The sequence below is a fragment of the Flavobacterium sp. ov086 genome (assembly GCF_900187965.1).
Classification (GTDB): domain Bacteria; phylum Bacteroidota; class Bacteroidia; order Flavobacteriales; family Flavobacteriaceae; genus Flavobacterium.
This window is the reverse complement of sequence record NZ_FZNL01000011.1, coordinates 57672-173014: the sequence shown is the minus strand read 5'-3', so window position 1 is coordinate 173014 and position 115343 is coordinate 57672. Positions and strand designations below refer to the sequence as shown.

Genomic DNA, 115343 nt, shown 5'->3' with positions numbered 1-115343 from the left:
TATCTCTAGAAAGTACTTCGCAGCTGTACTCTACAAATAATAATGTTCCTGTTTTCTATGAGAAAAAAATTGACAAAATCATTGGAAAAATTCCCGAAGGTCTTGTCGTTTCAACTGGGTCTTCTCATTTTGTTATTGATTCAAACGGTAATATTATAAATTATGATTGGTTAGAACATCTGAAAAATCATAAAACAACAACACTAATTCAAGGCAATGAAAACACTTTCTGGGCAGGAACTGATGGTGACGGGATTTTTAAAATAAGTCCGCTTAAAAAAACATTTTACTCTATTTCTAAATCACAAATGCCTGAATTGGACGGTGCAATTGTCAGAACTTTTCTGAAAGGACAGGATAATTCTTTCTGGGTTGGTACAAAAGGTAAAGGGTTATTTAAGTTTCCTTCAAATTTTTATTTAAATCCCAAAACTATATTAGAATATAAAAATTTTAATGAAAACAATAGCATTATTAATAATGCTGTTTTTACATTGTGTGAAGGACAAGACAACTTGATTTTTATTGGTACGGATGGAGACGGTATAGCTTTTTTTGATTTAGAAAAATCAAAATTAATTAGCTGGACAGCAATTATAGGAAATGAAGATTGTGGAGTTTTTAAATCTGTTTATTCTATTTATCAGGACAAAAATGGTTTTATCTGGATTGGAACCAATGGTTATGGCATGATTCGATGTAAGATTCAACGCTTGGGTTCAAACTTAAAAGTCTCTGATTTCAAAAGATATTTTGCTGATAATAGTCAAACAAATAAAATAAGCAGTAACAATATTTTTTCAATTATTCCAAAAAATGAAGATCAGCTTTGGATAGGAACCCGATTTGGTGGATTAAATTTGTTCGATAAAAATTCTGAAGTTTTCACCATCTATAAAAACATTAAAAATGACTCTAAAAGTTTATCAAACAATGATATTTTATGTTTACAAACTGATTCTAAAAATCAACTTTGGGTTGGTACCAGTTTTGGCTTAAATCTACTTGAACATATAAAAGACGATGGAAAAGCGGTATTTAAAAACTTCACTGTTAATAATGGCCTTCCTGATAATACCATTCACGGAATCATTACGGATCAAAAAGATAATCTTTGGTTAAGCACAAATTTTGGGATTTCAAAATTCGATTTTAGCAAATTAAAATTTATTAATTACACCAAAAATGACGGCCTTCAAAATAATGAATTTGCTGATGGGGCTTTTTACAAGGAATTAAAGTCTCAATTTATTTTTATGGGAGGAATAAAAGGATTTAATTATTTCTTACCTCAAAAAATAAAAGAATCAGCTGTTATTCCAGATCTTTTTATTGATAAAATTAGTGGTCAAAACCAACCTATTCCCTACTATCAGGGTTTGGTTATAACTCCAAATTCAAACACTCGGCCATCAATTGTTTTAAATCATAATCAGAATTTTTTTGATATTGAGTTGACAGCTTTAACGTATATTAATACTGAAAAATGTCTATATGCCTATCAATTAACCAATTTTGATAATGATTGGAAAAATATCGGTAATCGAAAAATAATCTCCTTTACCAATGTTCCTAAAGGGAAGTATTCTCTTTGGCTAAAATGGTCCAATGCAGATGGTGTTTGGGGTAAACCCGTTCATGCCATCGATATTTGCATTAAACCTGTATTTTGGCAGTCAAAATTGGCTTTGCTAATTTACGCATTGCTCTCTTTGGCTTTTGTGGTATTTGTCATTAGTTATTATAAAAAGCGCCAGTTATTGCAGCAAAACATTTATTTTAGAAAAAAAGAAGAAGAACTTCACGAAAACAAGCTTAATTTTTTCACTGAAATTGCACATGAATTTCAAACTCCTCTAACTTTAATTGTTGGACCTGTTGAGAAGCTTTCTGAGGCAAAAAATCTTAGCGAAAAAAACCAGAAATTCATACAGATGGTCCAACGAAATTCGTCGAGGTTATTATTTCTTACACAACAATTACTTGAATTTAGAAGAGCCGAATATAACTTTTTGCAGATAAAAGCAAAAAAGTTCGATTTGATAAGTTTAATCGAACAAATTGCTGAATTGTTTGACGAATGGGCTTTAGACAAAAACATTGATTACAAGCTCGACATTCCTCCTACTTTATCAGGTTGGTACGACAAGGATAAAATTGAGAAAATTGTTTTTAATCTAATGTCAAATGCTTTTAAGTATACGCCGATAAATGGAAGAATAACTCTTAAACTTTATATTCAGGAAAAAGGTTCAGAAAAATTAAATATAACAGTTACTAATACTGGAAAAGGTATTTTGAAAGAGGAATTAGATTCTGTTTTTGATCCATTTTTTTTAGCCAATACACATAAAGAAACTGACAATAATATGTTCAGAACTGGAATTGGCTTAGCATATGTAAAAAAATTGAGCACCGTTTTAAGAGGTCAAATAGAGGTTTCCAGCACCCTAAATAAAGAAACAACTTTTACTGTTTTATTACCATGCAATAAAGATTCATTTGACAAAAAAGAATTAGAAATCTCTCAAAGTCCAATTCTTATTTCAAACCATTTAAAAAATATACTGGAAGAAATTCCAATAAAGAATACAGAAATCCCAAACAAAATTTCAATCCTTGAAGAAATTGAAGATCAAAGAAAAGTAATATTAGTTGTTGAAGATGAAAAAGAAATTCATTCCCTATTACAACAAATTTTAAGCAAAAAATATAAATTAATATCGGCTTTTAATGGTTTGGAAGCACTGAAAATTCTTGAAAATGAGATTCCTGACATTATTATCAGTGATGTTATGATGCCATTTATGGATGGTGTTGAGTTCTGCAAAAAAATTAAAGGACAAAGCAAAACCTGCCATATTCCATTTATAATGCTTACCGCAAAAGATTCTGTCATACACAGAATTGAAGGAATAGGAAGCGGAGCCAATTCTTATATTCCAAAACCATTTCATCCTGATCATTTATCAATAAGAATAAAAAAGCTTCTTGAAGAGAAAAAACTTGTCCTGAAACATTTTACTGATGACATTCTGGTGGATAATTTGTCAACTAAACCAACTGATACCAACGAAAAGGATTTTATAAAAAAGGTAATCAAACTAATTCGTAATAATATCGATAACGAAAATCTACAAAGTTTATTTATCGAAAAAGAACTAGGCATCAGCAATTCACAATTGTATAGAAAAACCAAGCTCCTTTTTGGTTTTACACCAAGTGATTTAATTCGAACTATCCGATTAAAATATGCTGCAGAATTACTGCGTAAAAACAAATTGACTGTTTCAGAAGTTTGCTATCAATCCGGCTTTAATAATCGTTCTTATTTCTACCGTGAATTTAACAAACTGTATAATTCTACACCCAAAAACTACCAGCTTAAATTTAAATCAGAAAGCTAGTAAGTCGTAACCACTTCATTATTAAACGACAAACATAAGTGTACACTTTTGACGAAATAGTGTACATAATTTCCTATGCCTCTAAATTAATTTTATCAGCGAGAATCAATTCAATCGTTTTCGCCATAACCATAAAACAAAATACTAATGAAAAATCATAAAAAAAAGCAACCAGTCAATAATTCAATTAATACATTCTTATAATGATGAAAAAATATATTTATAAATTATTCTTACTCGTAATAATTCTGGCAGGAAGTTTAGCTAACGCACAGTCAGTAAAAGGTACCGTTATAGATAGTGATGGCCCGATGCCTCAGGTTAATATTGCCGTAAAAGGCAGTAATAATTATTCAACAACCGATTTTGACGGAAATTATTCTATTTCGAGTGTTGATTCTAATGCTGTTTTGGTATTCAGTTATATTGGATATCAAACTCAGGAAGTTGCCGTATCTGGCAGAAAAGAGGTAAATATTACTTTAGTAAGTGACGTAAATACCTTAAATGAAGTTGTAATTGTAGGTTATACAAGTGAGAAAAAATCTGCAATCACGAGCGCTGTGACAACTGTCGATATGGGTGAATTATCTAAAACCAAAGTGGCAGATGTTGGCCAGGCTTTACAAGGTCAGGTTGCAGGTGTATCTGTAAGTTCAAGCTCAGGACAACCTGGAGACGGAATGGAAATTCGGATTAGAGGTGTCGGAACTCTTGGAAACAATGAAGTTCTTTATGTTGTTGATGGTGTACCTACTCGTGATATCAATTTTTTAAATCAATCCGATGTTAAGTCGATGACGGTATTAAAAGATGCGGCGGCAACAGCAATTTACGGCTCTCGTGCAGCAGGTGGAGTGATTCTTATTACTACTAAAAATGGATCAAAAGGAAAAACCAGTATCAATGCCGAATATTATACGGGATTAAATTATGCGACAAACTTACCTAAGCTACTAAACAGCGATCAATACTTAACGGTTTTAGATCAGGCATGGCATAATAGTATTGGCAATGATGCAAATGCAATAAGTCCATACCAAAAAGCTAAAAACGACGGATCTGTAAACGGAATAGCATTGGCAAATACGGACTGGCTGGATGAATTATTCAGAACCGGGCAAACAACAAGTTTTCAACTTTCTGCCAGCGGTGGAAATGAAACCACACAATATTTAATTTCCGGTGGTTATTTTGCCCAAAAAGGAATTATTGTTGGAGACAATAACAAATATGAACGAATTAACTTTAGAACTAATGTTAATTCCAGTCTTTCTGAGCGCTTAAAAGTGGGTACAAACATCCAACTAACAAACAGCGTTAAAGATAAATTATCTTCTAGTGGTGATGAAATGGGAGTAATTCGTTTTGCCATGTTTAGACCTTCAATTTTTGGAGTTTATAAAGATGTTAATGATCCAACTTATTCTGCTGCAAACCCATATACTGACTTGCCATTCTATTTGAATAATAATACCGAGACAGGATGGAGTCGTAATTATGATTCTGCAATGAACCCAATTGCAATTGCAAATCTTATCGATAACAAACTCAAGGCTTTTAGAGTTTTTGGAAATCTATATGGTGAATACTCCCTTTTAAGCGACAAATCTTTAAAGTTCAGAAGTAGTTTTGGAGCTGATATGACTTTTACACATGATAAGAAATTCAGTCAAAATTTTGGAGATGATGATGGCGGAGATTCACGTTTCCCAGGACAAGGAAGAATAAACAGGCCTACTACTCTTACTGATGATATGGCTCAGGAGATGACTTTTACTTTTAGTAACACTTTAAATTATGTAAAAACTCTTAACGAAAAACATAGTATAAATGCCTTATTAGGTACTGAAAATATAATGAATAAAAAAGATAATGTTGGTGGGTCAAGAAATAATTATGATAACACTACAGATGCTTTCCGTTATTTAGATTATGGTGGATTAAATGTAGACAATTATGCAAGTGGAACCAGTTCTAGCTGGGCTTTAGTTTCCTTTTTCGCCTCAGCCAACTACGGCTACAATAACAAATATTATGCTTCAGGAACTATTAGAGCCGATGGTTCTTCTCGTTTTGGCCCTAGTAATAAGTGGGGTTATTTTCCATCAGTTTCCGGAGGTTGGGTTATATCCAAAGAAAAATTCATGGAAAAAGCGGACTGGGTTTCAAATTTAAAATTAAGAGCGAGCTGGGGACAATCTGGAAATCAGGAAATACCTAACAATACTTACCAAACACTTGTTTCGCAAGCAAATGATAATGTAAAAATTATCCGTTACGGAAATCCTGATATCAAATGGGAAACTACTACTCAAACCGATTTTGGTTTGGATTTAAGCATCCTAAAAAATAAACTATCGATTACAACTGATTATTTTGATAAAAGAACCAAAGACATTCTGCTAACAGTAGGCTTGCCTGCCGTAACTGTGGGAGTCATTGAATCTACGTATGTTAATGCAGGAATCGTTAGCAATAAAGGATTTGAATTTGGAGCAAATTATCATAATGACAACAATGCATTTAAATATAGCATAAGCGGAAATTTCACCACATTAACCAACAGAGTTGAAGCTTTACAGCAATATATCAAGAATATTGAAGATCTGAAAATGAATACCAGAACAACAGTCGGACAACCAATAAACTCTTATTACGGATATATTTTTGATGGAATTTATCAGAATTCAGCCGAAATAAATTCGCAATTGTATAGCAATACAAATGGTGTTGTACCGGGAGATATGAAGTTTAGGGATTTAAATGGTGATGGTCAGATCAATGCCGATGATAAAACTTTTATAGGGAATCCTATTCCAAAATTTAATTATGGTTTAGCCCTTAACGGAAGTTACAAAAACTTTGATATATCGCTGCTTTTGCAAGGTGTAGAAGGTATTGATCGCTATAATAATTCAAGACAAGTGACCACTTACAGTACTAAGTTACCGTTAAATTCTAATGCAGAAATATTAAACGCCTGGAATGGTGAGGGAACTAGCAATACAATTCCCCGAGTAACTTTTAACTCTAACGGAGGAGGACAAATGTCAAGTGCTTTTATAGAAGATGCATCTTATTTAAGATTAAAGAATGTAGAAATTGGGTATACGTTTAATCCTGAAATGCTGGGAAATGCTAATCTTCGTATGTATTTGTCCGGACAAAACTTATTTACTGTAACAAAATATACAGGCTTTGATCCTGAATCTACTTCTTTGATTGATATGGGAACATACCCGCAATCGAAATCTTTTATTCTTGGGTTAAAATTAAATTTATAAAAAAAACGATCATGAAATATACAAAAATAGCAACACTATTTATAGGATTAGCAACCTTAACAAGTTGCAGCGACGAACTATCGATAGACCCTGTAGGATTGCTTACAAATAAACAAATAAATGCAACTCCTACCAAAACTGCAATAGAAAACTCTGTTAGTTCTTCGTATTTACTCTTAGGAAATACATTTAATTTAATGGGAGATTGGGATTGGGCAGGCGGACTTGTTACTAATAATGATATTATTCTGCAAGATGTAGCATCTGATGATATGCAAAAAACGTGGATATCTAATTCTGATCAACCCTGGATGGATGAACTCGATAATTTTACTTATACCTCTAGTAATGGTGGAATAAGTGGTATGTGGAAATACAATTCTGAAGGAATAAAAAGAGTGAATATCGCCCTTGATTTTCTGTTAAATCCTAACATTGAAAGCATTACAGGAATCACTACCGCAAGAAAAAATCAATTATTGGGTGAAGCTTATTTTCTGCGTTCTTTCTATTATTTCAGAATGGTAAATGATTTTGGGGATGTTCCATTAATCCTGACCACTATAGAATCATATCAACAAGCCTTTGATAAAGCCGTAAGAGCTCCTAAAGCTGAAGTTTGGGATCAAATCAATACAGATTTGGCTTTGGCGAAAGACTTAATGCCAAATGCAAAAATTAGTGCAGAAACAGAACCTTGGAGAGTATCCAAAGGTGCTGTAATTGCACTTCAGGCAAAATCAGCTTTATACAATCAAAAATGGGGAGAAGTAATTACAAGTGTAAATGAACTGCAAGGACTTGGATTTTATAATCTGAATGCCAATTACTTCGATAATTTTAGCACGCAAACAGAATTTACAGACAATGAGGTGATTTTTTCTTTTGATCATCAAAGCAATGTTGTTCCAGCAAGAGGAAATGGTTATTGTGCATTACTTGGTTGGGGATTTTTTGCCCCAACTACAGATTTTACAAATTCATTTGAACCAAATGACCCTAGAAAATCATATACGGTAAACAGAGACAAAGAATGGGTCAATAAAATATTAGGAACAATCAATGGAACAAATAAAGGAAGTGATCAATCGCCAAGTAATAAAGTTTATATGCGTTACGCAGACGTGTTGCTTTGGAAAGCCGAAGCTCTTAATGAAACCGGAGACTATGCCGGAGCAGTAACTATAATCAATCAAATTAGAACAAGAGCCAGAACTACGATTACCGTAGATGGTACAATATCTCCAGCGGGAACTTTGCCAGACAGACCATCATCATCTGATAAAACAACTATAAAAAATTGGTTAATTACTGAAAGAAGAGCAGAACTTGGTTTTGAAAACCAAAGATTTGCGGACTTAAAAAGATGGGGAATAGTCAAAGAGGTTATGACAGCTAGTGGGAAAAAATTTCAGGATAAGAATATGTTATACCCAATTCCGCAATCAGAAATTGATAAAACTGCCGGAAAATTAACCCAAAATCCTGGATATTAATACATTAATTTAAATAAGGGGTAACTTCTTTTCTTGCAAAAGAAAAATTCGTTACCTTTTTATTTACAACAACTTAGCAATAAAAAACATGAAAGATATAGCAAACCGTTTCACAGCAAATCCTCTATTATCCCCTATCGATATTCCAGCAAGCAGAGGTGGATTAGAGATTACCTGTTTATTAAATCCGGGAGTATTTCAATATAAAAATAAAACATGGCTAGTGGTACGAGTAGCCGAAAGACCGAAACAAAAAGAAAACATCATTTCTTTTCCAATATTAACCGAAACTGGTGCAATTAAAATCATTGAAATTCCAAAAGATGATCCTGAGTTAATCGCAACAGATGCACGTGTAATTAACTATAAAGGAGTCGATTATTTAACCACGCTTTCGCATTTGCGCTTATTATGCAGCGAAAATGGACGTGATTTTTATGAGCCCGAAAACTATCCATCTTTAGTTGGAGAGGGAATTTTAGAAACATTTGGCATAGAAGATTGTCGGGTTTCTTTAATCGAAGGAACCTATTACCTAACCTTTACTTCTGTATCAGATAATGGTGTTGGTGTTGGTTTACGCACCACAACCGACTGGATAAACTTTAAAAAACACGGTATGATCTTGCCGGCACACAATAAGGATTGTGCCATTTTTGAAGAAAAAATAAACGGATTATTCTACGCTTTACATCGCCCAAGCAGCGTAGATATTGGAGGAAATTATATTTGGATTGCTTCGTCTCCAGACGGAATTCATTGGGGAAATCACCATTGTATTCTTAAAACAAGAAAAGGATTTTGGGACAGTAAAAGAATCGGTGCCGGAGCTGCTCCAATAAAAACCGATAAAGGCTGGCTGGAAATTTATCATGGTGCAAATGAAAATCATCAATATTGTTTAGGAGCGTTTTTAATGGATTTAAAAGATCCAACCAAAGTAATCGCAAGAACCGAAACACCTATTATGATTCCTACAACAGATTATGAATTAAGCGGTTTCTTTGGAAATGTCGTATTTACAAACGGTCATATTATCGAACCCGACGGAGATACTGTTACCATTTATTATGGTGCTTCTGATGAGTTTGTTTGTGGTGCACAATTTTCGATTAACGAAATTCTTTTACTTCTAAAAACCAACTAATGTTTAAAAAACTTATATCAGAAATTGATCATTTTAAAAGCCAAACCCACAATTTTCGCATCTTAATTTTTACAAATCTAGTTTACGCATTAGTTTTACCCGTTATTGACATTTTTGTAGCAGCTTATATTATGAGGAATTCCAACGATACCTCTAAAGTTGTTATTTATCAATTGGCAATTTATACAGGGATTCCGCTTACATTCTTATTAAATGGCTTTCTATTGAAACATTTCAATATAAGAAAACTATATTCCATAGGGATGATGTTAAGTGGTGTTTCGATGATTATAATGATGTCATTAAAAACACTCGATTTAACCGGAATTGGTGTTGCCGGAATCACAATGGGACTTTCTTTTGGTTTGTACTGGTCTAATCGTGATTATCTTGCATTAGCCATTACCAATGATCAGAATCGTAATTATTACTACGGATTAGAAACCTTTATTTATACCATTATCGCTATTGCAATACCCGCAACAATTGGCTGGTTTATACAATCTAAAACAGGTGAAATTGAAAAGCATCAAGCCTATGTAATCATTACCGGAATCGTTTTTCTAATTACTATTATAGCCTCTATAGTATGTTTTAGAGGCAAATTTGAAAATCCGGTGCAAAAACAATATATCTTTTTCAAATTCCATCCTTTATGGTATAAACTATTATCGCTCGCAACCTTCAAAGGTTTAGCACAAGGATTTTTAGTAACAGCTCCTGCAATGCTAATTTTTAAGATATTAGGTGAAGAAGGCGCTTTGGGAAAAGCACAATCTATAGGAGCGGTCTTGGCTGCAATCATAATTTACTTTATTGGACGATTTTCAAAACCATCAGACAGAATCAAAATCTTTTCAGTCGGACTAATTTTATTTGCTTTAGGCGCATGCTTAAACGGCTTGCTTTTTGACAAAACTGGCGTGATTCTCTTTTTGTTGTTATTACTCATCGCAAAACCCTTAATGGATCTGGCCTACTTCCCTATTCAGTTAAAAGTAATTGACATTGTATCCCGCATAGAAAAAAGAGGTGAGTTTGCTTATATCCTAAATCATGAAGCAGGACTTTACATTGGCAGACTTCTGGGTGCCGGAACTTTCCTGACATTATATTATACCGTTTCTGAAGATTTTGCGCTCAGATATGCAATCGGAATAATTGCATTATTACAATTATGCTCCATTTTTATTAGCAAAAAAATTATCAAACAAGGATTAGAACTTTCTCCGGAAATAGAAATTACACCAAAAATCTTAGATGAAGCAACAGTAAAATTGCTTTAAAATTAAACACTCAAAGAAATGAATACATTTATAAAACTTACTGTTTCATGTCTGTTTGCTTTAAATACAACGGCACAAATAAAACAGCAAAAGATACCTCGCATAGACCAAATGCCAAATCTTCCACAGCAGTTGAAGATTATTGATTATAAGAAACTAGCTTTAGATTTTGATAAAACCGTGTATGATTTTAATGCCAAAGGAAAGTTTTGGCCAATGGTTTGGATGGACGACAGCAAAAAAAACTTCCCTGAAACCGTTGTAGGTTTATATACAGCTGTGGGCGATGTAAGGCAAGGTCCCGATCACAATAATGGAATGTTTCATGAAGCTCTGGCTACAATGGGCGCAACTTTAGGCGCAACATTAGTGGGTATTGATAAAAACCAGCCAAATCTGAATTATGTTGGAATGCTTAAAAACTACTTCAACAAAGAAACAAACTGGGATATTATGATGAATAATACGTGTCCCGAAGTTGCTTTGCTTGGCGGAGGTTACGGTCGTGACTGGTGGTATGATGTATATCCTAATCTTTTGTTCTTTGCTGTTTATGACAAATATCCAAATGAACCCGGTTTTACTGAAATTGCCAGAACTATCGCAAATAAATTCTACGAGGCTGATTTAATTTTAAATGGAAATTATGATTATTCTTATTTTGATTATGCGAAAATGACGCCAATGACAAATCATATCTGTACTCAGCCAGATGCCGCTGCAGGACATGCATGGGTTTTGTATATGGCATACAAAAAATTTGGAGATGCCAAATATTTAAAAGGAGCAAAAAGTGCTTTAACAGCTTTAGAATCTCAATCTAAAAACCCTACTTACGAAGTTTTAATGCCTTTTGGAGCTTATTTAGCAGCAAGAATTAATGCCGAAGAAGGAACAAAATATAACACAAACAAAATGTTAGACTGGACTTTTGACGGAACGCCAATTTGCCGTGAAGGCTGGGGTGCATTGGTAGGAAACTGGAACGGTTTTGACATTTCAGGTACTTTTGGAAGTACTGTAGATCATGGCGGATATGGCTTTCTGATGAATACCTATGATGCTGCCTGGCCGTTAGTACCAATGGTAAGATACGATCAATCATATGCAGCTGCAATAGGAAAATGGATGTTGAACGCAGCTAATGCTTCCCGTTTTTTCTACCCACAGTACATGCCAAAAGAACATCAGACTATTCCTGAATTTGCCCAAGTTACAAAAGGAGTAATTGGATATGAAGGAATTATTCGTCAATCGAGTTATAAAGAACACGAAAACTTAAAAGGCCCCGTAGCACAAGGTGACGGTCCGCTTTGGGTATTAGGTCAAAATCCTAAAGAATCTCAATTTAGTGTTTACGGAAGTGGTCATGTTGGCATTTTTGGAAGCATTATCCGTGCAACGAATGTTACCGGAATACTACAGCTTGATTTATTGGCAACCGATTTTTATAGTGATAAAGCTTATCCTTCTTACCTGTATTACAATCCCTATTCTGAAAGTAAAACAGTTACTATAAAAACTCAAAAAGGTAAAAAAGTAGATCTATACAATACTGTTTCCGGAAGTTTCATTGCCAGGAATATTTCTTCTTCCTCTAAAATAAAAATCGAAGCATTAAGTTCTGCCGTAATAGTAATTGTGCCGTCAAGCGGAAAAATAACATACGAAGGAGAAAAAATGTTAATTAACGGAATTGTAGTGGATTATAAATTTCAACAGAAAAAGTAAAATCTTACTATGAAATCCAACACACTAAATCGCTTATTCTTTTTCTTTTTAATGATACAAACAAGTATTGGTTTTGCTCAAAAAACCGTTGATAAAAAATGGTGGAAAGAATCTGTTTTCTATCAAATTTACATGCCTAGTTATGCCGATAGTAATGGTGATGGATACGGCGATTTTAAAGGAATGACTGAGAAACTGGATTATTTACAAAATCTGGGGATAAAAGGTATTTGGCTTACTCCTTTTTTAACCTCTCCAAAAGTAGATAACGGCTATGATGTTGCCAATTATTATGAAGTAGATCCAACATATGGTAACAAAGCCGACTTTGATACATTTCTAAATGAATCGCACAAGCGTGGTATTAAAGTAATTATAGATATGGTTTTTAATCATACTTCTACTGACAGTAAATGGTTTCAGGAATCAAGGAAATCAAAAGATAATCCGTATCGTGATTACTATATCTGGAAAGATGAACCCAATAATTGGGAATCCTTTTTTGGAGGAACGGCATGGGAAAAAGATCCTATAACCAACCAATACTATTATCATAAATTTGATAATAGAATGGCCGATCTTAACTGGTCAAATCCTAAAGTTGTTGCTGAGATTCAGAATGTATTGCGTTTTTGGCTTAATTCCGGTGTAGATGGTTTTCGATTGGATGTCATTAATTTCTTAACCACCAACGGAATTACAAAAGATAATCCGATGAAAGACGGAAAACAAGATCACATAAACGACATTGATCAGGAAGGTGTAAAAAATGCTATGCGAATTATAAAATCTACGGTAAATGAATATGATAACCGATTTATTGTGGGAGAAATAGGCAGCGATAAAATCGAAGTCCTAAAGCAATATCAATCACAAGATTTACTAGATGTTGTTTTTAATTTCAATTTCGGAAGCATCAAAAAGTTCTCTACACAACGTATTTTTGATGAATTGCAAAGTATGGAGAAAAACATGAGCAATTATCCCACTTTATTCTTTGGCAGCCACGACATGCCTAGAATGATAGATAGACTGGCAGATGGCAAAACAGACAGAGCAATTGCTTTAACAGCTTTGATGCTTACTGCAAAAGGGGTTCCGTTTATTTATTATGGAGAAGAAATAGGAATGCACAATATTATTGCCAAAAAAATTGACGAAATGGTCGATATACAAGGAAGAACACATTATAAACTGGCAATTGAAAAAGGCAAAAATAATGCAGAAGCACTTCTTGAAGGAAACGAACACAATCGTGATAAATCGCGAAGTCCAATGCAATGGAATTCAACCGTTTTTGCAGGATTTTCTAAAGAAAAAAGCTGGATTAAAATTAATTCCGATTATAAAAAAACAAATGTTCACGTTTTAGAAAGTCAAAAAAGCGCTATTCTTAACAGCTATAAAAAACTAATCGCTTTACGAAATAAAGAAAAAGTTTTACAATACGGAACTTATGAAAATCTTGAATATTCAAAAGATCAAATTTCTTTTACAAGATTATTCGAAGGAGAAAAAATTACTGTTATTATTAACTTTGGCATAAAAAAAGTAATCACACTGCCTCAGAATTCTAAAGTATTAATAGGAAACACACTTTTAAAACCAAATAGTTTTATTATTTATAAAAACTAAGTTTTCATCTTACAAAGTTTTATAAAGCAAACCCGACAGGTTTTATCCCCAGGCTTCGGGACTGTCGGGTTTAATTAACTATTTCACTTCATAAATAAACGATTCCGAAGGTGCTATTTTAATTATAACAGTTCCTTCACCATTCTTTACAAGCAAAATATTTTTATTATTCGAGTACAATTGATCCGTAAGAATATATTCTCCATCTTTTAAATTCCATTTTAAAATAACATCTGATGGAATCTTCAAATCAAATTCACTTGTTTTTTCAGAAGAAAAATTTGTTACAATTATCAGTTTTTGAGTTTCAGACCAACGGACATAAGAATAAATCAATTCATCATAACCTACATTATTCTGACGATTTACAGATTGTATCTCTTGGAAATCTCCCATTAAAGCCGAACTATTAATCGAAAAATTCAACAATCTTTTATAAAAATCACGAAGACTTCTTTCTGAATCTGATAATTTTCCTCCATCAAATTTTCCGTCGTTCATCCAGCGTTGGTGATTTGGAACTCCTACATAATCGAAAATCGAAGTTCTTGAATGCGTTCCAAAACCTGCATTTTCATTTCCTGCCTCTCCTACTTCCTGTCCAAAATAAACCATTGTTGGCGAAGTGCTTATTGTTGTCGAAACCACCATCAAAGGTTTTCCTCTTTCGGGAGTTCCAGCAAATTCAGGGCTTGCTAATCTTTGTTCATCGTGATTATCCAGAAAATGTAACATATGATGTTCTATATCATGCATTCCTTTTTGAATATCTGATAATCCGTCAGGCGAAGATTTTCCTCTGATAATGTCTTTCAGTTTATCATACGTTTCTACTTTATCATACAAATAATCCATTTTTCCTAAACGGATATAATTGCGATATTCATTCGGATTATAAACTTCTGCCAATAAAAAAGCATTAGGATTTTTCATTTTGATAGCCGAATTCATATAACTCCAAAATTCATACGGAACCATCTCTGCCATATCATAACGGAAACCATCAACACCTTTTGCTGTCCAATACAAAGCAATCGATTTGAATTTTTTCCAGGAATCCGGAACATCTTTATCCTGCCAAAAAGCAAAATGTTCTGCATACGATTTTTGATCAAATCCAGCCGGAAGCTCCGGAAAATCTTTAGAGCCATCAGGACGAATACCATAATTTACTTTTACCGTTTCGTACCAATCGTTTTGATCCGGTTTTACTTTTCGGGAACCATTTCCAGTCCATTTTGCTGGGTTTTCATCAAAGAAACCATCAATCATAGGATTCTTTTCTCCGTTTAACGGAATATCTCCATTTGGAATTTCAAAATGCTCTTTCGGGATATAATAGAAGTTATTATCTCTTTTGTATTCTACATTTACATCATCATTCGCACCAAAATCCTTAACTCCATCAGGATTATTCTTTCCCTCATATTTTCTCGCAATATGATTTGGAACAATATCAATAATCAGCTTTAATCCCGCTTTATGAGTTCTGGCAATTAAAGCCTCAAATTCCTGTAATCTATTTGCAGGATTTATTGCCAAATCAGGATTTACATTGTAATAATCTTTTACTGCATAAGGCGATCCTGCACGGCCTTTTACTACTTCAGGATCATCATTTGAAATTCCGTAAGCCGTATAATCTCGAACCAGTGCATGATGCGGAACTCCGGTATACCAAATATATGTAACGCCTAAATCTTTAATTTCATGAAGTGCTTTATCTGTAAAATCATTGAACTTCCCTACTCCGTTTTCTTCAATAGTTCCCCAAGGTTTGTTGCTGGTATTTTTGTTTCCAAATAAACGTGTAAAAACCTGATACACTACAATTTTCTTATCTGTAGAAACTTCTTCTTTAACAGTATTCATTTTTAAATCTTTTGTTTTACATGCCGAAAACAGCATTGTCACAGCCATTCCTGCAACTATAATTCTTTTATTTATCATATCTGTTTTATAAACTGTTTCTTAACTGAATCATAAAGATTGAATCAATACAAGAAACCATTTTTTAAATTTAAGCTAAATTTTAAAACTCAGAAGAAACTCTCACTAATTTCAAATCTAAAAATATAACTACAACGAAATAGTTTTACCTTTTGTTGGTAACTAAAAAAAGGTTCAAAGTTACAGAGGCTCAAAGGGACAAAGTTTTTTTAAGGACTTAAAACATTTTGAATGCATATCACTTTCTTTATGTTAGACGCACTGCTATGTGTCTCTACGATATACATTGTGCATAAAATTCGTTTACAAAAAAAGCTAACAAACCTTTGTCCCTTTGCTACTCTGAACCTTTGAACCTACTCCATATTAGACGCACTGCTGTATGTCTCTACGATATACATTACCTATAAAAATTCATTTTACCAGAAATATCACAGTCCTTATTGAATCTTTAAACCTTTGTCCCTTTGAGCCTCTGCAACTTTGAACCTACTCCATATTAGACGCACTGCTGTATGTCTCTACGATATACATTCCCTATAAAAATTCATTTTACCAGAAATATCACAGTCCTTATTGAATCTTTAAACCTTTGTCCCTTTGAACCTCTGTAACTTTGAACCTACTAAGAAAACCTTTGTATCTAAAAAGATATAATTTAATCCTAATAACATTATAAGGTTGTAACCTTTTTCATAAATTTGACAAAAATTTAATCAATTGAAGAAATCACTCTTTTTCATATCTTACTGTTTGCTTTTGTTAAGCGTACAATCCATTTTTGCACAAGCGCCAAAACCAAAAACAATTAATATTGAGAATTCTGACCTTGTAGAAGTTAATCAAGTTTTAGTGCCTGACGGGATTTTGCTTACCGGAAATGTAAAAGTAAATCATGATGGTGTCGTATTAACTTGTAATAAAGCTTATTTCTTTCAGAAAGAAAACTACATCAAAGCTTTTGGAAATGTACAATTAGTGCAAGGTGATACTTTGTTCCTTAATAGTAAATATGCCGAATATAGTGGAAACGCAAAAAAAGCTTTTGCAACCGGAGATGCTGTTATGAGTTCGCCTGACGCTACTTTAAGCACGGATACAATTAATTTTGATCGAAATGTTCAGCAGGTTTTTTACAATACAAAAGGTACAATTGTCAATAAAGACAATACGCTGGTAAGTAAATCAGGTAGATATTATGTTGAGGAAAAGAAATTTCAGTTTTTAACCGAAGTAACAATTACAAATCCAAAATACGTTATAAAATCAAATCACTTAGATTATTATAGCAATTCAGGACATACTTATTTGTTTGGTCCATCAACGATTACCAGTAAAGCTAATTATATTTATACAGAAAAAGGTTTTTATGATACCAAGAAAAACCTCGCCCACTTTTTACGGAAATCCTATATAAAATATGATGACAGACTTATCGAGGGCGATAGTTTGTATTATGATAGAAATGTTGAATTTGCATCGGCAACGCGAAATGTAAAGATTACAGATTCTATAAATCGCGGAATTGTAAAAGGACATTATGCCGAAATTTACAAACTGAAAGATTCGATGTTTGTAACCAAAAGAGCGGTTGCAATCAACCTTGTTGAAAAGGATTCGGTTTACATTCACGGACAAAAATTAATGGTTACCGGCAAAGAAGGTGAACGAATTTTAAGAGCGTACAAAAATGTTCGTTTCTTTAAAATAGACATGAGCGGAAAATGTGATTCTATTCATTCAAATTCTAAAACCGCTTTGACAAAACTAATAGGAAGCCCGATTTTATGGAATGGCGATAATCAGATTACCGGAGAAGTCATGCATTTAATTGGCGATAATACCACCAAAAAATTAGATTCGTTAAAAGTACTCAATAACACCTTTCTCGTCTCGCGGGACACACTCGGAACCGGTTATAATCAAGTCAAGGGAATCAATTTATTTGGAAAATTCAGAGATGGAAAACTTCATGATGTTGATGTTATCAAAAATACCGAAGTCATTTATTTCATGCGAAATGATGAAAAAGAACTCATCGGAATCAATAAAAATGTGAGTAGTAAAATCAATCTGATTCTGGAAAATAATGCCATAGAAACGATTACATTCTATAATAAAGTTGATGGTGATATCTATCCCGAAGCCGATTTACCCGAAAATGCCCGTAAATTAAGAGGTTTAGTCTGGCGTGGTGATGAACGAATAAAGTCGAAAGACGATATTTTTACCGCAGAAGAAAATGAAATGAATGACAAATTAATCAAGGAAGGAAAAGATGACGAAGCCAAGAACAAAGATGTTCCGCTGAAAGTCAGGCAAGAAACCTTAAATTATGATAAAAAGAAACCAGCAGTAAAACCAGCAAAAGCAAGTACAAAAACTAAAAAGTAGTTTTCAAATTCTAAGTTTACAAAAGAACGTTCACAAAAATGAAAATATTTCCGGCAAGTAATTATAGCTTCAAAATAATTGGAGAACAAACAGAATCTCTTGAACGTTTAAAGCGAAGAACACAAATTTCTGAAAGTTTGAGTTCGAAGATAACTGATAAATCTTTTCTTGGAACAATTAACAACAACAGCTTTAAAATAATTTCAACTGAAATAGGAAAAGGTGCTTTTTGTGTTTTAAACGGGGAAGTCACTAACAAAAATGGAACTGTAAACGTAGAAATTAACAAAGCTTTCCAGATTTTATTATTCATTTTATTATGCTTACCAATTGCAGGTCTAATTGCGCAATTGTTTACTCAGGAACTAAATTTATTTTTAGTATTTATTGCAGTTGCAATTGGCCAAATCTTAATGATTCGATTTATATTTATTGAATTGGCTTTTAGACGTTTATCCAAAAGAAGTTTAAGCCGCTTAGTAGATGTTTTAGATATTGAGTCGCTTGAAAAAATATAATAAATCATAAATTACAAAATTGGTACTCAACTTTAAAGTTCATATACATTTAACTTTAAAACCTCAGAACCTTAGTACCTTTGCCACTTTGAACCTTTAAAAAGAAATGAATCCAGATTTTATAAAATATCAAGCACAAACTTCTCCATATCCATTAGGAATGGAAGTTTCGCATGCCATTGGCTCCTACATTTACGACACCAACAATAAAAAATATTTAGATTTCGTAGCAGGCGTTTCGGCTTGCACACTTGGTCATCAGCATCCACGAGTTAATCAGGCCATAAAAGATCAGTTAGACAAATACTCGCACGTGATGGTTTATGGCGAATATTCACAAAGTCCAGCCGTTCAATATTGCAAACTATTAGCTTCGCTCCTACCGGAATCTCTAAATAAAACCTATTTAGTAAATTCAGGTACAGAAGCGATTGAAGGTGCCTTAAAATTAGCTAAACGAACAACAGGACGCAGCCAGCTTATTTCGTGTCATAACGCTTATCATGGTAACACGATGGGCTCTATGAGTGTAATGGGATTCGAGGAACGCAAACAAGCTTTTCGTCCTTTGCTTCCTGATGTTGACTTTATCACCTTTAATAACGAAGCCGATTTAGAAAAAATAACCACCAGAACAGCTGCAATACTTTTAGAAACTATTCAGGGAGGCGCAGGATTTATTCAGCCTCACGATAACTTTTTACAAAAAGTCAGAAAACGTTGTGATGAAGTTGGAGCCATGATGATTGTCGACGAAATTCAGCCTGGATTTGGTCGAACCGGAAAGCTTTTTGGTTTCCAAAACTACGATGTCATTCCGGATATTGTCGTTATGGGAAAAGGAATGGGCGGCGGAATGCCGGTTGGTGCTTTTACAGCTTCGGCAGAAAAAATGGATCTTTTAACCGAAAATCCTAAACTAGGACACATTACAACTTTTGGAGGTCACCCTGTCATTGCGTCAGCATGTCTGGCTACTTTGCAGGAATTAACTGAAACTAACCTAATGCAAGAAGCTTTAGAGAAGGAAAAACTCTTCAGATCGCTTTTGGTACATCCTTTGATAAAGGAAGTTAGAGGAAAAGGACTAATGCTCGCAGCGATGACAGAAACAGCCGAAATAACTAACGAAGTTATTTTGACCTGCCAGAACAAAGGGCTTATTTTATTCTGGTTGCTGTTTGAAGGATGCGCCATTAGAATAACACCTCCATTAACAATTTCTGAAGAAGAAATAAAAGAAGGTTGTGCCATAATCTTAAATGTTATGGATGAAATCCTGAAAAAAGAGCAAAAAGCATAATTTGGAGCTATTTCCTGCTATCCGCTTTATCTTTTATTTTTTAAAGAAAAAAATAAAAGGATATCGCTTCTATCAGGGCTAGGGCTCAACGTTAAAAATAAACTATAATAATAACTAATAATCTCCTTAATAATAAGAAGATTATGACTAAAAACAGAATCGGAATTCTGTCCATATTGTTAATTAAATTGTTCAAAACAATTAATTTCCTTTCCCCACAACAATAATATGGTTGCCTAAATTTATAACAGGCTAATTTCAAATAAACAAAGTATGCAATTAAGCAACGAAGAAGAAGATTATAACCTATCCCTATCCAAATTTGAGTCTATGTTAAAAACTAACAAAGTACTCTTTTTTGATTCTGAAGAATTTGAAGAAATCATTCTTCATTATTTAGATATAGGTAAGGCTAATTTAGCAAAAAAGGCCTTGAAACTTGCATTAGACCAACACCCAAAATCTACGGGCTTAAAATTAGTACAAGTAGAAATGTTGGTTTACGACGATAAACTAGAAATCGCCGAGAAACTCCTGAATGAGTTATATGCAATTGAACCTAACAACGAGGAAATTTACATCCAGAAAGCAAATATTTGTTCTAAGAGAGATCAACACGAAAAAGCAGTAGAATTACTTAAAATTGCCTTGCAATATACGGACGACTACGCTGATGTCTACAACTTGATTGGAATGGAATATCTATTTATGGATAACCTTGAGATGGCAAAAGACAGTTTTATCAAATGTCTTGAAGAAGATTTAGAAGATCAATCTGCCTTGTATAATGTGGTTTATTGTTTTGAATTTTTAGATCAAAACCAGGAAGCCATTTTATATCTTAACGATTATATCAATAAAAACCCATATAGCGAAATCGCCTGGCATCAGCTTGGACGTTTGCATTATGGCGTAAAAGAATACGAAAATGCGATTCGCGCTTTTGACTATGCAACTCTTATTGACGATGAGTTTTTAGGTGCTTTCATGGAAAAAGCAAAAGCATACGAACGTCTTAAAAAATACGGCGAAGCAATCGAAAGCTACAACCGTACAATTGAATTGGACGATGCCACTTCTTATGCGTTATTACGTATTGGAAAATGCTACGAAAAGCTTGGTAATTCGGCGAAAGCCTTACAATATTACAACCAAACTGTGCACGAAGATCCGCTTTTAGATAAAGGCTGGATTGCGATAACTGATTTTCATGTTCGTCAAAAAAACTTTCAAAAAGCATTATTTTTTGTCAATAAAGCTTTGGCAATCGACAATCAAAATCGTTTGTACTGGAAACGTTATGCAACGATCAATAAACAAATGAACTTCTTTGAAGAAGCTGAATTTGGATATAGAAAAGCGGTAGAATTTGGAGATTATGCTTTAGATACCTGGTTATTCTGGGTTGATATACTTCAGTTTTTAGGAGAATTCGAAAGTGCTATTCAAACCTTATTACAAGCTACAGAGTATTTTCCGGAAGAAAATGAAATCGAATATCGTTTGGCGGGATTATATTTTATGATTCAGGACACCACAAAAGCAAAATTCCATTTAAGCAATGGTTTGCGTTTGAACTTCGATAATTACATTTTAATTGAAGATTTATTCCCTGTGGTTTGGTCCAAAAAAACAGTTAAAAACTATATTGAAAAACATAGAAAACAATAATGATTGATATTTTAAGAAGACGTTTTGGCTTGTTAGGCCGTAATATTAGTTACTCTTTTTCGAAAGGATATTTTACAGAAAAATTTAGCGATGAGGTATTTGCTGGTAACAGCTACGAGAATTTCGATATTTCTGAAATCAACTATTTTACTGAATTAGTAAAAAACAATCCGGATTTAAAAGGCTTAAATGTTACAATACCTTACAAAGAGCAAGTTATACCATTCTTAGATAAACTTTCTAGAAAAGCAGCCTTAATTGGTGCTGTAAACACTATTAAATTTACCAAAAACGGAAAATTAAAAGGCTACAACACCGATTATTATGGTTTCAAAAAATCATTAGAACCACTATTAGAACCACATCACAAAAAGGCTTTGATTCTTGGTACTGGCGGCGCATCAAAAGGTGTTGCTTTTGCACTTGACGAACTTAATATTCCGTATGTTTTTGTTTCGAGAGAAGCCAAAGAAAACATCATTGATTACAATTTAATCAACGCCACTACTTTTGATAATTTTCAGATCATAATCAATTGCACTCCGGTTGGAACAAGTCCAAATACAGAAGCTTGTCCGGATCTTCCTTATGAGTTTTTTACAGAAAAGCACATTGCATATGATTTAATTTATAATCCGGCAGAAACTCAGTTTTTAAAAAATGCCAAAGAAAGAGGTGCAACAATAAAAAACGGCTATGACATGCTTATTTTTCAAGCTGAAAAGGCCTGGAAAATCTGGAATAAATAAAACTTTCATTACGAAGAAAATGCTAATGTAATTTTATTATAACTACTCATTTATAAGTAGTTATAATAAAATCACCAAAACTATTCTTGCTTATTTTTTTTGATTAAAATTTCTGCCTTTGCACAGGATAATAATCAAGATGCAAATGAAAATTCACAAAACCGTTACACAGAAGCCTGGTATCATTACTACTTAAAACTATTTTACTTTTTAATGAGTATTTAGATACCGATAGCGGATCTTTTAATACCACAGAACTCAGGTTTTTATACTCAATAGCTAATAAAGCCTGGAATTTAAGAGTAGATTTTCCATTAATTTCTACCAATACATCTTCTATAAATAAAACCGGAATTGGAGATATTGGTGTCGGAATCAGCTATATTCCATATTTAAAGCATGAAAGTGACGGGATTGCTTTTCGGGCAAGAGTTATTTCCAATTCGGCGGCAGCTCAGGTTTTAGGATCTGGGAAATAGGTCTTTGCACCTGCTATCATTTATGGAAAATATCTAATTGCAAATAAACTTCTTTGGATAACCAATCTCGAAAATCAATCTAGTTCTGCAAGATCAAACAACCGAAACGATGTAAATCTTACTACATTCGAAAATTATTTCATGTATATTATTGAAAGGAATTGGATTGCTACCGATGTCGCTTTTCGATATAACAATATCAATAAAGGATATCCCAATAATGCCTTTGTAGAATTTGGCCGAAAAATTACCCAAAACGATATGGCATATATTCACCCAAGTGTAGATTTTGGAAGTCACAAAACATACAACCATGGTATCGAAGTTGGAATGCTTATTTTATTCTGTTTTTTTTACCAAAAGAAACTTCTACTGAAACTACTCTAGCTTTTATTTTAATAGAGAAAAATCAATTTATTTAAATCAAAATATCAACTTCACATCATTTTTCTTAAATGGATATTTATTTATTATTTAAATTAAGTTTAAAAGAAATAGCAAAAAATTCGATCTCACATTCGTAAATTACTTCAATAAATAGGGATTTCATCGCAAAATAACGTATAAACAAACGATTTATTTTGTATTTAGAAACACCTTTACTATCTTTCGGTCTGTTTAAAATAAAAACCTTATACATTTAAAATGTTAGAAGAAAAGAATGATAACCTGCAAGAGGCAGACGGAAAATTAGAACTCGAAATTAGCGATTCTACACAAGATAATGCAATTGAAACAGCTGCTCCTGAAGCAACAACCGAGAATGAACCTTCAGTCAATGAAGTTGAATTAGAAAATACGGTTGAAACTACAGAAACTGAGCACCAAACTGCATTAGATGCTATAACAAATTCGAATGCCGAAGAAAGTGAAGACGAGACGCTAAAGGATCGTCATGACATTCCTATGCAGGATTACAATACTTTTTCTTTGGATGCACTCGTTGATGAATTGAAAAAATTGGTCAACGATGATAAAGCAATGTCTGTAAAAGACCATATTGAAGAAATCAAAAAAGCATTTTTACTACAATATAACCATCTTATAGAGGAGAAAAAGGAAGAATTTAACGCTTCTAAAGAAGACCCGAACGAAGAATTCGAGTATCATTCCCCATTGAAATCTAAATTTGATGAATATTATAATGTTTTTAGAGAAAAAAGAAATGCTCATTTTAAACATTTACAAACAAACTTAAAATCAAATTTAGACAATCGACTTGCCATAGTTGAGGAACTAAAAGAACTTATAAATCCGCAGGAAAACATCAAAGACACACTTAAACATTTTAATGATTTAAGAGAAAGATGGAAAAATGCAGGAGCAATTCCAAAAGACAAATACAATCACGTTTGGAACAACTATCATTTTCATGTAGAGAATTTCTATGATTATCTGCATTTAGATCGTGAAGCCAGAGATTTGGATTTCAAATATAATCTGGAACAAAAGCAAAAAATAATCGCTCGTGTTGAAGAATTGGTTGACGAAACTGACATTAGCAAAGCATTCCGTGAATTACAGGATTTACACAGAATCTGGAAAGAAGATATTGGACCGGTTTCTAAAGAACACCGTGATTCAATCTGGAATAGATTTAGTGAGTTAACTAAAAAAATTCATGACAAAAGAGAAGTTTTATTCGAGAGCCAAAGAGCAAACGAACAAAATAATCTTGAAGCTAAGAAAGAAATTATTGCAAAAATTGAGGTTTTAGGAACTGAAAAAGTAAACTCTCACTCACAATGGCTGGTACAAATTCAGAAAGTAGAAGCACTTAGAAATGAGTTTTTTGCTGCCGGAAAAGTGCCATCAGAAGTAAATGAGGAAACTTGGGCTGCGTTTAAAACCGCTGTGAGAAACTTTAATTCTTTTAAAAACTCCTTTTACAAAGACATTAAAAAAGATCAAAACGATAATTTAAACAAAAAAATGGCTCTTGTTGCAAAAGCCAAAGAATTACAGGAAAGTACTGATTTTGGTGCTACTACTCCAATTATGAAGCAAATTCAGGAAGAGTGGAAACAAATTGGTCATGTTCCTAAAAAGTATTCAGATAAAATCTGGAAAGAATTCAAAGACGCTTGTAATCATTATTTTGATAAATTAAAAGAACACAAATCAGAAGAAAACGTTGATGAAGTTGCTGCTTTTGACAATAAAAAAGCCTATTTGGATGTTTTGAGAGCTTATCAACTAACAGGTGATCACAAAACAGATCTGGACGCTATCAAACAACATATCGAAATCTGGAAAGGTTATGGAAAAGTACCTTTTGGAAGAAGACACATCGAAGGAAAATTCAATAAAATTCTGGATGCTCTTTTTGAAAAATTAAGTTTGAGTAAAAAAGAAACTGAAATGATGCGTTTTGCTAACAGAATCGATTCATTATCTGACAGTAATGATACTCGTAAATTAGACAACGAGAAGATTTTCTTAATGCGTAAAATTGAAGAAGTTCAAAATGAAATTTTCCAATTAGAGAATAATATTCAGTTTTTCACGAATACTAAAAACGCTAAGAAAGAAAATTCAATTGTTCTTGAAGTACGTAAAAACATCGCTATCCATAAAGAAAGCCTTGACGTTTGGAAAGATAAATTGAAACAATTACGCAATTTAGGTCAGGAATAAGATTTAAGTGCATAAATTAATATTTAAAGGTGTAATGAAGATTTTTCATTGCACCTTTTTTTTTATGCACTAATTTTTTTTACCGCAAAGCACGCAAAGATTTTACGCAAAGTTCGCAAAGCTAAATAAACACACAGCTTTGCGAACTTTGCGTTTTTATAAACTCCGGCATATTTAAAAAACTTTGCGCGCTTTGCGGTTAATTTTTTCACACACTTCTACCTAAACTTAACATTACAATTAAATTTCATAAAACTATTCTTTAAAATATTGATTATATTTGAGAATCAAAAGATTATAAACTTAAAATATTATAAAATGAAATTTACAAGAAAAGCAAATGCCAACTGGAAAGGAACCGGCATGGAAGGAAAAGGAACAATCAGTACTCAAAGTAGTACATTAGATAATGCACAACTATCATTTAAAACAAGATTTGCAGACGGCGTAGGAACAAACCCTGAAGAACTTGTTGCTGCAGCACATTCTGGCTGTTTTACGATGCAATTAAGCTTTTTACTTAACGAAGGAGGTTTTACAGCCGATGATTTATCTACAGAAGCGACAGTTACTTTTGAAGACGGAACAATAACTTTGATTCATTTAGATTTAAAAGGCAAAGTTCCATCAATCTCTGCAGAAGAATTCGAAAAAACTGCTGCAAAAGCAAAAGAGATTTGCCCAATCTCAAAACTTTTAAATACTACAATTACTTTGTCGGCTGCATTAGTTTAGTCAACAACAGTAATTTTTAGACATAAAAAAATCCCGTTAAAACGGGATTTTTTTTATAAATCAAATAATGAATTCTTAGTTCATTGTAGCTTTTAATGCTTTTGCCTCAGCAGTCATTTCTAGAGCTTTATAAACTCCTAATAATGTTTTAGAAACATCTTCGTTTTTAGGATCTAATTCATTTGCTTTTTTAAGGTAAGGAATAACTCCTCTAAAAACATTTTCTCTTTGTGCTTTCAACACATCGTAACGTTTCATATCCTTTGCAGAAGTACCCAATTTATTCATTTCGTCAATAATTGGTTTCTCAGCTTCCAGTTTTAATGCTGCAAGATTAAGGTAAGCATTTGTATAATTTGGATTGATCTCGATTGCTTTTAAATAGTACTTCTCAGCATCTGCCGTATTTTTTGCATTACCACTGATTACACCTAAATTAAAAACAAGATCAGCATTGTTTGGTTCTTTTTCCAAAGCCTGAGTTACTAATTTTTTATAAGTATCATAGTCTTTAGTTTCAAGGTATAAATTAGCTTCTGAAAGAATCAAAGAAGAATCATCAGGGTTTGCTTTTCTTGCATCAGCGATAGCTTTTTTAGCATCTTCGATACGTCCCTTTTGAACTAAAATTAAAGCTAGATTTTTGTAAATCTCCCCTCTTTTAGAAGGAATAGCTTCTGTTTTTGGTTTTTCGTGAGTTCCCAATTTTACAGCTAAATCTCTTTCTTTTGCAGTATTAAAACCATCTTCACTACCTGAAGCTTTATTCACAGCAGTATATGCAGTTCCTTTTCCTGAAAAGTTTAATTTTTTTAATTCCTCATACATTGGCAAAGCACTATCATAATCCTGTGCATTTACTGCCGTAGAAGCTGCATAATATAAATTGATTGTATCTTTTGTATCTAACAAGTAAGCATCATACAATTTTTTTGCACCTTCTTTTACTTTATTCTCTTTTGTATCAGCAATAGCCGAATTAATTAATTTTCCTTTAATTTCAGTAATTGAAGTAGCAGCCTGAACCGAATACTTTTGTTTACCTGAAGTTTTCTCAATCTCAATTAATTTTTTGTAGCTCTCAGCAGCAAGAGATAAATTTTTACCTTCTTCTACTTTTTTGTTTGCCAAATCTAAATAAGCATTTCCTTGTACAAAATAGTATTGTGCTTGTTCAACGTCTTTGGCATTTACTACCAAGTTTTCAGCGTCTTTCAATATTGTAATTGCTCCTTGAGCATCGCCGCCTTTTAATGCTTTTTCAGCACTCTTAATTTGATCTTTTTGAGCAAAAGTAGCTACCGAAATCAATAATGCTGATGCTAGTATTACATACTTACTTTTCATAATATTCAATTTGTGTATTTAATTTTAATTATTCCCGGGTTAAATTTATTATTCTTCAGATTCTTCTTCTTCAGAGTCGTCTTCGTCTTCTATTTCTTCATCAGAATCATCGTCATCGTCTTCTACAGTTCCGTCATCTTCCAGAACTTCTAAGTCCGGCTTAACTCTTTCGATCACAGACTCAATAACATTACCATCTTCATCAACAACAACTTCAGCAACATCATCTTTCATAACTTTTGTTACAGCCGCAATAGAATCTTTACCTTTTAGATTAATCAAACGAACACCTTGTGTTGCACGTCCCATTACACGTAAATCTTCAATAGCCATTCTAATTGTCAATCCTGATTTGTTGATAATCATTAAATCATCAGCATCGGTTACAGCGCTAATAGAGATTAGTTTTCCTGTTTTCTCCGTAATATTAAGTGTTTTAACACCTTTACCTCCACGGTTCGTAATTCTGTACACATCTTCACCATCGTCATCCACTAATTTAGTACGTTTACCGTATCCGTTTTCAGTTACAACTAAGATTTGTGAATCAGCAACATCATTTTTACCAACAGTAACCATACCAATTACTTCATCAGTATCATCTTTTAAGGTAATTCCACGAACTCCAGAAGCTGTTCTTCCCATCGGACGTGTTTTAGTTTCCTCAAAACGAACCAATTTTCCAGATTTAACTGCCAAAATAATTTGGCTTTCACCATCCGTTAATTTTGCTTCAAGTAATTCATCACCTTCCTTAATAGTAATGGCAGCAACACCATTTACTCTAGGTTTAGAATATTTCTCTAAAGATGTTTTCTTAACCTGACCTTGTTTTGTTACCATTACAAGGTTATGACTGTTAATATAATCTTTGTCTTTTAAGTCTTGCGTACAAATGAAAGCTTTTACTTTATCGTCGCTTTCAATGTTTACCAAGTTTTGGATTGCTCTACCTTTTGCGGTTTTGCTTCCTTCCGGAATTTCGTAAACACGCATCCAGAAACATTTTCCTTTTTGAGTAAAGAACATCATATATTGGTGATTGGTTGCAACGAACATGTGTTCAAGGAAATCCTGATCTCTTGTTCCTGCACTTTTTTGTCCAACTCCACCTCTATTTTGAGTTTTGTATTCTGTTAAGTTAGTACGTTTGATATAGCCTGCGTGCGAAATTGTAATAACCACATTTTCATCAGCAATTAAATCTTCGATACTTACATCTCCACCAGAATATTCAATTTGAGAACGACGGGCATCTCCGTATTTCTCACGGATTTCTTCCAGTTCTTCTTTGATTAATTTAGTTCTTAAATCTACGTCCGCCAATAATGCTTTTAAATGCTCTATTAACTTCATTAATTCTTCGAACTCAGCTCTTAACTTATCTTGTTCCAGACCTGTTAACTGACGTAAACGCATCTCAACAATAGCACGAGCCTGAATATCTGATAAATTAAATCTTTCGATTAATTTATCACGAGCCTCTTCTGTATTTTTAGAACCTCTGATGATCGCGATTACTTCATCAATATTATCAGAAGCAATGATTAGACCTTCTAAGATATGTGCTCTTTCCTCCGCTTTACGCAATTCAAAACGAGTTCTTCTTACTACAACATCATGACGGTGCTCAATAAAATAGTGAATCATATCTTTTAGATTCAACATTTGTGGGCGACCTTTTACCAATGCAATATTGTTTACACTAAAAGAAGATTGTAGTGATGTGAACTTATATAAGGTATTCAAAACTACGTTTGGCGTAGCATCACGTTTCAGGATATAAACAATACGCATACCGTTTCTATCTGACTCGTCACGAATATTCGCAATACCTTCAATTTTTTTATCGTTAACTAAGTCAGCCGTACGTTTGATCATTTCGGCTTTGTTAACCTGATATGGAATTTCAGTAACAATAATACATTCTCTTCCGTCAACTTCTTCAAAACCAACTTTCGCACGCATTACAATACGTCCTCTACCAGTTTTAAAAGCTTCACGAACACCTTCATAACCATATATTACACCACCGGTTGGAAAATCCGGAGCTTTAATATGTGTCATTAATTCGTCAATTTCAATATCATTATTATCAAGGTAAGCAAGTGTTCCGTTGATAACTTCAGTTAAATTGTGTGGCGGCATGTTTGTTGCCATACCAACTGCAATACCAGTTGCTCCGTTCACTAATAAAGTAGGAACTCTTGTAGGCATTACTTTTGGCTCATATAATGTATCGTCAAAGTTCAATTGAAAGTCAACTGTTTCTTTTTCGATATCTGCCATGATATCTTCTGAGATTTTGCGCATTCTGGCCTCAGTATAACGCATTGCTGCCGGACTGTCACCATCGACAGAACCAAAGTTACCCTGACCGTCCACTAATAAATAACGCATACTCCATTCCTGAGCCATACGTACCATTGCATCATAAACAGAGGTATCTCCGTGTGGGTGATACTTACCCAGAACCTCCCCTACGATTCTCGCAGATTTTTTGTGGGCAGATCTTGATGTTACTCCTAAGTCATACATTCCGTAAAGAACTCTTCGATGCACTGGTTTCAAGCCATCTCTAACATCAGGAAGCGCTCTCGATACGATTACTGACATCGAATAATCGATGTAAGCTGATTTCATTTCATCTTCTATGTTAATAGGAATTAACTTTTCTCCTTCAGACATAAGTTGTTATGTTTAAATAATTATATTAGTTTCAAAGCGTGCCAAGATACGTTTTTTTGGAATTTTTTCAGCTATTTACTTACACTTATTTCAATGATTTATTAACAACTTTATTTCCTCTTTTAGTTAATAAATTAAGCGTATTTTAACGCTTTTATTGTTATTTTTTTCGTCCCTTAGCTGTCAGGAGATCTCGAAGGGTATGGTTTTTGTTTTTCAAACACTAATTCACTAAATTTACAATACCAATTATATATTATGGATGATAATTTTTCACCAAGAGTAAAAGATGTTATTACCTACAGTAAAGAGGAAGCCTTACGTTTGGGCCACGACTTTATTGGTACTGAACATCTAATGCTAGGCATTTTAAGGGATGGAAACGGAAAAGCTATTCATATACTTAATAACCTTGCAGTCGATTTAGATCATTTACGCAGGAAGGTAGAAATACTGAGTCCAGCCAATCAAAGCGTTGAAGTAAATGCCGAGAAGAAAAATCTTCATCTTACCCGTCAAGCGGAAAGAGCCCTGAAGACAACCTTTCTTGAAGCAAAAGTATTTCAAAGCTCGTCGATTAGCACGGCGCACTTGCTTTTATGCATCTTACGAAACGAAAACGATCCAACAACCAAGCTATTGAATAAACTAAAAATAGATTATGACATAGCTAAAGAACAATATTTAAACATGACTCCAAACGAAGAAGAATTCTTAGAAAACTTGCCAAGAAACGAATCGTATAATGACGATTCAGGACAAGATGACAGTCTTAAAGAAAGTAGTTTTAATAATCCCGCCAATAAGTCAAACAAAAAATCTAAGACTCCCGTTTTAGATAATTTTGGGAGAGATTTAACAGAAATGGCCGAGGAAGGAAAACTAGATCCGGTTGTAGGACGCGAAAAAGAAATTGAACGTGTTTCTCAAATCCTAAGCCGTAGAAAAAAGAACAACCCGCTTCTTATTGGAGAACCTGGAGTTGGTAAATCTGCTATTGCAGAAGGACTAGCTTTGCGTATTATCCAAAAGAAAGTATCTCGTATTCTTTTTCACAAACGTGTGGTTACTCTTGATTTGGCAAGTTTAGTTGCCGGAACAAAATACCGCGGTCAGTTTGAAGAAAGAATGAAAGCTGTAATGAACGAGCTGGAGAAAAATGACGACATTATTCTTTTCATTGATGAAATTCACACTATCGTAGGCGCTGGTGGAGCAACGGGTTCTCTTGATGCTTCAAACATGTTCAAACCTGCTTTAGCAAGAGGAGAAATCCAATGTATTGGTGCTACAACTCTTGATGAGTACAGACAATATATTGAGAAAGACGGTGCCCTTGAAAGACGTTTCCAAAAAGTAATTGTAGAACCAACTTCTGTTGAAGAAACGATCGCGATTTTGAACAACGTAAAAGACAAATACGAAGATCACCACAATGTAACTTATACTCAGGAAGCAATTGAAGCTTGTGTGAAATTAACAAACAGATATATGTCTGAGCGTTTCTTACCGGACAAAGCTATTGATGCTCTTGACGAAGCCGGATCTCGCGTACACATTACTAACATTGATGTTCCTAAACAAATTCTTGATTTAGAACGTCAGTTAGAAGAAGTTCGTGAAAACAAAAATATGGTTGTTAAAAAACAAAAATATGAAGAAGCAGCCAAACTTCGCGATGATGAAAAACGTATCGAAAAAGATCTGGCGGTTGCACAAGAACAATGGGAAGAAGATTCTAAAAACAACAGAATCGAAGTTACAGAAGATAATGTAGCTGATGTTGTTTCTATGATGACCGGAATTCCTGTAAACAGAATTGCACAAACAGAAAGTAATAAACTGGCTAAATTACCTGAATTGATTCAGAATAAAGTAATTGGTCAAAACGAGGCAGTTTTAAAAATTGCACGTTCTATTCAACGTAACAGAGCCGGACTTAAAGATCCTAACAAACCAATTGGTTCGTTCATTTTCTTAGGTCAGACTGGAGTTGGTAAAACTCAATTAGCAAAAGTTTTAGCAAAAGAATTATTCGATTCTGAAGATGCATTAGTTCGTATCGACATGAGCGAATACATGGAAAAATTTGCGATCTCTCGTTTAGTTGGAGCGCCTCCGGGATACGTTGGTTACGAAGAAGGTGGTCAATTGACTGAAAAAGTTCGTAGAAAACCATATTGTGTTGTACTTTTAGATGAGATCGAAAAAGCGCATCCTGATGTGTTCAATATGATGCTACAAGTTCTTGATGATGGATATTTGACTGATAGTTTAGGTCGCAAAATTGACTTTAAAAACACTATCATTATCATGACATCTAACGTTGGAGCACGTCAGTTAAAAGATTTTGGACAAGGTGTAGGATTCGGAACCGCTGCAAAAGTAGCTCAAGCCGATGACAACTCAAAAAGCATTATCGAAAATGCATTGAAAAAAACCTTTGCTCCTGAATTCTTAAACAGAATTGACGACGTAATCGTGTTCAACGCATTAGAAAAAGCCGATATTGATTTGATTATCGAAATTGAACTTGCAAAATTATATTCTCGCGTTTCTGAATTAGGATACAAATTAAATCTTACTGATAAAGCAAAAGCATTTATTGCAGAAAAAGGTTTTGACAGACAATTTGGAGCAAGACCTCTAAAAAGAGCAATCCAAAAATACGTTGAAGATTTATTGGCCGAAGAAATCATTACTTCAAAAATACATTCAGGTGACGAAATCTTAATGGATTTAAAAGATGACTCTCAAGAACTTTCAGTAGAAATACACAAAGCGGAAGAGCCAACTAATCAATAAATTATTTATTTTTTTTAACAAATTTAATTTACCCGTTACGTTTTCATAACATAACGGGTATTTTTTTTAGATAATTTACTATCTTTAGTAAAAGCAAATAGCTATTTTTGGCTATTAAATTTTATAATAAAAAACAACGTATGCTTCAAAACAAAGTCATTTTAGGTAGCGAAGAATGGTGCTCATTTCCAGAACTAGGAATTCCAACAATCAAGGCTCGTGTTGATTCTGGCGCCAAAACTTCGGCAATGCACGCCATAAACATAGCTCCTTTTATTAAAAATGATACCAATTGGGTAAAATTTGATATTAATCCTATTCAGAATAATATCAAAACCATTATTCATTGTGAAGCTCCCCTGGTTGACAAGAGAATTGTAAAAAGTTCAAGCGGATTTAGAGAACACCGTTATGTAATTCAAACGAGTATTAAACTTGGCGATGTAAAATGGCCAATCGAAATGACATTGACCAATCGTGACTCTATGGGTTTTCGAATGCTTTTAGGCCGTGAAGCCATGAGCGGACGTGTTTTGGTTGATCCCGAAGAAAAATATCTATTAGGACAACCTACTCCGGAATCTTTAAAAGAATTGTACCAAAACTCTGAAAAAGCAACCTCCGGCTTACGAATTGGACTTCTTGCCAGTAATCCTGAATTGTACAGTAATAAAAGAATCATGGAAGCGGGTGAAATGCGCGGTCATGAAATGCATTTTTTGAACATCAAGGAATGTTACATGAAACTGGATGCCAAAACTCCGGAGATTCATTACCGTGGCGGAAAAATATTAAATCAATTTGATGCTATTATTCCAAGAATCCGACCAAGCATAACGTTTTACGGATGTGCTTTAACACGTCAATTTGAAGCTTTGAAGGTTTTCGTTTTAAATTCGGCTACAGCCATAACACAATCGCGCGATAAATTATATTCGCTGCAATTGCTTTTAAATAGCGGAATTGATATTCCGACAACTGGTTTTGCTAATTCTCCTTTGGATACAGATAATCTAATTAAAATGGTTGGAGGTTCGCCTTTAATCGTAAAATTATTAGAAGGAACCCAAGGAAAAGGAGTTGTTCTGGCAGAAACCAAAAAAGCCGCAGAAAGTGTTATCAATGCCTTCAAAAGCTTAAATGCAAACATCTTAGTTCAGGAATTCATAAAAGAAGCCAACGGAAAAGACATTCGTTGTTTTGTAATTGACGGAAAGGTTGTTGCAGCAATTCAGCGTGAGGCAATGCCAGGAGAATTTAGAGCCAACATTCACCTTGGCGGAACTGCTTCTGTTATAAAAGTTACTCCCGAAGAAAAAAAGATCGCTATAAAAGCAGCAAAAGCTATGGATCTAAAAGTAGCTGGTGTTGATATTATTCGTTCTTCAAAAGGACCTTTATTACTTGAAGTAAACTCTTCTCCGGGTCTTGAAGGAATCGAAGGCGCAACAAACAAAGATATTGCCGGAGAAATGATCAGAGCAATCGAAAAGAATTTTAAATTAAGCTAATTCACTTTAACTTAATATTTCATACTTATTTTAGCAGCTTTGTCAAAGTTTAAAACTTTGACAAAGCTTTTTTTAAAACTAAATTGTAAAAGAATGACATTACTTCCATATATAGACATCAGTTTAAGAAGCCTTGCTGTCTATTTTTTCATGACGATTGCCTTGAGAATCTTCGGTAAAAAAGAGCTTTCTCAATTAAACACTGCCGACATTATTCTGATTTTACTAATTAGTAATTCCGTGCAAAACGCGATGGTTGGTCCTGATACAAGTCTTTCAGGAGGATTGATTGCTGCTTCGGTTTTGTTTATAATCAACTTTATAATCAAAAAACTAACACATAAATATAAAATAGTTAATGATCTGCTTCTGGACAAACCCGAAATCCTGATTCATAACGGAACATTGGATTTTGATGCTCTAAGCAAATTAGACATTTCACACGAAGAATTAAAAGAAGCGGCACGTGAACATGGTTTAGAACATTTAACAGATATAAAGCTCTGTACACTAGAAATTGACGGTACAATAAGCATTATTTCGAAAGACAAAACCAACTTAAAAGAAACTCATTACAAGCGCAAGCACAATCATAAGAATTTAAGAAAGTGATTCTTTCAACGGAATAAATACTTTACAAAAAAAAGCTAGTTTCAAATAAAGAAACTAGCTTTTTGTTTTTGCGATTCTACTTTTTAACTTCGCCAATAAAATAGTTATCTACATCGATCTTTTTTATTGTTTTGTTTGTTAAACCATATGATTTAAGTCTATGATTCAGGTTTACTAAAATATAATCTTTTTCTCTTGGAAATTTTTCAGCAACCATCTTATAATGCGGTAAAATTTTTCGATCTTCTACTCCATCCAGAGCCTGCAAAACCGTATGAATTACTCTATTTGAAGCATCAGAAAGACCTGCTATAAAAGTATCTATATAATCAGCTTTATTTTTCAATTGACCAAGTGCATAATAAGAACTAATTCTTATGTTTTTATTTTTATTAGAAGTAAAAGGAATAAGAATACCACCGTAATCCAAATCTGTTTCTTTTAACAAATAAGTACACAATCGAAACGTTTCTTCATCTTTTATTGCATCAGCATTTGACTTGATCGTTTCAAACCAATCGGAACTTTTGTCTTTTGCATACCAAAATATACACTGAAAAACTTCTAACAAACTCTCTTTTGTAAAATCAAGCAAATGAGGATACGCTCGTTCGTAATCAAATTTAGTAAGGATTTGAAGTAGTCTTTTTTGAATTGCACCAGAACTTAATTTATATTGTTCTTCTACTAAATTAATAGTTTCCAGATCGAGATTTTTCTTTTTTAAGATCCCAAATAAACAGTCCATTTTGGTATCAATTGTATGCGTTGAAAAATACACCTCAAAAATATGACTGCTTATTCCTCCCAATGTATATCGGAACAAATCAGGATCAGCCGCCTTTATATTTTCAGGTATAATTTCGTCAAGCCATCTCTCATACCAATCTAAAAAATTTGATTCAAAAGTGAAGTGTGGTTTTTGCCTGTCACTATCTATATTCACAATTCTTCCTTTAAATTCCCCGTTTAAAACAAGTGCATGATAATAGGTGCAACCCTGACTGCCGAGAGGCAATAATCCCGAAAATATTTTACCTAATTCGAGATCAAATTCTTCCTCAGAAATAGCATCATTCTCTTCAATATTTTTATTGAGATCAGTCCAAAATTTATCAGACATTTTTGGAGAGATTTTACAATCTTCTTTTAAGTAGCTTTTGGTATTTTCATAGATAAATTCATTTGTGTTTTTTCCTAAAGCATAAATTCCGTAGTAAGGTCCGCCAGCAGAATTTGAATCTGAAATTCCACCATTTCCTACATGAAGTAAAAACTCTTTATACGCTTCTGGAAGTTCCAGATTATACTCTTTTTCGAAATCAGAAATTTCTTTTTTACTTACCGTTTCTCCCACAAAATATTTATGATTCGCCGCGCCAAAAAACTCTAAGTTTTTATCGGCATCTTTTGCCATAACCAACTTGCTTTTGATTCTTTCGATCTGATTTAAGTAATCCATTTTCAATCTTTATACCTTCTTATTTTACAGTAAATATAAATACATTCTAACTTAAACAACTAACAAAATAAAACAAAAAAGCCGGTTTCAATAAAGAAACCAGCTTTTTTTATGTCGATAAAATGTGATTTAAGATCTCACATTTTACAAAAATCTTTTTACTATGAAATAAATACGCTTAATACAAAGTACACCAATCCTGCTAAAATAGCCGAAATAGGAATCGTTAATATCCAAGCCCAAATCAAACTTACAGTTACTCCCCAACGAACGGCAGATACACGTTTTGTTAATCCAACCCCAATGATAGAACCTGTAATTGTATGTGTTGTACTTACCGGAATTTTTAAGTGTTCTGTAAAGTAAAGTGTCAAAGCTCCGGCAGTTTCAGCTGCTACACCTTCAAACGAAGTTACTTTTGTGATTTTAGAACCCATTGTTTTCACAATTTTCCAACCACCACTCAAAGTTCCTGCTGCAATAGCAGAATAACAAGCTAATGGAATCCAACCTGGCATTACTCCTTTTACACCTAAATCATCATTTGGTAAAACAACATCTAACCAAGAATCCATATGAACACCCGGATTAGTATGAATATAAACCGCTACAGCTGCAGCAATAATACCCATTACTTTTTGAGAATCATTTCCTCCGTGTCCTAAACTGAAGGCTGCAGAAGATAATAATTGCATTTTTTTCAAAGCAGCATCAGCCTGATGAAGGTTTAAACTACTGAATATTAAACAAAATGCACTTACTGTTAAGATAATAAAGGCTACTAAAAACCATTTAATATTATGAGGATCAAAAGCTACACTCCAAAAATGAGATGCAAATCTAGGTTTATCGATATCAGCATAAGGCACCATTAGATTACTAACAAGCCAAACCGTCGCTATCATTAAAGTAACTGTAAATATTTTAGGACCTATAATTTTTCGAGAAGCATTTAATAACCAGATCGAAATTAAATAAGATGCTAAAGCCCCCAATAATGGTGCTAAAACAATAAAAGCAATAATGATAATAACTCCCGAAGGCATTCCGCCATCTTTTCCTGCTTTATACCAGCTTACAATTTCGTACCAATAATGAGTAACTCCATCTTCGCCAACATAACCAGAAAAACCATGTACAGCGATCGCATGAGCTACTGCTGCCCCGGCAAAACCACCAATTAATGTATGTGATGAACTTGAAGGAATTCCTAACCACCAAGTCAATAAATTCCAACAAATCGCTGCAATAACCCCAGCTAGAATCACGACCAGGTTAATCTCCATAGTGTGCGCCGTTTTTGCAACAGTATCCGCAACACCAAATCCGAAAACCCAATAGGCCAGAAAGTTAAAAAATGCTGCCCAAAGAACGGCCTGAAAAGGCGTTAAAACCTTTGTAGCAACAACGGTTGCTATAGCATTTGCCGCATCATGAAAACCATTGATGTAATCAAAAATTAAGGCTAGTACTATAATAATTATAAGTAGCGTCATAAAATTATAACTTCAGAATGAAATAAATTGAATTTAAGAATGTTTTACAGAAATAGATTCCAGTATGTTCGCAACACTCTTACATTTGTCAGTTGCTGATTCTAAAACAGATAACACCTCTTTATATTTAATAATATTTTTAGCGTCTGTTTCGTTTTCAAAAATTTCAAAAACTGCTTTGTTATAAACGTTATCAGATTTGTTTTCTAGTTTATTAATTCTAGCACAAGCTTCTTTAATAATGTTCATGTTTTTCAAGTTGCTCAACTCTTTTACAGCACTGTCAATGTTTTGACAAGCTTCAAGGTTGATTTCTGTCATCTTTCTGATAGATTTTGTAATCTTATCAACTTGATATAATCTCATTCTGCTTGCTGCACCGTGAAGGTAATCAGCAACGTTATCAATTGAAGTAATTAATGTATGAATATCCTCTCTATCGAATGGAGTAATGAAATTTCTGCTCAATTCAAGATTGGTTTGACGTGTAATGTCTTCTCCTTTTTGCTCTAATTCATCAATTTTCTGAAAAAGAACTTCTCTTTCTTTTAAAGGAAGATTTACAGCTTCGTGTAAATTAGAAGCTAATTCAATTAAATTGCTTGAAGCCTCTTCAAAAAGTGGAAAGAATTTCTTGTCTTTCGGCACTAAAAATTGGAAAATACTGTTTATTGACATTTTTTTATTTTTGATAGTGCAAAATTACTTCATTATTACTTTGTCATGTTAAGCCATTGTTAACAAATCGTTTTCAATTTGGAAACTATTCAGAAATACCACCGTTTTTTCTATGTCATAATGTAAGATTCTATCCTCTTTTACCAAAGGCACAACTTCTCTGTAGCTGTTCAAAAACATTTCGATGAAATCACTAGATTTTAAAGGCGCTCTGTAAGCAATTGCCTGAGAAGCATTCATTAATTCAATAGCCAAAATACGCTCTAAATTATCCATAACACGCAATGCTTTTGTAGCTCCATTTGCTCCCATACTTACATGATCTTCTTGTCCGTTACTAGAAACAATACTATCAATACTTGACGGAGTTGCCAATTGTTTATTCTGACTTGCAATACTTGCAGCAGTATATTGTGGAATCATAAATCCTGAATTTAATCCCGGATTATCCACCAAAAATGCCGGAAGATTACGCAAACCTGAGATCAATTGGTATGTTCTTCTTTCAGAAATACTTCCTAATTCAGCCAACGCAATTGCCATAAAATCTAAAGCTAAGGCTAAAGGTTGTCCGTGGAAATTTCCTCCAGAGATAATCTGATCTGATTCAATAAATATATTTGGATTATCTGTAACCGAATTAATTTCGGTTTTGAATACTTTTCTAACGTAATCAATCGCATCTTTAGAAGCACCATGAACCTGAGGAATACAACGGAAAGAATACGGATCCTGAACGTGTTTTTTCTCCTGTGCAATGATTTCACTTCCTTCTAAAAACTCATTGACACGTTGAGCCGTAACAATTTGACCTTTGTGAGGACGTATAAAATGGATCAATTCGTTGAAAGGCTCAATTCTTCCATCAAAACCTTCTAAAGAAATTGTTCCAATTAAATCAGCTAAATAAGAATATTTATAAGCTTTCAATAAAATATGAGCTCCATAAGCGCTCATAAACTGAGTTCCGTTTAATAATGCTAAACCTTCTTTTGACTGTAAAACGATTGGTTCCCAGTTAAAATGTTTCAAAACTTCGGCAGAAGCTACTTTTTTACCTTCAAAAAGCACTTCTCCTTCTCCTAATAAAGGTAAAGATAAATGTGCCAATGGCGCTAAATCTCCAGAAGCTCCAAGTGAACCCTGTGTATAAATTATAGGTAGAATATCATTATTATAGAAATCAACCAAACGTTGTAAAGTCTGTAATTGAATCCCTGAATGTCCATAACTTAAAGATTGAATTTTAAGCAATAACATTATTTTTACAATCTCAGCTGGAACTTCTTCCCCAGTTCCGCATGCATGCGATTTTACCAGGTTTTCCTGAAGTTGTGATAAATTTTCATTTGAGATTTTCACATTACAAAGTGATCCAAAACCTGTATTGATACCATAAATAGGTTCAGAATGTGAAGCCATTTTTTTATCTAAATAATCTCGGCACTTTTGCACATTTACCTTAGCTTCTTCTGATAATTCAAGTGTTTTTTGATTTACAATAATTTCTTGTAAAGCTTCTAAACCTAAAGTTTCTGTACTTATATAATGGATTTCTCTCATGATGTTTATAATTTTAGATCCCAAAATTCAACAAATCAATATTAAAAAGCAACATTTGTTCATAATAATTAAAATTAGACCAATACAAATTCTCCACTTTTAACTTTTTCACAATACTAATCACACAAAATCAACTCCTTATTTTGCTTTCGGGAAATTATTTTTTTAGAATGCAGAAACAAAAATCAAAAAAAACCAATTCCTACTTACCATATAGGCTAAATTAGCTTTATTTCGAAGCATTTTTCTTAAAAACCAAGCTATTAACTCTTACTGACCTCAGCAAAAACACATCTAAATATACGAATCCATCAATTTATCATAATCTATCCTGACAAAAACTCAATATTAATTTCATGAGATTTGAATTATTAAAATATTCGTAAAAAAGACATTAAAGGTTTTTAACTTTTATAAAAAACTGTACTTTTGAAAAATCAAAAATGAAAAGTAACAGCGCAAAATATCAATCTTCAATGACAACTCAAACTAGAGTTGCAATTGCTGCTACAATTATTTCTACTACAACAACTACTACCCCTTAGGGGTATACATTTTACATATAATCCTGGTTATCTATACTTTTTTTCTTGAAAGAAGAAAGGCATTGGATACATAAAAAACATTTACAAAGAAAAAAAAAGTCGCAGTTTTCAGTTTCAGTTCACAGTTGATAACCTTTGAACCTTTGTTACTCAAAATCTTTGCACCTTATTAAAAAACATCAAAATGAAAGTATTAAAATTTGGCGGAACTTCGGTTGCCAATGCTCAAAATATAAAACTCGTTCTCGAAATAATAAAACAAAATTCTAAACAAGATAAATTAGCTATTGTAGTTTCTGCTTTAAGCAAAGTGACTGATTTATTGCAATTAGCGGCATCAAAAGCAGCTGCAAACGACGAAAGCTTCAGAGAAATTGTTGCCGAAATCGAGAAAAAACACCTTGACACTTTAAAGGAATTAATTCCGGTAAGCGAACAAAGCAGCTTATTAAGCCACGTAAAAAGAATTATCAATCATCTTGAAACTTTATTGGACGGTTGCTTTTTATTAGGCGAATTATCTCCAAGAACAGCTGACACCATTTTAAGTTTTGGAGAGTTACTTTCGTCATATATTATCGCTCAGGCGTATCAGCAAATTGACAAAAATGTAGTTTACAAAGACAGCCGCGAATTAATCAAGACCAATAACAATTTTAGTAAAGCAGTTGTAAATTTCGAAGTTTCGAATCAATTGATTCAGGAATATTTTGGAGGAAATCAATCGCAAATCAATATTTTACCGGGTTTCATATCTCAAACTCTAGACGGAATCACTACAACTCTTGGCCGTGGAGGTTCTGATTATACTGCTGCAATTATTGCAGGAGCACTTCAGGCATCTCAATTAGAAATCTGGACTGATGTAAACGGTATGTTTACTGCAAACCCAAAAATTGTAAAACAAGCACGACCAATTGCGAATATATCTTACCAAGAGGCAATGGAATTGTCGCATTTTGGTGCAAAAGTGTTGTATCCACCAACAATTCAGCCGGTTTTAAGAAAAAATATTCCAATTTTAATCAAAAATACTTTTGAACCGGAAGCTGTAGGAACTTTAATTTCCAGTCAGGTTTCATCAAAAGATACTGTTGTAAAAGGAATCAGCCATATCGATCATATTTCGCTTGTAACACTTGAAGGTCCTGGAATGATTGGAGTTTCGGGTTCATCAAAGCGTTTATTCGAAGTATTGTCTCAGGAAAAAATCAATGTTATTTTTATTACTCAGGCTTCTTCTGAACATTCAATTTGTATCGGAATTTTAAATTCAGATGCAGAAAATGCCGAAGCTGCGATTAATAAAGCTTTTGAAGTGGAGATTTTACAAAACAAAATCGATCCTGCAATTGTAGAAAAAGATCTTTGCATTATAGCTTTGGTAGGCGAAAACATGAAAAACCACCAAGGTTTAAGCGGAAGAATGTTTAGTACTTTAGGAAAAAACAACGTAAATATCCGTGCCATTGCGCAAGGTGCTTCTGAGCGTAATATCTCGACTGTAATCAACGAAAGAGACGTTAAAAAAGCATTGAACACTTTGCACGAAAACTTCTTTGAAGAAAACACAAAACAGCTGAATTTATTCGTAATGGGTGTTGGAAATGTAGGTGAAAAATTCATCGAACAAATTCACAATCAAAGAAAGTTCTTAAAGGATAATTTGAAGATTAATGTTCGCGTAATTGCATTGTCAAACTCAAGAAAAATGCTTTTTGACGAAGATGGAATTTCTCTAAAAGACTGGAAATCGGCATTAGACAAAGGGGAACACGCTATTCCGACAGAATTTATTGCACGTGCCAAAGAACTGAATTTACGTAACAGTATTTTTGTGGATATTACTGCAAATGCAAGCGTTTCTGAAACTTACGAAAAATTCTTAAAAGAAAGTATTGCCGTTGTAACTTGTAATAAAATTGCCTGTTCATCAGCATACGACAATTATAAAAAACTGAAAAGTTTATCACGCCAATATAATGCTCCATTTTTGTTTGAAACCAATGTTGGAGCAGGATTACCAATTATCGATACCGTAAAAAACCTAATTGCTTCTGGCGATAAAGTGCATAAAATCCAGGCAGTTTTATCAGGAAGTCTAAACTTCATTTTCAATAATTTTGATACCAATAATTCTTTTCACGATGTTGTAAAAGAAGCCGGAGTTCAAGGGTTTACAGAACCTGATCCAAAAATTGACTTAAGCGGAATCGACGTTGCGCGTAAAATCCTGATTTTAATTCGCGAAAGCGGTTACGAAATGGATATTGACGCCATTGCAAACGAATCGTTCCTGCCTGCAGAATGTCTCGAAACAACAAATAACGAAGACTTTTTTGCTTCGCTGATTAAACACGCTTCGCATTTTGAGAAAATCTACGAAGAAGCTTTAGCCAAAGATTCAAGATTGAAATACGTAGCACAATTCGAAAACGGAAAAGCAAGCGTAGGATTACAATTCATCCCAAAAGATCACCCGTTTTACAATCTGGAAGGAAAAGACAATATCGTACTTTTCTACACAGATCGTTACGTAGATCAGCCTTTATTAATCAAAGGCGCCGGAGCCGGAGCAGCAGTTACCGCTTCAGGAATTTTTGCTGACGTTATTAGAATAGGAAACATATAAAATTTTGTTTCAGGTTTAAAATTTAACCGCAAAGTTTACAAAGAGCTACGCAAGGTTCGCAAAGCTTTGTTTTTTTCTTGTGTCCTTTGCGAAAAAACCTTGCGAACTTTGCGGTTAAACTCACAAAGTTTGACAACTTAAACTTTAAACCTGAAACCTGAAACAACAAAAAATGGAAATAAAATTATTCTGTCCCGCTACAATTGCAAATCTCTCATGCGGATTTGACGTACTTGGACTTTGCTTAGACAATGCGGGTGACGAAATGATTGTTCGAAAAGCAGCTCAAAAAGGAGTTCGTATTACTAAAATTGTTGGTGCCGATTTGCCTTTGGAAACCGAGAAAAATGTTTCGGGAGTTGCGGCTCTTGCAATGTTAGAAGCTTATGAAAGCCATTTTAACCCGATTGATTTTGGATTTGAAATTGAAATTTATAAAAATATCAAAGCCGGAAGCGGAATTGGAAGCAGCGCTGCAAGTTCTGCCGGAGCAGTTTTTGGAATAAATGAATTATTAGGAAAACCGTATTCTCGTAAAGATTTGGTGCAATTTGCCATGCAAGGCGAAAAATTAGCCAGCGGAAACGCACATGCTGACAACGTTGCTCCTGCCCTTTTGGGAGGTTTTACATTGGTAAGAAGTTATGCTCCGCTTGATATTATCAGAATTGATAGTCCTGAGGAATTATATGCAACGGTTGTTCATCCTCAAATTGAGTTGAAAACATCTGATGCACGTTCGGTACTGAAACAAAATGTTTCCCTAAAAAGTGCGATTATGCAATGGGGAAATGTAGGCGGATTAATAGCGGGATTATACACCAAAGATTACGATTTAATCGGAAGATCACTTCATGACGAAATCGTGGAACCTTTAAGAAGTGTTTTGATTCCGGGATTTGATTTAATCAAACAAACGGCTTTGGAAAACGGCGCTTTAGGTTCTGGGATTTCAGGTTCCGGTCCGTCGATTTTTGCTTTAAGCAGAGGAAAAAATACCGCAGACCAAATCGCCAAAGCCATGAGCGAGGTTTACGAAAACATGAATTTACCATATGAAATTCACGTTTCGAAAATTAATCCTGATGGCGTAAGAATTATATAACACGAATTGCACGAATTTACACAAATTGGATTGTGAGATTGTTAATTTAAATAATTCCGTTTGTCAGGCTGAGCGAAGTCGAAGTCCGCGCAAAGTATAGCACACAAAGATAATACACGAACAGTTTGTCATTTCGACCGAAGGGAGAAATTCTCGCAAGAAACTCGACAAAGATTAGACTCTCATTGCGGAGCTACTCGCGAGGATTTGCTTCGCCAGTCGCTATCGCTCGAGTCTCCTCCGTCGAAATGACAAAAAAGACGCTTAATTAAAAATCATTGAAATAAAAAAACATCACCACAAAGCGTTGCGATCTCTGCGTTTTCAAAAGAAACAATTTCCTTGCGCTCTTTGCGGTTAAATAAAACAACCATTGGAATTTGGAATTTTAAAAATTTGGAATTTATTTTTAAGAATCTAAAATCTAAAATCTAAAATAAACCATGAAATACTATAGTTTAAACCATAATGCACCTGAAGTTTCGTTCAAAGAAGCTGTGATACAAGGATTAGCGAGTGATAAAGGATTGTATTTTCCGCAAACTATTACGCCATTAAATCCTGCATTTTTTAATGTAATCGAAAATTTAACCCACAACGATATCGCTTTTGATGTGATTCAGCAATTTGTGGGTGATGAAATTCCGGAGGACAATTTAAGAGAAATTATAAAAGAGACTTTGTCTTTTGATTTTCCGGTTGTGGAAGTTGAAAACGGCATTTATTCGTTAGAATTATTCCACGGACCAACAATGGCTTTTAAAGACGTTGGAGCGCGATTTATGTCACGTTGTCTGGCGTATTTTAATAAAGATAAAAAAAACAGCAAAAATACCGTTTTAGTAGCAACTTCCGGAGATACTGGCGGTGCGGTTGCAAGCGGATTTCTGGGTGTTGACGGCGTTGATGTTGTCATTTTATATCCGTCAGGAAAAGTGAGTGATATTCAGGAAAAACAATTAACGACTTTAGGACAAAACATAAAAGCACTTGAAGTAGATGGTGTTTTTGATGATTGCCAGGATATGGTAAAAAAAGCATTTTTAGACGAAAGTCTGGCGCATAAAAACCTGACTTCGGCAAATTCTATAAATATTGCACGTTGGTTACCGCAAATGTTCTATTTCTTCTTTGCTTACAAAGCGTTGAAAAGCCAAAACAAACCGTTGATTTTCTCTTGTCCAAGTGGGAATTTCGGGAATATCTGCGCGGGAATTATGGCAAAAAGATTAGGACTACCAATTGAACATTTCGTAGCTTCTACAAACGTAAACGATACTGTACCTAGATTCTTAGAAAACGGAAAATATGATCCAAAACCTTCTAAAGCAACAATTTCTAACGCAATGGACGTTGGAAACCCAAGTAACTTTATCAGAATTCAGGAATTATACAATAATGATTTAAAAGCTTTCGAAAAAGATTTCTCATCATACAGTTATACGGATGAAGAAACACTTGTAGCTTTAAAAAACATCTATCAAGTCGATGGTTACATCGCAGAACCACATGGTGCTGTAGGTTATTTAGGTTTGAAAAAAGAATTGCAAAAACATGATAACGCAATTGGTATTTTCTTAGAAACAGCACATCCAATTAAATTTCTTGATGTTGTTGAACCGGCTTTAGGAATTACACTTCCGATTCCAGAACAAATTGAAAGTGTAATTAATGAGGAAAAAGTTAGTTTGAAGATTAAAACTTACGAGGAGTTAAAAAATTTCTTAGGATAAAAGCTTTCTTTTTCACTTATAATGATTAAAACAAAGGATATCTAGTCTCAAGAGATATCCTTTTTGTTTTATTTATTATTTTAAAGTCAAATCTTCTTTATCAATCGAAAAAATCTCTATTAAATAATTTTCAATACTTGGAGAAAGGATTTTATAAAGCGGTAACTTTTCTTTAGGTATATCATTTTCTGAAATACTCAAAAAATGAATTACAGCTACCGGTACTTTTAAAACTTCACTAAGTTTTTCTAGTGTTTCTGATTGAGGCTTAAAAGTACCGCTAATAATCTGTGATAACGCAGTAGGGCTTTTACCAATTAATTTGGCAACTTCTACTTGTTTCATATTTTGTTTTTTGATTAAAAGTTTAATTACTTTACCTATTTCCATAATAAAATTATTTTCATTGAAACATGGTTGCAATAGCTACACCTGTAGTTATTACTTCCATTAATTTAAACGCTATTTGAAGCTTTTCTTCATTTGTTTTTGCTTTTGGAATTTCTTCTTTTAGCCTTATTAACAGCTCCCTTGTAACATCATTCATCTCTACATTTAATAGAGCGTTATCGATTTGAGATATGATCTCTTCATTATTTTTTTTCATTTCTTTAATATTTTAATTTAAAAATCTAAAATATTAAGGTCTACAAAACCATTTAAACCTTAATTCGCCTAAGCTGTTAAAGAAAATGAATGATATTCGTCATCTAAGTTTTTGAAATGAAAACTATTTATTTTTCTAAAAAAATCTCTTTTATTTAAAGCACTCTTTTTAAAACAATTAGATATAGATATTATTAACTTGTTTAAGATTTCTAATTCGAAAACAGTGCTATTAATCGTCTCTTCTAATTCTTCAATTCTCGTGAAATGAGTCCAAAGGAAATCTTCTAAACCAATAGTATATGTGAAATCGAAATCACCATTTATAATATAGTCTTTCAGATTTTCTAAACTCTGTTTACGCTGAGTATAGTTATGGTCTAATATTTCTCTTGTAGATTGATAAAGACTATTGCAAATATCAGTATAACTAATACTTCCGTTTAAAACTTTTTCTACATCTTTACTTATTTCATCCTTTAGAATACGATTCTTTGCTACATCGGATTCGGCAAAAGATTGCAAACTTTCATAATGGTCTAAATTTTTAAAACTACTATGAAATTTTAAATTATCAGAATCCCACTTTGATTTTGGAGCAAAATGTTCCACATCCCAAGAATTTGATATACTTACTTCTTTATATTTTGAAGTAATTGGTAAATAAAATGAAGAATTAATCTTCTCCAAATGTTTTTGGGAACGCACAAATTGTTGTAAATCATCCCATTTATTAGACATTTCATTACTATTGAATGACTTATAAAATTTTAGTGAATTTTTATTAATATCAAAATCAACAGTTGTTGACAAATTTTGACATTTAGAAAACAAACTATTTGATTCTTCAATTTTCGAAATTATCGAATTGTATTTCTTACAATCAACATAAGCTTTACTAAATTGAGATTGAATTTTCATTGCATTAGAAAATTTCTCAACTGCTTTTAATTGAGCATTAAGTCCTGAAGAGAAATTGACAATATTTTCTAATGAATTTTTCATGTTACAAATTTAAGTCATACTTAAATAATACACAAGTTTATTTTACTATTTTTTTGTTAAATTTTAGAAGCCCTTATTATAGAGCAGGAAACTTTTAAAATATTATGATACAAGTAAATCTACTATTTCCCTAGACAGTGCAAACGTCCCGTTCGTAGAACACAAAGAAATTCAAGAACAAATTTTTAAAGGATGCAAGTGAACACAAAAAAAGAGACCTTAACTAAGATCTCTTTCTAGAATTAATATATCTTCAAAAAACGGTTATTTCCCGTTTAATAATTTTTCTAAATATTCAACTTTCTCTTTTTCAGCATATAGAGGAGAAACTTCCAAAAAAGGCTCGACAACCGAAGCTAATTTATTAGAAAGAAAAAGAACCAACAAACAAGAATTAAAATCTTTTTTAGGGTAAATATTTATTCTTTACAGAAAACAGATTAACAAAGATTCTATTACTTTTGTGTTTTATCCCTTATCATAAAAACACAAAAGTAATTTTACCAAAAATGAAAAACAAGTTACCTTTTCTTTCTATTGCTTTACTCCTGTTTTTCATATCAAACCAGACCATTTTTGCTCAAAAAGATAATTATAGCGTCAAAATAGACAGCTTGATTAAAACAACTTCGGTTCGACCTTTTAACGGTACAATTCTCGTATCTCAAAATGGAAAAATCAAATATTCTAAAGCCTACGGCTATTCTGATTTTGTAAAAAAAAACACCTCTGAAATTAGATGACCCTTTTGTTATTTTATCCAATAGCAAGCAAATTACCGCTGTTCTGATTCTTCAGCAAGTAGAACTAGGGAAAATAGTTTTAAATACTGCTATAAAAAAATACTTGCCAAACATAAAACAACCTTGGACAAGTACTGTAACTGTCGAAAATTTATTAAATCATACTTCGGGCATTGTTGATTTAGAGAAGCCAGCAATTTTTCCTGCCGGAACTCAATTTAAATACTCCGATTTAAATTATATTTTACTAGCTCAAATTTTAGAAAGAGTAACTAACAAAACTTATGAAACTGTTGTAACCGAATTGTTCAAGAAGAACTACATGAAAGATAGTTTTTTCCCTAATGCCTCTAACCAGAATGAGGTCGTAAACGGTCGTCAATTTTTTAAAGACAATACAACTAAAGAAATTAAAGGTGTTATTGTTCCTAAAGAGCGAATTCCTGCTGCAGGACTTGTTAGCACGGTCGAAGACTTAGCTCTTTGGAATAATTTGTTACATAATGGTAAACTTTTAAACTTAGTAACTTATGGCCGAATGACTAGTTATACGATCACAAATCAACATTCGGTTTTTGGTGATAAAGAAATTGGTTATGGATATGGGATTCGAGTAAACGATGAAGCAAAAATTAAAGAATTTGGTCATACCGGAATTGTACCTGACCAAGGATTTACATCGGTAAATTTATATTATCCAAAAACCAAAACAAGCGTGATTGTTCTGGAAAACCAAACCTTTGAAAATTTTGATATCGCTTATTATTTTGAAACTGAAATTCGAAAAATCGTACTCAATAGTGGATTACTGGATTAAGAAAATTGAATGATTTAAAGATTGAAAAATTAAATGAAAAGCTACAAGTATAAATTTTGTAGCTTTTTTTATAAAAATCAATTTCATCATTAAATTTCTATAAGTGAAATCATTAAGTTTGAAATAAATAAACTAAGCCATTTTTATATCCGTTTGTATTATATTTTTTGAACCCCATAAAACATCAAAAATAAATTAATCATGAAATTAATAACAAAAGCAAAAAAAGGTGAATACCCTGAATATGCAGAAATGTATATGAAACTATTATCTGATGACGGTTTGATTTTAAAACATCTGAAAGATAATTTTTTGATGATAAAAGACTTCATATATTCTTTACCCGAAGAAAAATTATTACATCGTTATGAAGAAAACAAATGGAGTATTAAAGAAATATTAGTGCATATCATTGATGACGAGAGAATTTTTTCTTATCGCGCATTGCGATTTGCAAGAAATGAAAAACTAAACTTAATTGGGTTTGACCAAGATTCTTATGCTACTTATTCTGGAGCAGATAAACGAGATTTAGATAATATTTTTGAAGAATATGAAGCCGTAAGAAATTCTACAATTGCTCTTTTTAATGGGCTTCCTGAAGAAGCATTTGACAGAATGGGACATGGTACCGGAACTGCAAATGATGCAACTGTCAGAGCATTGGCTTATCATATTGCAGGACACGAACTTCATCATTTTAATTTTATCAAAGAAAACTATTTGTAGAAAAGAAATCTAAAACCAATCAAAATGAAAAAAAATATTTTTTATGTTTTATTGCTATTTATAATAAGTTTTTCGGGTATTGCTCAACATTCTTTAAATAGAATTTGGATAACTGATAGTATTTTACCAATTCCTGAATCGGTATTATATGACAAAACAGATCAGATTTTATACACCTCTTTAATGGATGGTTCACCAGCTGAACGTGACGGAAAAGGAAGTATAGGAAAATTAGCTACTGATGGGAAAATCATTAATTTAAATTGGATACCAGGTTTAAATGCCCCAAAAGGAATGGCAAAATTCAAGAATAAATTATTTGTAGCCGACCTTACGGAAATTGTAATTATAGATATAAAACAACAAAAAATATTAAAAAAAATAACCATTGATGATTCCAAAATATTAAACGATGTAACTATTGATAAAAAAGGAGTTGTTTATGTATCTGATCCAAAAGTTGGTAGGATTTTCAAATTAGAAAATGATATTGCAACTGTTTATTTAGAAAATCTAAACAAGCCAAATGGTTTAAAATTTATCGATACTGATTTGTATTTTTTAGACAATGGTTCATTATACAAAATGGATGATAAAAAGAACAAACAACTTTTGGCAGAAGGCATGGATGAAAATACAGATGGAATTGAGCCGATAGCAGACAGTGAGTTTATTGTGAGTTGCTGGACTGGAGTTGTTTATTATGTAAATAAAGATGGCTCAAAAGAAATTCTTTCGGATACCAGAAAAGAGGAATATTACTCCGCAGATATAGGACTCGACAATGAGAAAAAAATAGTCTATGTCCCTTCTCTTTTCAAAAAAACCATAGCAGCATATTCACTTAGGTAAAACAAGAATAAAAGTCTGTCTTTCCTTTTAAATTATCTATTTTAGAAAACCCTTATTATAAACTAAAAGCTACAACTATAATTTTGTAGCTTTTTTTATCTTTGAAAAATCAATCACAAGAATATATTACTCATGATTACAAAAGCATCTTTACAAGACATTCCAGCATTAAATATCTTAATCAATTCAGCTTACAGAGGCGAAACTTCAAAAAAAGGCTGGACTACAGAAGCCAATTTACTTGGAGGAAAAAGAACAAACGAAGAAGAATTGACAGAAACAATTCTAGATCCTAAAAACACAATTCTTAAATATACCGAAGACAATAAAATTATTGGATCGGTTTTGTTAGTAGAAAAAGAGCATCAACTGTATTTGGGAATGCTAACGGTTTCGCCCGAATTGCAAAATAGCGGAATTGGCAAAAAGATGTTGGCTGAAGCCGAAAATCACGCTAAAACTTTGGGTTTATCGAGTATTATTATGACGGTTATTTCAGTCCGTGAAGAGCTTATTGCTTGGTACAAACGCCATGGTTATGTTGATACAGGCAAAAGAGAAGCTTTTCCTGAAAGCGGAATTCATGTTACGATTTCGGAGAAACCTTTGGAGTTTATTTATTTCGAGAAAAGGATTTAAACAGGTTTTACCACAGAGATACACAGAGATTTTGCGCAGAGATTCGCTAAGGTTTTTTTAATCTCGCAAAGACGCGAAGTCGCAAAGTTTCTTTTATATTTCTTTGCTCCCGAAGCCTCGGGACTGCGACTTTGCGAGATTTTCAATTCTTACGTTAGACGCACTGCTGTGCGTCTCTACAAAAAAACCTTTGCCTCTTTGTAACTTTGCAACTTTGAACCTTTTTTAAATAATAAAAAATGAACATACATCTTTTGCCTAAAAAAGATAGTAAAGCCTCTATTTGGAGCGGTGGATTGACATATGAATATATGATCTATCCGGAAACAGCAAACTATACCAATAGAGATTTTACATTCAGAATAAGCAGTGCTACAATAGAAGAAGTGCCTTCAGTGTTTACCAAATTTAAGGGCTATCACCGCTACTTGGTAATGCTTGATAACAGCTTATATATTGAGGTAAACAAAGAAAAAAAAGTGCATGAGAAATATGAAATCATGGAGTTTAACTCAGATGATGAAGTGACTTCTTATACAAAAGGTATTGATTTTAATTGGATGGTTTCTGAAAAAATAAGCCATCACAAACTAGAAATAACAAATGGTTATCAGAATTGTAATGTTCCAGTAATAATTTTATTTTCTTTTGATACTACAGTTATTAAAATTAATGAGAAGTCATACGATCTGGAACCTCATGATTTATTAGTAATCGAAAATCCAGAAAAGGAAAATATAATGCTTCATTTTTCTAATGAATGCCTATTTGGAATACTGGATTTTTAATGAGAATCATGTATGGTTTTACCACAGAGATTCACAAAGGTTTTGCGCAGAGATTCGCTAAGTACGCCTCTACGGAAAACCTTTGAACCTTTGTTACTCTGTACCTTTGTACCTTTTTTAAAGAATACATGAGACGCACTACTGTACGCCCCCACGGAAAAACCTTTGTTCCTTTGTCACTCTGTACCTTTAAACCTTTTTTTAACAAATACAGTTAGAGGCACTACTGTGCGTCTCTACGGAAAACCTTTGAACCTTTGAACCTTTTTCTAAACCTTCCTTTTAATTTTTGATAAAAATTCGTGTGAAACTCCTAGATAGGAAGATAAATTCCGGTTATTGATTTTATCAACTTTGTGTGAATATCTCTCTATAAACTCCAGATATCTTTGTTTAGAAGTTTTATTCAATACATCTAAAAGCCTTTGCTGAATCGCAATATTGGCTTTTTCGACCATGAGAATATGAAACTGGATCAACTTGGGCACTTGCTCAAATAAGAGTACTTTATTGGCTTTGCTAATCACCAGAATTTCGCTGTCTTCAATCGCCTTGATATTATAGGTTGTTGGCTTTTGATGATAGAAACTTTCGAGATCGCACATCCATTCGTTTTCGAATGAGAAAAAAATAACACTTTCGTTGCCATTATCATTCAAAATATAGGTTTTGAAAGCTCCTTTGAGAATAAATCCTTCATAAGAACTGTTGGAATCCTGAATTTGCAGGAATTCATTTTTTTTAAGTTTTATAAACTCTGTCTTCTCCAGTATTAATTTCCATTCTTCATCCGTTAGTGGTATTTTACGTTCAATAGTTAATCGTAGGTTTTTGTACATGTTTTTTACTTTTATTCTTACTCAGGGGCGTAAGTATGTGAATGAATTAAAAATAATGTAATCGATTACGCAAAAGTATAGCTTTTTGTAATGCGATTGGTGTTAAAAACACATTTAATAGTAAATTATTTTCAAAACATTGAACTTGTTCAACTTTTTTCATCCTAATTATGAGCAGATTTGCAGTCTTAACTATTTAACCAAACTTAATATTATGAAAATCAAATCAACATTTTCAGTGTTTCTATTAACACTTGTTTTCGGTTTTACAGCGTGTAATACCGAAGAAATTTCTTCTCCTGAAAACAGCGAGAATGCAACTAATAAAACTACCTCTTCCGGAAGTTTAACAGCAAAAGTTGGAAACTGTGCTGAGGTTCCCGGTTGGGCATCTCAAAATGGCAGTACAACGGGTGGCGGAACATCGGCAGAAACAACAGTTACTACTTATGCACAACTGAAATCGGCAATTGAAAACAGCGCCGTTAAAGTCGTAAAAGTTAGCGGTACAATTACCATTACTACAAGATTATCATTGCAGGACCAAAGTGGTAAAACTATTTATGGTGCAAGCGGTGCAAAACTAGTTTCGACCAATCAAACTAAAGATGGTTCTGGTATTATGAACATTAAAAGATGTACGAATCTAATCATCAGAAATTTAATTTTTGAAGGCCCGGGTGCTTACGATACTGATGGTTGGGACAATGCTATCTTAGACGATTGCCAAAATGTATGGGTTGACCACTGTGAATTTAGAGATGGTGTTGACGGGAACTTTGACATCAAAAACAAATCAGATTATGTGACAGTTTCGTATTGCAAATTTGGTTATCTAAAAGCGCCTAAAGCTGGAGGTCCCGGAGGTTCTGACGATCACAGATATTCAAATCTAATAGGATCAAGCGATGGCGCAACTGCCGATCGTGGAAAATTGAGAATTACTTTTGCTCGTTGCTGGTGGGCTCCCGGTTGTAAAGAAAGAATGCCAAGGGTTCGTTTTGGAAAAGTACATTTGATCAACAACTATTTTAATAGTACAGTAAGTAATAAATGTATTGCAGCAGGTTTTGAAGCTAATCTTAAAGTAGAAAACAATGTTTTTGAAGGTGTAAAAACGCCAATCGATTTAATGACAGGATACACAGCTGTTACAGCTGTTGGAAACGTATTTACAAATACTACCGGAAATACTGCAGGAAGCAATACTGCTTTTACTCCGCCCTATTCTATCGTAACGCTTGCGGCTTCGGCTGTTAAGGCTGATGTTACTGGTGGCGCTGGTGCTACATTTACAGGTAATACTTGTGGATCGTTTTAATAAAAATTGAGTTAGTTTTTAGTTTTTTACCATATAAGTTATTTAAGTAAATTTAAGTCTTTGGCTTTTTTTCTTAAATTGCTTATATGGTTGTTTTATTTTTGGTGCGAGATATTCGCGCAAAGTCGCAAAGTCACAAAGTTTTTTATATTCTTTGCGGCTTCGCGTCTTTGCGAGATTTTTTATAAATATTATGTTGGAGCACTGCTGTACGCCTCTACAGAAAACCTTAGAACCTTAGCAACTCAGAACCTCAGAACCTCAGAATCTTAAAAAAAACCTTTGAACCTCTACTAAAGAACTAACTCTTCGAATAAACGCTGAATCGTTTTTTCTAAATCCTCACACAATCCCGGATGCGGTCTTGAGGTTTGAATTGCTGAACTGCGAATGGCCGTTAACCAGCGAAAACGCTCCGGAATTTCCATTTGGGCGATTGGACCGCCGTCTTTGGCTCCGTTGGCAATTTTTTCTAATGCGGTTACATTGCAATGTAATTGTTCGATATCAAAATCGTTTGAAAGGGCTTCAATTTTAGTATCGTTTATGTGGTGCAATACTTTGATAAATTTGGCCTTTTTACAAAACAAAATGATTCCAATATTTAGGAATTCTTCGCGCTCCACTTTTGGTACCACACGAATTACGGCATACTCATATAAGTGACTATCTTGCATTTTGGGCTTGATTTACAAAGATTTCTGAATTATTTAATCGGGTTTGCAAAAACTGTAAGTAAACATTTCGCAAAGCTTCTGGGGTTTCATCAGTGTCTTCCCATTGCAGCCATTCGAGCGGAATTGTGTTTACAATTTCTTCAAGAATTACCGGTGTTAAAAGTGCTTTATATTCGGCATCGACTTCTTTTAAAAGTGTTGCTTGTGGCAATAAAACGTGATCTTTTATTAATGCAAACGGGCTTTTGGCATGTTGCTCCCAATTGTTCCAGGAATGATGAAAGTACAAACATGCTCCATGATCGATAAGCCATAATTCTTTATGCCAAATCAACATATTGGTATTTCTAAACGTACGATCTACATTGGTGATATATGCGTCAAGCCAAACAATTTGCGATGCTAATTTTGCATCTACAGTTGTTACAACGGGATCAAAAGTGATTGCACCTGATAAAAAATGAAGTGCGAGATTTAATCCCTGACTTCCTTGTAGTAAATCCTGAATTTCCTCGTCGCCTTCGCTTCGTCCAAAGGCTTCGTCAAGATTGGCAAAAACCAATTCCGGTAATTGTAATTTTAAGGCTTTTGCAATTTGTCCGCCTACCAATTCGGCAATTAAAGCTTTTACGCCGTGACCGGCTCCTTTAAATTTTAAGACATATTTAAAATCGTCATCGGCTTCTGCCAAAGCGGGTAATGAACCGCCTTCGCGTAAAGGCGTTATGTAACGTGTAACATTTACGGTTCTTAGATCGAAATTGTTTTTCATAAGCAGTATTTACTGAACTACAAACTTACGAATTTAGATTTCTGATTGCAGAGTTTAGATTTTAGATTTTTCTTGCTTTACGGTAAAGTTTTAAAAATAATCTCGCAATCCCGATAGCTATCGGGAGCAAAGACGTAAAGTTTTGTATTCCTGAGCGAAGTCGAAGGCGCGCCAATTGGAAAGCGGCTTCAACTTCGATCAGTCTGACATAAAACATGTGTAAACTTTAGTTTATAAACAAAAGTCTATACGAAAATCGGATGAACTTGAAACTTGAAACAAAGAAAACCTGAAACAATTATCTAATTATCTCAATTTCCTAATTATCTAATTCTCTAATTCAAGAAAAGCTTTTCCAAGATTCTCTATAATATCCGAAGCAATGAACGACTGATAACCGGTTTGTGGCAAGGCAATATCAGCGGTTAATCCGTGGAGGAAGACACCTAGTTTGGCTGCATATTTGGGCTCGTAACCCTGGGCAAGCAAACTTGTGATGATTCCGGTTAGGGTGTCGCCGCTTCCTGCGGTCGCTAATGCGGCATTTCCGGTGGTGTTTTCGTAGATTTCAGATTTGTTGATGATATAGGTTGGTGCGCCTTTCATGACGATTATAACTTTGTATTTTTCAGAAAAGGCAATTGTTTTTTGAAATTTTTCGGATTCTGAATTCCACTTGCCAATTAGGCGTTCTAACTCTTTTGGATGAGGTGTTAAAATCGTGTTTTCTGGAACTAAATCTAACCAGGATTGGTTTTGTGCTAAGATATTCAGGGCGTCGGCATCGAGAACTAAAGGTAAATTATTGATTCTTAAAAATTCGAACAGGGCTTTTTGTGTGCCTAACTCCTGCCCTATTCCGGGGCCAATTGCGATCGCTTGGGGAATTAATGGCAGATGAATATTGGTAATGAAATTGGCGTTTTCATCGGTTACTACCATGACTTCGGGAATTGAGATTTGCAGGATTTGATAACCGCATTTTGGCGTAAATGTGGTTACGAGTCCGCAGCCTGTTTTTAGGCAGGATTTTGATGCGAGAACTGCTGCTCCTATTTTGCCGTAACTTCCGGCAATAATCACGGCGTGCCCTTGTAGTCCTTTGTGCGTATGGGGATTTACGGGTTTGTAGAATTTTAATATATCTTCTTTTGTGATTAGAAATGGATCTTTCATTTGACTTTTTTATCTATTGTATTATCTTAATTTTTAATCGCTTATGGTTTTAAGTTAATGCTATTTATGACGCTGATTAAACAGATTTACTTTGTAAAAACACGGATAAAAACAGATTTTTTATTAGCTGATGTATGTTCTGCCTTAATTTGAGTATTGTTAAAATTAAGGTTATTAAAGTTACATAAAAAATTGATGACGAAAATGTTTATTGTTATGATAATGCCTAGCCCAGATTGTAGGGAAAAGCCCGGAGTAAAAAAAGCAAAAGTTTCTTGTTTCAAAAAAGCGACCAACGGAAGCTCTTTTTGGAACATTAGAAACTTTGCTTTTTTTATGTCCCGATAGCTATCGGGATGTAACGAAAAGCTGGAATTGCTTCTAATCATTGCGAAATTTATAATTTTGTGTATCTTGTTTTGATATTTTTTGAATAAATTTGCGATTCAATTTTTTAAAACAACACAATGAAAAACACTGCGCTTACGCACATACATGAGGGTTTGGGAGCGAAAATGCTGCCATTTGCCGGTTACAACATGCCTATTACATACGAGGGAGTGAATGCTGAACACGAAACGGTTCGAAACAGTGTGGGGGTCTTTGACGTTTCTCACATGGGAGAATTTTTATTGACTGGACCAAATGCTTTGGCTTTGATTCAGAAGGTGACTTCGAACGATGCATCGACTTTGACTATTGGAAGAGCGCAATATTCTTGCCTGCCTAATAATGATGGCGGAATCGTAGATGATTTGATTGTTTATAAAATGAAAGATGAGGAGTATTTATTGGTTGTAAATGCTTCGAATATCGAAAAAGACTGGAACTGGATTTCATCGCACAATGATTTGGGTGTTGATATGAAAAACATTTCTGATGATTATTCTTTATTAGCGATTCAGGGACCTAAAGCGGTTGAAGCTATGCAGCCTTTGTCTTCTATAGATTTATCGGCGATTGCTTATTACCATTTTGAAGTGGCTGATTTTGCAGGTTTTAGTGATGTAATTATCTCTGCAACTGGTTATACTGGTTCTGGTGGTTTTGAAATTTACTGCAAAAATGCTGATGCTGAAGCGATTTGGAATAAAGTTTTTGAGGCTGGTGCAACTTTCGGAATTAAACCTATTGGTTTGGCGGCTCGTGATACTTTGCGTCTTGAAATGGGTTTCTGTTTGTACGGAAATGATATTAATGATGCTACTTCTCCGCTTGAAGCTGGTTTAGGATGGATTACTAAATTCACTAAGGATTTTACAAATTCTGAAAACTTTAAAAAGCAAAAAGAGGAAGGTGTTACTAAAAAACTTGTTGCTTTTGAAATGCAGGAGCGCGCTGTGCCTAGACATGACTACGAAATTGTTGATGCTGACGGTGCTGTAATTGGTGTTGTAACTTCTGGAACGATGTCGCCTTCTATGAATAAAGGTATTGGTTTAGGATATGTTACGGTAAATAATAGTGCTGTTGACAGTGATATTTTTATTAGAATTAGGAAAAATGATGTTGCTGCAAAGGTGGTTAAATTACCTTTTTACAAGAAATAGTTTTTAAGACTTATATATTTTAGAATGCATTGCTTAATTGTGATGCATTTTTTTTTGCCACGAATTCACTAATTATTTTTAATTTCTTTTAAACAAAAATTCATGAATTCGTGGCTTATTTTCTGGCTTTGCATTTTGAAAAATTGATTTCTATATGTTAAAATAAATTGTCTTGCTGTAAGAAATTTTAGAAAATAATATAACCTTTTATGAAAAATTAAATGTAACTTTAGTCTAAACGATAGATTTTCTATTTATGAAAAAAATTTGGCTGGTATTTCTGTTGACTTCTACTGTTCTATTTAGTCAAAATAGCGCTGAAACGTGCGAATTAGTAAACAAAATTAATGCTCTTATTCAGGCGGAACATCTTAGACCTAAACCTGTAGACGATAGTTTATCTGTCTACGTTTTTGATAATCTAATCAATGGTTTAGATCCTTCACGAAACATTTTTTATAAGAGTGAATACGACGAAATAGCGGCTAAATATCGCTTGAATATAGACGATTTAATCCTGAGTGATGATTGTAGTTTTCTAGCTGATATTACGGACAAATACAAAACCGGTCTTTTGAGAACTAAAGCTGTTTTAGAAAAAATTCAGGCCGGACCGATTGATTATACCAAGAAAGATACGATTAGGTTTTATAAAAAATCATTTCCGTTTTACCTTAAAAAAGAAGATTTAGAAAAGGTTTGGCTTAAAAAACTTCGTTATCAGATTTTGGATGAAATAGCGGAAACCAGCGAGAATCTGGATTCAATTAAGACCAATTTCAAATCGATTGAACTTACAGCGAGAAAATTGATTTTGACGAACGAAATCTGCAGAATCAATACGCTTCTTGAAACAAAACTGAAACAGGAAGAGAACTTTTACAATTTCTTTTGTACTTATTTTGATCCGCATACGGCTTATTTTAGTGATGATTCTAAAACAAGTTTTGTGGCTTCATTATCCAAGGAGCATTTGTCGCTGGGAATGAGCGTGAATCTAAATGAGAAAAATGAAATTATTATTGAAGAGATTGATCCAAATGGGCCTGCTTACAAAACGGGACAAATCAAAAAAGGGGATCAGATTATTTCTATTTCGAATCAAAAGGAAACATTACAGGTTTCTTGTGCTTCATTAGAATCTATTTCGACAATGATTTTATCTGAATCTAATAAAAGCATTACGCTTACGCTAAAGCGAAATTCGGGCAAAAGCTTTGATGTTTACATTGAAAAACAAGTGATGAAAGACGAAGAAAATTCGGTTTTTAGCTTTATTGTTGGGAAAGAAAGTAAAATTGGATACATCAAAATTCCGAGTTTTTATGCAGATTTAGACGGAACCAGTAGAAAAGGTTGTGCCGATGATGTTGCTCGCGAAGTGATAAAACTGGAAAGGGATAATATAAAAGGTCTTGTTATCGATTTGATCGATAATGGCGGCGGATCGATGGAGGAAGCCATAAAAATGGCCGGAATGTTTATCGATTATGGCCCGTTGTCTATTGTGATAGATAATAAACAACAAACATCTGTGATTAATGATCCCTACAAAGGCTTGATTTATAAAGGTCCAATTGTAGTTTTGGTTAACAGCAATACTGCTTCTGCAAGTGAATTTTTCTCTTCTATATTGCAGGATTATAATCGCGCCTTGCTGTTAGGAAGTAACACGCTTGGAAAAGCTACAATGCAGACTATTCTTTCGCTTGACGAGAGTAAAAATACGGACTTTTTAAAAATTACGATTAACAAATTCTATAGGGTTACGGGTAAAAGTCATCAATATGTTGGGGTTAAACCCGATGTAATTCTTCCGGAATTCTACGAAGGTGTTTATCAAAAAGAAAGTGATTTCCCAACTGCGATTAAAAATGACAGTATTGAGCCGTTTTTAAAATACAGACCTTACGTAAAAAGAAGCCTTATTGATAAATTGTCCAAAAATAGTATGGCAAGATTGGCGGATAATTACTTTTTTAATAATATAAAAAAAATCAACCTAAAAATCGATCAGCTGGTAAACAAACCTAAAGCAGAGGTTCCGATGACGTTAGAAGCGGTTTTTCAGCAGAAAAAAATGGTAAACTCCCTTTGGACGGAAATCAATACTTTTAACGATGAAAACAATCCGTTGGATGTTTACAATTCTACGGTAAATCAGTTTTTATTAGGCTCCTATCCTACCGAAAAAACGATAAATCAATATCAAATCGATAACCTAAAAACTAATCCGTATCTAAACGAAGCGATAAATGTTATTAATGAATTCAATGCGTCGAAGTAGATTTTAGATTTTAGATTTTAGATTTTAGATTTTAGATTTTAGATTTTAGATTTTAGATTTTAGATTTTAGATTTTAGATTTTAGATTTTAGATTTTAGATTTTAGATTTTAGATTTTAGATTTTAGATTTTAGATTTTTCTCTCTTTGTCAAAGTTTTCAACTTTGACAAAGATGTTCCGAACAGAAACCTTTGCGAACTTTGCGTAAAACTTAGTGAACTTTGCGGTTCAATATTTCCCACAATCCAAATAAATCAAATCAAAATTTACGTTTAAAATCTTCATAACAACATAATTTAAAAAAGAATAGAATTGATTTTGGAAAAATAAGGAATAACCGTATTTTTGCATCACAAAACTAAAAATTAGAAATGGGAAGAGCGTTCGAATTTAGAAAAGGAAGAAAAATGAAACGTTGGTCAGCAATGGCCAAAACATTTACCCGAATTGGTAAAGACATCGTTATGGCCGTTAAAGAAGGTGGTCCTAACCCAGATGCCAATTCTAGATTAAGAGCTGTAATACAAAATGCAAAAGCGGCCAACATGCCTAAGGACAATGTGGAGCGCGCTATAAAAAATGCAAGTAATAAAGATACTGCCAATTATAAGGAAATTTTGTTTGAAGGATATGCTCCTCACGGAATTGCAATCTTGATTGAAACTGCATCTGACAACAATAATAGAACTGTTGCAAACATTAGAAGTTACTTTAACAAATGTAACGGTACAATGGGAACACAAGGTTCTGTTGAATTTATGTTTGACCATACTTGTAATTTCAGAATTGCAAAAGGGAATCTTGATCCTGAAGAATTAGAATTGGAATTAATCGATTTTGGTGCCGAAGAAGTTTTTGAAGATGAAGACGGTATCTTAATTTATGCTCCTTTTGGAAGCTTTGGTGCTTTGCAAAAAGAATTAGAAAACAGAGGTTTAGAAATTTTATCTTCTGGTTTTGAGCGTATTCCACAAATTACTAAAGAACTTACCGAAGCTCAAATTGCTGATGTTGAGAAATTAATTGAAAAAATTGAAGAAGATGATGACGTTATGAACGTTTATCACACAATGAAAGAAGAATAATATTCTCTTTTTATAAATATCAAAAAGCCTTGAAATTTTCAGGGCTTTTTTGCTTTTACTAAGTCTTTGATTAAGTTAAATTAGATTTTGTTATTCCTATTTTTCTTCAACAAAGTTGGCACGTATACCACCTAGTTGATATACCTTATTTATAGTTTCACTTTCGATAATTATATCTTGCTGAAAAACATTCTTTTTTACTGACTTCACATCAAAAGGTATGATTTTAGACAGATAATAATCGCTTCCAGCAATATTAATAATCAATACTTTATCATCTTTTGAAAGTATAACTGGAATAGAAAATTCGCCTGTTTTAGGATTTACCTTAACAGGAGTTGGTTCATTATTAATATTAAGCGTCAAGTCAGGATATGTTCTTTCGTCCAAAGGTCTATGGGTTTTGGCATCTAATAATTTCCCTTTAACTATTATCGAAATATTCTCTGAAACAGCAGGTATATAAGCAATTTTACCAAGAATATGATTTTCGGGTATTGGAGAAATAACTTCTGTTTTAATTGGCTCCTTTTCTTGCGCAACAACGTTTGATGTTAGTAAAACCGATGCCGCAATTGCTGCATATTTTAGATTATTCATTTTAGAAATTTCATTGTACTCAAATTCATTTTCTAATTGCGTTGTTTTCAATCTTGCGCAAATGTTTTGATCTTTATTTTCTACTATAAATCTGGCAATTTCTGAATTTGTTTTTCGGCTTAAATCAATCACATTTTTAGCACAGGAATCGCAAAATGAACCTTTTGAATTAGGAATCATTTTATCAAAATTTTCAGAACAAGGAGTTGTTATTTCTAAGGTGAATTTCTTTTTCATACTCTGTTTTTTAAAGTTAAAATCATTTCGATGATGATTATTTATATAGAGCACGTTTTACACAAAAAGGTTGGGAAGCAGGAAGTTTTTTTGTAATTATTCGATATTTTCAATACCCAATATCGAATAAATCAAACAAACTACTATATTTGCCACACCTCAAAAAAAAAAGAAAAAAATATGAAGACATCTAAATACACAAGAATTGCCGTAATTATTATGGTTTTATTGTTTGTACTAATCAGTGTTATAAGCTGTAGTACACATATACATACGCAAGGCAATGGCTCAGGTAAAATTCCGCCGGGACAAGCAAAAAAAATGTCTGGAAGTAAAAGTGCAAAAGCTTATGCTCCGGGACAACAAAAGAAACGTTAAACAATACACTCTTTGTCTAACATAACTCAATAAAGTAAATATTGGAATGCTGGCAAGGAGATTGTTTTATTTGTTATTCTTAGTGTTATTACCTAAAAACTAACAAAATATAATAGCAAAAAAAGCCTTCTTAAGTTATACTTAGAAGGCTTTTTAATTTTTACTCCCAGTTTCTAATTGAAACCTTATTTTAATCTAATTTCTTTGTAATTCTTAAATAGGTTTACACAAAAAGTCAATAGACTTTATTATGTTTATAGTATGGAATAAAAAGTGCAAAAATCAAAGCTTTCAGGATTTGCTGCTTTCTTAAAAAGATAATTTATGATTAAATACGAATTTTATAAAAATGAAATTGGAACACCGTGTTTTTCCATAAAAGGTGATTTGGAAGTTTTAAATGAATTGGCATCTTGTAACTTTGAGTATTTAGAAGAAATAGTTCACTCACTTGAAAAGGTTTTAGAAGGCGAATTGCAATACTACGATTTTAGACATGAGATCTATAGTATTGAATCTAAAAAAGAAATAGCTCAAATCGTTGATACTTATGATTACTGGAAATGTATTGCCGAAATCCCTACTCAGGCAATATATCTATTAATGAAAGATTGGAGAAATTATTTGATTAATAATCCCGTAATTACAGAAAACACGAATGTTGTTAATGATTTAGAAATTCCGTTTAATTATATTTTTTTCGACGGTATAAAATCGCATCGGACTAATAGCATATATAATGATTGGCTAAGTTCTCCTGATTATTCTGTTTGGAGTAATTCGTATGTAGAAGTTCAAGATAAAAGAATTTATATTATAAAAGAAAACGTAAAAGTATTATCTACTTTTAGATATTTTAATAAGGAAAAGCTCGAATTGTTAGCTCAAAAATACAATCTAAAAATAAAGGAAGAATATGAAATACTATACGCTTATACCGATAATCAAAGTTCATCAAGGGTATTAGAGATTTCTCAAAATGATCAATTAACAGTTATTTACTCTCTCACGGGAAGAAATGCACCGGAAGGTATTTTTATTTACGGAGTCTTTGAAAACTAAAGAAAAAATGAAATTAATAGAACAATTTTATTGTATCCAAACGGAAATTTTTGGAAATGGTAGTGAAAAAATTAACAACAGTATTGCTTCAATAAAAACAGAATTAATACGACCTGTAATAAAATTTTTAGATGAAAGTGAAAATAGTACATCTCCTGAAAGAAAAACATATAGAAAACAAATAACTGCTAAACCATCTGAAGATGACTACTTTAACATCAGTGAATTATTATTTCTATCTAAAACGTATGGATTTGAAATTGAAGAGCATGCAATTTATAAAGGGTATTATACAAGTGTTTTAAAAATCAACAAGCTATACGATTGTCCAGGAGAAATTACTCTGATTGAACAAGAAGGAAAGGAATATATGATGATTGAATTTAAGAGATGGCAATTTGAATACCAACCAAGGGGCGCCGGAGAAGATTTTTTTGGAGAAGATGTTACTTATGTTCTTGGAATATGGGAAAATCCTTTATTAACAGATAAAATAATCGCAAAAATTAAAAATAACAGATACTAAAAATCAGAAATCTAAATTGTCTCAAATACAATTATCAACTCATAGAAGGTATTTGCATCTAATTCGAAAATTAGGATTTTAAATCAAATGAAAAAATTAAAAGTAACTAAAGAATGGATTAACTGGTTTCATAAAGAAACTATAGAAATTGTTACTACAATTGACAATCGAGAATTGTTTACTCAAACCTTTGAAGGGAACTTTCCTGGTGATCAATTGAATTACAAAACTGTATTTAAACTGATAGATGCTTTTATATCTTCATATAATTTTCTGGAATTAGATTATATCAGATTAATATGGTCCGAGGAATTGGAGAACAAAAACTCACAATTTCACAGAAGCGAAAACAATTTTTTAGTCTGGAAGGAAAATGTAATTAAAGATAACTTCGAAATAGAAAATTCATATTTAGGAGATTATGAAGATCCGTCAGAAATATTCCATAATTATTGCCTTAATGCAGAAGGTGCAAAAAAATCTTTATACAAATATGGCACAAACGATAGAACTGCAATTTATTTGTGGTATAATGTAAAAACCAAAACAACACACTACTCTATTTCTATCGAGTTTAGAAAGAGTTTATTTATGATTGATAAGCTTTTTGAAACGAATTTACCTCCTGTTTATATCGAATTTAATAACTATTTGAAAACAACCGCTGAAACAAAAATGCTACAAAAACTTAACAGCTAATATTTGTTGTTTCATAATACACAAGAAAGTAAAAAAACTATAGGCACAAAAAAAACCTTCTGAAAGAATCTTTAGAAGGCTTTTTCTACTATTCCAAAAAATTTAACGCCACTAAACACAACATAGAAAACAAACTAACTATTTAAAAATTATTCTTTATCTCTATTTTGAAGTAATTTTTTTAGATGGAGTATTTGTTATTTTCAACAAATAAGTTCCTTCCGGCAAATCACTAATACTCATTGAATTATTACCTATAATTTTTTGTCCTTGTGAATAAACCTCAACATTTTTCCCTCCTCCATTTACATCACTTGTAGCAATAATAGCATTTGATGGCGCAGCTTTTGCAACCGTTTTTGTTTTGCCCGCCGTTGTCACTTTTGTTGCTTTTGCAGCAACTACTGGCTCAGCAATAACCACCAAAGGCTTAGAACTGTTATAAAGCTCACTAACCTGACTTTCTGTTAATGCTACATCATATATTTTTAAATCGTCTATATCAGCATTGATCCCAACAGTAGTATTTATCTCTCCCAGTCTAAAAATATTTCCTTTAGTCGAACGGCTAATTCCGTTTACAGATTTTAGCAATTCTCCGTTTCTATATAGCTTCGAAACTTTGCCATCATAAGTTATCGTATAGTTGTACCAAATTTCTTTTGATAGTGGTACCGAAACAATAACATCATTTGTTGCTCCCCAACCTGCCAAACTTAGGTCTGAGTTCAAAGAAGTGGTACCCTGCTGTAACAAACCACAATATTGGGCATTATAAGCAGTTCCGTACCCCCAAATATAATTTGCCGATGATATCTCATTTAGTTTAACCCAGATACTTATCGCTCTTGCGCTATTTTCTTGTGGAAGATTATCAATAACAGCTTCCAAAGCTTTATTACTTAATCGTTGTGCTCCTTTTACAGTTCCTGATCTATCGGTTACGAAATTATCAGTCCCCATGAAAGAAGTTGTATTACTAGTATTATTTAAAGTACCATTGAAATTAAATTCCTGAATTGGATTTTGTGCATCAACATTCAAATAACTTACAAACATTAATGTGAGTAGTATTTTTTTCATTATAATAGATTTAGGGTATTAAAAAACTTGTGTCATTTTAACACTGCTAAACTATATTATTATGCATTTTAGCAAAAATTTCTTCGACAACTAACCTAAATAATCGTTAAAATAACCAAAATTGATGATTTCGAACACTCAATTATATTTATTTATACTTTTACTAATATTATTAAAATACTAAATTAACCTCAATCAATACTATATTATCTTACGTATAAATACGGTATTTACAATTAAATCAAAAATATTAACATTTGCTTGTAACCTAAAATCTTCAAATATTTAATACATATTAATTTTGTAGAAGTTCTGAAATAGTTCAAAAAAAACTCCATTCATTTTTGGTGAATGGAGTTATATTCCAGAAACTATAATAGCTATTACAATTGTTAACTACTGGCAAACCTTAATTTTGGCCATTTGTTATTTTCAACAAATAAGTACCTTCCGGTAAGTCACTAATATTTGTAGCGTTGGTTCCAATTATTTTTTTTCCTTGCGAGAAAATTTCAACCTTTTTTGCAACAACATTCCCTCCGATTGTATTTTTAGAATCTGTTTTTACATCTGTGGAGCCTTTTTTTGCCTTCTCTGTTTTTTCAGCAACGACAACTAAGGGCTTTGAACTAGTGTAAGACTCCATAACCTGTTCGTCTGTCATAGCGACATTATATATTTTAAGATCGTCTATATCAGCATTTATCCCAACAGATGTATTCATTTGTCCTAGTCTGAAAATATATCCTTTTGTTAAACGCGTAATTCCTTCTAATGATTTTAACAATTCACCATTACGATATATTTTAGAAGTAGTACCATCATAAGTAACACTATATTGATACCAAATACCTTTTGCAAGCGGAGCCGTAACTACAACATCATTTGGAGCACCCCAACCTGCCAAACATAAATCAGAGTTAGATCCCGCTACGTTTTTCTGTAACAAACCAAAATATTGTGCATTTACCGGACTTCCATATCCAAAAATATAATTAGCTGCAGCAATTGCATTAAATTTTACCCAAATTGAGATTGATCTTGGCTTATTGTCTTGCGGAAGATCACCTACAACAGTCTGCAAAGCTTTATTAGTAAGACGTATAGCACCATTAGCAACTCCCATTCTGTCATTTACAAAAGTAGAAGATCCCAAAAATGAAATTGTTTTATCGTTATTACTTAGGTTTCCATTGAAATTGAACTCCTGAACGGGATTTTGAGCATTCGCATTAAAAAAACTTACAAACATTAATGTGAGTAATAATTTATTCATATTGATAGATTTTAGAGGCGTTTAAAACGAAATTCATTAACAATACTAAAAATTATAGATGGAAAGAGATTTATTCAATATAAATAATCAAAACTGATACTTTTATTTTTTCAATTAAATTCCTTTATACTTTTTATAATTTTGTTAAAACTATAAATTTTATTCAACTTAACAAATGATATTCAACTATAAATGTGGTATTCTCATAAAAATAAAAATTTGCATCAATTAAAATCAATTTACATTACACATTTGTAAAAACATTTTTACAAAAAAACTCCATTTGTCGAAACAAATGGAGTTTTATATTTTTAAAAGTATTTTATTACTTTACGAATTCAATTTTTTGAACTTCTTCTTCATTGATACTATCAAAGAATCCTTGTTCATTCATCCAATCATCACTGAAGACTTTACTCATATAACGAGATCCGTGATCTGGGAAAATTGCTATAATATTACTGTCTTTTGTAAACTCTCCTTCTTCTGCATATTGCTTAATCGCCTGCATTACTGCTCCTGAAGTATATCCTACAAATAAACCTTCTTTTCGAGTGATTTCTCTTGCAGAGTGTGCACTCTCTTCGTCGGTTACTTTCATGAATTTATCAATAATATCAAAATCTGTAGCCGATGGGATTAAATTTTTCCCTAAACCTTCTATACGGTACGGATAAATTTCTTTGTTGTCAAACTCTTTTGTTTCGTGGTATTTCTTCAATACTGATCCAAAAGCATCTACTCCTAAAATTCTGATATTTGGATTTTGCTCTTTTAAGTATTTTGCAGTTCCCGAGATTGTTCCTCCAGTTCCGCTACAAGCAATAAGGTGTGTGATTTGTCCTTTTGTCTGTTCCCAAATTTCAGGACCTGTAGAGTTATAGTGCGCATCAATATTTAATTGATTAAAATATTGATTAATATAAACGGAGCCTTTTGTTTCTTCGTGTAAACGTTTGGCTACGTTATAGTATGATCTTTCATCATCTGCAGAAACGTGTGCAGGACAAACATATACTTTAGCACCCAAACTTCTCAACATGTCAATCTTATCTTTCGAGGATTTTGAACTTACTGCCAAAATACAATTGTAGCCTTTTATAATGCTTACCATTGCTAAACTAAAACCTGTGTTACCAGATGTTGTTTCTATTATGGTATCTCCGGGTGATAGAATTCCTTTTTTCTCAGCTTCTTCAATAATATATAACGCTATTCTATCTTTTGAGGAATGACCTGGATTAAAAGCTTCCACCTTTGCGTAGAAATTTCCTTCTAAGTCTTCGGTAATTTTATTTAGTTTAATAAGTGGGGTGTTACCTATTAATTCTAAAACATTATTATAAGCATTTATTTCTTCTTTCATAAAAAAATAGTTAATCAAAGGCATTTTAAAATAACCTTGATAGGTTGCAAATTTAACAAAAAATTTCTAATTAGCTTTTAATTTTTTCTAAATCTAATAAAAAACTAAATTCTTTTGCTAAGTCTTTTAAAGCCTCAAAACGTCCTGAAGCTCCGCCGTGTCCAGCATCCATATTGGTATCTAAAAACAAAAGATTATTATTTGTTTTTAGGTTTCTCAACTTGGCTACCCATTTAGCTGGCTCCCAATACTGTACCTGCGAATCGTGCAATCCTGTAGATACATACATATTTGGATAATTTTGCGCTTTTACATTATCGTAAGGTGAGTACGACAACATATAATCGTAATATTTTTTATTGTTTGGGTTCCCCCATTCATCATATTCTCCAGTTGTCAACGGAATACTGTCGTCTAACATTGTTGTAATAACATCTACAAATGGCACCTGAGCGATAACTCCGTTGTATAATTCCGGGGCTTCATTTATGATAACTCCCATTAAAAGTCCTCCTGCTGAACCTCCTTCTGCATACAAATGTTTAGAAGATGTATATTTTTCGTTAATTACAAATTTAGAGCAATCGATGAAATCTGTAAAGGTATTTTTCTTTTTTAACAGTTTCCCATCTTCATACCACTGTCTTCCTAAGTCCTCTCCGCCTCTAATATGGGCGATTGCATAAACAAAACCACGATCTAACAAAGAAAGTCTTGTCGACGAAAAATAAGTATCCATTGTGATTCCGTAAGAACCATATGCGTAAAGCAATAACGGATTTTTACCATCTTTATTTAATCCTTTGCGATAAATCATCGAAATTGGCACTTTTACTCCATCTCTGGCAGTTGCCCAAACACGTTCTTCTATATAATTTTCTTTATCAAATTTACCGCCTAAAACCTGTTGCTCTTTTAAGATTTCTTTGCTTTTAGTGGTCATATTAAAATCAATTACAGACGATGGCGTTGCAAGTGATTGATAGCTATAACGCAAAATATCAGTATCAAAATCAATATTTGTCGTGGTAAAAGCATTATAAGTTTCGCTTCCAAAAGGAAGATAATAATCCGGCTCCCCATTCCAGGGCATGATGCGAATATGATTTAAACCGTTTGAGCGCTCTTCAACCACTAAATAATTTTTAAAGATTTCGATATCTTCCAGCAAAACATCCTCGCGATGCGGAATAAGATCTACCCAGTTTTTCTTTGCTGTTTTATTCTCAGGCGTTTTCATCAACTTAAAGTTAGTCGCCTCATCTTTATTCGTCAGAACATAAAATGAATCTTCAAAATGCGAAATACTATATTCTAAACCGCGAACACGTTTCTGAAATACTTCAAATTCTCCTTCTGGACTATCTGAATTCAAAATTCTATATTCGGTTGTTAAAGTACTACCTGAACTAATAACAATGTATTTTCTAGATTTTTCTTTGCTTACAGAAACATTAAATGTATCATCGGTTTCATTAAAAACCAAAACATCAGTTGTAGAATCTGTATTTAGTTTGTGTCTGAAAATTTTATCAGCTCTAAGTGTAACTTCGTCTTGTTTGGTATAAAAAACAGTTTTATTATCGTTTGCCCAAACAGATCCGCCTGTAGCATTTTCTATTTTATCAGAAAGGATTTCTCCTGTTTCTAGGTTTTTAAACTGAATGGTATAAATTCTTCTTCCAACAATATCTACTCCAAAACTGGCAAATTTGTTATCAGGACTTATACTTAAACCTCCTAATTTAAAATAAGCATGTCCTACAGCTAATTCGTTACAGTTGAACAAAATTTCTTCTTCTGCCGAAAGGCTTCCTTTTTTTCTGGCAAAAATTGGATAATCTTTCCCGGTTTCAAAACGAGTGATATAAAAATACCCATTATAGAAATAAGGTACAGAAGAATCGTCTTCTTTAATTCTGCCTTTCATTTCCTCATACAAATTCTCCTGAAGAGTTTTTGTATGCGTTGTCATGTCTTGGTAATAGGCATTTTCCTGATTTAGATATTCAATAACCTCAGGATTCTCGCGGTCATTTAGCCAAAAGTAATTGTCAATTCGGGCTTCTTTGTGTTTTTTTAATGTTTTTGGAATTTCTTTGGCCTTTGGAGCCATTATATCGTTTTGCATTGATTAAGCATTGGTTTGTAAATTCGGAGCTGCAAAAATACTACAATCACAATAGAACCAAATTAATTTTTTCATAAAATATTCTATTGATATAATACAGCAATATACTAATTTTGTATGAAATAATTTAAAAATCAACAAAAAATGGATTTAATGGGAATGATGGGTAAACTTAAAGAAACCCAACAAAAAATTGAAGATACAAAAAAGCGTCTGGATACAGTTTTGATTGATGAACAAAGCGCTGATGGATTATTAAAGGTAACGCTTACTGCAAATAGAAAAGTAAAATCAATCTCAATTGACAACTCTTTACTAGAAGATAAAGAACAATTGGAAGATTATTTAATTGTAACCTTAAATAAAGCAATCGAAAAAGCTACTAGTGTAAACGAAAGAGAATTGGATGCTGTTGCAAAAATGGATATGCCAATGATTCCGGGAATGGATAATCTTTTTAAATAAGATTCAAAGGTTAAAAAAGGTTCAAAGGGACAAAGGTTTTTCTATTGTGAATAAAACCTTTGTCCCTTTTTTATGTCTTTAAATTTTTATTTTTCAAAAAAAGCCTCTGTTCCTCTGAACCTTTGCAACTTTGAACCTTTTTTCTAAAACTTCTGAAGCGTTTCGATCACATACGTATGCATTACTTCTTTGTAATCAAGATGTGTAACGATTCTTAATTTATTGTGTCCCATCGAACTTATTAAAATATTTTTAAGTTTTAGTTTTTCAATTAAAAGTTGGTCGCTATAACCTTCGGCTAATGAAAAAATCAAAATATTAGTTTCCACTGGCTCAATCGCCGCCACCCAAGGTTTTGTGCTTAAAACTGCTGCAATTTCTTTGGCTCTTCTATGGTCTTCTGCCAGTCTTTCAATATTATTAGCTAAAGCGAACAATCCGGCTGCAGCCAAATAGCCTACCTGACGCATTCCTCCACCTAATATCTTCCTGATTCTCAACGCTCTACGAATATCATCTTTAGTTCCAAGCAAAATTGAACCTATTGGAGCGCCCAGTCCTTTTGACAAACAAACCGAAATTGTATCGAAAATAGCTCCAAATTCCTTCGGATTTTGTCTTTTAGCCACCAATGCATTCCAAATTCTGGCTCCATCCAAATGAAACTTCAGATTATTGGCGTCGCAAACCTTTTTTATTTCTTTTAAATCTTCTAATTCATAACAAGCTCCACCACCTTTGTTTGTGGTATTTTCGACACAAACTAAACTCGTTAACGGGCTGTGGTAAAACTCCGGATCATTAATAGCTGCTGCAACCTGAGATGCATTTATCATTCCGCGATTTCCGTCTAACAAACAGCACGAAACACCGCTGTTAAAAGAAACCCCTCCTCCTTCATAATGATAAACATGTGCATATTTATCTGCAATCAATTGTTCTCCGGGTTGTGTATGTAATTTAATTGCGGTTTGGTTTGCCATAGTTCCCGACGGGAAAAAAAGTCCGGCTTCCATTCCAAAAAATTCAGCCACTTTAGTCTCTAATTCGATAACTGTGGGATCTTGCCTGTATACGTCATCGCCAACATGAGCGTTAAACATATACTGCAACATTTCGTATGTTGGTTTGGTAATGGTATCGCTAATTAAATTTATTTCCATATTCTAAAAAATATCTCTTTTTTGTGTGGCAAAATTACGTATTACTAATAGTTATTCTTGGCAAGTTTTGCTAAAATTTAACTAGCAGCTTACTATAAAACCAAATTAACGTAATATTTGCAAAAAACATATAAAACTAGCATATTATTCTAAATCTAACTTACAATTTTTGAAACTATTTTTTTGACCAAAATAATATATCCCACGTACCGTCATAAAAAGCATCATATTATTAAGGAGCATAACTGTTTTTACAATCAAGACTTTTTAATATACTTTTTTCTTCTGTTAAATTATTTTCAATATTCTGAAAACTATATCTTATTTTTGTACAGCAAAATTACATACTTACGAATGGTTCTGTTTGATGAAGTTTCATTAAATTTTAGCCTTTAAATAATTACGTAATATTTATAAAAAAACTATAAAACTATTATTAATTTATGACAACTACCGAGCAAATAAAAGGTATTGTGGAGCGCCTTGGTGCGTTGAGGAGGTATCTTTGACGTCGATGCCAAACTAATTGAAATTGCCAACGAAGAAGAAAAAACCTTCGCACCCGACTTTTGGAACAATGCAAAAGAAGCCGAAGCAATTGTAAAAAACCTTCGAAACAAGAAAAAATGGATCGAAGATTATAACAAAGCCATCGAACTTACGGATGAATTGCAGCTTGCCTATGATTTCTATAAAGAAGGAGAACTTTCTGCAGAAGAATTAGACGAACATTATAATACAACACAAACTCATATCGAGAATATTGAGTTCAAAAACATGCTTTCTGATGAAGGCGACAGTTTAAGTGCCGTAGTTCAAATTACTGCCGGCGCCGGAGGAACTGAAAGTTGTGATTGGGCTGGAATGTTAATGCGTATGTATATGATGTGGGGCGAAAGTTATGGTTACAAAATAAAAGAACTAAACTTTCAGGCCGGCGAGGTTGCAGGTATTAAAACCGTTACGCTGGAGTTTGAAGGTGATTATTCTTTTGGATATTTAAAAGGAGAAAACGGTGTACATCGTTTGGTTCGAATTTCTCCTTTTGACAGTAATGCCAAACGTCATACTTCATTTGCTTCTGTTTATGTTTATCCACTTGTTGACGACAGTATCGAAATTGACATTAATCCTGCCGATATCGAAATTACAACTTCTCGCTCTAGTGGAGCCGGAGGACAAAACGTAAATAAGGTAGAGACAAAAGTACAATTGGTGCATAAACCAACCGGAATTCAGATTCAATGTTCTGAAACCAGATCTCAACAAGATAACAGACAACGTGCCATGCAAATGTTACGCTCTCAATTGTATGAAATCGAGTTGAAAAAACAGCAAGCACAACGAGCTGATATCGAAGCCGGAAAAATGAAAATCGAATGGGGCTCGCAAATACGTAATTATGTAATGCAGCCTTATAAATTAGTAAAAGATGTTCGTACCGGTCATGAAACCAGCGATGTTGATGGTGTTATGAACGGAAATATTGACCCCTTCCTGAAAGCATTCTTAATGATGATGGGACAAAAGGAAGAAGAATAAAATTTTTATTTGAACCATTAAGAGATTAAGAAAATTAAGTTTTAGTCTTAATGAAACTTATTTTTCTTAATGGTTAAATTTTAGAATAATTTTCATTTTAAATCTACTACTATGATCAAATGGGCAGATATAATTCGTTTTACGAATAAAGGAAATCCGGTTCCGGAGAAAAGAGTTGAAAAAACACCGGAAGAATGGAAACAAGTCTTAACTCCTGAAGAATTTCAGGTAACACGATTAAAAGGTACTGAAAGATCGTTTAGCTCTGAACTTTGTAGTTTATTTGATCCGGGGATATACGAATGTAAATGCTGTGGAACGTTGCTTTTTGATGCTTCTGAAAAATTTGAATCAGGAACTGGATGGCCATCGTTTACACAACCGCTAAAAGAAAATGCAATCGCTTATCACGCCGATAAATCATACGGAATGATTCGCGTTGAAGTCGTTTGCAATACTTGTGATGCACATTTAGGACATGTTTTTCCTGATGGACCAGAACCAAGCGGCTTGCGATATTGTATTAATGCCATTTCATTATCCAAAATAAAAGAATAAATATTCTCTAAAAGCGATTCCTTTTTAAAAGGAATCGCTTTTTTTATACCATTAAGTAAAAGATACTTAAAAATAATATAAGTTATTACTTACCAATTACTAAATTCCTTTTTTCAGCCTTAATTATCTGAAATACAGACCATATACAAACAAATAATTCAATATTAGCAACATTCCTTAAATTAGAAACACTTTAATAAATTAATAGTTAAAATGTTAATTTTGTAATATTTAAACTGTTATTTTAAATATATTTCAGCAAACACAAAAAAAATATTAGGTAATTAAGATCTAATTGGTTTTATTTGGCAAAAATTAACCCTTATATCTATTAAACTCGCTAAATGAAATCCTATTCAATTCAAGAAATCAATGAAGTTATTAATGGCGTAATTTACGGCAATACTTCGCAAAGCATCACCGCAACAGAGCAATTAGAAAAAGCTACAACTTCAGAAATTTCATTTATAGGAAACAAAAAATACGAGAAATTTTGGTCAGCTTCAAACGCATCAATTGCTGTAGTTAACGAAGATATTTCGATAGAACCCGGAGAAAATCGTGCTTTTATAAAAGTAAAAAATGCCGATTTAGCAATGTCTCAAATTTTGGCCCTTTTTGCCCCACCCACCCCATTATTTCACAATGATATTCACAGAACAGCCGTTGTAGACGAAACAGCAATCATTGGCGAAGGTGCACGTATTGGTGCCGGATGTTATATTGGACCAAAAGTAGAAATTGGTGCTTATGCTACTATCTACCCAAATGTGACTATTTTAGATGAATGTACGATTGGTAAAAACACTATTATCTGGTCAGGAACCGTAGTTCGTGAGCGTTGCCATATTGGTCATGATTGTATTATTCATCCAAATGCGACAATTGGAGCAGATGGTTTTGGATTCCGTCCTTGTAGCGAAAAAGGTTTGGTGAAAATTCCACAAATCGGTAATGTAATTATCGGAAATGGAGTTGAAATTGGAGCAAATACTTGCGTTGACCGCGGAAAATTTAGCTCGACTATTCTTGGTGACGGTTGTAAAATTGACAATTTAGTTCAAATTGGACATAATAGTAAATTAGGTAAATTTTGTATTATGGCAGGCAACAGTGGTTTAGCCGGTTCTGTAACTTTAGGAAACGGTGTTATCATTGGCGGAAGCGCTTCTATAAAAGATCATACTACTATTGGTGACGGAGCTATTGTAGGCGCTGGATCAGGTGTAGTTGGTGATATTCCTGCGGGGAAAACAATGTTGGGTTATCCGGCTGTAGAAGCTCGTGATGCTCTTAAACAATGGGCTATTTTAAAACGAATGGTTTGCGATTCTAAAAAATAATCAAAACAATATTATATAAAAAAAACCAGAAGCTAACTTCTGGTTTTTTTATACTTATCTCTCAATGATAAAAAAGCTATTTATAAAGCTTCACATTTGAAGCCTAAGACTTTCATTAAAAGAACAATCTCTTTTATAATATCGTTATCCGATTCAAGTCGCAAAATACGATCACAATCTTCAAGATCAAAATTCCACTTTGTTTTGGGAAATAATCGATTCCATTTTGGAGCAATTCGCTTTACTTTCAAAGGAGAATCTACATTTGTTTTAAACACTAAAACCATCATTTTAATTCTTTTTGGGGTCATTTAATTTTCAGTTGATACCTTTATTTTACTTAAAATTTTAGTATCAATATAAAAGGTTCCAAACGGAATAATACAGGCCAAAAGCACTTTCCAGGTTGTATCCTTAAATCGCCAGTTTTGTTCTACTCCTACGCTTAAAGTATTAAAAATAAAAAGCAAAAATAAAGCACCATGAACCGTACCAACGGGCCGTGTCAAAAATGGCATTGCAAAGATATATTTTAGCGGCATAGCAATAAATAAGAGTATCAATAAAGATGTTCCTTCTAAAAATCCAATAATTCTTAATCTTCCGGTATTTGTCTGTAGTAAGTTTTTCATAAAAATGTTATCTAAAATAAGGTCTGTTTGCTAAAGGAGAAAATGGCCACGGAATGGCGACAAAAATGACAATTAAAGCGATAGAAAACCATAACAGCATTGTTTTGAACTTATCGCTGTCGTTTTGTTTTCTTTTGGCTAAAGCCGAACCAATCGTGATTAAAACAATTGCGCAAAGCATTAAAAGAATATGCAGTATCCCGAAAAAAGCGATATCGGTATTTTGTATTCCTGCTGAAAAATTTTTCCAAAAGTATTTTACAATCGGACTTTGTACATAAATGAGGATTCCAAAAATAAGCTGAATATGTGCGATGGTAGCTGTCCAATGCCGGACCGAATTATCTGTTTTAGTGAAAGGCAGTTTTGAAGAATATCCTCTATAAGCTCGAAAAATGGAATACAATAAGCTTACTAGCACAAACCATCGCAAAACCGAATGGCAAAATAATAGTGATTGATACATTGTTTTTTGATTAAGACAATGCAAATATATTTAAAAACATACTAATTAGTATGTTTTTGAAAATAAATTTATTTTAAGCTACTTAAGTAATTCTTAAACTCCCTTAAATAAACAATATAACAAGAATTACTATCCTGAAGTTTTCCAAAATTACGGATTCCCCAATACCCTGACATAATAAAAAAAGATACTTGCTGACCGTCTACATCTTTGCGAATCAATCCTAAAGTTTGCCCTTTTACAATTGCATTTTCGATTGTCATCATCCATTGGTTTACCAATTCAGACAAAGCCAGACTAAACTGATTATTCCAGGGAGTCATTTCCTGTGTCAGATTTCCAACCGGACACCCATATTTTACTTGCAGTAAAGGATCTTCAAGTAATAAATAGGAAATCATATTGTAAAAGTCCTCAATTGGATTTTCCGAATTTTCTATTGGTTTTATAAAACTTCCCAGCATTGTTGGTTTCAAAATCTCTTCGATAATAGCAACTCCCATTTCATCTTTTGTTTTAAAATGGTAATAAAAAGCACCTTTAGTTACTTGTGTTGTTGCAATAATTTCATCGATACTTGTTGTTTGGTATCCTTTTGAATAAATCAATTCAAATGCTTTCAGAAGAATCGTAAGTCTTGTATTTGCTGCTTTTGACATAAAAAATACTAGTTAGTATGAAATAGCAAATTAAGGTAAAAAAAATGACTTATTACTCGTTCAGCTTTTGAGCATAAATTATTAGAATTTTGAATATTGGTAACTTGTTTTTATTTCATCTTCCTAATAATATTTTATGCTGTCAGTTTCAATTGATTTTGTAAATTAGCCAACACTATTTTGTAAAAAATTTAATATATTATGGATTTAAACTTCAATAAAAACGAAGATCACAATAAATTACTACTTTCTGAACTAAAACAAAAATTTGCCAAAGTAAAATTGGGCGGAGGCGAAAAGCGAATTCAAAAACTACATGCCGAAGGCAAAATGACCGCACGCGAACGTATTGAGTATTTATTAGATGAAAATTCTAAAAGCATAGAGATTGGAGGTTTCGTTGGAGAAGGAATGTATGCAGAACACGGCGGATGTCCGTCTGGAGGTGTTGTTATTAAAATAGGATATATTAGAGGTAAACAATGTATTGTTGTCGCAAATGATGCTACGGTAAAAGCCGGTGCATGGTTCCCGATTACAGCAAAGAAAAATCTGCGCGCTCAGGAAATTGCCATGGAAAACAGATTACCAATTATCTATTTAGTAGATAGTGCAGGCGTTTATTTACCACTACAGGATGAAATTTTCCCTGATAAAGAACATTTTGGCCGAATTTTTAGAAATAATGCCCAAATGAGCAGCATAGGAATCACTCAAATTGCCGCTGTAATGGGAAGTTGTGTTGCCGGTGGTGCTTATTTGCCAATTATGAGCGATGAAGCCTTAATTGTTGATAAAACCGGAAGTATTTTCCTTGCCGGAAGTTACCTCGTAAAAGCAGCAATTGGAGAAACTATTGACAATGAAACTTTAGGCGGAGCAACCACTCATTGCGAAATCTCAGGCGTAACTGATTATAAAGCCAAAGATGATAAAGACGCTTTAGACAAAATAAAAAATATCGTAGATAAAATTGGTGAATACGATAAAGCGGGCTATAGCCGAATAAAAGCAGAGAAACCAGCTCTAGAACCAAAAGACATTTACGGAATCCTGCCAAAAGCGAGAAACGAACAATACGATATGATGGAAATCATTAATCGTCTAGTCGATAATTCTGAATTTGAAGCTTACAAAGATGGTTACGGTCAAACGATAATTACAGGTTACGCCAGAATTGACGGTTGGGCAGTTGGTATTGTTGCCAATCAAAGAAAAGTCGTTAAAACCAAAAAAGGCGAAATGCAGTTTGGTGGTGTAATATATTCTGATAGTGCTGATAAAGCAACTCGTTTTATTGCCAATTGCAACCAAAAGAAAATACCATTGGTTTTTCTGCAAGACGTTACCGGTTTCATGGTTGGCTCTAAATCTGAACATGGCGGAATCATAAAAGATGGTGCAAAAATGGTAAACGCTGTGAGCAATTCTGTAGTTCCTAAATTTACTGTTATTGTTGGAAATTCTTATGGAGCCGGAAACTATGCAATGTGTGGAAAAGCTTATGACCCTAGATTGATTTTTGCCTGGCCAAGTGCAGAACTTGCAGTAATGGGCGGAACTCAGGCTGCTAAAGTTTTAGCACAAATTGAAGCTTCTTCGCTTAAAGCAAAAGGAGAAATCATTGACGAAGCCAAGGAAGCGGAACTTTTTAATAAAATTAAAGCACGTTACGATGAACAAACTTCGCCTTATTATGCTGCTTCAAGATTATGGACAGATGCAATTATCGATCCTTTAGACACCCGTACCTGGATCTCTATGGGAATTGAGGCTGCGAATCACGCTCCTATTCAAAAACCATTTAATTTGGGTGTAATTCAGGTTTAGACTTTCAAAGATCATCAAAACGCGTTAAATAAATTGCAAAAAACTTATTTTCAATGCTTTAAAAATATACATATCATTAAAAATTAGTAACTTTATCTATAATTTTTAATCACGTAGTATCATGGAAAATGTAAAAAGTTTGAATAAATGGGCAAATGCGCACACTTATTTACCTGTAGATTTAGTACGTATTGTATTGGGTGTTTTTTTATTTATGAAAGGGGTTTCATTTGTAACAAACGTTCAATATCTGCATGATTTAATTTCTCCAATTGATCATTTTGGCGGCGGAATGTTTTTATTACATTACATTGCACCGGCTCATATGATTGGAGGCATTATGATTGTTTTTGGGCTACTCACCCGATGGGCAATTGCAGCTCAATTACCAATACTTTTTGGAGCAATTCTGATAAATTTCATGGGACACATGCACTCTGAAAGCCTTATTTTAGCAATTGTAGTCTTGCTGATTTGTATGTTCTTCTTGTTTTATGGAAGCGGAAAACACTCAGCTGATTATTATTTCAAAATGCAACAATAACCTTGTTTTATCCTCAGGAAGAATAGTAAAATCTTGAGGATAAAATAATAACCCAATTTTTAAAGTTAATTAATTCTATAAAATTTCTTTAATTGTCATTTATGAGTTAAATTCGCCCCATGAATTGGATTCGTAAAACTTTTATTTTTGCATCACTTTTGATCATCGCTTTCTTTGCTATTCAGGCAGACGGGAGTGCTATGGGGAAAAGTGAAAGCGTAGAAAGTGAAAATCAAAAATCGGATACCAATTTCTCTCTCGATTATTCAGACTCTTTAGCTTTTATTCAGCCACAAACTAGTTATCAATTTGCGGCAAACGTAAAAACAAACCCATCTATTTTAGTTAAATGGTTTGATTCTGTCCTGATGGTGGTTCCTCAGCACAAAGCGGTACAATCAACATCAAACTTTGCAAATCAATTTCTTACCCAGAGCAAAAAAGTTTTACTTATGCTCTACCCTTTCCATTTTTTCTGGTAGATAAACACATGAAATCCTGATCAGAAGAATAATTTTCTTCTAAACTAAATAAATCGTTTTCCTTCTGAAAACTTTTTATCATTTCGTATTATTTATCAAATTTTAAACACAAAAATGGAAACAAGTGTAACCATAATTGGTATTGTGATAGCGATCATAGTAGCTGTACCTATTTACTTTTCTGCACGATCGAGCGCTGCAAACAAATCAAAGATTTTAAATATAAAAAAGAAATTTAATCCTACACATCCTGAAGATTTTGATTTAACCGAATCTCAAAGCCATAAAACGCTTGCTATAGATCAAAAAAATAGAAAATTTATTTTAATGAATTTCAATCCAAATCAACAAGAATCAACTTATTTAGATTTAAAAACGGTTTCTTCCTGTAAATTAATTTCAACTACAGACGGAAATTCGGACACAATCCTAAAAATTGATTTTGAATTTCAGGAAAAAGAAACAACAAAAAAAATCACAATTCCATTCTATGATTTTGACGACGATCGCATCAAACAAATAAGCGCTTATCAAGATCATATGTTTGCTAAAAAATGGCTTAAAACCATCCAAGATTCTATTTCACGTTAGTTATTTAATTCAGAAAAGAGGTTCATAATGAGCCTCTTTTTTTTGGTAATTACATGACATTTGTCATTTTATGTCTTAAACCTAAATCTTAATTTTGAAAGACACAAAAATCCGTTTTTATGAAACTTTCATTGACCCAAAAATACAATGTACCAGGTCCAAGATACACAAGCTATCCAACAGTTCCTTATTGGAATGAAACTGCCTTTACAACGGAAAAATGGATTGAATCTTTTCAAAAAGCATTCATTGAAAGCAATTCACAAAGCGGTATAAGTCTATACATTCATTTACCGTTCTGCGAAAGCATGTGCACCTTCTGTGGCTGCAATAAACGAATTACAAAAAATCATTCGGTTGAAGAAAACTACATAAAAGCACTTTTAAAAGAGTGGAGCTTGTATTGTAAAGTATTACCCGAAAAACCAATTATCAAAGAAATACATTTGGGTGGAGGAACTCCAACATTTTTCTCGACAAACAATTTAGAACATCTTATAAATGGTATTTTTTGTTTTGCCAATAAAGCTGAGAATTATGAATTCAGTTTTGAAGGCCATCCTAACAATACTACTTATGAACAACTCAAAAAACTGTATGATTTAGGCTTTCGCCGAGTAAGTTTTGGTGTTCAGGATTATGCCGAAAAAGTTCAGAAAGCAATACACAGAATTCAGCCTTTTCATAATGTTGCCAAAGTGACTTTTTGGGCCAAAGAAATTGGTTATACTTCTATTGGACATGATATTATCTTCGGTTTACCTTTTCAAACCATTGAAGATGTCATTGATACCATCGAAAAAACAAACTCTCTTAAACCAGATCGTCTGGCTTTTTACAGCTATGCTCATGTTCCGTGGATAAAAGGAAACGGGCAACGTGGTTTCAATGAAGAAAACCTTCCGAAAGATTCCGAAAAAAGAAAATTATACGAAGTTGGAAAACAGATGCTTTCTAAAAACGGCTATAAAGAAATAGGAATGGATCATTTTGCTTTAGAATCCGACAGTTTGCACAAAGCGGTACAAAACAAAAAACTACATCGAAATTTTATGGGTTACAGTGCTTCAAAAACTCAACTTATGATTGGTTTAGGAGTTTCTTCTATTAGTGACAGCTGGTATAGTTTTGCTCAAAACACAAAAAATCTGGAGGATTATTATCAGTTACTAGAATGGGATAAACTTCCTGTTGTTAAAGGTCATATTTTAGATGATGAAGACTTAATTATCCGCAAACATATTCTAAACCTAACCTGCGAGCTTGAGACTTCCTGGTCTAATGAACATCTCTATTTTAAAGAGATTCCAAATGTTTTATCCGATCTTAAAGAAATCGAAAACGATCAATTAATCGTAATTGAAGAAAATTCAATAAAAATTACCGAAGCAGGAAGACCATTCGTTAGAAATATTTGTATGGCTTTTGATTTGCATTTAAAAAGAAAATCACCGGAAACTAATTTGTTTTCGATGACAGTTTAATAAAAACTTAATGGCAGTTAGGAGTTCCTTGTACAAATAAACTCATATTTGATGGAGAAATATAAGGAATTCCTAAACCTAGTCCTCTTAGGATAAATAAAACCCCAATAATAACTGCAACGTAAGGAATTGCTTTTTGTATTTTATTTCTAAAAGGAAGTTTTATTAATGAATTAACATACACTACAATAGTCATTAATGGCATTGTTCCCAATCCGAATAAGACCATATACAATACGCCAAAACCTGCGCTCTGCATTGCGATAGCACCAAACAAAGCAACATATACCATTCCGCAAGGCAGGAAACCATTTAATAATCCTATTGTAAAGAGAGATTTATAGGTTTTCTTTTTAAATTGATTCCCTAAACTTGATTTTATATTTGAAATAACCTTATAAACGGGTTTCGAAAAATTATACTGCGCAAAAATTTTCTCCGGAATCAAAACCACAATTATCATTGCAATACCAATAAAAACCGACATTTTTTGTTGTAATCCAGCCAGGAAAAAACCTCTTCCCAACAAACCAAAAATTAAGCCTATTGTTGCATAAGCCGTTAAACGCCCTATATGATATGTAATAATTTGAATTACACGTTTTGTTTCGTTCTGGCGATCCACAGGTAACATCATAGCAATTGGACCACACATTCCTATGCAGTGCAAACTACTTATTAATCCTAATATGAAAGCGGAGTATAACATTTATTCTATTTTTTCTTTTACCACAGATTCACTTGATTAAAATGATTTTAAAAATTCCATTAAAAAAAACTACGAATAACTGGAATCATTGGCAGAAAAACATTTTTTTAATTTACATATATTACTTCTTTCGAAAGATATTTAGTTCCCTTATACTCCCATTCCATATTAACATCCCAACGTCCTTTAATCAATTTCTTTTGCGGAATAAGCAAAGAGGAGTTCGTCAAAGCTATTTGAGTATCAAAATCAAATTTCTTGTTTGATGGTCTGTACAATAGTATATTTCCTTTTACTTTATCACTTTCAAAAGTAGCAGGAAAAGCTATTTTTACACCGTTTTCAGTATAGACTATTGATGGTTTTTGCTGTAAATCATGAGCATTTTGAATTCGGGCCATTTCATCCTGAAACTGTGAATCGTGTTTGTAATATTCTTCAACAACCAAGTCATTGTCATACTTACTATTTGACTGTACTTCAAAAACAAAATATAAAATAAAAGTCATAAACAATGCAAATGCAATGACAATCCCAGTTCCCCAATTTATTTTCATCATAGTATATTTTTAATTAAAACTTCGTGGTCCCAAAAAATTAGTTGTTGTGGTTTCAATAAGCTCTTTGCCATTAAAAACCCCAATTTCAACTTTGGTTTTATCACTTTCCAAAAGAGCTTCGTCAATTTCTATAAATAATGTTCCTTGTGAAATTCCTTCCTTTAAAACTTTAAAATGCTGTGTTCCTACATTTTTAATTTCTCCTTTTTGATCAATTAATTCAAAATGAATATCATGGTAGTCTTTCATTGTTTTATTAACGATCTTATAGGTATAAACATTACTGATTTTATCTCCTTTATGTTGAAATAATTGTCCCGGCAAACGCAAAACAACTGCCTGAACATCTGTTCTTAGAAACAACATTCCAACAAAAACGCTTAACAGAATAAACAAAACTGCTGTATACCCTTTCATTCTTGCAGTAAACTTAAAAGGTGCTTTTTTTACAATTTCGTCTTCAGATGCATATCTAATAAGTCCTTTAGGCAAACCAACGCTTTCCATAATGGTATCGCATTCGTCAATACAAGCGGTACAATTTGTACATTCTAACTGTGTTCCGTTTCTAATATCGATTCCCATTGGGCAAACGTGCACACATTGATGACAATCAATACAATCTCCCTTTCCAGTTACACCTCTGTCTTCTTTTTTATTGAATTTTGCTCGCCCTTCTTCTTTTTCTCCCCGAACAAAATCATAGGCCACATTTATTGATTTATCATCTAAAAGCACACCTTGTAATCTTCCGTATGGACAAGCAATGATACAAACCTGTTCACGAAACCACACAAAAACAAAATAGAAAACTCCGGTAAAAATTAATAATGCAATAAAATTACTTGCTTGTTTAATTGGTCCTTGTTCAACCATTAAAAACAATTGGTCACTTCCTACCAGATAAGCCAGAAAAACATTAGCAATCCCAAATGAAATCAAGAAAAATATTGCCCATTTTATCAATCTCTTTCTAATTTTTTCTGAATTCCATTCTTGTCTTGCTAATCGTGATTGAGCACCACGATCACCATCAATCCAATATTCGATTCGGCGGAAAACCATTTCAAGAAAAATAGTTTGCGGACAAATCCATCCACAAAAAATCCTGCCAAAAACAACGGTAAACAAAATAATAAAGACAATACCAACAAGCATTGAAATTACGAAGAGGTAAAAATCCTGTGGCCAAAATGGAAATCCAAAAATATTAAATCGACGTTCCATAACATTGAACATCATAAATTGGTTTCCATTTACCTTAATAAATGGATTGGCGACTAAAATAGCTAATAATATATAACTAACTATTTTTCTATATTCATAGAATTTACCAGACGGTTTTTTAGGGAAAATAAATTTTCGATTACCTCCTTCATCAATAGTTCCGATGGTATCTCTAAATGCTTCGTCTGGTAAATTTGACATGATTCTTATAATTATTTTTTAACTTCAGTACTATCTTTTACTGTACTTGCTGTGGTATCTTTTGTTGGAGCACTATCATCTACCCAAACTTCCCCCTCTGCCTCTTTTGGATCTTTAGGATTACTTCCTTGCAGGGATAGAATATAACTCGCTACTTTTTGAATTTCCTTAGGTTTTAAGGTTCCTTTCCAGGCAATCATCCCTTTTCCGTCACGGCCTCCATTGGTTATGGTGTGAAAAAGATTCTTAATTCCTCCACCTAAAATCCAACGATCATCGGTAAGGTTTGGACCAATTTGTCCACCTGCATCGGCACGGTGACAAGCGGCACAATTTGTTGTAAATATTTCTTTACCTACAGCTAAATTTTCCGGATCATTAAGTAAAACAACCGTTTTTTCATCCATTAAATCGGGAGCCGTTTTAAGATATTCATCGACATCTATTTTTGCTTGGGCCATTTCTTTTTTAAGCTCTGTTTCCTGATCGTCTCCACCAAAAAATTCGTAACGGGCTACATAGATTACCCCAAAAACAACGCATATATAAAATAAATATACCCACCAAGGCGGTAAATTATTGTCTAACTCTTTAATCCCATCATAATCATGGTCCATTAGCAAGTCACCTTCTTTTTCAATTGGCTGCGTTTGGGTAAGCTTTTGCATTAAATCTTTGTACCAGGTACTTTCTGTTAAACTCAAGCTGTTTTCATACTCTAATTGTGCCTTTTCTTCAGGTGACATCAACTGATACATAATACGATTAACCGCACTTAATGTAATTTCGATTGCTATCAAGATGAATAAAAAGACAAACAAAAAAACCGAAACCATTGGGTATTTTACAAAAGCTGGTTTATCACCTGAATCTATAAAATATTCCATCAATCCAAAAACGATGAAGAAAATCAGCGGTACTCTTACATATACTGGGAAAAATTTTTTCATTTTAAATATCTTTTGAAATTATACTACACCCTTCATCTAAGGGAATTTCACTCATTTCCTGTATTTTTTCTTTTTTATAGGAGAACACCCAAAAGCCTAAGCCAACAAAGAAGGAGAAAAAGATCAAGAGAGAAAGTATCGGGTAAATTTCTATACCCGAAATAGTCTCCATATTGTGTTTTATTTGTTCAAACATAATGTTATTATTTAGATGTCTCTTTTACTTTTATATCAGTTCCAAGTCTTTGTATATAAGCAATCATAGCAACTATTTCTCTTTCATTCATAGGAATGAATTTTTCGCCTCTTGCAGCTGCTTTTTTCTTACTTTCCTCGTAACTTTTTACATAGTCAGGATCATTTTCTAAGTTTTTTTCAATTGCAAGTGCCTGAGTTCTCAATGTTTTTTGTGCATTTGCAACTTCAGCTTCTGTATAAGGAACACCAAGTGTAACCATAGCTTGCATTTTCTTTTGAGTTAATGAAATATCCATTGGCTCATTATCAAATAACCATTTATAACCTGGCATAATTGAACCTGCAGAAATACTTTGCGGATTCCAGAAATGGTTAAAATGCCAATTATCATTATACTTTCCGCCCACTCTTAACAAATCAGGACCTGTACGTTTTGATCCCCAAAGGAATGGATGATCATATACGAATTCTCCCGCTTTTGATTGTGGCCCGTAACGTTCTACTTCACTTCTAAAAGGACGAACGGATTGTGAGTGACAACCAACACAACCTTCTCTGATATATAAATCACGCCCTTCAAGTTCTAAAGGTGAGTATGGCTTAACACTTGAAATTGTTGGAATGTTTGATTTAACCATAATCGTTGGTACAATCTGAATAACCCCTCCAATTAAAATGGCAATTGTAGCCAAAATGGTCAATTGAATTGGTTTTCTTTCTAACCAGCTATGGAATTTTTCACCATTAAGCCTGTTACTGCTAATTCTTTGTAAAGCCGGAGCCTGAGCCAATTCATCTTCGATTGTATCACCTGCTCTCACGGTCATAATGATATTATAAACCAATGTCAGCATTCCAATTAAATACAAAGTACCTCCAATCGCTCTCATCCAATATAATGGCATAATCGCTGTTACTGTTTCAAGGAAGTTACCATAAGTTAAAGTACCATCTGGATTAAATTGTTTCCACATTGACGCTTGTTGAAAACCAGCAACGTACATAGGTAAAGCATATAAAATAATTCCTAAAGTTCCAATCCAAAAGTGGAAGTTGGCTAATTTCTTTGAGAATAAGGTGCTTTTTGTCATTCTTGGAATCAACCAATAAATGATACCAAATGACATAAACCCGTTCCAAGCTAATGCTCCTACGTGAACGTGTGCAATAATCCAGTCTGTATAGTGCGCGATAGCATTTACATTTTTTAAAGAAAGCATCGGACCTTCAAAAGTTGCCATTCCGTAACCTGTAATTGCTACTACAAAGAATTTTAAAACCGGTTCTTCACGAACCTTATCCCATGCCCCTCTCAACGTCAGAAGTCCGTTAATCATACCTCCCCAAGATGGAGCTATTAACATTATTGAGAATGCTACGCCTAAATTTTGAGCCCAGTTTGGTAAAGCTGAATATAATAAGTGGTGTGGTCCTGCCCAGATATAAATAAAGATTAAAGACCAAAAGTGAATAATAGATAAACGGTAAGAATAAATAGGACGATTAGCTACTTTAGGAATAAAGTAATACATCAATCCTAAAAATGGTGTTGTCAAGAAAAATGCAACTGCATTGTGACCGTACCACCATTGTACCAGTGCATCCTGAACTCCTGCGTAAACAGAATAACTTTTTAAAGCTGAAACCGGAAGTTCAATATTATTAAAAATATGTAAAACAGCAACTGTTACAAATGTTGCAAGATAGAACCAAATCGCAACGTATAAATGACGTTCTCTACGACGTAACATTGTACCAATCATATTGATTCCCATTACTACCCAAATAAGAGCAATAGCAATATCAATTGGCCATTCTAATTCAGCATATTCTTTAGAAGAAGTATAACCTAATGGTAATGTTATAGCCGCCGCAACAATAATAAGCTGCCAGCCCCAAAAATGCAGGTTACTTAGAAAATCGCTAAACATTCTGGCTTTTAACAATCGCTGTAGCGAATAATACATACCGGCAAAAAAAGCATTTCCAACAAAGGCAAAAATAACCGCATTGGTATGCAATGGTCTTAATCGACCGTAACTAAGCCATGAAATCCCGTCTGTTATATTGGGAAAAAGGTACATAACCGCTAAGGTTAGGCCCACTAACATACCCACTACTCCAAAAAGGATGGTGGCGTAAATGAATTTTTTTACAATTTTGTTATCGTAGTAAAACTGTTCCATTTCCATAATTATACTTGTTTTTCTTCTGTTGGTGAATTATTATTCTTGGGAGTGATTTTGGTTTCATCGTCAAAAAGCATTCTGACGGAAGGCGTATAATCGTCATCATATTGTCCTGATTTAACAGCAACAATAAAGGCTATAAAGAATCCAATTGCCACGAAAATACTTACTGAAATTAATAGATAAATAACACTCATACCTTAAATATATGTTAACAAAATTACTATGTTGTCGGCAGGTAAAATATGATAATTATCATAGTTGAAGTAATATGTTAAATTTATAAAAAAAATACTATAAAACTACTTAATAATCATTTTAAATTACTCTTAATAAAATAGTTAGACATTAAAGTCACAAAACTTACGATCGTAATAGTGCTTAAAGGCATGATAATCGCCGCAACCAAAGGAAGTAAGTTCCCTGTAATTGCGAAAGAAAGTCCTACAATATTGTAGAGTAATGATAAAACAAAACTCATTTTTATTATTGTGATTGATTTTTGAGACAGCTTTAAAAAGTAATCAAGTCGCGAAAACTCGCTCGCCGCTAAAATCGCATCACAAGCGGGAGAAAACACATTGACATTTTCAGAAATAGAGATTCCAACATTACTTTGTGCTAAAGCACCGGCATCATTTAAACCGTCACCAACCATCATTACATTTCGCCCGCTTTCTTGCAGTTCTTTAATAAACTCGAGTTTCTGTTCCGGCTTTTGATTAAAAATCAGTTCTGTATTTTTAGGCAAAATAGCTTCCAAATTAGCTTTTTCACCATCGTTGTCCCCTGATAATACTTTAATTTGATACTCTTTATTTAGTATCTGGAATAATTTTTCCAGTCCTTCTCTATATTGATTCTGAAATGTAAATTTTCCATAATAAATACCGCCAATTCTAATATGTAAACCCGTTTTTTCAATTTCTGAAAGATCAGAAACCGGGCTTTCAACAAATTCTGCAGATCCTATTTTGATTGTTTTATTCTCAACAGAAGCCTGAATTCCTTTTCCGGTTATCTCCTGAAAATCATCAATTATAAGTCTTTTTGATTCCGGTAAAAGATCATACAACATTCGGCTTAAAGGATGATTTGAGCCGCGAAGAACATTTTTGATAAGCATAGAATCTGCTTCACTTAATTCATCTCCTTCATATAGAATATTGGATTTTTTGTTGGTTGTAATTGTTCCGGTTTTATCAAAAACTATGGTATCTACTTTAGCCAATTGTTCTATAACTAAAGCATTTTTAAGATACATTTTTTGCTTGCCCATTATTCTTAGAATATTTCCAAAAGTAAACGGTGCAGTAAGAGCCAATGCACAAGGACAAGCTACAATTAAAACAGCTGTAAAAACGTTGAAAGCAGTATTTGCATCAATAAATATCCAGTAGCCAAATCCACCAAAAGCAATTAATAATAATATAGGGGTAAAATAGCGACTAATTGCATCGGTAATTGTTTTGTGTTTCTGGAATACTTTTTTCTGGAAAATTTCATTACTCCATAACTGCGTCAGATAACTTTGGGAAACGGAATGCAAAACTTCCATTTCAATAACTTTACCTATTTGTTTTCCACCGGCAAATACTTTATCTCCCGATTTTTTTGTTATCGGAACTGCTTCTCCTGTTACAAAACTGTAATCAATTTCAGCACTTTCGCTTATTAAAATACCATCAACCGGAATTAATTCCTGATTTCTAATTAATAATCGATTCCCTTTTAAAATATCATAGATAGGAACACTTTCTTCAGATGTATCTGCATTGATTCGGGTAACAGCAATTGGGAAATAGGATTTAAAATCACGTTCAAAACTTAAAAAACTATAGGTTTTTATTTGAAACATTTTTCCAAGCAACATAAAGAATACCAGTCCCGTTAAGCTGTCGAAAAAACCAGATCCATAATTCATGAAAATATCAAATGTACTTCGAACAAACATTACGATAATTCCTAAAGCAATTGGAATATCAATGTTTAACAATCCCGATTTGATACTTTTGTAAGCAGAAACATAATAACCACTTGCTGAGTATAAAAAACTAGGCAATGCCAAAACAAAAATTAAAATTCTAAAAAACGGTTTGTAGTTGTCTAACCAGAATTCTTTAATTTCAAAGTATTCCGGAAAAGAAAGTAACATAATATTTCCAAAACAAAAGAAAGCAACACCAAGTTTATACGTTAAACTTCGGTCGATACTATTTTTTCCTGTTTCGTAATTTTCTAAACTAATATAAGGTTCATAACCTATTGAACTAAGTAAATTTGCAATATCCTTGAGCGAAACAAGATCTGAATTGAAGGTAATACGAACTCTTTTTTCAGGAAAATTAACTTGTGAAGTACTTATTCCAGATTGAATTCTGTTTAAATTTTCAAGAATCCAAATACAGGAACTACAATGAATATGGGGTATATTTAAGGAAACAATTGCTGTATTGCCTTCCTGAAATTCTAATATTTTTGATAAAATAGCCTCGTTGTCCAGGAAGTCATATTTACCCTGAATATCTTGTGGAGTGGCACCTGGTGATTTTTCAAAATCATAATAACAGGTTAAATCATGAAGACTAAAAATTTCGTAAACGGTTTTACAGCCGTTGCAACAGAACTTTTTTTCATCAAAATTGATCTCTTCATTTTTAGGAACGGTAAGCCCACAATGAAAGCAACTCTGCTCACTCATAATTTGTTTTTTTTATCTAACAAATATTCAAAATAAGAAGCGACTTTAAATATGACATTTATCATATTGTAATAAAATCGAATTCTAATTTACTGAAATAAAACAGTTAAATAACAAGATAAGATTTTTTATATGTTTTTTAGCTAATAATAACACCTTCGAACGTGAATATTGGTTAATTTTGCAGTAAATATTTTTGCTATGAATAAATGTGACCAATGTATCGTAAGACAGTTATCTTCTCTTAAAGCACTGAATAAAGATGAGGTTGTACAGTTGGCTAATAGCAAATCTACCTATAAAATAAAAAAAGGTGAAGCAATTTTTGAAGAAGGCGAAATCACAAATGGTGTTTTTTGTATAAAAGATGGCGTTGGAAAACTTTCTAAATTAAGTGCTAACGGAAAAGATCAGATTGTTAAACTGGTAAAATCAGGAGAACTTTTAGGTCAACGTTCTATGATTAGTAACGAACCGGCAAATCTGACTGCAAAAGCAGTTGCCGATATGGAAGTTTGCTTTATTCCGAAAACTGAAATCATACATTTCTTTAATAATAACAATCAGTTTTCTATGAATCTGATGCAATCTGTTTGTGAGGATTTGAAAGAATCTGAAAACGACAAAATCGCATTGGTTCAAAAAACGGTTAAACAACGATTAGCCGAAACCTTATTGTATCTATATGACTTCTTTGGCGAAAACACAGATAAAACCCTAAAAGTACAGCTTAGCAGAGAAGAATTAGCCGGAATGATTGGAACTGCTACCGAAAGCTGTATCCGATTATTATCAGATTTTAATAAACTGGAATTGATTGAATTAAAGGGTAAAAAAATTATGCTAAAAGATATTAAAGCATTAAAAAAACTGGCTGAATAGTTATAGTTTTTTAGCCTCGTTCCAAAACACATCCATTTCCGCCAAAGTCATATCCATTAACGGTTTACCTAATTCACCGGCTTTGCTTTCAAGGTATTGAAAACGCTTTATAAATTTTTTATTGGTACGTTCTAAAGCATCTTCCGGATTTACATTTAGAAATCTTGCGTAATTAATCATTGAGAATAAAACATCACCAAATTCGGCTTCAATTTTATCCTGATCACCTGATTTTACTTCAACTTGTAATTCTTCCAGTTCTTCCTGGACTTTATCCCAAACCTGGTGTGGTTCTTCCCAATCAAAACCAACTCCTTTTACTTTATCCTGAATTCGGCTTGCTTTTACTAGTGCCGGTAAGCTTCTTGGAACTCCTTCTAAAACGGATTTTTTGCCTTCCTTGAGCTTTAATTTTTCCCAGTTTTGTTTAACTTCTTCTTCATCTTTTACAACGGTATCACTATAAATATGTGGATGACGATGAATTAGCTTGTCACAAATTTCATTACAAACATCGGCAATGTCAAAATCATTGGTTTCAGAGCCTATTCTGGCATAAAAAACAATATGAAGTAACAAATCACCCAATTCCTTTTTTACTTCATTCAGATCATTATCTAAAATAGCATCTCCTAATTCGTAAGTCTCTTCAATTGTAAGATGTCTTAAGGTTTGCAACGTTTGTTTTTTATCCCAAGGACATTGTTCACGCAGCTCATCCATGATAATTAATAATCTTTCGAAGGCTTTAAGTTGAAGTTCTTTGCTCATTGTTTTATTTATTAGAACAAAATTAATTTATTTTATTAATTAAGTCATCTATATATAAAAAAAGAAGATCTTACGATCTTCTTTTTTCTAATACTTATTTAGATTCCTTAATAACCCGCCCATTTAATTGCTGGATATCTCTAAAATTATTAATTGGCATTATTTTTCTTAAATCTTCAATCATTTTTAAAGAAACATCTACTGAATTTTTAAAAATAAACCATTGAACTCCTTCTGTACAAGGAGGAGTTGTTAGTGACCCCGTATAGGTATAATACGCTTGATTATCAGGTAAAACTTCTTTTAAATTGAAAACATCTTTTACTTCAATAGTCTCGTTAACTTTAATTGGTAAAAATTTATCAAGAAAATCAAAAGTTTCATTATTCCCTTTACTTTCTTTTGCCATTATAGCCACTACGGCAAACTTTCCTTCCTTATTTTTATGAACCATATGAATTACTAATGGATATCTAACTCCTTTAATAGTATGTTCTGCCGGTTCATGAAAATGAAATTGTACTAAATTATATTGATCTCCGTTAAGAGTTATATAATTTCCTTCTTCAAAATTAAACTGAATAGAATGCCCATTATTTACAACATCATGTATTTTTGTTTCTTCACTGTAATGGAAATCAATAGGCTGTAAAGTTTCATCCATTTCGGTTTCTACAATATCAACTGGAGATTGTGCGCTTCCTCCACAATCACTCTGATCAATTTCTGACCAATATTTCGGGCCTGTTTCTCCATCATAACTCCAGTGCTTTGATTCTTCAGGCACCTTTTTTTCTCCTTTATTATTCTCACAAGATATAAGAATAATTACTGCCAAACCAAGCAAAATTTTTGCGCTAACCTTTTTCATTTTTTTTATTTAAAAATTAAATTATAGAAAAACAATATCAACTTTCAATTCAATTTTCAAAACTAAAAGCATTAAACCGAAGCAGAATTCATTTACTTTAAGTAAATGAATAATTAGACATATTTTCTTACAAATTTAAATTTTAAATTTCATTAATTACCTTTAAAAAATCATAAATAATTTCAAATATGTGTAGCTTAAAAAAAAAAATCCTGTCAAGAAAATGTCTTAACAGGATTAATATATTTGAATGTAAAAATCTACTATTCTTCTTTTTTAGCTTTTGCTTTTTTAGCAGCCGGAGCTTTTTTTGGTTTTTCTTCAACAACTGGTGCTTCTTCAGTAGTTTCAGCAGCAGCTAGAGCTAAATCAGTAACTAATCCTTTTGTTTGAAGTGTGTTGTACCAGTTTAATACTTTTTTAATATCAGAAGGATAAACTCTTTCCTCATCATAATCCGGTAAAATTTCTTTGAAGTAACCTGCTAATGTAGCATTATCTTCTTTGTGCGAAATAGCTTGCCCTTTGTTCTCTTTAGTTGCAATACGTTGCATTACTTCAGTCAATGGTTTTTCTCCTTCGTGTGTATAAATTGAAATTTCTGATAATAAACTTACGTTACTTTTTAAGTTTACTGTAATTTTTTTTCCATCTAATAATGATTCTGCCACAAAACCTGTACGAGTTTGTACTTTCAATACATATAAACCTGGTTTCCCAGAAATGGCTAAAATTTTCTCTAAATTCATGTTTATTAAAATTAGTATTAAGAATTTGATTTATTATATTTTCTCGATTCTAAAACTACTTTAGAATACTTATCTTCCTTTTTTTGCAGCAGCAAATTTCATTCTGTACTCTTGAAAAGTTTTACCCTCAGTAATATTTTTCAATTTCTTTTGAATCAAACGTTTTTTTAATGAAGATATTTTATCTGTGAATAAAACGCCTTCAATATGATCATATTCGTGCTGAATAACTCTTGCTATTAAACCATCAAAAACCTCTGTTTTCATTACAAAATCTTCTTCGCAATATTCTATCGTAACAGTTGGTTTTCTATAGACATCTTCGCGAACATCCGGAATACTTAAACATCCTTCGTTAAAACTCCACTCCTCACCTTCTTCTTTTACGATCTTAGCATTGATAAAAGTCTTTTTAAACCCTTTTAAGTTTTTTTGCTCTTCTGACGGTAAATCTTCATCATCGCTAAAAGGAGTCGTATCAATCACAAACAAACGAATTGCTGTACCAACTTGCGGTGCAGCTAGTCCAACACCATAAGCGTTGTACATGGTTTCATACATGTTTGCTATTGTTTCTTTTAAGTTTGGGTAATCTGGCGCAATTGCCTCACCCACTTTTCTTAAAACAGGATCACCATATCCTACAATTGGTAAAATCATTTGTATTATTTTAATGTATTATCTACTGAAAAACCTAAATTTAGTCCTCCTTAATTCAGGTGGCAAAAATAGTAAAAAATAGTCAATGAATAATTTTCTACAATAGAATATATCTATTTTTTGATAACTCCGCAAAATCTCATCCATAATTATGCCAAAATAATTCGTACAATTCTTACCTTTGCTAGTAAACCGCAATATATGCTTGATCGTATCTCGAAATTCACCAACAGTACTTCTTTTTTAAACGCCTCAAAAGTAACTATTGCTTCTGTTGTTCCTGTTTTAATTTTAAATTTTTTAGGACATTTCGAAATTGGTTTTACAATTGCTTTAGGTGCATTTTATACCTATCCAAGTGATATTCCGAGTTCATTAAGTCATAAGATCAAAGGACTTATTGTTGCTTCATTTATTGTATCCGGCGTTAATTTATTAGTAAATCTTACCTATCCATATCCGTTTCTATTTTATCCTTTTCTGGGGTTTCTGCTTTTTTTATGCTCGATGATTTCGGTTTATGGACAACGTGCTACTTTAGTTTCATTCTCAGCTTTATTATCTATTTCATTATCATTCGGGCATTTGCATGAAGGATGGGAAGCTTTTGAATACTCCGGTTTTATATTTATTGGCGGTATCCTATATTTAATTGTATCTCTTGTTTTTCATTTTATACAACCTTATAAGTATGTAGAATTACAAATTGCCGATGGAATAAAACTAACTGCAAAATACTTAAAATTAAGAGGTGATTTATGGAGTCCTGAAGCCAATAGACAAGCCATAATTGAGAAACAATTGGCCGTTCAGGTTGATTTAAATCTGATTCATGAAGATTTAAGAAAGATGCTTATTGGTAATCAGAGCGCATCTGCAACTACGAGTCAAAACCGTAAAATGCTGCTTGTTTTTATCACATTAGTCGAAATTCAGGAACTGGCACTTTATACATCCTTTGATCACAGTAAACTTCACGAGAAATTTGCTAAACATCCGGATGTTCTCAGAACTTATCAAAATGTAGCTTATAAACTAGCTTCAACTCTAAAAAAACTTTCTAAAAACGTACATCATATTGCCGTTTATGTAGATAAAAATGATTTAAAAAATGAACTTGATGCTCTTGAGTTTGCCATTTTTGATTACGAAAAAACATTAGGTCCTGAAGAAGCTGCTGAAGGCGTTTTGATGTTAACCAATATGCTGAAATACGCCAAAAACCAAGTTGGGAAAATTAAAATTATTCAGCGTGCTTTTTCGCTTGCCATGCAATCTTATAAACTAAAGGACAAGGATAAAGAGTTGGAAAAATTCTTAACGCCGCAATATTATCCGTTGCGCACGTTAACTGAAAATTTAAGTCTTTCCTCTTCTATTTTCAGACATTCCTTGCGTTTAACGATTACCATTTTGATTGGTTTTGTTGTCGGGCAGCTTTTACCTTTTCAAAATGTCTATTGGATTTTATTGACGATCGTTGTAATTATGCGACCTGGTTATGGATTAACCAAAGAACGTTCGTACAATAGAATTTTCGGAACTATTCTGGGCGGATTACTGGCTTTTGGAATTGTTTCAATCATTCAAAATCACGTTGCACTTAGTATATTGTCTATCATTTGTATGCTTCTTGGAATTTCGTTTACTCAGATCAATTATAAAATAAGCGCAACTTTTGTGACCATGTACGTTGTATTTATATACGGAATTTTAACTCCCAATGTTGTTGAAGTGATTCAGTTTAGAGTTTTAGATACATTAGCCGGAGCGATTCTAGCCTTTGTCGCCAATCAGTTTTTATGGCCTGCCTGGGAATTTATAAATACACCTATCCATATTGAAAATACGATTCGTGCCAATAGAAATTACCTTAGGGAAATTGCTGATTTTTATAATAAAAAAGGAGAAATTCCAACGTCGTACCGATTAGCCCGAAAAAATGCTTTTGTTGAAATTGGTAACTTAATGACTTCTTTTCAGCGAATGATGCAGGAACCAAAGTCGAAACAAAAAACATTACCATTAGTCAACAAATTGGTTGTTTTAAACCATTCGATATTATCTGCTTTGGCATCATTATCGACATATATTCAGTCGCACCAAACAACATCAGCCTCAGAATCCTTTAATTATATTATAAAAACTATATTATCGAATTTAGATCATTCGATTTCTATTTTAAGAAATGAAGCCGTTATAACAGATACTTTTTTCGATAAAGAAGATGTTACTTTACAATTTGAAGAACTTAAACGAGTTAATTTTAAGCGCTTGGCTGCAGATGATGAACTCGATAAAGAAACACGTCAAGCCAAGATGCAGGAAGCTCAAATGGTTATCGAACAATTGATCTGGATGAGCAATCTTGCCGAAAAGATTCTGAAAATTACAAAAGAGATAAAAGCAACAAATCCAGATTAATTCATCTGGATTTGTTATTTATTATAAGATCTGAGCTTAGTTATTTCTTAATTTCAAAACTTCAGAAGTATGTTTTCTAAGTTCTGCTAAAAGCTCTGGTTTATCATTTAAAGTCTGTCCGTAAGAAGGAATCATGTTTTTCATTTTTGCCTCCCATTCCGGTGTTTTAATTTGGTCTGTAAAACATCTGTTAACCAAATCAACCATAATAGCTACTGCAGTTGATGCTCCCGGAGAAGCTCCTAATAAAACCGCTAAAGTTCCGTCATGAGTATTGATAACTTCTGTACCAAATTCTAAAACTCCACCACCTTTTTCATCTTTTTTAATCACCTGAACACGTTGCCCCGCTTTCTCTAATTTCCAGTCTTTAGAACGTGCTGTTGGCAAATATTCGCGTAAAGCTTTCATTCTGTCTTTTGGAGACTGACGCACTTGCTCGATTAAATACTTAGTTAATGGAATATTATGAAATCCCGCTGATAACATCGGAATTAAATTGTTTGCTTTTATAGATAATGGTAAATCCAAGTAAGAACCATTTTTTAAGAAACGTGTTGAGAATCCAGCAAAAGGACCAAAAAGCAATGCTTTTTCTCCGTCAATTACACGAGTGTCAATATGAGGAACTGACATTGGTGGTGCACCAACACTAGCTTTACCGTAAACTTTTGCCTGATGTTTAGCAATTACTTCCGGATTTGTACATTTTAACCATTGTCCGCTTACCGGAAAACCTCCGTAACCATCTCCTTCAGGAACATTTGCCTTTTCTAACAAAGGAAGTGAACCTCCACCAGCTCCAATAAAAACAAATTTGGTATAAGCTTTTCGTTTTTGACCTGTTGCTATATCAGTTACCTTAATTCTCCAGGTTTTATCCTCACGCTGTTTTAACTTTGTTACTTCATGATTAAAATGTAAAGTAACGCCATCAAGTTTTTCCAAGTAATTAAACATACTTCTGGTCAAAGCACCAAAATTAACATCGGTACCAATTTCCATGTGAGTAGCTGCCAGTTTTTCATTAGCTTCTCTACCTTCCATTACAAGTGGCATCCATTCTTTCAGTTTTTCAAAATCAGAACTGAATTCCATTTGCGAAAAGATTGGATTACTTTGCAATGCTTCAAACCTTTTTTTAAGGTATTCTACATTTTTTTCTCCCCAAACAAAACTCATATGAGGAACGCTTTTAATAAAATTATCCGGAGATGGCACTTTATTTTCCTGAACCAGATAGGACCAGAATTGACGAGAAATCTCAAAAGATTCCGCTATACTTATTGCTTTTTTTGGGTCAATACTTCCGTCAGCCTTTTCTGGAGTGTAATTTAGCTCACAAAAAGCTGAATGTCCTGTTCCTGCATTATTCCAAGCATCTGAGCTTTCGGCTGCAGCAACATCTAATCTTTCGTAAATTTCAATTTTTATATCAGGTTGTAATTCTTTCAAAATTACCCCAAGAGTAGCACTCATAATTCCCGCTCCAATAAGTACTACTTCACTATTAGAACGTATTGTTTCATTAGGCATAACAATATTGTTTTTAAAGTGCAAAGGTACTTTTTATAATTGCAAAAAAAAACTAAAATTATATGATAAAAGTTATGTTTTTCTAAAAAATAAGAGGCTATGGTTTTGAATGTTAAAAAAATTAAAAACGTTTTGAAGAAAGATAATCCTGAAGCATTATTGTAGCCGAAATTTCGTCAATTAATCCTTTATTCTGACGCTGTTTTTTACTCAGTCCACTATCGATCATTGTTTGAAATGCCATTTTTGAAGTAAAGCGTTCATCGACACGAACAACTTTCATATCCGGAAAAATATTAGAAAAATGAGTCACAAATCCTTTAACAATTGAAGCACTTTCTGAAGGTTGTCCGTTCATTTGTTTTGGCTCGCCAATTAAAACTGCTTCGACTTTTTCTTTAGCAAAATAATCTTTCAAAAAATCGATTACCGTATTTGTGGGAATCGTAGTCAAGCCAGAAGCTATGATTTGCATTTCGTCAGTAACAGCAATTCCGGTGCGCTTTTGTCCGTAGTCTATGGAGAGAATTCTTGGCATTTTTTGTTTTTTAAGCAAAGATAGAAAGGAAAAATCATAATCTTAAAGAGAATTTCTATATTTAATAAATGCAAAAACAGAAACTTTTTGAAGATCAACATCTACTTCATAAACAGAAACGTAACCTTTAAAAACATAATCTCTAATATTTTCGTAACTAAAATGAATTGATTTTTTAAAATGAAAAGGATTCACCAAATCTTTTTTAAGTTTCTTAAGCAAATCATTCTTGAATTTCCTTGCGGCTATCGGTTTATCTCTGGCTATATAATCAACTTGTTCATTAATACTTAGTATAAATTCTGTAGTAAAACTAACTTTCATATTTAGAAATTGTTTTTTCCAAAATCTCATCTAATTCTTCGAAAGTATACAACTTCGTATTACCACTTTTTAATTTTGCATAAGCTTCATGCACTTTTCGTTTATCTTCTTCAAAATTAGAATCTTCTTCAATAATTCTCAATTCATTTGGAGAAAACTCACTTAATAACTTAAGCACTTTCTCTTTAATCTCCGGTTGAAACTCTAATCTGATCGCTTCCATAATACTTTCATTTATAACACAAATATAAACCTTTTAAATCTAATCTTATTTAGATTTAACGTTACAATAAAAAATCCGTTTTGAAAACTCAAAACGGACTTTACTCAAATATCTGAAACTAAAAAAAACAATTAAATTTACCTATTAAATAACCTTCTAAAAAAACCTCTTTCCTCTTCTTCCTCCTCTTCTTCTGCTACATATTGAGAAAATTTCGACTGACCTTTTTCATGTTCATAAATCAATTCCTTAATATATTCAACATACGTTCTCTTTTTTTCTTCCAGAAATCCAATCAAATATTTTTCGCTAAACTCTACTCCGCTTGCAGCTTCAATTTGCAATAGCTTTTTATATAAAGGAATAATATGTTGCGTAATCACTTCTTGCGGAACTGATTGTCTTCGTCCAAAATAATTTACAATTACACCGTTTTCATCTTTTGCGATTTCAAAATCAGTAATAACCCAATAATATCTTCCGGATTTAGCCAGATTTTTTACAATTGCGTGGAAGTTTTTCCCACCTTTAAGATTTTCCCAAAGCACTTTAAAAATAACTTTTGGCATATCCGGATGGCGAATAATATTATGGGGCTGCCCCATTAACTCGTAATCCTCGTAACCCGAAACATCAACAAATGTCTCATTTGCATATTCAATGATGCCAAACGCATTTGTTTTACTCATAATTACCTGAGTTTTGTCCCACGAGACTTCTTTATCTATAACTGGAATTCGGTTTTGTAGTTGATTTTCTTGATTCATTTTCTACTGATTATAATGATTTGTTTTGGAATGGTATTTTATAATTCCGAATTGAAAATCATTCCGGAATCGTGCCGCGAAATTAGAAAGAAGAAAAAATTGAGAATCTGATTTTTGTCATATTTTGATATTAAAAAAACTTTTATAGGATCTTTTTTGCAAGCATTATCGCTATAAGCTGAAGTTTTTATTTATCAAATTAAAAACAAAAAGTTATATCTGTAACATTTTACAAAGGTTTTACTTTTTTGCTTTTGCTCAAATAGGTTATCTTTGCCAAAAATTAAATCATATGAATTCTTTACAAACTATAATTGAACAAGCTTGGGAAAACAGAGCTTTATTACAAGAAACCACTACAACTGATGCCATTAGAGAAGTTATCGAATTGGTTGACGCAGGGAAATTACGTTGTGCTGAACCAGTTGGTGATAAGTGGCAAGTAAACGAATGGGTTAAGAAAGCAGTTGTAATGTATTTCCCAATTCAAAAAATGGAAACATGGGAATCCGGTATTTTCGAATATCACGATAAAATGTTGCTAAAAAGAGGTTATGCTGAAAAAGGAATTCGTGTAGTACCAAATGCTGTTGCCCGTTACGGAGCTTATATTTCCAGCGGTGTTATTTTGATGCCAAGTTATGTAAATATTGGTGCTTATGTAGACGAAGGAACTATGGTTGATACTTGGGCAACTGTTGGTAGTTGTGCTCAAATTGGTAAAAATGTTCACTTAAGCGGTGGTGTTGGAATTGGTGGAGTTTTAGAGCCATTGCAAGCTGCTCCGGTAATTATTGAAGACGGTGCTTTTATTGGTTCTCGTTGTATAGTCGTAGAAGGTGTGCATGTTGGCAAAGAAGCTGTTCTTGGTGCTAACGTTTGTTTGACTGCTTCAACAAAAATTATTGATGTAACTGGTGATGAGCCTGTTGAAATGAAAGGTTTTGTTCCTGCACGTTCAGTTGTTATTCCTGGAAGTTATACTAAAAAATTCGCTGCTGGTGAATTTCAGGTTCCATGTGCCTTAATCATTGGTACACGTAAACCATCTACAGATTTAAAAACTTCATTAAATAATGCACTTCGTGAATACGATGTTGCCGTTTAAGTTTTAGATATAAAATTCAACTTTTGAAATATCAAAGCCTTCCTGATCACAGGAAGGCTTTTTTTTATTACACTTCTTTAAAAGTGTTTTATTGAGGGCCACTTTAAGCTTAAAAAAGCAAAAGTTATTTTTAACCTTAAAATACTGACTAACAATACTCAACATAAAATACTTCAAATAACACCAATTTTTCTCTTATGTTATTTAATTTTTTTTTTCTTTTGCAAAAAAATTCCCCTAGTTAAATAACAATTTCATAATAATAAGTAAATGGTTAATCACAAAAAAAGCACTATAACATTTTTAAAAAATCTCCTCTTAATTATCACTATTTACACAGCATTTAGAGCCTTGTTTTATTTTATGAATATTGAATTATTTGGAACATTTTCTTTTGAAACATTTCTTGGTGGTTTACTTTTTGATCTTTCCGCGATTGCCTATCTAAATACTTTTTTCATAATTGCATATTTATTTCCGGGTAATTTTAAATACAAACCCAAATATCAAAAGACTTTAAAAATTGCCTTTTACACTGTTAATTTAATTTTTATAGCAACAAACTTTATTGATCTAATCTACTTTAGATTTACTGGCCGAAGAAGTACCTATAACATGATTACCGCTAAAGGAATGGAACACGAAGCGATAGGATTAATTCCAACTTTTCTCGTAGAGTTCTGGTATATTACCTTTATCTTTTTTGCACTTAGTATTTTATTATGGTTTCTAATTTCTGTTCCAAGTAATGATATTTCAGTACAAAAATTAACCAAAAAAGATTATTATAAACAATCTGCATTTCTGGTTCTTTCAATTGTAATAATTTTAATTATTGGCCGCGGAGGTATACAAGAGAAACCTATTAAAATTGTAGATGCGATTCAATATGGAGCCCTTCAAAATACTGGGCTAGTCTTAAACACACCATTTACTATTTTAAAAACCATTTCAAAAAATGATGATATTGAAGAAACTAACTATTTCAACAAGAAAGAGTTAATCAATATTTACGATCCTAAAATTTCATTAAACCCAAATCAGGCTCCTATCAAAAAAAATGTTATCATTTTGATTTTAGAAAGCTATGGAAATGAAAATGTTGGGCGTGGACAAACTCCTTTTTTAGATTCGCTTATAACGAAATCCCATTATTTTAAAAATGCCTTTGCAAACGGAAAAGTTTCTATTGATGCTGTTCCTTCAGTACTTTCAAGCATTCCGAGTTTAATGAACAATTCATTTATAACATCTAGTTTTTCATTAAATAAAGTAGATGGGCTTCCTAAAATTTTAAAAGATAAAGGCTATAACACTTCCTTTTTTCATGGTGCTTTCAATGGTAGCCAAAACTTTGATCAATACACAAAAGTAACCGGTTTTGATCAGTACTTTGGTAAAGATGAATACACGGGCAAAGATGCCTTTGACGGTAAATGGGGAGTTTTTGATGAGGAGTTTTTGCAATTTTTTGCTTCCAAAGTAAAAACATTCAAACAGCCATTTTTCACGACATTATTTACCATTTCGTCACACACACCTTATACAATTCCAGAACGATACAAAGGAAAATTTCCAAAAGGAACTACAGAAATTCATGAAAGTGTAGCTTACACCGATTATGCTCTGCGTAAATTTTTTGATAATGCAAAAAAACAAGACTGGTACAAAAACACTCTTTTTGTTTTTACTGCAGATCATACATCAGCAGGAGGAGATAAAGATATAGACAAAACAAATATGGGAAAATTTAGAATCCCAATTTTATTCTATGATCCCTCAAATCCTGGATTTGCTGGTGTTGACGAAAAGATTTTTCAGCAAACCGATATTATGCCTAGTATCTTAGATTATCTCAATATTAAAAGCAGCATGATTAGTTTTGGGAAAAGCTATAAATCCAAAGAAAATTTTGCCGTTTATTATCTTCAGGGAACTTATCATTTAGTTCAGGATGATTATTATTTAGCTTTTGCAAACAATGAAACTATTGGATTATACAACTGGAAAAAAGATGTTTTATTAAAAAGAAACTTAACACACACAGACAAATTACAAGCAAAAAAAATGGAAACTTTCTTAAAAGCATACATACAAACTTTTAATGGAAGAGTCATTAATAATGAACTTGTTATTTAAAGAACTTCAAAATAAAAGATTTCGAATACAAATTAAAAAATCCAAATTCCAATTGATACTATTGGAATTTGGATTTTTTTTGCTTCAATTTGTAACCAACAAAAAGACTCCGTTTTCTATATGAAGATACTTGTAATTCAACAAAAAATGATTGGTGACGTTTTGATCAGCAGTATAATATGCAATAATTTGCGTACTGCATATCCAGATGCTCAAATAGATTATTTAGTTTACGCCTCGACAACTCCCGTTTTGGAAGGTAATTCAAGTATTGACAACATTATTTTATTCGAAGAAAAACATCGTAAAAGCAAAAAGGAATTATTAAAGTTCGGCTTGCAAATTAGAGCCGAAAAATATGATTTATTAATTGATGCTTATTCGAAACTCGAAAGCTGGATTTTGGTTTTATTAAGCAATGCCAAACAAAAAATCTCTTATAAAAAACCCGGAAGAAACTTTTTATATACTGATAATGTTCCGTTTGAGCCTTTTCCAAAAACTAATTTAGGATTAGCGATCGAAAGACGTCTTTCTTTATTAGAGCCTTTGGATTTAAAGATAAAAACAGATCCAATTCCAAAGTTATTCGTTTCAGAAAAAGAAAATCAGGAAGCTATTGCTCTTTTTGAAAAACATAATGTTCGAAAAGATCGAAAAACGGTTATGATAAGTCTTTTAGGAAGTGAAAAACTAAAAACATACCCTTTAGAATTCATGGCTAAAGTGGTTGATTATGTTGCGGATAATGCCGATGTGAATATTCTTTTTAATTACTTCCCAAAGCAGCTTGAAGAAGCCAAAACTGTTTATGACGCTTGTAAACCTTCAACACAGGAAAAAATCTACTTTAATTTATTAGGTGGAGATTTGCGATCTTTTATTGGCTTAGTAAATCAATGCGATATAATTATTGGTAATGATGGTGGTGCAATTAATATGGCAAAAGCGCTTGAGAAGCCTTCTTTTATTATTTTTTCTCCTTGGATAGAAAAGAAAATCTGGGCAACTTTTGAAGATGGAATTCATCATCTTTCGGTACATTTAAAAGACTACCGTGCTGATTTATTCGAACAGAAAACAGAAAAAATACTCAAAAAAGAGTCTTTATCTTTATATCAGGAATTTAAACCTGAATTTTTTAAAGATAAAATTGAATTATTTCTAAAGCAAAATCTTAGCTCTTCTGCAGAATGATTTTACCGGAAAAACAACTTTTAACGGCATTGGTAATTACGTACAATGAGGAACAAAACATAAAAACTGTTCTCGATCATTTGGCTTTCGCCGATGAAATTATCGTTGTAGATTCTTTTAGTACAGACAAAACCTTTGAAATAGCAACATCTTTCAAAAACGTGAAAGTTGTACAGCATGCTTTTGACAATTTTGCCGCACAACGTAATTATGCTTTAAGTTTAGCTTCGAATTCGTGGATACTTTTTCTAGATGCCGACGAAAGATTAACTCCTGAACTTCAAAAGGAAATTAGCTTTATAATCAATCAGAAAAATAGTGCTTCAGCGTATTTTATGCGCCGAAACTTTATGTTCGAAAATAAAAAGTTACGCTTTAGCGGATGGCAAACAGATAAAATTATTAGACTTTTTAAGAGAGAAAAAGCCAGTTATAATATCAATAAAATAGTTCACGAAAAGCTAATTGTAAATGGAAAAATCGGAAAACTAAAAAGCAAGCTTATACATCATTCGTATTCGAATTATGAAGATTATAAGCAAAAAATGGTTTTCTACGGGCAATTAAAAGCTCAGGAAGAGATACTAAAAGAAACCTCTCCAAATTATTTTCATTTTTACATTCGTCCTGCATACCAATTTCTGAATCAATATCTGGTTCGCCTCGGTTTTCTGGATGGTAAAAAAGGAATTATAATTTGTTATTTAAATGCTTTGAGTGTCGCTGTACGTTTTCAGGAACTTAAAAAGATAAAAGCAAAAAACTAAGATTTTTTCCAGAATTTCAGTTTCTTTTTAAGTCTTTTCTTTCTTGCGAATTCTTCTTGAAAATCAGAAGTTGCCTGCCACATTTTTTCAAAAATTTCAGCTTCAGTTTTGGCTGTATAGAACTTTGAATATTCATTGCTCATGATCGCAATCATTCCTTTTTGCGGCGTTAAACGGCTGAAATTATTCATACGTTGCTCAAAACTCATTACATCATGAAAATTCATTCTATTTAAATCAACCAAAAAGAATTCATATTGATTTTTAGCTACTTTTTTAATTAACGTATTTCCAGGAGAATGATCCAGAAACTCCACTCCTTTTTCGTGCAAATCAAAAGTAAACTTCGTAAATTGTCTTAATATAGTATCGTGATCAGGATAATCAGGGATTTCAACCAGTTCTCTATATGTCAATTCGGTTACTAAATGCTCGCTGGCATAGTAACTATCTTTTAATCCAATAATATTAAAATTTTCAAGAAACGCAATAGGTTCCGGTGTTCCTATTCTCTTTTCTAATAAAATTGTAGCATATTCAAAAGATCTTCTGGCTTTTGATTTTCTGAAATACTTATAAGCAACTTTGTTTATTATATTAGGAATTTTAAACGATTTTATGTTGATTATTTTACCGTTTAAATCAAATAATTTGATCTTATTTCTATCTCCATTACCAAAAAGCTCACCCTCGGTATTGAAATTTTTAATTAAAAACAGTATGTCTTTTGAGCTTTTTATAGCAGAAGAAAATTTAAATTTTGCAATCATGTTAATGTAAAATTGATTTAATATTTTTCAATTATTGGCTTCCAAAAATTAATTACTTTGGGTTTGTTAATAGCATGACAGCCAAATGGAAGTTCATTATGAGTTAATTTCATTGCAAGATTAGGTTTTCTGTCTATGGCAAAATATACAGCTTCTTTATAATTAGGGATTTTAAAATTTAAATCGAATTCTGGCGCCTTTAAAGACCAAAAGACATCTTCAATAGCATAAATCTCCTTATCTTTTTCATTTAAAAAATCAAAAATAAATTCCTTATATTTTTTAGAAATTTCATAATGTGATTTCACCTTTCGTAATGAAAACCCTCCATTTCCGACTTTAAAGAATATTGCTTCTCTAGCTCTTTTCTTTTTCGATCGAAATAATTTACCAAGTTTATACAATAAACTCCTGCAAGTGGAGTCTGCATAAGTTGCTAACCAGGGAGCACCAATATAATCATATCCCTTTTCACACCAATTTTTCAAATCGTCTTTAAAAACAAATGCATCCAATTGATAGATTAAAATATATTCTGTGTCTAAAAAACTTTCATAAAAAGTAGAAGATAATAATAATTCATTATAACCTTCAATATTAGCAAAATAGTGTTTTGGGAAACTTTTAGAAGAAATGTTGTCAAATTTTTCTGATAAATAAGAATGATTTAATCCTTCCGGGTGTACTATTACAATTTCATAATCTTTTAAGATTTTACAACACTGAAGAAATGATTTTTCTTCTAGCTTACCAAAAAATTCCTTATATACAGGAATAACTATTTTTACAAAATTTTTAGGCATGTGGCACTTTATAATTAGATCTAGACATCAAGAATCTCAGCAAACATAGATGTTTTGTTTTTTTTCAAGTTAAAAAAAACAAAAATAAACTTATTACTAACAAGAAAGTCAATAAATAAATAAAAATATAAATTTAAGTGAAAGAAATCATAAACAGGCTAAAAAAATCCATTTTTGATCATAAATTTATTAAGAAAAAACATTTTAAAACTATCTAATATTTTAAGGAAGTATTTAATCTTCTTAAAAATGGATTGTATGTAGTAAAAAATAATAAATTTTTAATAATTGGAAATCTAACAAACATATTGCAACAATTTTAAAATAAAATGGACAATTTTTTTTAAAGCCTAACTTAAATACATACAATAAACAATTTAGTATCATTAAAAAAAATGTCTGTTTTTCAAGAAAACAGACATTTCAAATTTTATAAAAAGTAATTTAAGAAATATTAAAAATTAGTTGCTCACTGTCACCTTAAAAGATGTCATTTGATCATTCCAATTTGTACCTGGTCCCATTCTATGACCTCCAAGGTTACCATCATAAAGTTCTAATGGTACTAAGAAACTTATAGATCTACCACCATAATTCTGATCTCTAAATAAAGTTACAGTATACTTATTAAGCACATCAACTTTAATATAAAAAGAACTAGCTTTATCACTAAAACCATAAGGAATACCAACATCCGGAATTTCAACACCATTATCATACACTGGAAATGTTAAAAATTGTCCGGGATTAGAAATATTGTGCTCATAAAAAGTAATACTTCCAGTTTGAACTGCAGCCGTTTTACCTGTTATTGATTTTTTAGAACTATTTTTATTGTCTAAATTTAAAGCTTTTTGCAAATCTTTATAATTGTCAAAAAATAATAAGCTTTTATCAGCATTTACGTAAACTGCTAATTCTTGTAATTCTTGTATTTTTTGATAAACATCGTTTGCAACACTTTCATTAAGTACAATTGTAGAATCATTTTTTACTTCGTAAGAAGATGAATATGATTTAGATTTGTATGAAAAGTTCATAACATTCTTTGTTACGTCAGTTTTCTTTTCAATTCCATTGACATTAGAAATTGAAGATTCCTGATCAGAACTACATGATAATAACGAAGTTACTACTAAAACACAAAGTAACACTTTTTTCATTTTATTTTTTTTTAAGGTTAAACATATAAATAACTACACAAACGTACGAATAAATCTTAAAAATTCTTAAAATAGAAAAAATAAACAAATATTATATTACAAAAAAGATATTTAAAAATTTCAAATAAAAATTCAGCTAAATTAAAAAAAAGCAACTCCTCCAAATTTGAATTATTATCTTTGTCGAAATTAAAGTTTTTACATCAAAAATACCAATCTGGAAGTTATCGACGAATTCACAATCATAAAATATGTTGGAACATTATAAAAAATCTTAAAAATTCAATTAATCTTTCATTTGAAGAAAACATAAACAATCATGAAAAAAACTTTCAAAAATCACGCAACCATTAACGGCTTTTGATATCTTAATAAAAAACTGTGCTTATAAAAAATGAGAAACATTTTTCTTTAATTTTTTAAAGATTTTTTTGAAAAAAAAGCACACTAAATTCTTTTTAATATCTTCGCCAACTTAAGAATCATCTTATATTGTAAATAACATTCATTACCAACCTAATAGACAATCTTAATTTTAATATTAAATATTACATTTCAACACAAAACAATTTATGCGTATCACCTTAGTAAGCTATGATAATTGGGGATTTAATAATCACATTGCGATCTCTTTAAGACACAAGGGACATAATGTACATCATATTAATTTTAATAAGTATGAATACAAGTATCCTAATTTTCTTTGCCGAATACATAATTTTATTCTAAAAACATTTCTTAAGAAAAACTTAAAAACGATATATTTTGGAAAAAAAATCCTTGAAAATCTAAAAGAAATTAATGAAACACAAGATGTAATATTAGTCATCAAAGGTGATTTTATTGATCCAAAAAGCGTTTTAGAATTAAAGAAATATGGAAAAAAAACAATCGCATACTTTAATGATAATACCTATCGTTGTCCTAAAATAATTAGAGTTATTCCCAATTTTGATGAAGTTTTTTCATTTGAAAAAGAGGACTGCAAAAAATATAACTTAAAATCTGCCACAAATTGGATCTATAATTCTGATTGTAACGTGCCTCAAAAACCATTTGAATATAAGGTTTTTAATATTATCTCAAAAGATAGAAGACTTCCTATTGTTTCCAGAATTGCAACTGATTTAAAATCAAAAAACATCAGCCATAAGTTTTTCGTTTATGATAAAAAATACAAACAACAAACTTCGACTATTGAGTTTATAACAAATCATATTCCGCTATCAGAAATAAATGAATACATAAATCGTTCGCAGGTTTTACTTGATGTAAATCGAAAAGGTCAAAGCGGACTAACATTTAGAGTTTTTGAAAGCATAGGATTGCAGAAAAAACTAATTACCACAAATCCGGATATTGTAAATTATGATTTTTACAATCCTAAAAATATTTTGGTGATTAATGAGGAAAATCCTGATATTCCATTATCATTTTTTGAATCAGAATATGAAAATTTACCTGATAATATTTTTTATAAATATACATTAGAAGGCTGGATTGACAATGTAATTTATAATACGCTCAGATAATTTAATACAAAAATAATGGCTCAATATATATATATCGTTTGCCCACCAAAAAAAGCGACCGGAGGTCCGGAAGCCCTACATCAATTAGGCTATATTCTAAACTCATTAGGCTATAATGCTAAAATGCTGTACTCAAAACACAAAAAAGATCCTGTACATCCTTTCTATAAAAACTACAATGTTCCTTATGTAATGAAGGTGAAAGACAGCGTGGAAAATGTGATGATTATACCTGAATCAATGACAAACCTTATTGCCAAATATCCTTTGGCACAGAAAAAAGTCTGGTGGTTAAGTCTTGATTTTTACGAGGTTTTAATGAATAGCCGTGAAGAGAAAAAAAATTGGATTAGAAAAATATTTGTGCCTTATAAACATACCGAATATCGTTTTGAACCAAACAAAACTGTTACACACTGGTACCAGTCGCAGAGAACAAAAGAGTTTTTACTGACTAAAAAACTTGACAATGATATTGCTTATTTGTGTGATTATGTAACGGAACTTTTCTTTGAAAATTTACCAGAACAAAACAATTTTCCAAAAGAAAACATTATCACATACAATCCAAAAAAGGGACTGGATAAGATCGAAAAATACATGAACCTTCTTCCTCAATACAATTGGGTACCGCTAAGCGGAATGACAAGAGAAGAAATGAGGGATACTTTACGAAAAACAAAATTGCATTTAGATTTTGGTTACTTTCCAGGAAGAGACAAAATTCCTAGAGAAGCATTAATTTCCGGTGTATGTTTATTAACAGGACGTGACGGAACATCAGCGTTTAAAGAAGATTTGGGAATACCTGAAAGATACAAATTGCATGCTGACGAAGTGCAAACTGAAAAAGTAATTGAGCTTATTAATCATGTAATGAATAATTATGAAGAAGTTTTTGAAGAATTATCCTCTTTTAGAACATTTGTTATGAATGAAAAAAGCAGAATGATTGAAGATGTAAAACAACTTTTTAATAAAAACTAACTAAAAAACTATATGTTTGTAAGCGTTGTAATGATTACTTATAATCACTCTTTATATATTAAACAAGCCATTGAGAGTATTATATCACAGAAAACTAATTTTGATTTTGAACTTGTTATTTGTAATGACAAATCTACAGATGACACTGATGCTATTATTAGAGAAACCATAGCCTCAAATCCAAATGGACACAAAGTTAAATATTACAATAATGAGGTCAATTTGGGTATGATGCCAAATTCTGTGTCTGCTTTAGAGAAAGCTTCAGGAAAATACATTGCATTGTGCGAAGGTGACGATTATTGGTGTGATGATCAAAAGCTACAGATTCAGGCTGATTTTTTAGAAAACAATCCTGATTTTAGCATTTGTTTTCATAATGTATATCTATTGACGGGAACAGAACTTAAAGAGGACAATCCGAGAAAAAAAATACCTGAAATCACCACTATAAAAGATCTTGCAAAAAACAATTATATCCACACACCAAGTGTGATGTATAGAAATAATCTGTTTGAACTTCCTAAATATTTTGGCGAAGCACCAATTGGAGATTACTTTTTGCACATGTTAAATGCACAACATGGGAAAATAAAATATATAGATAAAATTATGTCTGTATATCGAATTCATAATACCTCTTACTGGTCTTCTAAAAAAGAAGCTGAACAGAGAATAATTATGATTGATTTTCTAACCAAATTAAAAACGTATTTTGATCAGGACACCCAAAAAATATTAGATCGACAAATTCTAAAGATAAAATCAAAAGATATGTCGTTTCTGGAAAAACAATTATATAAAATAAAGTCTCTGTTTTAGCAGAGACTTTATTTTTTTATAATTCTTTCAATTCTTCTAAAATTCAAGTTTCTTAGCTGGAATTCCAAAGACTGTAGTATTTTCTTTTACATTTTTAATAACCAGACTGGCTGCTCCAACGGTTGCGCCTTTACGAACTATTACATGTGGCAGTATTGTAGCACGCGTATTAAGCGTTGATTCTTCTTCGAGAACTACAAATCCTCCTGTGAAAGAATAAGAGCTTAAATGTGCCCATTTTTTAATTTTAGTGTCATGTCCTAAGCCTACATAACCTTGTATAGTAACAAAATCCGCAATAATACAATCATTACTGATATTGGCATACATAAAAACAATTAAACCTTCACCAACACAAACATTAGTATTTAATTTTGTCGAAGGATGAATTAAATTAATAAATCTACCGCCTTTTTCCAGAATTAATTCAGCATAATGTTTTTTCCATTTTACAGTTCCTAATGCACAAACAAAAACATCATTTTCCTGGATTTCATAATCTTCTACAGAAGAGATAATTTGAGGATAATTTTCAAAACCATTAAGTGCATCTATTTTATCATCTAAAAAACCCTTAACAACATATTCTATATTATACCCTGAACATTGTGTAGCGAGATCATAAACTTCACGTCCAAAGCCTCTTGCCCCAATAATTATCAAATTTTTCATTGCTCTATTTTTAAATTACATGCCGCCCACGAATAACCTACTCCAAAACCTGCCAGAATTAAATTTTTAATATTGTGCAGTTTCTCTTCTTTTTGAGCTTCATAAAGTGCAATTGGAATTGTAGACGAAACGGTGTTACCACAATGTTCCATTGCTATAAAGAATTTTTCCTCAGGAATTTTTATTTTCTTTCTTAAATGATTAAGCATGTATTTATTGGCCTGATGAAAAATATACAAATCAATATCGTCTTTTGATAAGTTAGATTTTTCTAAAATTGATTCGGTAAGTTTTGGAACAAATTCTCCTGTGAAATTGAAGATTTCAGTTCCATTCATGAATAAATTTTTGTCATTTCGGATGTTTCCAAATTCATCTTTAATATCCTCATTTTCATCAGAAACCGGAAAACGCATTCCGCCCTGTTTTACAATCAGATTTTCTGCCCCTTTTCCATCAGTACCAAAAACGAAATTCTCAATAGAGCAAAAACCTTTCTCGCTTGTAATTAAAGTAGCTGCTGCTGCATCTCCAAAAATAGTTTTATTACTTTTATCTTTCGGATGAATAAATTTTGAATATGTTTCTGAAGTAATTAATAAAATATTTTCAGCCATTCCTCCGGCAATCAAACCTTTTGCCAAACTCAATCCATAAACAAAACCAGAACATCCCAGATTAAAATCTAAAGCTCCAATTGAGGTTTTTAATCCCAATTTTTCCTGAATAATACAAGCTGTTGTAGGCAAAAAATAATCCGGACTTTGTGTACAAAACAACAAATAGTCAATTGTTGATCGATCTATATTATGTTCTGTAAACAATTTTTCAGCAGCCGAAACAGCCATATCAGACGAAAATTCATCACTTGCGCTTATATGACGTGAACTGATTCCTGTTTTTGAGCTTATTTTTTCAATATCCCATTCCGGAAATTCCTGATTGATTAAATCATTAGATAAAACAGCTTCAGGGAGATAATAGGAAATGGCCTTTATACTTGCTTTCATCTTTAGATTATATTGTTGAAGTTCTTCCTCCATCCAAAACTATATTTTGCCCCGTAATCCAACTGCTCGCTTCCGATAATAAAAATACAATCGGGTTAGCAACCTGAACCGGATCACCATATCCCAAAGGATATTTTTTTTCATCCTGCTGGATAACTTCTAAAGATAGATCCTCGATAGATTTTGAAGTAATTTCTGTTTTTACCATACCTGGTGAAACGCAATTTACACGGGTTTTGCTTACTGCAAACTCACTTGCCCAAACTTTCGAAATAGCAATTAGTGCAC

At 32.6% G+C, this 115343-nt stretch carries 100 protein-coding genes (2 of these 100 cut by a window edge); 53 read left to right on the top strand and 47 right to left on the bottom strand.

Annotated features, from left to right (window positions below; translation table 11 throughout):
- The 7 genes from CHB81_RS13775 to CHB81_RS13745 all read left to right on the top strand — a co-directional run.
- Positions 1 to 3407, top strand: the 3' portion of a protein-coding gene (locus CHB81_RS13775) for a two-component regulator propeller domain-containing protein (protein WP_254921096.1). It extends 793 nt beyond the left edge of the window; 3407 of the gene's 4200 nt are visible here — the last part of the coding sequence; the start codon falls outside the window, past its left edge; its stop codon occupies positions 3405 to 3407.
- A 203-nt stretch (positions 3408 to 3610) separates the two neighbouring features.
- Positions 3611 to 6694, top strand: a complete 3084-nt coding sequence (locus CHB81_RS13770) for a TonB-dependent receptor (protein WP_089352442.1) — start codon at positions 3611 to 3613, stop codon at positions 6692 to 6694.
- 11 nt (positions 6695 to 6705) lie between these two features.
- A complete protein-coding gene (locus CHB81_RS13765) occupies positions 6706 to 8190 on the top strand; it encodes a RagB/SusD family nutrient uptake outer membrane protein (protein ID WP_089352441.1) in 1485 nt (494 codons plus the stop codon).
- Positions 8191 to 8278: 88 nt separating this feature from the next.
- Entirely contained in the window at positions 8279 to 9337 is a 1059-nt protein-coding gene (locus tag CHB81_RS13760) for a glycoside hydrolase family 130 protein (protein ID WP_089352440.1), read from the top strand.
- Positions 9337 to 10623, top strand: a complete 1287-nt coding sequence (locus CHB81_RS13755; RefSeq protein ID WP_089352439.1) for an MFS transporter — start codon at positions 9337 to 9339, stop codon at positions 10621 to 10623. Before CHB81_RS13760 ends, CHB81_RS13755 begins: the two co-directional genes overlap by 1 nt.
- A gap of 18 nt (positions 10624 to 10641) precedes the next feature.
- On the top strand, positions 10642 to 12354 hold the full coding sequence (locus CHB81_RS13750) for a hypothetical protein (protein WP_089352438.1): 1713 nt from the start codon (positions 10642 to 10644) through the stop codon (positions 12352 to 12354).
- A 9-nt stretch (positions 12355 to 12363) separates the two neighbouring features.
- Positions 12364 to 13989: an alpha-amylase family glycosyl hydrolase gene (locus tag CHB81_RS13745; RefSeq protein WP_254921095.1), complete on the top strand. Its 1626-nt coding sequence runs from the start codon at positions 12364 to 12366 to the stop codon at positions 13987 to 13989.
- 78 nt (positions 13990 to 14067) lie between these two features.
- On the opposite strand, the gene CHB81_RS13740 is transcribed toward CHB81_RS13745, so the two are convergent.
- Complete coding sequence (locus CHB81_RS13740) at positions 14068 to 15939, bottom strand: alpha-amylase family protein (RefSeq protein ID WP_089352436.1); 1872 nt, start codon at positions 15937 to 15939, stop codon at positions 14068 to 14070.
- 753 nt (positions 15940 to 16692) lie between these two features.
- On the opposite strand from CHB81_RS13740, the gene CHB81_RS13735 reads away from it, so the two are divergent.
- The 8 genes from CHB81_RS13735 to CHB81_RS13700 all read left to right on the top strand — a co-directional run bounded on the left by CHB81_RS13735 (position 16693) and on the right by CHB81_RS13700 (position 26425).
- On the top strand, positions 16693 to 18333 hold the full coding sequence (locus CHB81_RS13735; RefSeq protein WP_089352435.1) for an OstA-like protein: 1641 nt from the start codon (positions 16693 to 16695) through the stop codon (positions 18331 to 18333).
- A gap of 38 nt (positions 18334 to 18371) precedes the next feature.
- Positions 18372 to 18851: a hypothetical protein gene (locus CHB81_RS13730; protein ID WP_089352434.1), complete on the top strand. Its 480-nt coding sequence runs from the start codon at positions 18372 to 18374 to the stop codon at positions 18849 to 18851.
- A gap of 106 nt (positions 18852 to 18957) precedes the next feature.
- Positions 18958 to 20154, top strand: coding sequence for an aspartate aminotransferase family protein (locus tag CHB81_RS13725; protein ID WP_089352433.1), 1197 nt, complete (start codon positions 18958 to 18960; stop codon positions 20152 to 20154).
- 273 nt (positions 20155 to 20427) lie between these two features.
- Positions 20428 to 21825, top strand: coding sequence for a tetratricopeptide repeat protein (locus CHB81_RS13720; RefSeq protein WP_089352432.1), 1398 nt, complete (start codon positions 20428 to 20430; stop codon positions 21823 to 21825).
- Positions 21825 to 22574 (top strand): shikimate dehydrogenase, encoded by a 750-nt coding sequence (locus CHB81_RS13715; RefSeq protein ID WP_089352431.1) that lies wholly within the window; start codon positions 21825 to 21827, stop codon positions 22572 to 22574. Before CHB81_RS13720 ends, CHB81_RS13715 begins: the two co-directional genes overlap by 1 nt.
- 620 nt (positions 22575 to 23194) lie before the next feature.
- Positions 23195 to 23440, top strand: coding sequence for a hypothetical protein (locus CHB81_RS27150; protein ID WP_254921094.1), 246 nt, complete (start codon positions 23195 to 23197; stop codon positions 23438 to 23440).
- A 258-nt stretch (positions 23441 to 23698) separates the two neighbouring features.
- Positions 23699 to 25690 (top strand): DUF349 domain-containing protein, encoded by a 1992-nt coding sequence (locus tag CHB81_RS13705; RefSeq protein ID WP_089352430.1) that lies wholly within the window; start codon positions 23699 to 23701, stop codon positions 25688 to 25690.
- Between the two features lie 318 nt (positions 25691 to 26008).
- A complete protein-coding gene (locus CHB81_RS13700) occupies positions 26009 to 26425 on the top strand; it encodes an OsmC family protein (RefSeq protein WP_089352429.1) in 417 nt (138 codons plus the stop codon).
- A 75-nt stretch (positions 26426 to 26500) separates the two neighbouring features.
- On the opposite strand, the gene CHB81_RS13695 is transcribed toward CHB81_RS13700, so the two are convergent.
- Together CHB81_RS13695 and gyrA are read right to left on the bottom strand one after the other, a co-directional pair.
- Complete coding sequence (locus tag CHB81_RS13695) at positions 26501 to 27772, bottom strand: tetratricopeptide repeat protein (RefSeq protein WP_089352428.1); 1272 nt, start codon at positions 27770 to 27772, stop codon at positions 26501 to 26503.
- 48 nt (positions 27773 to 27820) lie between these two features.
- Positions 27821 to 30460, bottom strand: coding sequence for a DNA gyrase subunit A (gyrA, locus tag CHB81_RS13690; protein WP_089352427.1), 2640 nt, complete (start codon positions 30458 to 30460; stop codon positions 27821 to 27823).
- Between the two features lie 258 nt (positions 30461 to 30718).
- Here gyrA and CHB81_RS13685 point away from each other — a divergent pair, with 258 nt between their 5' ends.
- From CHB81_RS13685 to CHB81_RS13675, 3 genes are all read left to right on the top strand, one after another.
- A complete protein-coding gene (locus tag CHB81_RS13685; RefSeq protein ID WP_089352426.1) occupies positions 30719 to 33265 on the top strand; it encodes an ATP-dependent Clp protease ATP-binding subunit in 2547 nt (848 codons plus the stop codon).
- 140 nt (positions 33266 to 33405) lie between these two features.
- Positions 33406 to 34776 (top strand): 30S ribosomal protein S6--L-glutamate ligase, encoded by a 1371-nt coding sequence (gene rimK, locus CHB81_RS13680; RefSeq protein WP_089352425.1) that lies wholly within the window; start codon positions 33406 to 33408, stop codon positions 34774 to 34776.
- A gap of 93 nt (positions 34777 to 34869) precedes the next feature.
- A complete protein-coding gene (locus CHB81_RS13675) occupies positions 34870 to 35388 on the top strand; it encodes a DUF421 domain-containing protein (protein WP_089352424.1) in 519 nt (172 codons plus the stop codon).
- A 76-nt stretch (positions 35389 to 35464) separates the two neighbouring features.
- Here the strand turns inward: CHB81_RS13675 and CHB81_RS13670 are convergent, their stop codons facing one another.
- The 4 genes from CHB81_RS13670 to hutH form a co-directional block, all read right to left on the bottom strand.
- Positions 35465 to 36850 (bottom strand): SMI1/KNR4 family protein, encoded by a 1386-nt coding sequence (locus CHB81_RS13670; protein ID WP_176427528.1) that lies wholly within the window; start codon positions 36848 to 36850, stop codon positions 35465 to 35467.
- A gap of 161 nt (positions 36851 to 37011) precedes the next feature.
- Entirely contained in the window at positions 37012 to 38346 is a 1335-nt protein-coding gene (locus CHB81_RS13665) for an inorganic phosphate transporter (RefSeq protein WP_089352422.1), read from the bottom strand.
- A gap of 33 nt (positions 38347 to 38379) precedes the next feature.
- Positions 38380 to 39024 carry a DUF47 domain-containing protein gene (locus CHB81_RS13660; RefSeq protein ID WP_089352421.1) on the bottom strand — a complete coding sequence of 215 codons (645 nt, stop codon included), beginning with the start codon at positions 39022 to 39024 and terminating at the stop codon, positions 38380 to 38382.
- Positions 39025 to 39072: 48 nt separating this feature from the next.
- Complete coding sequence (gene hutH / locus CHB81_RS13655) at positions 39073 to 40587, bottom strand: histidine ammonia-lyase (protein ID WP_089352420.1); 1515 nt, start codon at positions 40585 to 40587, stop codon at positions 39073 to 39075.
- 729 nt (positions 40588 to 41316) lie between these two features.
- Here hutH and thrA point away from each other — a divergent pair.
- The 3 genes from thrA to thrC all read left to right on the top strand — a co-directional run bounded on the left by thrA (position 41317) and on the right by thrC (position 46602).
- On the top strand, positions 41317 to 43764 hold the full coding sequence (gene thrA, locus CHB81_RS13650; protein WP_089352419.1) for a bifunctional aspartate kinase/homoserine dehydrogenase I: 2448 nt from the start codon (positions 41317 to 41319) through the stop codon (positions 43762 to 43764).
- 172 nt (positions 43765 to 43936) lie between these two features.
- Complete coding sequence (locus CHB81_RS13645; protein ID WP_089352418.1) at positions 43937 to 44869, top strand: homoserine kinase; 933 nt, start codon at positions 43937 to 43939, stop codon at positions 44867 to 44869.
- Between the two features lie 443 nt (positions 44870 to 45312).
- A complete protein-coding gene (gene thrC, locus CHB81_RS13640) occupies positions 45313 to 46602 on the top strand; it encodes a threonine synthase (RefSeq protein ID WP_089352417.1) in 1290 nt (429 codons plus the stop codon).
- A 75-nt stretch (positions 46603 to 46677) separates the two neighbouring features.
- Here thrC and CHB81_RS13635 read toward each other — a convergent pair whose 3' ends face one another.
- From CHB81_RS13635 to CHB81_RS13625, 3 genes are all read right to left on the bottom strand, one after another.
- On the bottom strand, positions 46678 to 46992 hold the full coding sequence (locus CHB81_RS13635; RefSeq protein ID WP_089352416.1) for a helix-turn-helix domain-containing protein: 315 nt from the start codon (positions 46990 to 46992) through the stop codon (positions 46678 to 46680).
- Between the two features lie 13 nt (positions 46993 to 47005).
- On the bottom strand, positions 47006 to 47209 hold the full coding sequence (locus CHB81_RS13630) for a hypothetical protein (RefSeq protein WP_089352415.1): 204 nt from the start codon (positions 47207 to 47209) through the stop codon (positions 47006 to 47008).
- 68 nt (positions 47210 to 47277) lie between these two features.
- The gene (locus CHB81_RS13625; RefSeq protein ID WP_089352414.1) at positions 47278 to 48213 is read right to left on the bottom strand and encodes a hypothetical protein; all 936 of its coding nucleotides are present in this window, start codon (positions 48211 to 48213) and stop codon (positions 47278 to 47280) included.
- Positions 48214 to 48722: 509 nt separating this feature from the next.
- Between CHB81_RS13625 and CHB81_RS13620 the strand changes: the two genes are divergently transcribed.
- The 6 genes from CHB81_RS13620 to CHB81_RS13595 all read left to right on the top strand — a co-directional run bounded on the left by CHB81_RS13620 (position 48723) and on the right by CHB81_RS13595 (position 52781).
- On the top strand, positions 48723 to 48956 hold the full coding sequence (locus CHB81_RS13620) for a hypothetical protein (protein WP_141130400.1): 234 nt from the start codon (positions 48723 to 48725) through the stop codon (positions 48954 to 48956).
- Positions 48943 to 49773, top strand: a complete 831-nt coding sequence (locus CHB81_RS13615; protein WP_089352412.1) for a serine hydrolase domain-containing protein — start codon at positions 48943 to 48945, stop codon at positions 49771 to 49773. The genes CHB81_RS13620 and CHB81_RS13615 overlap by 14 nt, the downstream gene beginning before the upstream one ends.
- A 201-nt stretch (positions 49774 to 49974) precedes the next feature.
- A complete protein-coding gene (locus tag CHB81_RS13610; protein WP_089352411.1) occupies positions 49975 to 50502 on the top strand; it encodes a DinB family protein in 528 nt (175 codons plus the stop codon).
- Positions 50503 to 50526: 24 nt separating this feature from the next.
- Positions 50527 to 51354: a hypothetical protein gene (locus CHB81_RS13605; protein ID WP_089352410.1), complete on the top strand. Its 828-nt coding sequence runs from the start codon at positions 50527 to 50529 to the stop codon at positions 51352 to 51354.
- Positions 51355 to 51486: 132 nt separating this feature from the next.
- Complete coding sequence (locus CHB81_RS13600) at positions 51487 to 51993, top strand: GNAT family N-acetyltransferase (RefSeq protein ID WP_089352409.1); 507 nt, start codon at positions 51487 to 51489, stop codon at positions 51991 to 51993.
- A gap of 239 nt (positions 51994 to 52232) precedes the next feature.
- Entirely contained in the window at positions 52233 to 52781 is a 549-nt protein-coding gene (locus CHB81_RS13595) for a HutD family protein (RefSeq protein WP_089352408.1), read from the top strand.
- 269 nt (positions 52782 to 53050) lie between these two features.
- On the opposite strand, the gene CHB81_RS13590 is transcribed toward CHB81_RS13595, so the two are convergent.
- A complete protein-coding gene (locus CHB81_RS13590; protein ID WP_089352407.1) occupies positions 53051 to 53620 on the bottom strand; it encodes a Crp/Fnr family transcriptional regulator in 570 nt (189 codons plus the stop codon).
- A 214-nt stretch (positions 53621 to 53834) separates the two neighbouring features.
- Here CHB81_RS13590 and CHB81_RS13585 point away from each other — a divergent pair, with 214 nt between their 5' ends.
- A complete protein-coding gene (locus CHB81_RS13585) occupies positions 53835 to 54941 on the top strand; it encodes a polysaccharide lyase family 1 protein (RefSeq protein ID WP_089352406.1) in 1107 nt (368 codons plus the stop codon).
- A 293-nt stretch (positions 54942 to 55234) separates the two neighbouring features.
- Here the strand turns inward: CHB81_RS13585 and CHB81_RS13580 are convergent, their stop codons facing one another.
- The 3 genes from CHB81_RS13580 to CHB81_RS13570 form a co-directional block, all read right to left on the bottom strand.
- Positions 55235 to 55618, bottom strand: coding sequence for a DUF3037 domain-containing protein (locus CHB81_RS13580; RefSeq protein WP_089352405.1), 384 nt, complete (start codon positions 55616 to 55618; stop codon positions 55235 to 55237).
- Positions 55608 to 56390 carry a HipA family kinase gene (locus CHB81_RS13575; protein WP_089352404.1) on the bottom strand — a complete coding sequence of 261 codons (783 nt, stop codon included), beginning with the start codon at positions 56388 to 56390 and terminating at the stop codon, positions 55608 to 55610. The genes CHB81_RS13580 and CHB81_RS13575 overlap by 11 nt, the downstream gene beginning before the upstream one ends.
- Before the next feature lie 327 nt (positions 56391 to 56717).
- A complete protein-coding gene (locus tag CHB81_RS13570) occupies positions 56718 to 57566 on the bottom strand; it encodes an NAD(P)H-hydrate dehydratase (RefSeq protein WP_089352403.1) in 849 nt (282 codons plus the stop codon).
- Between the two features lie 467 nt (positions 57567 to 58033).
- On the opposite strand from CHB81_RS13570, the gene gcvT reads away from it, so the two are divergent.
- From gcvT to CHB81_RS13555, 3 genes are all read left to right on the top strand, one after another.
- Positions 58034 to 59116 (top strand): glycine cleavage system aminomethyltransferase GcvT, encoded by a 1083-nt coding sequence (gene gcvT / locus CHB81_RS13565; RefSeq protein WP_089352402.1) that lies wholly within the window; start codon positions 58034 to 58036, stop codon positions 59114 to 59116.
- A 256-nt stretch (positions 59117 to 59372) separates the two neighbouring features.
- Positions 59373 to 61403, top strand: coding sequence for a S41 family peptidase (locus CHB81_RS13560; RefSeq protein WP_089352401.1), 2031 nt, complete (start codon positions 59373 to 59375; stop codon positions 61401 to 61403).
- Positions 61404 to 61774: 371 nt separating this feature from the next.
- Positions 61775 to 62488, top strand: coding sequence for a YebC/PmpR family DNA-binding transcriptional regulator (locus tag CHB81_RS13555; RefSeq protein ID WP_007811539.1), 714 nt, complete (start codon positions 61775 to 61777; stop codon positions 62486 to 62488).
- Positions 62489 to 62584: 96 nt separating this feature from the next.
- Here the strand turns inward: CHB81_RS13555 and CHB81_RS13550 are convergent, their stop codons facing one another.
- Positions 62585 to 63325, bottom strand: coding sequence for a hypothetical protein (locus tag CHB81_RS13550; RefSeq protein WP_089352400.1), 741 nt, complete (start codon positions 63323 to 63325; stop codon positions 62585 to 62587).
- Between the two features lie 180 nt (positions 63326 to 63505).
- On the opposite strand from CHB81_RS13550, the gene CHB81_RS13545 reads away from it, so the two are divergent.
- The 4 genes from CHB81_RS13545 (at position 63506) to CHB81_RS13530 (ending at position 65990) form a co-directional block, all read left to right on the top strand.
- On the top strand, positions 63506 to 63703 hold the full coding sequence (locus CHB81_RS13545) for a hypothetical protein (protein WP_089352399.1): 198 nt from the start codon (positions 63506 to 63508) through the stop codon (positions 63701 to 63703).
- Between the two features lie 324 nt (positions 63704 to 64027).
- Complete coding sequence (locus tag CHB81_RS13540) at positions 64028 to 64765, top strand: hypothetical protein (protein ID WP_089352398.1); 738 nt, start codon at positions 64028 to 64030, stop codon at positions 64763 to 64765.
- A 7-nt stretch (positions 64766 to 64772) separates the two neighbouring features.
- A complete protein-coding gene (locus tag CHB81_RS13535) occupies positions 64773 to 65291 on the top strand; it encodes a hypothetical protein (protein WP_141130399.1) in 519 nt (172 codons plus the stop codon).
- 87 nt (positions 65292 to 65378) lie between these two features.
- The gene (locus CHB81_RS13530) at positions 65379 to 65990 is read left to right on the top strand and encodes a hypothetical protein (RefSeq protein WP_089352396.1); all 612 of its coding nucleotides are present in this window, start codon (positions 65379 to 65381) and stop codon (positions 65988 to 65990) included.
- 162 nt (positions 65991 to 66152) lie between these two features.
- Here the strand turns inward: CHB81_RS13530 and CHB81_RS13525 are convergent, their stop codons facing one another.
- From CHB81_RS13525 to CHB81_RS13510, 4 genes are all read right to left on the bottom strand, one after another.
- Positions 66153 to 67073 (bottom strand): LamG domain-containing protein, encoded by a 921-nt coding sequence (locus CHB81_RS13525; protein ID WP_089352395.1) that lies wholly within the window; start codon positions 67071 to 67073, stop codon positions 66153 to 66155.
- A 409-nt stretch (positions 67074 to 67482) separates the two neighbouring features.
- On the bottom strand, positions 67483 to 68349 hold the full coding sequence (locus tag CHB81_RS13520; protein ID WP_089352394.1) for a LamG domain-containing protein: 867 nt from the start codon (positions 68347 to 68349) through the stop codon (positions 67483 to 67485).
- Positions 68350 to 68674: 325 nt separating this feature from the next.
- Positions 68675 to 69715 carry a PLP-dependent cysteine synthase family protein gene (locus tag CHB81_RS13515; protein WP_089352453.1) on the bottom strand — a complete coding sequence of 347 codons (1041 nt, stop codon included), beginning with the start codon at positions 69713 to 69715 and terminating at the stop codon, positions 68675 to 68677.
- Between the two features lie 70 nt (positions 69716 to 69785).
- The gene (locus CHB81_RS13510) at positions 69786 to 71846 is read right to left on the bottom strand and encodes a S9 family peptidase (RefSeq protein ID WP_089352393.1); all 2061 of its coding nucleotides are present in this window, start codon (positions 71844 to 71846) and stop codon (positions 69786 to 69788) included.
- 144 nt (positions 71847 to 71990) lie between these two features.
- Here CHB81_RS13510 and CHB81_RS13505 point away from each other — a divergent pair, with 144 nt between their 5' ends.
- The gene (locus CHB81_RS13505) at positions 71991 to 72311 is read left to right on the top strand and encodes a YbaB/EbfC family nucleoid-associated protein (RefSeq protein ID WP_089352392.1); all 321 of its coding nucleotides are present in this window, start codon (positions 71991 to 71993) and stop codon (positions 72309 to 72311) included.
- A 143-nt stretch (positions 72312 to 72454) separates the two neighbouring features.
- Here CHB81_RS13505 and CHB81_RS13500 read toward each other — a convergent pair whose 3' ends face one another.
- Positions 72455 to 73474, bottom strand: a complete 1020-nt coding sequence (locus tag CHB81_RS13500; RefSeq protein WP_089352391.1) for a low specificity L-threonine aldolase — start codon at positions 73472 to 73474, stop codon at positions 72455 to 72457.
- 443 nt (positions 73475 to 73917) lie between these two features.
- Here CHB81_RS13500 and prfB point away from each other — a divergent pair.
- From prfB to lpxD, 3 genes are all read left to right on the top strand, one after another.
- Positions 73918 to 75016, top strand: a protein-coding gene (gene prfB, locus CHB81_RS13495) for a peptide chain release factor 2 (RefSeq protein WP_110837454.1) whose coding sequence is annotated in 2 segments (ribosomal slippage) — positions 73918 to 73980 and positions 73982 to 75016 — 1098 coding nt in all. Because the reading frame shifts where the segments join, the coding sequence is not laid out codon by codon here.
- 111 nt (positions 75017 to 75127) lie between these two features.
- Complete coding sequence (gene msrB, locus CHB81_RS13490; protein ID WP_089352389.1) at positions 75128 to 75574, top strand: peptide-methionine (R)-S-oxide reductase MsrB; 447 nt, start codon at positions 75128 to 75130, stop codon at positions 75572 to 75574.
- A gap of 344 nt (positions 75575 to 75918) precedes the next feature.
- Complete coding sequence (lpxD, locus tag CHB81_RS13485; protein ID WP_089352388.1) at positions 75919 to 76917, top strand: UDP-3-O-(3-hydroxymyristoyl)glucosamine N-acyltransferase; 999 nt, start codon at positions 75919 to 75921, stop codon at positions 76915 to 76917.
- 80 nt (positions 76918 to 76997) lie between these two features.
- Here the strand turns inward: lpxD and CHB81_RS13480 are convergent, their stop codons facing one another.
- The 4 genes from CHB81_RS13480 to CHB81_RS13465 form a co-directional block, all read right to left on the bottom strand.
- Complete coding sequence (locus CHB81_RS13480; RefSeq protein ID WP_254921092.1) at positions 76998 to 77228, bottom strand: hypothetical protein; 231 nt, start codon at positions 77226 to 77228, stop codon at positions 76998 to 77000.
- Positions 77229 to 77549: a DUF3817 domain-containing protein gene (locus CHB81_RS13475; RefSeq protein WP_089352387.1), complete on the bottom strand. Its 321-nt coding sequence runs from the start codon at positions 77547 to 77549 to the stop codon at positions 77229 to 77231.
- A gap of 7 nt (positions 77550 to 77556) precedes the next feature.
- A complete protein-coding gene (locus CHB81_RS13470) occupies positions 77557 to 78015 on the bottom strand; it encodes a hypothetical protein (protein WP_089352386.1) in 459 nt (152 codons plus the stop codon).
- Between the two features lie 68 nt (positions 78016 to 78083).
- Positions 78084 to 78674, bottom strand: a complete 591-nt coding sequence (locus CHB81_RS13465; protein WP_089352385.1) for a TetR/AcrR family transcriptional regulator — start codon at positions 78672 to 78674, stop codon at positions 78084 to 78086.
- Positions 78675 to 78875: 201 nt separating this feature from the next.
- Between CHB81_RS13465 and CHB81_RS13460 the strand changes: the two genes are divergently transcribed.
- The 5 genes from CHB81_RS13460 to hemN all read left to right on the top strand — a co-directional run bounded on the left by CHB81_RS13460 (position 78876) and on the right by hemN (position 83605).
- A complete protein-coding gene (locus CHB81_RS13460; protein ID WP_089352384.1) occupies positions 78876 to 80504 on the top strand; it encodes an acyl-CoA carboxylase subunit beta in 1629 nt (542 codons plus the stop codon).
- A 121-nt stretch (positions 80505 to 80625) separates the two neighbouring features.
- Positions 80626 to 81048, top strand: coding sequence for a DoxX family protein (locus CHB81_RS13455; RefSeq protein ID WP_089352383.1), 423 nt, complete (start codon positions 80626 to 80628; stop codon positions 81046 to 81048).
- Between the two features lie 119 nt (positions 81049 to 81167).
- Positions 81168 to 81530: a hypothetical protein gene (locus tag CHB81_RS13450; protein WP_089352382.1), complete on the top strand. Its 363-nt coding sequence runs from the start codon at positions 81168 to 81170 to the stop codon at positions 81528 to 81530.
- 114 nt (positions 81531 to 81644) lie between these two features.
- On the top strand, positions 81645 to 82121 hold the full coding sequence (locus tag CHB81_RS13445; RefSeq protein WP_089352381.1) for a hypothetical protein: 477 nt from the start codon (positions 81645 to 81647) through the stop codon (positions 82119 to 82121).
- Between the two features lie 119 nt (positions 82122 to 82240).
- Positions 82241 to 83605 (top strand): oxygen-independent coproporphyrinogen III oxidase, encoded by a 1365-nt coding sequence (gene hemN / locus CHB81_RS13440; protein WP_089352380.1) that lies wholly within the window; start codon positions 82241 to 82243, stop codon positions 83603 to 83605.
- Between the two features lie 7 nt (positions 83606 to 83612).
- On the opposite strand, the gene CHB81_RS13435 is transcribed toward hemN, so the two are convergent.
- The 8 genes from CHB81_RS13435 to CHB81_RS13400 form a co-directional block, all read right to left on the bottom strand.
- Entirely contained in the window at positions 83613 to 84314 is a 702-nt protein-coding gene (locus CHB81_RS13435; protein WP_089352379.1) for a sulfite exporter TauE/SafE family protein, read from the bottom strand.
- A 107-nt stretch (positions 84315 to 84421) separates the two neighbouring features.
- Positions 84422 to 84871: a FixH family protein gene (locus CHB81_RS13430; protein ID WP_089352378.1), complete on the bottom strand. Its 450-nt coding sequence runs from the start codon at positions 84869 to 84871 to the stop codon at positions 84422 to 84424.
- A 12-nt stretch (positions 84872 to 84883) separates the two neighbouring features.
- Positions 84884 to 86302, bottom strand: coding sequence for a cytochrome c oxidase accessory protein CcoG (gene ccoG, locus CHB81_RS13425; protein ID WP_089352377.1), 1419 nt, complete (start codon positions 86300 to 86302; stop codon positions 84884 to 84886).
- Positions 86303 to 86313: 11 nt separating this feature from the next.
- Positions 86314 to 87252, bottom strand: a complete 939-nt coding sequence (locus CHB81_RS13420) for a cbb3-type cytochrome c oxidase N-terminal domain-containing protein (RefSeq protein ID WP_089352376.1) — start codon at positions 87250 to 87252, stop codon at positions 86314 to 86316.
- A 1-nt stretch (position 87253) separates the two neighbouring features.
- Positions 87254 to 87448, bottom strand: a complete 195-nt coding sequence (locus tag CHB81_RS13415) for a CcoQ/FixQ family Cbb3-type cytochrome c oxidase assembly chaperone (protein ID WP_089352375.1) — start codon at positions 87446 to 87448, stop codon at positions 87254 to 87256.
- A gap of 7 nt (positions 87449 to 87455) precedes the next feature.
- Positions 87456 to 89642 (bottom strand): cytochrome-c oxidase, cbb3-type subunit I, encoded by a 2187-nt coding sequence (gene ccoN / locus CHB81_RS13410; protein ID WP_089352374.1) that lies wholly within the window; start codon positions 89640 to 89642, stop codon positions 87456 to 87458.
- A 2-nt stretch (positions 89643 to 89644) separates the two neighbouring features.
- Positions 89645 to 89836, bottom strand: coding sequence for a cbb3-type cytochrome oxidase assembly protein CcoS (gene ccoS, locus CHB81_RS13405; RefSeq protein WP_089352373.1), 192 nt, complete (start codon positions 89834 to 89836; stop codon positions 89645 to 89647).
- A gap of 116 nt (positions 89837 to 89952) precedes the next feature.
- Positions 89953 to 92340, bottom strand: a complete 2388-nt coding sequence (locus CHB81_RS13400; RefSeq protein ID WP_089352372.1) for a heavy metal translocating P-type ATPase metal-binding domain-containing protein — start codon at positions 92338 to 92340, stop codon at positions 89953 to 89955.
- Positions 92341 to 92541: 201 nt separating this feature from the next.
- On the opposite strand from CHB81_RS13400, the gene CHB81_RS13395 reads away from it, so the two are divergent.
- Complete coding sequence (locus tag CHB81_RS13395) at positions 92542 to 93222, top strand: Crp/Fnr family transcriptional regulator (RefSeq protein ID WP_089352371.1); 681 nt, start codon at positions 92542 to 92544, stop codon at positions 93220 to 93222.
- Here CHB81_RS13395 and mazG read toward each other — a convergent pair whose 3' ends face one another.
- From mazG to def, 4 genes are all read right to left on the bottom strand, one after another.
- Positions 93223 to 93993, bottom strand: a complete 771-nt coding sequence (mazG, locus tag CHB81_RS13390; RefSeq protein ID WP_089352370.1) for a nucleoside triphosphate pyrophosphohydrolase — start codon at positions 93991 to 93993, stop codon at positions 93223 to 93225. It lies immediately after the preceding gene.
- Between the two features lie 94 nt (positions 93994 to 94087).
- Positions 94088 to 94864: a carbonic anhydrase gene (locus CHB81_RS13385; protein WP_089352369.1), complete on the bottom strand. Its 777-nt coding sequence runs from the start codon at positions 94862 to 94864 to the stop codon at positions 94088 to 94090.
- A gap of 263 nt (positions 94865 to 95127) precedes the next feature.
- A complete protein-coding gene (locus tag CHB81_RS13380; protein ID WP_089352368.1) occupies positions 95128 to 95613 on the bottom strand; it encodes a DUF5606 domain-containing protein in 486 nt (161 codons plus the stop codon).
- A gap of 69 nt (positions 95614 to 95682) precedes the next feature.
- Positions 95683 to 96273: a peptide deformylase gene (gene def, locus CHB81_RS13375; RefSeq protein WP_089352367.1), complete on the bottom strand. Its 591-nt coding sequence runs from the start codon at positions 96271 to 96273 to the stop codon at positions 95683 to 95685.
- Positions 96274 to 96474: 201 nt separating this feature from the next.
- Here def and CHB81_RS13370 point away from each other — a divergent pair, with 201 nt between their 5' ends.
- A complete protein-coding gene (locus tag CHB81_RS13370) occupies positions 96475 to 98697 on the top strand; it encodes an FUSC family membrane protein (RefSeq protein WP_089352366.1) in 2223 nt (740 codons plus the stop codon).
- A 36-nt stretch (positions 98698 to 98733) separates the two neighbouring features.
- Here CHB81_RS13370 and CHB81_RS13365 read toward each other — a convergent pair whose 3' ends face one another.
- The 5 genes from CHB81_RS13365 to CHB81_RS13350 all read right to left on the bottom strand — a co-directional run bounded on the left by CHB81_RS13365 (position 98734) and on the right by CHB81_RS13350 (position 102085).
- On the bottom strand, positions 98734 to 100233 hold the full coding sequence (locus CHB81_RS13365) for a malate:quinone oxidoreductase (RefSeq protein ID WP_089352365.1): 1500 nt from the start codon (positions 100231 to 100233) through the stop codon (positions 98734 to 98736).
- A gap of 121 nt (positions 100234 to 100354) precedes the next feature.
- On the bottom strand, positions 100355 to 100771 hold the full coding sequence (ruvX, locus tag CHB81_RS13360; protein WP_089352364.1) for a Holliday junction resolvase RuvX: 417 nt from the start codon (positions 100769 to 100771) through the stop codon (positions 100355 to 100357).
- 42 nt (positions 100772 to 100813) lie between these two features.
- Entirely contained in the window at positions 100814 to 101095 is a 282-nt protein-coding gene (locus CHB81_RS26875; protein ID WP_110837464.1) for a type II toxin-antitoxin system RelE/ParE family toxin, read from the bottom strand.
- Positions 101085 to 101318 carry a hypothetical protein gene (locus CHB81_RS26870; RefSeq protein WP_110837465.1) on the bottom strand — a complete coding sequence of 78 codons (234 nt, stop codon included), beginning with the start codon at positions 101316 to 101318 and terminating at the stop codon, positions 101085 to 101087. Before CHB81_RS26870 ends, CHB81_RS26875 begins: the two co-directional genes overlap by 11 nt.
- A gap of 137 nt (positions 101319 to 101455) precedes the next feature.
- Complete coding sequence (locus tag CHB81_RS13350) at positions 101456 to 102085, bottom strand: PAS domain-containing protein (RefSeq protein WP_089352363.1); 630 nt, start codon at positions 102083 to 102085, stop codon at positions 101456 to 101458.
- 292 nt (positions 102086 to 102377) lie between these two features.
- Between CHB81_RS13350 and CHB81_RS13345 the strand changes: the two genes are divergently transcribed.
- The 4 genes from CHB81_RS13345 to CHB81_RS13330 all read left to right on the top strand — a co-directional run bounded on the left by CHB81_RS13345 (position 102378) and on the right by CHB81_RS13330 (position 107296).
- Positions 102378 to 103193 (top strand): 2,3,4,5-tetrahydropyridine-2,6-dicarboxylate N-succinyltransferase, encoded by an 816-nt coding sequence (locus CHB81_RS13345; RefSeq protein ID WP_026982140.1) that lies wholly within the window; start codon positions 102378 to 102380, stop codon positions 103191 to 103193.
- 363 nt (positions 103194 to 103556) lie between these two features.
- Entirely contained in the window at positions 103557 to 105332 is a 1776-nt protein-coding gene (locus CHB81_RS13340; protein ID WP_254921090.1) for an LTA synthase family protein, read from the top strand.
- Between the two features lie 120 nt (positions 105333 to 105452).
- Positions 105453 to 106529 (top strand): glycosyltransferase family 9 protein, encoded by a 1077-nt coding sequence (locus CHB81_RS13335; RefSeq protein ID WP_089352361.1) that lies wholly within the window; start codon positions 105453 to 105455, stop codon positions 106527 to 106529.
- Positions 106526 to 107296: a glycosyltransferase family 2 protein gene (locus CHB81_RS13330; protein WP_089352360.1), complete on the top strand. Its 771-nt coding sequence runs from the start codon at positions 106526 to 106528 to the stop codon at positions 107294 to 107296. The genes CHB81_RS13335 and CHB81_RS13330 overlap by 4 nt, the downstream gene beginning before the upstream one ends.
- Here the strand turns inward: CHB81_RS13330 and CHB81_RS13325 are convergent.
- The 3 genes from CHB81_RS13325 to CHB81_RS13315 all read right to left on the bottom strand — a co-directional run bounded on the left by CHB81_RS13325 (position 107293) and on the right by CHB81_RS13315 (position 110032).
- Entirely contained in the window at positions 107293 to 108066 is a 774-nt protein-coding gene (locus tag CHB81_RS13325; protein WP_089352359.1) for a Kdo domain containing protein, read from the bottom strand. The two genes, CHB81_RS13330 and CHB81_RS13325, sit on opposite strands and share 4 nt — an antisense overlap.
- Before the next feature lie 17 nt (positions 108067 to 108083).
- The gene (locus CHB81_RS13320; RefSeq protein WP_089352358.1) at positions 108084 to 108869 is read right to left on the bottom strand and encodes a DUF5672 family protein; all 786 of its coding nucleotides are present in this window, start codon (positions 108867 to 108869) and stop codon (positions 108084 to 108086) included.
- Positions 108870 to 109330: 461 nt separating this feature from the next.
- Entirely contained in the window at positions 109331 to 110032 is a 702-nt protein-coding gene (locus CHB81_RS13315; protein ID WP_089352357.1) for a hypothetical protein, read from the bottom strand.
- 572 nt (positions 110033 to 110604) lie between these two features.
- On the opposite strand from CHB81_RS13315, the gene CHB81_RS13310 reads away from it, so the two are divergent.
- From CHB81_RS13310 to CHB81_RS13300, 3 genes are read left to right on the top strand one after another with little or no spacing between them, the layout of a single operon-like run.
- The gene (locus CHB81_RS13310) at positions 110605 to 111564 is read left to right on the top strand and encodes a hypothetical protein (protein WP_089352356.1); all 960 of its coding nucleotides are present in this window, start codon (positions 110605 to 110607) and stop codon (positions 111562 to 111564) included.
- A 15-nt stretch (positions 111565 to 111579) separates the two neighbouring features.
- Entirely contained in the window at positions 111580 to 112551 is a 972-nt protein-coding gene (locus tag CHB81_RS13305) for a hypothetical protein (RefSeq protein ID WP_089352355.1), read from the top strand.
- 12 nt (positions 112552 to 112563) lie between these two features.
- Entirely contained in the window at positions 112564 to 113373 is an 810-nt protein-coding gene (locus CHB81_RS13300; protein ID WP_089352354.1) for a glycosyltransferase, read from the top strand.
- Positions 113374 to 113409: 36 nt separating this feature from the next.
- Here the strand turns inward: CHB81_RS13300 and CHB81_RS13295 are convergent, their stop codons facing one another.
- The 3 genes in view from CHB81_RS13295 to CHB81_RS13285 are tightly spaced (at most 7 nt apart) and all read right to left on the bottom strand, a layout consistent with a single transcriptional unit that may run on beyond the window.
- The gene (locus CHB81_RS13295; RefSeq protein WP_089352353.1) at positions 113410 to 114045 is read right to left on the bottom strand and encodes an acetyltransferase; all 636 of its coding nucleotides are present in this window, start codon (positions 114043 to 114045) and stop codon (positions 113410 to 113412) included.
- Positions 114042 to 115055 carry a 3-oxoacyl-ACP synthase III family protein gene (locus CHB81_RS13290; RefSeq protein WP_089352352.1) on the bottom strand — a complete coding sequence of 338 codons (1014 nt, stop codon included), beginning with the start codon at positions 115053 to 115055 and terminating at the stop codon, positions 114042 to 114044. Before CHB81_RS13290 ends, CHB81_RS13295 begins: the two co-directional genes overlap by 4 nt.
- A 7-nt stretch (positions 115056 to 115062) precedes the next feature.
- A protein-coding gene (locus CHB81_RS13285) for an SDR family NAD(P)-dependent oxidoreductase (protein WP_089352351.1) crosses the window boundary here: on the bottom strand, positions 115063 to 115343 show its 3' end. 463 nt of this gene lie beyond the right edge of the window; the window shows 281 of its 744 coding nt (coding positions 464-744); its start codon lies beyond the right edge, outside the window; it ends in the stop codon at positions 115063 to 115065.

Coding starts and splice junctions, on each gene's coding strand:
- CHB81_RS13770 (WP_089352442.1), top strand. CDS start 3,611: ATGATGAAAAAATATATTTATAAATTATTCTTACTCGTAATAATTCTG.
- CHB81_RS13765 (WP_089352441.1), top strand. CDS start 6,706: ATGAAATATACAAAAATAGCAACACTATTTATAGGATTAGCAACCTTA.
- CHB81_RS13760 (WP_089352440.1), top strand. CDS start 8,279: ATGAAAGATATAGCAAACCGTTTCACAGCAAATCCTCTATTATCCCCT.
- CHB81_RS13755 (WP_089352439.1), top strand. CDS start 9,337: ATGTTTAAAAAACTTATATCAGAAATTGATCATTTTAAAAGCCAAACC.
- CHB81_RS13750 (WP_089352438.1), top strand. CDS start 10,642: ATGAATACATTTATAAAACTTACTGTTTCATGTCTGTTTGCTTTAAAT.
- CHB81_RS13745 (WP_254921095.1), top strand. CDS start 12,364: ATGAAATCCAACACACTAAATCGCTTATTCTTTTTCTTTTTAATGATA.
- CHB81_RS13740 (WP_089352436.1), bottom strand. CDS start 15,939: ATGATAAATAAAAGAATTATAGTTGCAGGAATGGCTGTGACAATGCTG.
- CHB81_RS13730 (WP_089352434.1), top strand. CDS start 18,372: ATGAAAATATTTCCGGCAAGTAATTATAGCTTCAAAATAATTGGAGAA.
- CHB81_RS13725 (WP_089352433.1), top strand. CDS start 18,958: ATGAATCCAGATTTTATAAAATATCAAGCACAAACTTCTCCATATCCA.
- CHB81_RS13720 (WP_089352432.1), top strand. CDS start 20,428: ATGCAATTAAGCAACGAAGAAGAAGATTATAACCTATCCCTATCCAAA.
- CHB81_RS13715 (WP_089352431.1), top strand. CDS start 21,825: ATGATTGATATTTTAAGAAGACGTTTTGGCTTGTTAGGCCGTAATATT.
- CHB81_RS27150 (WP_254921094.1), top strand. CDS start 23,195: ATGTATATTATTGAAAGGAATTGGATTGCTACCGATGTCGCTTTTCGA.
- CHB81_RS13705 (WP_089352430.1), top strand. CDS start 23,699: ATGTTAGAAGAAAAGAATGATAACCTGCAAGAGGCAGACGGAAAATTA.
- CHB81_RS13700 (WP_089352429.1), top strand. CDS start 26,009: ATGAAATTTACAAGAAAAGCAAATGCCAACTGGAAAGGAACCGGCATG.
- CHB81_RS13695 (WP_089352428.1), bottom strand. CDS start 27,772: ATGAAAAGTAAGTATGTAATACTAGCATCAGCATTATTGATTTCGGTA.
- gyrA (WP_089352427.1), bottom strand. CDS start 30,460: ATGTCTGAAGGAGAAAAGTTAATTCCTATTAACATAGAAGATGAAATG.
- CHB81_RS13685 (WP_089352426.1), top strand. CDS start 30,719: ATGGATGATAATTTTTCACCAAGAGTAAAAGATGTTATTACCTACAGT.
- rimK (WP_089352425.1), top strand. CDS start 33,406: ATGCTTCAAAACAAAGTCATTTTAGGTAGCGAAGAATGGTGCTCATTT.
- CHB81_RS13675 (WP_089352424.1), top strand. CDS start 34,870: ATGACATTACTTCCATATATAGACATCAGTTTAAGAAGCCTTGCTGTC.
- CHB81_RS13670 (WP_176427528.1), bottom strand. CDS start 36,850: ATGGATTACTTAAATCAGATCGAAAGAATCAAAAGCAAGTTGGTTATG.
- CHB81_RS13665 (WP_089352422.1), bottom strand. CDS start 38,346: ATGACGCTACTTATAATTATTATAGTACTAGCCTTAATTTTTGATTAC.
- CHB81_RS13660 (WP_089352421.1), bottom strand. CDS start 39,024: ATGTCAATAAACAGTATTTTCCAATTTTTAGTGCCGAAAGACAAGAAA.
- hutH (WP_089352420.1), bottom strand. CDS start 40,587: ATGAGAGAAATCCATTATATAAGTACAGAAACTTTAGGTTTAGAAGCT.
- thrA (WP_089352419.1), top strand. CDS start 41,317: ATGAAAGTATTAAAATTTGGCGGAACTTCGGTTGCCAATGCTCAAAAT.
- CHB81_RS13645 (WP_089352418.1), top strand. CDS start 43,937: ATGGAAATAAAATTATTCTGTCCCGCTACAATTGCAAATCTCTCATGC.
- thrC (WP_089352417.1), top strand. CDS start 45,313: ATGAAATACTATAGTTTAAACCATAATGCACCTGAAGTTTCGTTCAAA.
- CHB81_RS13635 (WP_089352416.1), bottom strand. CDS start 46,992: ATGGAAATAGGTAAAGTAATTAAACTTTTAATCAAAAAACAAAATATG.
- CHB81_RS13630 (WP_089352415.1), bottom strand. CDS start 47,209: ATGAAAAAAAATAATGAAGAGATCATATCTCAAATCGATAACGCTCTA.
- CHB81_RS13625 (WP_089352414.1), bottom strand. CDS start 48,213: ATGAAAAATTCATTAGAAAATATTGTCAATTTCTCTTCAGGACTTAAT.
- CHB81_RS13620 (WP_141130400.1), top strand. CDS start 48,723: ATGAAAAACAAGTTACCTTTTCTTTCTATTGCTTTACTCCTGTTTTTC.
- CHB81_RS13610 (WP_089352411.1), top strand. CDS start 49,975: ATGAAATTAATAACAAAAGCAAAAAAAGGTGAATACCCTGAATATGCA.
- CHB81_RS13605 (WP_089352410.1), top strand. CDS start 50,527: ATGAAAAAAAATATTTTTTATGTTTTATTGCTATTTATAATAAGTTTT.
- CHB81_RS13600 (WP_089352409.1), top strand. CDS start 51,487: ATGATTACAAAAGCATCTTTACAAGACATTCCAGCATTAAATATCTTA.
- CHB81_RS13595 (WP_089352408.1), top strand. CDS start 52,233: ATGAACATACATCTTTTGCCTAAAAAAGATAGTAAAGCCTCTATTTGG.
- CHB81_RS13590 (WP_089352407.1), bottom strand. CDS start 53,620: ATGTACAAAAACCTACGATTAACTATTGAACGTAAAATACCACTAACG.
- CHB81_RS13585 (WP_089352406.1), top strand. CDS start 53,835: ATGAAAATCAAATCAACATTTTCAGTGTTTCTATTAACACTTGTTTTC.
- CHB81_RS13580 (WP_089352405.1), bottom strand. CDS start 55,618: ATGCAAGATAGTCACTTATATGAGTATGCCGTAATTCGTGTGGTACCA.
- CHB81_RS13575 (WP_089352404.1), bottom strand. CDS start 56,390: ATGAAAAACAATTTCGATCTAAGAACCGTAAATGTTACACGTTACATA.
- CHB81_RS13570 (WP_089352403.1), bottom strand. CDS start 57,566: ATGAAAGATCCATTTCTAATCACAAAAGAAGATATATTAAAATTCTAC.
- gcvT (WP_089352402.1), top strand. CDS start 58,034: ATGAAAAACACTGCGCTTACGCACATACATGAGGGTTTGGGAGCGAAA.
- CHB81_RS13560 (WP_089352401.1), top strand. CDS start 59,373: ATGAAAAAAATTTGGCTGGTATTTCTGTTGACTTCTACTGTTCTATTT.
- CHB81_RS13555 (WP_007811539.1), top strand. CDS start 61,775: ATGGGAAGAGCGTTCGAATTTAGAAAAGGAAGAAAAATGAAACGTTGG.
- CHB81_RS13550 (WP_089352400.1), bottom strand. CDS start 63,325: ATGAAAAAGAAATTCACCTTAGAAATAACAACTCCTTGTTCTGAAAAT.
- CHB81_RS13545 (WP_089352399.1), top strand. CDS start 63,506: ATGAAGACATCTAAATACACAAGAATTGCCGTAATTATTATGGTTTTA.
- CHB81_RS13540 (WP_089352398.1), top strand. CDS start 64,028: ATGATTAAATACGAATTTTATAAAAATGAAATTGGAACACCGTGTTTT.
- CHB81_RS13535 (WP_141130399.1), top strand. CDS start 64,773: ATGAAATTAATAGAACAATTTTATTGTATCCAAACGGAAATTTTTGGA.
- CHB81_RS13530 (WP_089352396.1), top strand. CDS start 65,379: ATGAAAAAATTAAAAGTAACTAAAGAATGGATTAACTGGTTTCATAAA.
- CHB81_RS13525 (WP_089352395.1), bottom strand. CDS start 67,073: ATGAAAAAAATACTACTCACATTAATGTTTGTAAGTTATTTGAATGTT.
- CHB81_RS13520 (WP_089352394.1), bottom strand. CDS start 68,349: ATGAATAAATTATTACTCACATTAATGTTTGTAAGTTTTTTTAATGCG.
- CHB81_RS13515 (WP_089352453.1), bottom strand. CDS start 69,715: ATGAAAGAAGAAATAAATGCTTATAATAATGTTTTAGAATTAATAGGT.
- CHB81_RS13510 (WP_089352393.1), bottom strand. CDS start 71,846: ATGCAAAACGATATAATGGCTCCAAAGGCCAAAGAAATTCCAAAAACA.
- CHB81_RS13505 (WP_089352392.1), top strand. CDS start 71,991: ATGGATTTAATGGGAATGATGGGTAAACTTAAAGAAACCCAACAAAAA.
- CHB81_RS13500 (WP_089352391.1), bottom strand. CDS start 73,474: ATGGAAATAAATTTAATTAGCGATACCATTACCAAACCAACATACGAA.
- msrB (WP_089352389.1), top strand. CDS start 75,128: ATGATCAAATGGGCAGATATAATTCGTTTTACGAATAAAGGAAATCCG.
- lpxD (WP_089352388.1), top strand. CDS start 75,919: ATGAAATCCTATTCAATTCAAGAAATCAATGAAGTTATTAATGGCGTA.
- CHB81_RS13480 (WP_254921092.1), bottom strand. CDS start 77,228: ATGACCCCAAAAAGAATTAAAATGATGGTTTTAGTGTTTAAAACAAAT.
- CHB81_RS13475 (WP_089352387.1), bottom strand. CDS start 77,549: ATGAAAAACTTACTACAGACAAATACCGGAAGATTAAGAATTATTGGA.
- CHB81_RS13470 (WP_089352386.1), bottom strand. CDS start 78,015: ATGTATCAATCACTATTATTTTGCCATTCGGTTTTGCGATGGTTTGTG.
- CHB81_RS13465 (WP_089352385.1), bottom strand. CDS start 78,674: ATGTCAAAAGCAGCAAATACAAGACTTACGATTCTTCTGAAAGCATTT.
- CHB81_RS13460 (WP_089352384.1), top strand. CDS start 78,876: ATGGATTTAAACTTCAATAAAAACGAAGATCACAATAAATTACTACTT.
- CHB81_RS13455 (WP_089352383.1), top strand. CDS start 80,626: ATGGAAAATGTAAAAAGTTTGAATAAATGGGCAAATGCGCACACTTAT.
- CHB81_RS13450 (WP_089352382.1), top strand. CDS start 81,168: ATGAATTGGATTCGTAAAACTTTTATTTTTGCATCACTTTTGATCATC.
- CHB81_RS13445 (WP_089352381.1), top strand. CDS start 81,645: ATGGAAACAAGTGTAACCATAATTGGTATTGTGATAGCGATCATAGTA.
- hemN (WP_089352380.1), top strand. CDS start 82,241: ATGAAACTTTCATTGACCCAAAAATACAATGTACCAGGTCCAAGATAC.
- CHB81_RS13435 (WP_089352379.1), bottom strand. CDS start 84,314: ATGTTATACTCCGCTTTCATATTAGGATTAATAAGTAGTTTGCACTGC.
- CHB81_RS13430 (WP_089352378.1), bottom strand. CDS start 84,871: ATGAAAATAAATTGGGGAACTGGGATTGTCATTGCATTTGCATTGTTT.
- ccoG (WP_089352377.1), bottom strand. CDS start 86,302: ATGTCAAATTTACCAGACGAAGCATTTAGAGATACCATCGGAACTATT.
- CHB81_RS13420 (WP_089352376.1), bottom strand. CDS start 87,252: ATGAAAAAATTTTTCCCAGTATATGTAAGAGTACCGCTGATTTTCTTC.
- CHB81_RS13415 (WP_089352375.1), bottom strand. CDS start 87,448: ATGTTTGAACAAATAAAACACAATATGGAGACTATTTCGGGTATAGAA.
- ccoN (WP_089352374.1), bottom strand. CDS start 89,642: ATGGAAATGGAACAGTTTTACTACGATAACAAAATTGTAAAAAAATTC.
- ccoS (WP_089352373.1), bottom strand. CDS start 89,836: ATGAGTGTTATTTATCTATTAATTTCAGTAAGTATTTTCGTGGCAATT.
- CHB81_RS13400 (WP_089352372.1), bottom strand. CDS start 92,340: ATGAGTGAGCAGAGTTGCTTTCATTGTGGGCTTACCGTTCCTAAAAAT.
- CHB81_RS13395 (WP_089352371.1), top strand. CDS start 92,542: ATGAATAAATGTGACCAATGTATCGTAAGACAGTTATCTTCTCTTAAA.
- mazG (WP_089352370.1), bottom strand. CDS start 93,993: ATGAGCAAAGAACTTCAACTTAAAGCCTTCGAAAGATTATTAATTATC.
- CHB81_RS13385 (WP_089352369.1), bottom strand. CDS start 94,864: ATGAAAAAGGTTAGCGCAAAAATTTTGCTTGGTTTGGCAGTAATTATT.
- CHB81_RS13380 (WP_089352368.1), bottom strand. CDS start 95,613: ATGAATTTAGAGAAAATTTTAGCCATTTCTGGGAAACCAGGTTTATAT.
- def (WP_089352367.1), bottom strand. CDS start 96,273: ATGATTTTACCAATTGTAGGATATGGTGATCCTGTTTTAAGAAAAGTG.
- CHB81_RS13370 (WP_089352366.1), top strand. CDS start 96,475: ATGCTTGATCGTATCTCGAAATTCACCAACAGTACTTCTTTTTTAAAC.
- CHB81_RS13365 (WP_089352365.1), bottom strand. CDS start 100,233: ATGCCTAATGAAACAATACGTTCTAATAGTGAAGTAGTACTTATTGGA.
- ruvX (WP_089352364.1), bottom strand. CDS start 100,771: ATGCCAAGAATTCTCTCCATAGACTACGGACAAAAGCGCACCGGAATT.
- CHB81_RS26875 (WP_110837464.1), bottom strand. CDS start 101,095: ATGAAAGTTAGTTTTACTACAGAATTTATACTAAGTATTAATGAACAA.
- CHB81_RS26870 (WP_110837465.1), bottom strand. CDS start 101,318: ATGGAAGCGATCAGATTAGAGTTTCAACCGGAGATTAAAGAGAAAGTG.
- CHB81_RS13350 (WP_089352363.1), bottom strand. CDS start 102,085: ATGAATCAAGAAAATCAACTACAAAACCGAATTCCAGTTATAGATAAA.
- CHB81_RS13345 (WP_026982140.1), top strand. CDS start 102,378: ATGAATTCTTTACAAACTATAATTGAACAAGCTTGGGAAAACAGAGCT.
- CHB81_RS13340 (WP_254921090.1), top strand. CDS start 103,557: ATGAATATTGAATTATTTGGAACATTTTCTTTTGAAACATTTCTTGGT.
- CHB81_RS13335 (WP_089352361.1), top strand. CDS start 105,453: ATGAAGATACTTGTAATTCAACAAAAAATGATTGGTGACGTTTTGATC.
- CHB81_RS13330 (WP_089352360.1), top strand. CDS start 106,526: ATGATTTTACCGGAAAAACAACTTTTAACGGCATTGGTAATTACGTAC.
- CHB81_RS13325 (WP_089352359.1), bottom strand. CDS start 108,066: ATGATTGCAAAATTTAAATTTTCTTCTGCTATAAAAAGCTCAAAAGAC.
- CHB81_RS13320 (WP_089352358.1), bottom strand. CDS start 108,869: ATGCCTAAAAATTTTGTAAAAATAGTTATTCCTGTATATAAGGAATTT.
- CHB81_RS13315 (WP_089352357.1), bottom strand. CDS start 110,032: ATGAAAAAAGTGTTACTTTGTGTTTTAGTAGTAACTTCGTTATTATCA.
- CHB81_RS13310 (WP_089352356.1), top strand. CDS start 110,605: ATGCGTATCACCTTAGTAAGCTATGATAATTGGGGATTTAATAATCAC.
- CHB81_RS13305 (WP_089352355.1), top strand. CDS start 111,580: ATGGCTCAATATATATATATCGTTTGCCCACCAAAAAAAGCGACCGGA.
- CHB81_RS13300 (WP_089352354.1), top strand. CDS start 112,564: ATGTTTGTAAGCGTTGTAATGATTACTTATAATCACTCTTTATATATT.
- CHB81_RS13295 (WP_089352353.1), bottom strand. CDS start 114,045: ATGAAAAATTTGATAATTATTGGGGCAAGAGGCTTTGGACGTGAAGTT.
- CHB81_RS13290 (WP_089352352.1), bottom strand. CDS start 115,055: ATGAAAGCAAGTATAAAGGCCATTTCCTATTATCTCCCTGAAGCTGTT.